The organism is Methylocapsa acidiphila B2 (assembly GCF_000427445.1).
In the GTDB taxonomy this organism is placed as follows: domain Bacteria; phylum Pseudomonadota; class Alphaproteobacteria; order Rhizobiales; family Beijerinckiaceae; genus Methylocapsa; species Methylocapsa acidiphila.
The window spans coordinates 3326004-3441346 of record NZ_KE386496.1; the positions used below are offsets into that span (position 1 = coordinate 3326004).

Annotated in this window: 95 protein-coding genes and 6 pseudogenes (2 of these 101 cut by a window edge); 63 read left to right on the top strand and 38 right to left on the bottom strand. The window is 62.5% G+C overall.

Features of this window, described 5'->3' with window-relative positions:
* A protein-coding gene (locus METAC_RS0118385) for an ISL3 family transposase (RefSeq protein ID WP_026606791.1) crosses the window boundary here: on the bottom strand, positions 1-933 show its 5' portion. It extends 621 nt beyond the left edge of the window; only the first 933 of its 1554 coding nucleotides appear in the window; its start codon is at positions 931-933; its stop codon lies beyond the left edge, outside the window.
* A gap of 81 nt (positions 934-1014) precedes the next feature.
* Between METAC_RS0118385 and istA the strand changes: the two are divergent.
* Positions 1015-2517, top strand: a pseudogene (gene istA, locus METAC_RS24450) (IS21 family transposase).
* On the opposite strand, the gene tnpC reads toward istA, so the two are convergent.
* The 3 genes from tnpC to tnpA form a co-directional block, all read right to left on the bottom strand.
* Complete coding sequence (gene tnpC / locus METAC_RS0118395) at positions 2507-4036, bottom strand: IS66 family transposase (RefSeq protein ID WP_026607566.1); 1530 nt, start codon at positions 4034-4036, stop codon at positions 2507-2509. The pseudogene istA and the gene tnpC overlap by 11 nt on opposite strands.
* A 72-nt stretch (positions 4037-4108) precedes the next feature.
* Positions 4109-4462 carry an IS66 family insertion sequence element accessory protein TnpB gene (gene tnpB, locus METAC_RS0118400; RefSeq protein ID WP_026607565.1) on the bottom strand — a complete coding sequence of 118 codons (354 nt, stop codon included), beginning with the start codon at positions 4460-4462 and terminating at the stop codon, positions 4109-4111.
* Positions 4459-5346, bottom strand: coding sequence for an IS66 family insertion sequence element accessory protein TnpA (gene tnpA / locus METAC_RS27505; protein WP_026607564.1), 888 nt, complete (start codon positions 5344-5346; stop codon positions 4459-4461). Before tnpA ends, tnpB begins: the two co-directional genes overlap by 4 nt.
* Positions 5347-5473: 127 nt before the next feature.
* Between tnpA and METAC_RS24460 the strand changes: the two are divergent.
* Positions 5474-5578, top strand: a pseudogene (locus METAC_RS24460) (IS21-like element helper ATPase IstB); the annotation flags it as partial.
* Between the two features lie 152 nt (positions 5579-5730).
* Here the strand turns inward: METAC_RS24460 and METAC_RS25380 are convergent.
* From METAC_RS25380 to METAC_RS27230, 3 genes and pseudogenes are all read right to left on the bottom strand, one after another.
* Positions 5731-14106 (bottom strand): beta strand repeat-containing protein, encoded by an 8376-nt coding sequence (locus METAC_RS25380; protein WP_425338939.1) that lies wholly within the window; start codon positions 14104-14106, stop codon positions 5731-5733.
* A 31-nt stretch (positions 14107-14137) separates the two neighbouring features.
* Positions 14138-16531, bottom strand: coding sequence for a type I secretion system permease/ATPase (locus METAC_RS27360; RefSeq protein WP_084144050.1), 2394 nt, complete (start codon positions 16529-16531; stop codon positions 14138-14140).
* A 265-nt stretch (positions 16532-16796) separates the two neighbouring features.
* Positions 16797-16979: pseudogene (locus METAC_RS27230) on the bottom strand (AbrB/MazE/SpoVT family DNA-binding domain-containing protein); the annotation flags it as partial.
* 264 nt (positions 16980-17243) lie between these two features.
* Here METAC_RS27230 and METAC_RS0118425 point away from each other — a divergent pair.
* On the top strand, positions 17244-17903 hold the full coding sequence (locus METAC_RS0118425) for a hypothetical protein (RefSeq protein WP_026608146.1): 660 nt from the start codon (positions 17244-17246) through the stop codon (positions 17901-17903).
* Between the two features lie 223 nt (positions 17904-18126).
* On the opposite strand, the pseudogene METAC_RS27510 reads toward METAC_RS0118425, so the two are convergent.
* Positions 18127-18318, bottom strand: a pseudogene (locus METAC_RS27510) (hypothetical protein); the annotation flags it as partial.
* Positions 18319-18602: 284 nt separating this feature from the next.
* Here METAC_RS27510 and METAC_RS0118440 point away from each other — a divergent pair.
* The 6 genes and pseudogenes from METAC_RS0118440 to METAC_RS26590 form a co-directional block, all read left to right on the top strand.
* On the top strand, positions 18603-19001 hold the full coding sequence (locus tag METAC_RS0118440; RefSeq protein ID WP_026608147.1) for a hypothetical protein: 399 nt from the start codon (positions 18603-18605) through the stop codon (positions 18999-19001).
* A 139-nt stretch (positions 19002-19140) separates the two neighbouring features.
* The gene (locus tag METAC_RS0118450; RefSeq protein WP_156898275.1) at positions 19141-19779 is read left to right on the top strand and encodes a hypothetical protein; all 639 of its coding nucleotides are present in this window, start codon (positions 19141-19143) and stop codon (positions 19777-19779) included.
* Complete coding sequence (locus METAC_RS0118455; RefSeq protein ID WP_026608149.1) at positions 19780-20151, top strand: hypothetical protein; 372 nt, start codon at positions 19780-19782, stop codon at positions 20149-20151.
* Positions 20133-20312 (top strand): hypothetical protein, encoded by a 180-nt coding sequence (locus METAC_RS0118460; protein ID WP_026608150.1) that lies wholly within the window; start codon positions 20133-20135, stop codon positions 20310-20312. Before METAC_RS0118455 ends, METAC_RS0118460 begins: the two co-directional genes overlap by 19 nt.
* 96 nt (positions 20313-20408) lie before the next feature.
* Positions 20409-20630: a hypothetical protein gene (locus METAC_RS0118465; RefSeq protein WP_026608151.1), complete on the top strand. Its 222-nt coding sequence runs from the start codon at positions 20409-20411 to the stop codon at positions 20628-20630.
* A pseudogene (locus tag METAC_RS26590) lies at positions 20597-20794 on the top strand (transposase); the annotation flags it as partial. The gene METAC_RS0118465 and the pseudogene METAC_RS26590, both read left to right, overlap by 34 nt.
* Positions 20795-20799: 5 nt before the next feature.
* Here METAC_RS26590 and METAC_RS24480 read toward each other — a convergent pair.
* The 3 genes and pseudogenes from METAC_RS24480 to METAC_RS0118480 form a co-directional block, all read right to left on the bottom strand.
* Positions 20800-21462: pseudogene (locus tag METAC_RS24480) on the bottom strand (IS5 family transposase); the annotation flags it as partial.
* 458 nt (positions 21463-21920) lie between these two features.
* Positions 21921-23372 carry a GntP family permease gene (locus tag METAC_RS0118475; RefSeq protein WP_026608152.1) on the bottom strand — a complete coding sequence of 484 codons (1452 nt, stop codon included), beginning with the start codon at positions 23370-23372 and terminating at the stop codon, positions 21921-21923.
* A gap of 3 nt (positions 23373-23375) precedes the next feature.
* Complete coding sequence (locus METAC_RS0118480) at positions 23376-24422, bottom strand: patatin-like phospholipase family protein (RefSeq protein WP_026608153.1); 1047 nt, start codon at positions 24420-24422, stop codon at positions 23376-23378.
* A gap of 395 nt (positions 24423-24817) precedes the next feature.
* Here METAC_RS0118480 and METAC_RS24485 point away from each other — a divergent pair, with 395 nt between their 5' ends.
* Positions 24818-25825: an AI-2E family transporter gene (locus METAC_RS24485; RefSeq protein WP_198017250.1), complete on the top strand. Its 1008-nt coding sequence runs from the start codon at positions 24818-24820 to the stop codon at positions 25823-25825.
* 104 nt (positions 25826-25929) lie between these two features.
* Complete coding sequence (locus METAC_RS0118495; RefSeq protein ID WP_245257522.1) at positions 25930-26523, top strand: hypothetical protein; 594 nt, start codon at positions 25930-25932, stop codon at positions 26521-26523.
* Positions 26524-26554: 31 nt separating this feature from the next.
* Here METAC_RS0118495 and METAC_RS24490 read toward each other — a convergent pair whose 3' ends face one another.
* Both METAC_RS24490 and METAC_RS26870 read right to left on the bottom strand, forming a co-directional pair.
* Positions 26555-27685, bottom strand: a complete 1131-nt coding sequence (locus METAC_RS24490) for a glycosyltransferase family 4 protein (RefSeq protein WP_156898276.1) — start codon at positions 27683-27685, stop codon at positions 26555-26557.
* 258 nt (positions 27686-27943) lie between these two features.
* On the bottom strand, positions 27944-28456 hold the full coding sequence (locus tag METAC_RS26870; RefSeq protein WP_026608156.1) for a PAS domain-containing protein: 513 nt from the start codon (positions 28454-28456) through the stop codon (positions 27944-27946).
* A 176-nt stretch (positions 28457-28632) separates the two neighbouring features.
* Between METAC_RS26870 and METAC_RS24495 the strand changes: the two genes are divergently transcribed.
* Positions 28633-29667, top strand: coding sequence for a hypothetical protein (locus tag METAC_RS24495; RefSeq protein ID WP_036256802.1), 1035 nt, complete (start codon positions 28633-28635; stop codon positions 29665-29667).
* Here METAC_RS24495 and METAC_RS0118515 read toward each other — a convergent pair.
* A complete protein-coding gene (locus tag METAC_RS0118515) occupies positions 29639-30616 on the bottom strand; it encodes a ribose-phosphate diphosphokinase (RefSeq protein WP_026608157.1) in 978 nt (325 codons plus the stop codon). The two genes, METAC_RS24495 and METAC_RS0118515, sit on opposite strands and share 29 nt — an antisense overlap.
* A 481-nt stretch (positions 30617-31097) precedes the next feature.
* Here METAC_RS0118515 and METAC_RS0118525 point away from each other — a divergent pair, with 481 nt between their 5' ends.
* On the top strand, positions 31098-31295 hold the full coding sequence (locus METAC_RS0118525) for a hypothetical protein (RefSeq protein WP_026608158.1): 198 nt from the start codon (positions 31098-31100) through the stop codon (positions 31293-31295).
* 10 nt (positions 31296-31305) lie between these two features.
* Here METAC_RS0118525 and METAC_RS0118530 read toward each other — a convergent pair whose 3' ends face one another.
* The 3 genes from METAC_RS0118530 to METAC_RS0118540 form a co-directional block, all read right to left on the bottom strand.
* Positions 31306-32004, bottom strand: coding sequence for a phosphoribosyltransferase (locus tag METAC_RS0118530; RefSeq protein ID WP_026608159.1), 699 nt, complete (start codon positions 32002-32004; stop codon positions 31306-31308).
* A 29-nt stretch (positions 32005-32033) separates the two neighbouring features.
* On the bottom strand, positions 32034-32687 hold the full coding sequence (locus METAC_RS0118535) for a dienelactone hydrolase family protein (protein ID WP_026608160.1): 654 nt from the start codon (positions 32685-32687) through the stop codon (positions 32034-32036).
* Positions 32688-32772: 85 nt separating this feature from the next.
* Positions 32773-33210, bottom strand: coding sequence for a universal stress protein (locus tag METAC_RS0118540; protein ID WP_026608161.1), 438 nt, complete (start codon positions 33208-33210; stop codon positions 32773-32775).
* Positions 33211-33415: 205 nt separating this feature from the next.
* Here METAC_RS0118540 and polX point away from each other — a divergent pair, with 205 nt between their 5' ends.
* Positions 33416-35131 (top strand): DNA polymerase/3'-5' exonuclease PolX, encoded by a 1716-nt coding sequence (gene polX, locus METAC_RS0118545; RefSeq protein ID WP_026608162.1) that lies wholly within the window; start codon positions 33416-33418, stop codon positions 35129-35131.
* Between the two features lie 32 nt (positions 35132-35163).
* Here the strand turns inward: polX and METAC_RS0118550 are convergent, their stop codons facing one another.
* The gene (locus METAC_RS0118550) at positions 35164-35850 is read right to left on the bottom strand and encodes an HAD-IA family hydrolase (protein WP_026608163.1); all 687 of its coding nucleotides are present in this window, start codon (positions 35848-35850) and stop codon (positions 35164-35166) included.
* Between the two features lie 132 nt (positions 35851-35982).
* Here METAC_RS0118550 and METAC_RS0118555 point away from each other — a divergent pair, with 132 nt between their 5' ends.
* From METAC_RS0118555 to METAC_RS24505, 7 genes are all read left to right on the top strand, one after another.
* Positions 35983-36372 (top strand): hypothetical protein, encoded by a 390-nt coding sequence (locus METAC_RS0118555; protein ID WP_026608164.1) that lies wholly within the window; start codon positions 35983-35985, stop codon positions 36370-36372.
* A gap of 114 nt (positions 36373-36486) precedes the next feature.
* Positions 36487-37197 carry a ribose-5-phosphate isomerase RpiA gene (rpiA, locus tag METAC_RS0118560; RefSeq protein WP_026608165.1) on the top strand — a complete coding sequence of 237 codons (711 nt, stop codon included), beginning with the start codon at positions 36487-36489 and terminating at the stop codon, positions 37195-37197.
* A 200-nt stretch (positions 37198-37397) separates the two neighbouring features.
* The gene (locus METAC_RS0118570; RefSeq protein ID WP_026608166.1) at positions 37398-37964 is read left to right on the top strand and encodes a DUF2059 domain-containing protein; all 567 of its coding nucleotides are present in this window, start codon (positions 37398-37400) and stop codon (positions 37962-37964) included.
* 188 nt (positions 37965-38152) lie between these two features.
* Positions 38153-39571: a glutathione-disulfide reductase gene (gene gor / locus METAC_RS0118575; protein WP_026608167.1), complete on the top strand. Its 1419-nt coding sequence runs from the start codon at positions 38153-38155 to the stop codon at positions 39569-39571.
* 169 nt (positions 39572-39740) lie between these two features.
* On the top strand, positions 39741-41117 hold the full coding sequence (locus METAC_RS0118580) for a class II 3-deoxy-7-phosphoheptulonate synthase (protein WP_036255714.1): 1377 nt from the start codon (positions 39741-39743) through the stop codon (positions 41115-41117).
* 132 nt (positions 41118-41249) lie between these two features.
* Positions 41250-42053, top strand: a complete 804-nt coding sequence (locus METAC_RS0118585; protein WP_026608169.1) for a DODA-type extradiol aromatic ring-opening family dioxygenase — start codon at positions 41250-41252, stop codon at positions 42051-42053.
* A gap of 5 nt (positions 42054-42058) precedes the next feature.
* On the top strand, positions 42059-43813 hold the full coding sequence (locus METAC_RS24505; protein WP_245257523.1) for an NAD+ synthase: 1755 nt from the start codon (positions 42059-42061) through the stop codon (positions 43811-43813).
* A gap of 339 nt (positions 43814-44152) precedes the next feature.
* Here the strand turns inward: METAC_RS24505 and fghA are convergent, their stop codons facing one another.
* Both fghA and METAC_RS0118600 read right to left on the bottom strand, forming a co-directional pair.
* Positions 44153-44995: an S-formylglutathione hydrolase gene (gene fghA / locus METAC_RS0118595; RefSeq protein ID WP_026608170.1), complete on the bottom strand. Its 843-nt coding sequence runs from the start codon at positions 44993-44995 to the stop codon at positions 44153-44155.
* Positions 44995-46107 (bottom strand): S-(hydroxymethyl)glutathione dehydrogenase/class III alcohol dehydrogenase, encoded by a 1113-nt coding sequence (locus tag METAC_RS0118600; protein WP_026608171.1) that lies wholly within the window; start codon positions 46105-46107, stop codon positions 44995-44997. The genes fghA and METAC_RS0118600 overlap by 1 nt, the downstream gene beginning before the upstream one ends.
* A gap of 407 nt (positions 46108-46514) precedes the next feature.
* On the opposite strand from METAC_RS0118600, the gene METAC_RS0118615 reads away from it, so the two are divergent.
* Entirely contained in the window at positions 46515-47879 is a 1365-nt protein-coding gene (locus METAC_RS0118615) for a glutamate--tRNA ligase (protein ID WP_026608172.1), read from the top strand.
* On the opposite strand, the gene METAC_RS24510 is transcribed toward METAC_RS0118615, so the two are convergent.
* Positions 47842-48969: a DUF2865 domain-containing protein gene (locus METAC_RS24510; protein WP_198017251.1), complete on the bottom strand. Its 1128-nt coding sequence runs from the start codon at positions 48967-48969 to the stop codon at positions 47842-47844. The genes METAC_RS0118615 and METAC_RS24510 overlap by 38 nt on opposite strands.
* A 279-nt stretch (positions 48970-49248) precedes the next feature.
* Between METAC_RS24510 and METAC_RS0118630 the strand changes: the two genes are divergently transcribed.
* Positions 49249-49779, top strand: a complete 531-nt coding sequence (locus METAC_RS0118630; protein ID WP_026608174.1) for a CreA family protein — start codon at positions 49249-49251, stop codon at positions 49777-49779.
* A gap of 191 nt (positions 49780-49970) precedes the next feature.
* Here METAC_RS0118630 and METAC_RS25395 read toward each other — a convergent pair whose 3' ends face one another.
* Positions 49971-50300, bottom strand: coding sequence for a hypothetical protein (locus tag METAC_RS25395; protein ID WP_026608175.1), 330 nt, complete (start codon positions 50298-50300; stop codon positions 49971-49973).
* A gap of 285 nt (positions 50301-50585) precedes the next feature.
* Here METAC_RS25395 and cysS point away from each other — a divergent pair, with 285 nt between their 5' ends.
* Genes cysS through cimA form a run of 3 tightly spaced genes read left to right on the top strand, consistent with a single transcriptional unit; the run spans position 50586 to position 54033 of the window.
* The gene (gene cysS / locus METAC_RS0118640; RefSeq protein ID WP_026608176.1) at positions 50586-51932 is read left to right on the top strand and encodes a cysteine--tRNA ligase; all 1347 of its coding nucleotides are present in this window, start codon (positions 50586-50588) and stop codon (positions 51930-51932) included.
* Positions 51929-52441, top strand: coding sequence for a GNAT family N-acetyltransferase (locus tag METAC_RS0118645; protein ID WP_026608177.1), 513 nt, complete (start codon positions 51929-51931; stop codon positions 52439-52441). The genes cysS and METAC_RS0118645 overlap by 4 nt, the downstream gene beginning before the upstream one ends.
* Positions 52438-54033: a citramalate synthase gene (gene cimA / locus METAC_RS0118650; protein WP_026608178.1), complete on the top strand. Its 1596-nt coding sequence runs from the start codon at positions 52438-52440 to the stop codon at positions 54031-54033. The genes METAC_RS0118645 and cimA overlap by 4 nt, the downstream gene beginning before the upstream one ends.
* 483 nt (positions 54034-54516) lie before the next feature.
* On the opposite strand, the gene METAC_RS0118665 is transcribed toward cimA, so the two are convergent.
* Both METAC_RS0118665 and METAC_RS0118670 read right to left on the bottom strand, forming a co-directional pair.
* Positions 54517-55497 carry an energy transducer TonB gene (locus METAC_RS0118665; RefSeq protein ID WP_026608180.1) on the bottom strand — a complete coding sequence of 327 codons (981 nt, stop codon included), beginning with the start codon at positions 55495-55497 and terminating at the stop codon, positions 54517-54519.
* A 78-nt stretch (positions 55498-55575) separates the two neighbouring features.
* Positions 55576-56211, bottom strand: a complete 636-nt coding sequence (locus METAC_RS0118670; protein ID WP_051335878.1) for an LOG family protein — start codon at positions 56209-56211, stop codon at positions 55576-55578.
* 171 nt (positions 56212-56382) lie between these two features.
* Between METAC_RS0118670 and METAC_RS24520 the strand changes: the two genes are divergently transcribed.
* The 8 genes from METAC_RS24520 (at position 56383) to trpB (ending at position 63952) form a co-directional block, all read left to right on the top strand.
* Positions 56383-56775: a LysM peptidoglycan-binding domain-containing protein gene (locus METAC_RS24520; protein WP_036255717.1), complete on the top strand. Its 393-nt coding sequence runs from the start codon at positions 56383-56385 to the stop codon at positions 56773-56775.
* A 167-nt stretch (positions 56776-56942) separates the two neighbouring features.
* A complete protein-coding gene (locus tag METAC_RS24525; RefSeq protein WP_084143795.1) occupies positions 56943-58931 on the top strand; it encodes an ABCB family ABC transporter ATP-binding protein/permease in 1989 nt (662 codons plus the stop codon).
* Between the two features lie 119 nt (positions 58932-59050).
* Positions 59051-59749 (top strand): phosphatidylserine decarboxylase, encoded by a 699-nt coding sequence (locus METAC_RS0118685; RefSeq protein WP_026608182.1) that lies wholly within the window; start codon positions 59051-59053, stop codon positions 59747-59749.
* 165 nt (positions 59750-59914) lie between these two features.
* Positions 59915-60889 carry a signal peptide peptidase SppA gene (sppA, locus tag METAC_RS0118690; RefSeq protein WP_026608183.1) on the top strand — a complete coding sequence of 325 codons (975 nt, stop codon included), beginning with the start codon at positions 59915-59917 and terminating at the stop codon, positions 60887-60889.
* 61 nt (positions 60890-60950) lie between these two features.
* Positions 60951-61241, top strand: coding sequence for an integration host factor subunit beta (locus tag METAC_RS0118695; RefSeq protein WP_026608184.1), 291 nt, complete (start codon positions 60951-60953; stop codon positions 61239-61241).
* A gap of 106 nt (positions 61242-61347) precedes the next feature.
* Positions 61348-61674 (top strand): LapA family protein, encoded by a 327-nt coding sequence (locus METAC_RS24530; protein ID WP_036255718.1) that lies wholly within the window; start codon positions 61348-61350, stop codon positions 61672-61674.
* A gap of 156 nt (positions 61675-61830) precedes the next feature.
* On the top strand, positions 61831-62550 hold the full coding sequence (locus tag METAC_RS24535; RefSeq protein ID WP_036255720.1) for a phosphoribosylanthranilate isomerase: 720 nt from the start codon (positions 61831-61833) through the stop codon (positions 62548-62550).
* A gap of 160 nt (positions 62551-62710) precedes the next feature.
* Complete coding sequence (trpB, locus tag METAC_RS0118720) at positions 62711-63952, top strand: tryptophan synthase subunit beta (protein WP_026608185.1); 1242 nt, start codon at positions 62711-62713, stop codon at positions 63950-63952.
* Here the strand turns inward: trpB and METAC_RS0118725 are convergent.
* Together METAC_RS0118725 and bioB are read right to left on the bottom strand one after the other, a co-directional pair.
* Positions 63934-65169: a PQQ-dependent sugar dehydrogenase gene (locus METAC_RS0118725; protein ID WP_051335684.1), complete on the bottom strand. Its 1236-nt coding sequence runs from the start codon at positions 65167-65169 to the stop codon at positions 63934-63936. The two genes, trpB and METAC_RS0118725, sit on opposite strands and share 19 nt — an antisense overlap.
* 19 nt (positions 65170-65188) lie before the next feature.
* A complete protein-coding gene (gene bioB / locus METAC_RS0118730) occupies positions 65189-66178 on the bottom strand; it encodes a biotin synthase BioB (protein WP_026608187.1) in 990 nt (329 codons plus the stop codon).
* 463 nt (positions 66179-66641) lie between these two features.
* Here bioB and dusA point away from each other — a divergent pair, with 463 nt between their 5' ends.
* Together dusA and METAC_RS0118745 are read left to right on the top strand one after the other, a co-directional pair.
* A complete protein-coding gene (dusA, locus tag METAC_RS0118740; protein ID WP_026608189.1) occupies positions 66642-67643 on the top strand; it encodes a tRNA dihydrouridine(20/20a) synthase DusA in 1002 nt (333 codons plus the stop codon).
* Between the two features lie 182 nt (positions 67644-67825).
* Positions 67826-69073: an alkaline phosphatase family protein gene (locus tag METAC_RS0118745; RefSeq protein WP_026608190.1), complete on the top strand. Its 1248-nt coding sequence runs from the start codon at positions 67826-67828 to the stop codon at positions 69071-69073.
* A gap of 135 nt (positions 69074-69208) precedes the next feature.
* Here the strand turns inward: METAC_RS0118745 and METAC_RS0118750 are convergent, their stop codons facing one another.
* The gene (locus tag METAC_RS0118750; RefSeq protein ID WP_026608191.1) at positions 69209-70099 is read right to left on the bottom strand and encodes an ATP-binding protein; all 891 of its coding nucleotides are present in this window, start codon (positions 70097-70099) and stop codon (positions 69209-69211) included.
* 276 nt (positions 70100-70375) lie between these two features.
* Between METAC_RS0118750 and yajC the strand changes: the two genes are divergently transcribed.
* From yajC to mutL, 14 genes are all read left to right on the top strand, one after another.
* Positions 70376-70723 carry a preprotein translocase subunit YajC gene (yajC, locus tag METAC_RS26875; protein WP_026608192.1) on the top strand — a complete coding sequence of 116 codons (348 nt, stop codon included), beginning with the start codon at positions 70376-70378 and terminating at the stop codon, positions 70721-70723.
* Between the two features lie 106 nt (positions 70724-70829).
* Entirely contained in the window at positions 70830-72428 is a 1599-nt protein-coding gene (gene secD / locus METAC_RS0118760) for a protein translocase subunit SecD (protein ID WP_026608193.1), read from the top strand.
* Positions 72429-72592: 164 nt separating this feature from the next.
* Positions 72593-73540: a protein translocase subunit SecF gene (secF, locus tag METAC_RS0118765; protein ID WP_026608194.1), complete on the top strand. Its 948-nt coding sequence runs from the start codon at positions 72593-72595 to the stop codon at positions 73538-73540.
* A 20-nt stretch (positions 73541-73560) separates the two neighbouring features.
* On the top strand, positions 73561-73947 hold the full coding sequence (locus METAC_RS0118770; protein ID WP_026608195.1) for an Mth938-like domain-containing protein: 387 nt from the start codon (positions 73561-73563) through the stop codon (positions 73945-73947).
* Positions 73947-74825 (top strand): phytoene/squalene synthase family protein, encoded by an 879-nt coding sequence (locus tag METAC_RS0118775; protein ID WP_026608196.1) that lies wholly within the window; start codon positions 73947-73949, stop codon positions 74823-74825. The genes METAC_RS0118770 and METAC_RS0118775 overlap by 1 nt, the downstream gene beginning before the upstream one ends.
* A 266-nt stretch (positions 74826-75091) precedes the next feature.
* Positions 75092-78103, top strand: a complete 3012-nt coding sequence (gene ileS, locus METAC_RS0118785) for an isoleucine--tRNA ligase (protein WP_026608197.1) — start codon at positions 75092-75094, stop codon at positions 78101-78103.
* Positions 78100-78615 carry a signal peptidase II gene (lspA, locus tag METAC_RS0118790; RefSeq protein WP_026608198.1) on the top strand — a complete coding sequence of 172 codons (516 nt, stop codon included), beginning with the start codon at positions 78100-78102 and terminating at the stop codon, positions 78613-78615. The genes ileS and lspA overlap by 4 nt, the downstream gene beginning before the upstream one ends.
* Positions 78616-78740: 125 nt before the next feature.
* Positions 78741-79430 (top strand): hypothetical protein, encoded by a 690-nt coding sequence (locus METAC_RS25400; RefSeq protein WP_026608199.1) that lies wholly within the window; start codon positions 78741-78743, stop codon positions 79428-79430.
* Positions 79431-79690: 260 nt separating this feature from the next.
* Complete coding sequence (locus tag METAC_RS24545; RefSeq protein ID WP_051335685.1) at positions 79691-81073, top strand: M16 family metallopeptidase; 1383 nt, start codon at positions 79691-79693, stop codon at positions 81071-81073.
* Between the two features lie 60 nt (positions 81074-81133).
* Positions 81134-82414 (top strand): M16 family metallopeptidase, encoded by a 1281-nt coding sequence (locus tag METAC_RS0118805; protein WP_026608200.1) that lies wholly within the window; start codon positions 81134-81136, stop codon positions 82412-82414.
* A gap of 660 nt (positions 82415-83074) precedes the next feature.
* A complete protein-coding gene (locus METAC_RS0118820) occupies positions 83075-83698 on the top strand; it encodes a hypothetical protein (protein ID WP_026608201.1) in 624 nt (207 codons plus the stop codon).
* A gap of 4 nt (positions 83699-83702) precedes the next feature.
* Positions 83703-84785: a helix-turn-helix domain-containing protein gene (locus tag METAC_RS0118825; protein ID WP_026608202.1), complete on the top strand. Its 1083-nt coding sequence runs from the start codon at positions 83703-83705 to the stop codon at positions 84783-84785.
* A gap of 132 nt (positions 84786-84917) precedes the next feature.
* Positions 84918-85684, top strand: a protein-coding gene (locus METAC_RS26010) for an IS5 family transposase (RefSeq protein WP_245257393.1) whose coding sequence is annotated in 2 segments (ribosomal slippage) — positions 84918-85230 and positions 85230-85684 — 768 coding nt in all. Because the reading frame shifts where the segments join, the coding sequence is not laid out codon by codon here.
* Between the two features lie 512 nt (positions 85685-86196).
* Positions 86197-88044: a DNA mismatch repair endonuclease MutL gene (gene mutL, locus METAC_RS0118850; protein WP_026608203.1), complete on the top strand. Its 1848-nt coding sequence runs from the start codon at positions 86197-86199 to the stop codon at positions 88042-88044.
* Here the strand turns inward: mutL and METAC_RS26605 are convergent.
* Positions 87993-88319: a hypothetical protein gene (locus METAC_RS26605; protein ID WP_156898279.1), complete on the bottom strand. Its 327-nt coding sequence runs from the start codon at positions 88317-88319 to the stop codon at positions 87993-87995. The two genes, mutL and METAC_RS26605, sit on opposite strands and share 52 nt — an antisense overlap.
* 212 nt (positions 88320-88531) lie before the next feature.
* Here METAC_RS26605 and purD point away from each other — a divergent pair, with 212 nt between their 5' ends.
* A complete protein-coding gene (gene purD / locus METAC_RS0118855; RefSeq protein WP_026608204.1) occupies positions 88532-89803 on the top strand; it encodes a phosphoribosylamine--glycine ligase in 1272 nt (423 codons plus the stop codon).
* 14 nt (positions 89804-89817) lie between these two features.
* Here the strand turns inward: purD and rsmD are convergent, their stop codons facing one another.
* Both rsmD and METAC_RS0118865 read right to left on the bottom strand, forming a co-directional pair.
* On the bottom strand, positions 89818-90372 hold the full coding sequence (gene rsmD, locus METAC_RS0118860) for a 16S rRNA (guanine(966)-N(2))-methyltransferase RsmD (RefSeq protein ID WP_026608205.1): 555 nt from the start codon (positions 90370-90372) through the stop codon (positions 89818-89820).
* A 6-nt stretch (positions 90373-90378) separates the two neighbouring features.
* Positions 90379-92496 (bottom strand): pseudouridine synthase, encoded by a 2118-nt coding sequence (locus tag METAC_RS0118865; RefSeq protein ID WP_051335686.1) that lies wholly within the window; start codon positions 92494-92496, stop codon positions 90379-90381.
* A gap of 89 nt (positions 92497-92585) precedes the next feature.
* On the opposite strand from METAC_RS0118865, the gene METAC_RS0118875 reads away from it, so the two are divergent.
* Complete coding sequence (locus METAC_RS0118875; RefSeq protein ID WP_051335880.1) at positions 92586-93059, top strand: nucleoside deaminase; 474 nt, start codon at positions 92586-92588, stop codon at positions 93057-93059.
* A 20-nt stretch (positions 93060-93079) separates the two neighbouring features.
* Here the strand turns inward: METAC_RS0118875 and METAC_RS0118880 are convergent, their stop codons facing one another.
* A complete protein-coding gene (locus METAC_RS0118880) occupies positions 93080-93451 on the bottom strand; it encodes a cupin domain-containing protein (protein ID WP_198017252.1) in 372 nt (123 codons plus the stop codon).
* A gap of 239 nt (positions 93452-93690) precedes the next feature.
* Here METAC_RS0118880 and ispH point away from each other — a divergent pair, with 239 nt between their 5' ends.
* On the top strand, positions 93691-94647 hold the full coding sequence (ispH, locus tag METAC_RS0118885) for a 4-hydroxy-3-methylbut-2-enyl diphosphate reductase (protein WP_026608209.1): 957 nt from the start codon (positions 93691-93693) through the stop codon (positions 94645-94647).
* A 68-nt stretch (positions 94648-94715) separates the two neighbouring features.
* The gene (miaA, locus tag METAC_RS0118890; RefSeq protein ID WP_026608210.1) at positions 94716-95633 is read left to right on the top strand and encodes a tRNA (adenosine(37)-N6)-dimethylallyltransferase MiaA; all 918 of its coding nucleotides are present in this window, start codon (positions 94716-94718) and stop codon (positions 95631-95633) included.
* Here miaA and METAC_RS0118895 read toward each other — a convergent pair.
* A complete protein-coding gene (locus METAC_RS0118895) occupies positions 95627-96448 on the bottom strand; it encodes an RMD1 family protein (RefSeq protein ID WP_051335687.1) in 822 nt (273 codons plus the stop codon). The genes miaA and METAC_RS0118895 overlap by 7 nt on opposite strands.
* Before the next feature lie 80 nt (positions 96449-96528).
* Positions 96529-97245, bottom strand: a complete 717-nt coding sequence (locus METAC_RS0118900) for a haloacid dehalogenase type II (RefSeq protein ID WP_026608212.1) — start codon at positions 97243-97245, stop codon at positions 96529-96531.
* Positions 97246-97535: 290 nt separating this feature from the next.
* Between METAC_RS0118900 and METAC_RS0118905 the strand changes: the two genes are divergently transcribed.
* The 3 genes from METAC_RS0118905 (at position 97536) to ilvC (ending at position 100985) form a co-directional block, all read left to right on the top strand.
* Positions 97536-99296, top strand: coding sequence for an acetolactate synthase 3 large subunit (locus tag METAC_RS0118905; protein ID WP_026608213.1), 1761 nt, complete (start codon positions 97536-97538; stop codon positions 99294-99296).
* 4 nt (positions 99297-99300) lie between these two features.
* Positions 99301-99855 (top strand): acetolactate synthase small subunit, encoded by a 555-nt coding sequence (gene ilvN / locus METAC_RS0118910; protein WP_026608214.1) that lies wholly within the window; start codon positions 99301-99303, stop codon positions 99853-99855.
* 65 nt (positions 99856-99920) lie between these two features.
* Complete coding sequence (ilvC, locus tag METAC_RS0118915; RefSeq protein ID WP_084143796.1) at positions 99921-100985, top strand: ketol-acid reductoisomerase; 1065 nt, start codon at positions 99921-99923, stop codon at positions 100983-100985.
* A 51-nt stretch (positions 100986-101036) separates the two neighbouring features.
* Here ilvC and METAC_RS0118920 read toward each other — a convergent pair whose 3' ends face one another.
* A complete protein-coding gene (locus tag METAC_RS0118920; RefSeq protein ID WP_026608216.1) occupies positions 101037-101411 on the bottom strand; it encodes a hypothetical protein in 375 nt (124 codons plus the stop codon).
* A 309-nt stretch (positions 101412-101720) separates the two neighbouring features.
* Between METAC_RS0118920 and efp the strand changes: the two genes are divergently transcribed.
* From efp to METAC_RS0118935, 3 genes are all read left to right on the top strand, one after another.
* On the top strand, positions 101721-102287 hold the full coding sequence (gene efp, locus METAC_RS0118925; protein ID WP_026608217.1) for an elongation factor P: 567 nt from the start codon (positions 101721-101723) through the stop codon (positions 102285-102287).
* Complete coding sequence (locus tag METAC_RS0118930) at positions 102288-103079, top strand: inositol monophosphatase family protein (RefSeq protein WP_026608218.1); 792 nt, start codon at positions 102288-102290, stop codon at positions 103077-103079. It begins immediately after the preceding gene.
* A gap of 111 nt (positions 103080-103190) precedes the next feature.
* A complete protein-coding gene (locus METAC_RS0118935) occupies positions 103191-104648 on the top strand; it encodes a sodium:proton antiporter (RefSeq protein ID WP_051335688.1) in 1458 nt (485 codons plus the stop codon).
* Positions 104649-104684: 36 nt separating this feature from the next.
* On the opposite strand, the gene METAC_RS0118940 is transcribed toward METAC_RS0118935, so the two are convergent.
* Positions 104685-105479, bottom strand: a complete 795-nt coding sequence (locus METAC_RS0118940; RefSeq protein ID WP_026608220.1) for an ankyrin repeat domain-containing protein — start codon at positions 105477-105479, stop codon at positions 104685-104687.
* Between the two features lie 235 nt (positions 105480-105714).
* On the opposite strand from METAC_RS0118940, the gene METAC_RS0118945 reads away from it, so the two are divergent.
* Both METAC_RS0118945 and METAC_RS26015 read left to right on the top strand, forming a co-directional pair.
* Positions 105715-106344, top strand: a complete 630-nt coding sequence (locus tag METAC_RS0118945) for a L,D-transpeptidase (protein ID WP_026608221.1) — start codon at positions 105715-105717, stop codon at positions 106342-106344.
* 175 nt (positions 106345-106519) lie between these two features.
* A complete protein-coding gene (locus METAC_RS26015; RefSeq protein WP_026608222.1) occupies positions 106520-107308 on the top strand; it encodes a L,D-transpeptidase in 789 nt (262 codons plus the stop codon).
* A gap of 19 nt (positions 107309-107327) precedes the next feature.
* Here METAC_RS26015 and METAC_RS0118955 read toward each other — a convergent pair whose 3' ends face one another.
* A complete protein-coding gene (locus METAC_RS0118955) occupies positions 107328-108746 on the bottom strand; it encodes a glutamate synthase subunit beta (protein ID WP_026608223.1) in 1419 nt (472 codons plus the stop codon).
* Positions 108747-108941: 195 nt separating this feature from the next.
* A complete protein-coding gene (gene gltB / locus METAC_RS24555; RefSeq protein ID WP_084144052.1) occupies positions 108942-113684 on the bottom strand; it encodes a glutamate synthase large subunit in 4743 nt (1580 codons plus the stop codon).
* Between the two features lie 275 nt (positions 113685-113959).
* Here gltB and METAC_RS0118970 point away from each other — a divergent pair, with 275 nt between their 5' ends.
* On the top strand, positions 113960-115024 hold the full coding sequence (locus tag METAC_RS0118970; RefSeq protein ID WP_026608224.1) for a threonine aldolase family protein: 1065 nt from the start codon (positions 113960-113962) through the stop codon (positions 115022-115024).
* A 100-nt stretch (positions 115025-115124) separates the two neighbouring features.
* Here METAC_RS0118970 and METAC_RS0118975 read toward each other — a convergent pair whose 3' ends face one another.
* A protein-coding gene (locus METAC_RS0118975; RefSeq protein ID WP_026608225.1) for an Hsp20 family protein crosses the window boundary here: on the bottom strand, positions 115125-115343 show its final stretch. The gene runs 261 nt beyond the window's last position; 219 of the gene's 480 nt are visible here — the last part of the coding sequence; the start codon falls outside the window, past its right edge; it ends in the stop codon at positions 115125-115127.

The following is a 115343-nucleotide window of genomic DNA, read 5'->3' on the forward strand; positions in this document are numbered from 1 at the left end:
CTGCCGATGATAGCCCGTCTGACGGGCGATCTTCTTGAGCGGCATGCCGCTTGCCGAGAGCGCCAGAATGGCTGCGTTGGTCTCCTCGCGACGTAGATAACCTTCGTACTGGATCCGCTCGGCGCAGGTCAGGAGCTCGGGATTGATCGTGGTCGCGCCAATGACGCTGCGGATCTCGCGCATAGATTTGCGAACGGCTGCGAGGAAGCCCTGACTGGCGTTGGACATCAGATGCCAACGGTCGGCGACCTGAATGGCGTTGGGCAACGCCTTGGCGACAGCTTCGCCATACCCGCCGCCGCGATCACGCGCCACGATGGCGATCCCGGAGTGGTCGGCAAGCCAGGCTTCGGCCGTCGCCTGCTCGCGATCCGGCAGGAGGATAACCGGACGGCGCCTCTCAAGATCGCACACGATGGTTCCGTAGCGATGATTCCGCCGCCACGCCCAATCGTCGATGCCGATGACGCTCAACGGCTCCACGGGAACACGCGCGCGGCGCCGGACTACCCGCAGCAGCGTGTCGTTGCTGACCGGCATGACGAGACGCTTGGCGAAACTGGCCGCTGGTCGGCCGCCGAGCGCCAGTCCCAGATGATGGACAAGGCAATCGAGCCGTCCAGTGCGCCGCGCTCCTGGAGCCAGCACATCGTCCGGAAACCGCTCTGCAAATATCTGCCGTCCACAGAGCGCCGTGGCGCACCGGAACCGCCGCGCTATGATTGTCAGCCGCATGCGGCGACCGCAGAGCGGCAGATCCATCGCCGACCGCCGATAGCGGCTGTGAACGCGCCGGGACGGCTTATTGCAAGACGGACAGATGCTGCCGACGCTCTCGTGCTTCACGACAACGGTGGTCTGGCCCGGTTCGCAGAGAATGTCCTGCACGACAAAGCCATTGGGAAGGAAGGAACCGGCGCGAAAAGTTAGCATGTGGTGATTCCCCAGCGGAATCACCGCAATCGGCGCCTCAACTGCATCAAATGTGAGTCAGACCCCAAATGTGCCCCCCATATGATTGTGGAGACGATTGGCCAGATCCGGCGGGAGCATTTCGTCAAGGGCAAGACGATCAAGGAGATTGCTCGTGATCTGGGCGTTTCGAGGAACGCTGTCCTTAAGGCGGTGCGCTCGGAGGAGACGTCGTTTGTTTACGAGCGCGACGTTCAACCGCAGCCGAAACTCGGGCTTTGGTCCGCCAAGCTCGATGATTTGCTAAAGACGAATGTCGAGAAGCCGGCGCGAGAGCGGCTGACTCTGATCCGGATTTTCGAGGATTTGCGCGGGCTTAGCTACGAGGGCGGCTATGACGCCGCGCGTCGCTACGCGCGCAAATGGCGCGGTGAGCATGGAGCGCTGGCGGCCAGCGCCTATGTCCCGCTCAGCTTCGATCCGGGCGTAGCCTATCAGTTTGACTGGGGCCACGAGATCGTCTTGCTCGACGGCGTGACGACGACCGTGAAGGTCGCCCACATGTGCCTGTGCCACAGCCGCATGATGTTCGTTCGCGCCTATCCGCGCGAGACGCAGGAGATGGTTTTCGACGCGCATGAGCGCGCCCTCTCCTTCTTCAAGGGCTCCTGCGCGCGCGGCATTTATGACAACATGAAGACCGCGGTCGAGACGATTTTCGTCGGCAAGGAGCGCAAGTTCAATCGCCGCTTCGCGCAAATGTGCAGTCATCATCTCGTCGAACCGGTCGCCTGCACGCCGGCGTCCGGCTGGGAGAAAGGCCAGGTCGAAAACCAGGTTGTGGTCTGGCGCGGGAGCGGTTCTTCACGCCTCGCCTACGATTCAAGAGCTATGACGAGATGAACGCCAGACTCCTCGACAAATGCGTCGCCTTCGCCAAGGCGCATAGGCATCCCGAGATCGCGGACGAGACGGTCTGGGAGGTGTTCGAGGAAGAGCGTCCGAAGCTCGTGCCTTATCGCCGACGCTTTGATGGATTCCACGAGGTGACGGCCTCGGTCTCGAAGACCTGCCTCGCGCGGTTCGACAATCACAAATACTCGGTCAATGCGAGCGCCGTCGGCGCTCCCGTCGACATCCACGCCTATGCCACAGCCGCATCGTCATTCGACAAAAGGGGTGCGTCGTCGCCGAACATGCTCGCGCCTACAAACGCGGCGCGACGATCTTCAATCCCTGGCATTACGTGCCAGTCCTCGTGCGCAAGCCCGGCGCTCTGAGGAATGGCGCGCCGTTCAGGGACTGGGTGTTGCCGGGAGCGATTGAACGCGTGCGGCGCAAGCTCGTCGGCAGCGACGACGGCGACCGGCAGATGGTCAAGGTTCTTGTCGCCGTGCTCGAGGACGGGTTGACCCCGCCGTGGAGGCCGCCTGCGCCGACGGCCTGAGCCAGGGCGTCCATTCCGCCGACGTCATTCTCAACATTCTCGCTCGCCGCCGCGAGCCCCCGCCGCCGCCGGCGATCCACACGCCCGAGGCGCTGAAACTGCGGCACATGCCGCTCGCCGGTACGCGTCCGGAGTTTGCACATGACGTCAGGTCTTGACAGGATTTCCGGCTTTCCAGGCCCACGGCAGCAGTTCGTCGAGCCGGTTGATGGGATGTCCATTGACCATGCTCTGGAGCACGTTGGCGAGGTAGGCGTAGGGTTCGACGCCATTGAGCTTGGCGGATTCGATCAGCGAGCAGACGATCGCCCAACGGTCGCCGCCGCCATCGCTGCCGGCGAACAGATGATTCTTGCGGCCGAGCGCCACGGGACGGATCGCGCGTTCGACCGGATTGGTGTCGAGTTCGACGCGGCCGTCGTGCAGGAATCGGGTCAGGCCATCCCAACGCGAGAGCGCGTAGCGGATCGCCTCGGCCAACGTGCTTCGTCCAGGGATGCGCGGAAGCTGGGCTTCCAGCCAGGCGCGCAGGGCATCGACGACAGGCTTCGATCGGCCCCTTCGGGCCGCGAACCGATGCGCCGGCGACTGTCCGCGCACCTCCGCCTCGACGGCATAGATTTCGCCGATCCGGCGCAAAGCCTCGGCCGCCACGGGCGAGTCCGTAGCCTCGGCGACTTCGTAGAACTTGCGCCTCGTATGCGCCCAGCAGGCGGCGAGCGCGATGTCGCCGTTGGCGGCCAATCGCTCGAAGCCGGCATAGCCGTCGACATGCAGCACGCCCTTGAAGCGCTCGAGATGCGACGCCGGCCGTTCAGCCTTGCGGTCGGGTGCGAACAGATAGACCGCCGCTGGCGGCTCGGGTCCGGCCCACGGCCGTTGCTCACGCGAGTAGACCCACAGCCGCCCCGTCTTGGTGCGTCCGCGGCCCGGATCGAGCACCGGAACCGGCGTGTCGTCGGCAAAGAGATGGTCGGAGGCGAACACGTTCTTGCACAGCCGCTCGTGCAGAGCTTCGAGCCACCAGCAGGCGCCGCCGACCCATCCGGCCAGCGTCGAACGCGCCAGATCGACGCCATGCCGGGCGAAGATTTGCGACTGCCGATAGAGCGGCGTGTGATCGCAATATTTGGCGATCAACACCTGCGCGATCAGCGCCGGCGTCGCCAGGCCCCCTGCGATCAGTCGCTCCGGCGCGGGCGCCTGCGCCACCGTCTCGCAGACACGGCATGCATATTTCGGGCGGGTGACGCGGATCACGCGAAGCTGCGCCGGAACCCAGTCGAGCATCTCGCTGACGCTCTCGCCCATCGCATGGAGCACGCCGCCGCAGCACGCACAAACCGCGTCGCCGATGTCGAGCAGAACGTCCTCGCGCGGCAGATGATCGGGCAGCGGCTTGCGATGGGATGGCCGCTCGGATGGTTGCTTCTCGATGCTCGGACGGCTCTCCCGGATGCGGGCGATGTCGCTGTCGAGGTCTTCCAGCGCGAGCGCCAGCTGATCGGGATCAAGGCGTTCGGAACGGCGGCCGAACTGCGCCCGCTGGAGCTTCTTGATGATGGACTGGAGACGTTCGATCTCGCCATCGCGGCTCTCGACGACGCTCGCCATCTCGCGCACGAGCCGGTGCAGGAGGTCCACGTCGGAGGGCAGGTTTTCGAGATCGAGCCGCATGCCCGATTCTACTTCAAGGCGCCTTGTTTCCCAAGCAATAGTGCCTTGAGCGGCTCGGGATTTGGCACTTTTTCAACCGGCGATCGCCGGTCTCCAGACGCGCTCGGGAATGCGCCAGTCGATGCCTTCGATCAGCATGGCGAGTTGTGCTGGAGACAGAGTAATGGAGCCTTCGAAGCCTGCCATCCGGGGCCATGCGAACCCGCCCTGATCGAGCCGTTTGGTGAACAGACACATTCCGTTTCCGTCCCAGAAAAGGATCTTGATTATCTGCGCCCTCTTTCCCCGGAAGGCGAACAGATGGCCCGAGAACGGATCCTTCTTCAGCGTATCCTGAACCAGCATCGCGAGCCCGTCCATGCCCTTCCTCATGTCGGTGTAGCCCAGCGCCAGATGCACCTTCACGCCGGCCGGAATGATCATCATCGCGCCGCCTCCCGGTTGAGAACGTGCTGCCGGACGGCTTCCGGATCGCTGCCGATCGGCGCGAAGACGCGACGCCCGTCACCCAGTTCGACTGCCGTCATGCCGTCGGGCGGCTGCAACAGATTATGCAGCACAAGCGGCGCAGCCAATGTGCTGGTCTGGCCATCGGCCATTTTCACAGCTGCCAGCTTCGCGCGTTTGTTCTTGCCGAAGCTGAGGTCGGCGCGCCACCGGAACAACATGCTAGCAACCACGCCATGCCGCCGTGCGACCGACGATACCGTCTCGCCGGCGCGTTCGGCTTCCAGCACGATCGCCAGCTTTTCTTCTGCGCTGAAGCTGCGGCGGGTTTGCTTTTCTGGCGTCCGCGGATCATCGTCCGATGCGGCTGTCAAGCCGGATTCGGCCGCGCAATCGTTAGCACTACCCTTAGCACTAGTGCTTATTGGCGGGCGGGCGCTCGGATGAAGACGGGCGCGCCAGTCGACCTCCACCTCGCCGGACTCCAGCAGATCGCGCCAGCGGCGCAGACTGTGGGCCGAGATCCGATGCGCGGCGGCGTAATGGGCGGCGGCCAATCCGCTCCAGTTCAGCGCTTCGACATGCATCGCCCAGAACGCCTGGACGGCGGTCGACCGCTTCGACGTGCACAGCGGAGAGGCGCCTCGACGGCGGCGCTGACGACGCTGTTCTTGCGGGAGTTCCCTCGCTTTACGTGCGGCTTCCTCGCCTTCCAGATACCGCAGCCAGCGATCGAACGTATGCTTCGTCAACCGATGCTGGCGACAATATTTGGTCCGGTCGAGGCCGCTCCGCTGCCATGCCTCGATGTGGACCGACCACCACGCCTGCCGAGCTTTGTTCTCAAAATGTTTCGACGCCACCGGAGATCCTCCAATGCACGAAGGAACCCGAAATGGACCGCCAACGCACCCCCAATTCGATGTGCGAGAACCGGACGCTTACGCTCGCCGACTGCCCCCGCTACGATCAGTTGAGGAGAACGGCTTGATGGAACGCACGCAGCTCTTTGATCTCATGGGAGAACTCAAGTTCTTCGGCATGAGGTCGGCCTACGACGAGGTAATGTCGACCGGCATCAAGAGGCAGCATGAGGCGTCAAATGCCGGCAAAATCGCCAACGCAGACGACCTCGCGCCTACAAAAACAAGGCTATCCCCCCATGCGTCGTCATGCTCTGCGCTTGGCGAGCGTCAGATTTGCTTCGTCAATTCATTCTTCACGCCAATCTCCACTGCCGTCGACCATCAGTGAAGATTGGCAGCGAGGTTGATCGGCTGATTGTTCTGGATGGAAACCGGGAGCGTGAGCGCGGCCAAATCCGGGGAAGCAAACGAAGCCATCGCATTCACGAGCTGCGAAGCCTGAGAGATAAGCGCCGTGTTGGCGCCGCTCAGCGCGAACTGGTTGCCGGTTCCAGTTTGCGCAACTGTGTTCGACGCCCCTGTGACGGTCAGCTGGTCATTCAGGGTCGCCAAGACCTGATTGCTCGAGCCGGTGACGGTGGCCTTGGTCCCAGCTCCGATCTGCGCCAAGCCGTTGCTGATCGAAATGGCGTCGCCGGTTCCACTTGCTCCGACATAAGCGCCGCTACCCGCCACAGTGACGCTATCCGACGATCCCCTGATCAGAATTGCATCATTGGCGGCTCCGCTAATGACGTTCGATGAACCGATGATGGCGACTGAGCTGTTTGCGGCAAGATTCGCCGAACCGGACGACATTGAGATAAGGCTATTCACGCCGCTTACGTTGAGAATGTTGCTTGAACTGGTGATGACGCTGGCGACGTTCGACCCAATGCTGATCGTGTTCGAATTGCCATTGACGGCGACCCCGGCGCCCGCCTCGTCCTTGACGCTTCCACTGGCGATCGAAATCGTGTTGCCGACTCCGAAAGCATCCGCTGACATGCCGGACCCAGTCGCTGTCACCATGCCATTGCCCAGCATCTTGATCGAGTCGTTGCTGCCCGTAATCGTGACCGATGCGCCCACTTCGACTACAATGGTCGCATTGCTGACCGAAAGCGCATTCCCTGTTCCCTTTACGTCGATCGCGTTGCTCGAACCCGTGATCGTCGCCGAATCGTTGGTCGTCAGGGTGATCGCGTCGCTTGATCCGTTGGTTTTGACCGTGCTGCCGCTTTCGATCTTGATCGACGCGTTGCTCGCGTTCACGATGTCCGAGTCGTCGACCGTGACCCAATAATAGCCGGTCGAATAGCCTGTGATATATCCACCGCTCACGTCGATCGCGTCGGCCGTCCCCGTCGCCGTGATCGTATCCAAATTGCCGGTCGCCGCTATGGTCGCGTTCGACGACGCGTTCACCGTATCGGACGAACCGGTCACCGCGACCCCTCCGCCGCTCGCCACGGTGATCGTGGCGGAGTTTATCGACGCCGTGTCGCCGGCGCCGGTCACAGTCAACGTATCGCTGGTTCCCGTCGCTGTCACGCCGCCATTCGATTTCTCGGTGATCGACGTACCATTGCCTGCGACGGTCGCCGAAGCGCCGGACTCGATGGTGATAAGCCCGCCAGCGAAACTAACGGATGCGCCCGCCCCAACGACGTCGACATTGTCGCCGGAGCCGCTGATCGTCACTTTGGCGTTCGCCTTCTCCGTGATCGTATTATTGTTGCCAGTAATCGTTGCGCCAGCGCCGGATTCGACCGTGATGGCGGCGCTCGACACGTTCAAAGTATTGCCGGCGCCTGTCACATCGATCGCGTTGCTCGAACCCGTGATCGTCGCCGAATCGTTGCTGGTCAGGGTGATCGCGTCGCTTGATCCGTTGATCTTGACCGTGCTGCCGCTCTCGGTCTTGATCGACGCGTTGCTCGCGTTCGCGACGTCTGAGTCGTCGACCGTGACCCAAACATAGCCGGTCCAATAACCGGTGACGTATCCGCCCGTTACGTCGATCGCGTCGGCCGTCCCCGTCGCCGTGATCGTATCCAAATTGCCGGTCGCCGCTATGGTCGCGTTCGACGACGCGTTCACCGTATCGGACGAACCGGTCACCGCGACCCCTCCGCCGCTCGCCACGGTGATCGTGGCGGAGCCTATCGACGCCGTGTCGCCGGCGCCGGTCACAGTCAACGTATCGCTGGTTCCCGTCGCTGTCACGCCGCCATTCGATTTCTCGGTGATCGACGTACCATTGCCTGCGACGGTCGCCGAAGCGCCGGACTCGATGGTGATAAGCCCGCCAGCGAAACTAACGGATGCGCCCGCCCCAACGACGTCGACATTGTCGCCGGAGCCGCTGATCGTCACTTTGGCGTTCGCCTTCTCCGTGATCGTATTATTGTTGCCAGTAATCGTTGCGCCAGCGCCGGATTCGACCGTGATGGCGGCGCTCGACACGTTCAAAGTATTGCCGGCGCCTGTCACATCGATCGCGTTGCTCGAACCCGTGATCGTCGCCGAATCGTTGCTGGTCAGGGTGATCGCGTCGCTTGATCCGTTGGTTTTGACCGTGCTGCCGCTCTCGATCTTGACCGACGCGTTGCTCGCGTTCACGACGTCTGAGTCGTCGACCGTGACCCAAACATAGCCGGTCCAATAACCGGTGACGTATCCGCCCGTTACGTCGATCGCGTCGGCCGTCCCCGTCGCCGTGATCGTATCCAAATTGCCGGTCACCGCTATGGTCGCGTTCGACGACGCATTCACCGTATCGGACGAACCGGTCACCGCGACCCCTCCGCCGCTCGCCACGGTGATGGTGGCGGAGCCTATCGACAAAGCGTTCCCAGCTTCGGTCACAGTGACGGGATCGCTAACACCCGTCACGGCGACGTTGGTATTTGAGGTCAACGTGACAGTGTTTGAATTGCTGGTCACGGTTCCGCTGGCTCCTGTGGCGAACGTCAGGGCGAGGCCGCTTGCATGAACCGTGTTGCTTGTCCCAGTCAGGGTCAAAGACGTCGAATGCCCATTTCCGGCCGCCAAATGGTCTGGGCTCGCGGCAAAGGCCGCGACCAGATCGGCGCGCGAAAGCGTCCCCGCGTTCAAAGCGGACAACCAGGACTGCAATTCCGCGGCCTGAGGCGGACGACCGAGGGTGTTGACGTAAAGCTGGCTGATGAAATCCGAGTTACTCAGGGAACCATATTTTGTCGTGAATTCCGCCAGTGTGATAAGCTCATTGGCGATTTGCGAGGCAGTGTCCTGGCCGGTCAGCAATTGTTGGGTATAGGTCGTCAGCTCAGCCGCGGTCGGCCCTCGATCAAGAGCCGCGTCAAACAGGTCGGCGACAATATCGGCGGCCTGCACCTTGTCTGTTGTGTGGTCGGTCGAAAGCGCGGCCCCCAGCGCAAGCGAGGAATTATTGGTGACTTGGTGAGCATTTCCATCGGCCAGATGCTCGGCGCTTTCGGAGACGGTGACGGCAAGAGCGGCTCGGGTCAATGCTCCCGAGTTGAGCTGTGACAGCAGATTGGATAGGTCTGATGTGGAGGCCGAGCGACCATAGGCGTTTTGATAGATTTGCTCGATGAAGTCAATATTTGACAGGCTGCCGTATTTCTGCGTGAACTCCGTGGAGGCCATCAAATCGGTAGCCAGTAGCGTGGAATTAAGGACGCCGTTCGTGATATACTTAACTAAATATTCGGTTTCCTTTGTTGTCATGCTTCGATTCAGAAGGGTGTCATACATGCGTTCGGCAATCGCAATATCGGCATTTTCTGTTGCGAGGCTTATTGTTGCCGAATAGCTATCTTGAGTATAATAAGTCACTGAGCCATTTGCGCCATCCTGTTCCAATTGATCGCTCACCGCCCAAGTATCGACGTTGTTGGCGTCAATAGTATGGGATATGAAGTTCAAATTATAAAAGGAGCCGGCTGAATTCGAATTCGAATACGTCCTCGTTGACGACGCATAGCTGCCATTGGCGTCGGCGACGATTGTCGTCGCCGTCGGGGCTGTGGTACTCGGCTGGACCGTGATGGTTCGCCCGTCGAAACTCGTCGTGGTCGTGACCGACGAATTCAGCGACCCATTGGAATTGTAATAGCTCACGGTGTCAGTCTTGGAGCCATCCGCGGCGACCAAGATCGAATCGCCTCGATCGATCACGCCGTCGCCGTTGCTGTCGACTTGAATCAATGTCGAAAGACCATTGGCGCTCGTCGTCGTGACGGTCTTGTCTTTCAAGGACCCATCGGCATAGATATCGGTGAGCGTTTCGGTTGAGCTGCCGTCCGCGTTCAGGACTTTGGCGTCCGTTTGCGTCTCATCAAAGGTCCCATCTCCATTGGCGTCGGTCTGCGCTGTCTTTGTGAGGCCGTTGGCGCTGATCGACGTAACTGTCTTGTCCCGCAGCGAGCCATTGCTATTGAGGTCGGAAACCGTCACAACGCGAGAACCGTTCACGTTGATGACCGTATTGCTCGTCTGGGTCAGATCCACCAGGCCATCGCCGTTGGTATCCATCGCAACGGTCTTCGACAGACCGTTCGTCGAGGTCGTGGTGACGATCTTGTCCTTGAGAGCTCCGCTTGCAGTCGTATCGGTGATCGTGTCCGTCGTGCTCCCGTCCGAATTTATGACGGTCGTTTCGAAATGATCGAAAACGCCGTCACCATTCGTGTCCCGCTGCAGCGACTGGGTCCGACCGTCGGCGCTGGTCGTCAGAATGTCATTTTCCAACAGAGCCGCGCCGGACGGATTCAAGATCGTCAATGTCTCGGTTTTGCTTCCATCGAGTCCTTGGACGATCTGATCAGTTCTATCGAATGTTCCGTCGCCATTGACATCGAGCTGGATGGTTTTGGACAGGCCGCTGGCGCTCGTCGTAATGACCGACTGGTCCAACAAAGCGCCGCTCGAACTACGATCGGCAATCGTCTCCGTCTGCGAACCGTCGGCGTTGAGGGCGGTAACGTCCGTCGCCGTCGCCGCGATGGAAGCAAGGCCATTCGCCCCGCTCCTTTGCATGGTCTTTGAGAGGCCATTGGCGCTCGTCGTCGTGACGATCCGATCCTTCACGCTGCCGGCTGTTCCCCCATTGTAATCCGTGAAGGTTTCGGTTCGGCTGCCATCCGCATTGAGGACAGTGAGGTCAGTCTCCGTTTCGTCAATGACGCCGTCGCCATTCGTGTCGAGTTGGACCATCGTCGACAAACCATTGGCGCTCGTCGTCGTGATCTTCTTGTCCTTCAAGCTTCCATTGGCGTTGAGATCGGAAATCGTATCGACTTTGCTCCCATTGCTCTGGATCGCAATGACCTCAGTCTGGTCGATCACGCCATCGCCATTCACGTCCCGCGTAACGCTGACGGTTTTTTGATCGGCGCTTGTCGTCGTGACGGTCTTGTCGCGCAGGGAGCCATTGAAATTCTTGTCCGTCACAGTCTCGACCTGGCTGCCATCCGCGTTCAAAACGGTGGCGTCCGTCGTCGTCACGTCGATAGTCCCATCGCCGTTCAGGTCGCGAGAGGTCGCAATCGCTCTGCCATCCGCGCTCGTGACGACCGTCTTTGAGTCGCTCAATGACGAACCGACATAATCCTTATAGGTTTGCGTGACGCTGCCGTCGGCGTTGAAAACGGAGACATCCGTGGTCGTGAGATCGACGGCGCCGTCCCCGCTCAGATCTTTTGTCACCGTCGTCGCAAGACCATTGGCGCTCGTCGTCGTGATCGTTTGGTCGCGCTTCGAACCATTCGCGTTCAGATCGGTGACGGTCTCGGTGTGACTGCCGTCGGCGTTGAGAATCGTCACGTCGGTCGTCGTCAGATTGAACGCGCCGCCGCCATTCGGCTCGGACTGGGTCGTTTTGGAGACGCTATTCGCCGCGGTCGTCACAGTGATTTTATCCAGAACCGTCCCGTTGGCGGTCGCATCGGTCACGGTCTCGGTGGTGCTGCCGTCAGCATTGAGAACGGTCACATCGGTGGTCGTGAGATCGAAGGTCTCATCGCCATTCAGATCCGTCTTCCCCGTTTTCGAAAGGCCATTGGCGCTGGTGGTCGTGACGGTCTGGTCGCGCTCCGATCCGTTGGCGCTCTTGTCCGTAACGGTTTCGGTCTGGCTCCCGTCGGCGTTGAGGACCGTCACATCGGTCGTCGTGAGATCGAAGGTCCCGTCGCCATTGGCGTCGGTCTGCGTCGTCGTCGACAATCCCGTCGCGCTGGTCGTCGCGACGGTCTGATCGCGTTCGGAGCCATTGGCGTTCTTGTCCGTGACAGTCTCGGTCCGGCTTCCGTCGGCGTTGAGGACCGTCACATCGGTCGTCGTGAGATCGAAGGTCCCATCGCCATTGGCGTCGGTCTGCGTCGTTGTCGACAATCCCGTCGCGCTGGTCGTCGTCACGGTCTGATCGCGCAGCGATCCATCCGGGTTGAGATCCGAGACCGTATCGATCGTGTTGCCATTGAGGGGCTCGACGACGGTCTCCTTCTGGTCAACCGCGCCATCGCCGTTCAAGTCGCGCGTAGTGGTCACGGTTTTGCGGTCGGCGCTGGTGGTCGTCACCGTCTGGTCCAGCAACGCGCCATTTGCGCTCTTATCAGCGACGGTCTCGGTCCGGCTGCCGTCGGCGTTCACGACGGTCACGTCCGTGGTCGTGACGTCGAAACTTCCATCGCCGTTTAAATCGGTCTGCGTCGTCGCCGAGAGGCCGTTGGCGCTCGTCGTGACGACAGTCTTGTTTCGCAGAGATCCATTGCCGTTCTGCGCGCTTGTCGTCTCCGTCGAACTGCCGTCCGCATTCTTCACCGTGGTCGAAACCACGGTCAGATCAATGACCCCGTCGCCATTCAAATCAGATTGGACCGTTTTAGTCAGGCCGTCGGCGCTCGTCGTCGTGATGGTCTTGTCGATCAAGGCGCCGTTCGGGCTGAAATCCGACGCCGTATCGACGCTCGAGCCATTGGCCGCGACAGCGATGGCTTCGACCCGATCGAAGACGCCGTCGCCATTCGAATCGCTTTGAATCGTGCGCGATCGGCCATCCGCCGCTTTTACCGTAACGGTCTTGTCGCGCAGCGAGCCATTGGCGTTCGTATCCGTCACGGTCTCGGTGCGGCTGCTGTCGGCGTTCACAACCGTCGCGTCGGTCCTAGTGAAATCAATAACGCCGTCGCCGGTTGCGTCGCTCTGTGTCGTGGTCGACAATCCATTCGCGCTGATCGTCGTGATCGTCTTGTCGCGAAGCGATCCGTCGGCGTTGCGATCGGTCTGCGTCGTCGTCGTGCTGCTGTCCGCATTGACGACGATCGACGATGTTTGGGTCAGGTCATAAACGCCGTCGCCATTGGCGTCGATCTGAATCGTCTTGGAGCGCCCGTCCGCGCTCGTGGTCGTGACGGTTTTATCCTTCAGCGAGCCATTGGCGTTCGCGTCGGTGACGGTTTCGGTCCGGCTATTGTCGGCGTTGACCACTGTGGCGTCGACCGTGGTCAGATCATAGACGCCGTCGCCGTTGAAATCGGTTTGAACGGTGCGCGTCAGGCCATTGGCGCTCACCGTGGTGAGGCTCTTGTCCCTGGTCGACCCGTCCGGGTTGAGGTCGGTCAGCGTGACGGATTTGCTGCCGTCCGCGTTTGTGACGTCGACCTCGGTCTGATCGATAAGGCCATCGGCATTGAAATCGCGCTGGATCGTGACTGTCTTGCCATTGGCGCTCGTCGCCGTGACCGTTCGATCGATGAGGACGCCGGCGCTGGTTGAGTCGGTCAGCGTCTCGATCTTGCTGCCGTCGGCGTTGACCACGGTCGCGTCGGTTTGCGTCTGATCGCTGATTCCGTCGCCGTTCTGGTCGAAAGTGATGGTCTTGGAGAGACCATTGGCGGACGTGGTCGAGATCGTCTCATTGGCGAGGCTCCCGTCCGGGTTTAGCGCCTTGTTGTCGATGATCGTCGAGCCGTCGGCATTATGCGTGGTCGTCGATTTGATCGCATAGCCATTGGAATCATAGGCGAAGGATACGGTGGCCGCCGTACCTGTCGCGCCATTGGTGCGGGTGAAGGTCGTTTCGCCGTCGATCGACGATCCGTCGGAAAATGTTTGGCTGGTCGAGTCGGCGGTCAGATTGATCGAGGCGACACCGGCCTGCGCCAGGGTCTCCAGCGTTTGCGTGCCATCGGCATTGGTGACAAGGATCTTGAAAGCGGCGAAATCCGCGTCGCCGGCGTCGAGCTTGCCGTCATGGTTCGTGTCGAACACATCAAGCAGCGCCTGCATGTCGGTCTTGGCGGTCGGGTCCCAATCGGTGAAGACGACCTGGTTCTGCTGGGTGATCTGGCCGGACCCAGTGAGATCAAGCACGAGCACGCCATTGCCCGCCCCGGCCCAGGCGGTGCGGTGCTGATAGCCGTCGCCCGCCATGTCGAAGAATGTGTTGGACGAGCTGAGCGGCGTGATCTTCACGCCATTGCCGGCGAGATCGAGTACGATTGGGCCGTAGTAGCCCCCGCCGCCCCCGCCGCCCCCGCCGTAGCCGCCGCCCCCGCCGTAGCCGCCCGTGTTGTCGGCGTAGGAAGGGTAGTTGAAGTCATTGGTGCCGCTGGCCCCGCCGGCCCCGCCGAAATCAATGGAATTGTAGATTTGATCCAATTGCGCGTTCTGCGCGGCAATGTCATTGTTGAAGCTTGCCCAATCCACATTGGATTGATCGATGGATGGCGCGATTGAATCAGGCGCCGTCAGGCCAACGGGGGTAAGCTGGTCGGCGGGCGCGGAGGCGGCGGAGCCGCTCTGTGTGGGCGCCGTCGCGCCGGCGTAAGTCAGATAGCTCCCGCCGACATCGAGCTGCGCCGGCGTCTGCATCCCGTCGCCGCCCGGCGGTGCATAGCCGTCGATCTGCGTTGGGCCTAAGGTGACAGTACCGGTTGAATCGACACTGGACGGCGCCAGGCCATTGCCGCTCGTCGCCGCCGCGCTCGCCGCCGAAGTTCCAGCTCCAAACCCCATTCGCCTGCATAAGAGCCTCATGGCTGCCGGCCTCCGCCAATTGGCCGCGCTCCAGCACCAGAATTCGATCTGCGTGGCGCACGGTCGATAAGCGATGGGCGACGATCAGAACCGTGCGGCCTTTGCAAATTGAGCGCATATTGGCTTGGATGATTTGCTCAGACTCGTAATCGAGCGCCGACGTCGCCTCGTCGAAAATCAATATGCGCGGATTGGTGACGAGCGCGCGCGCAATCGCGATCCGCTGCCGCTGTCCGCCGGAAAGATTTGCGCCGCGCTCCTCCAAGATCGTGTCATAACCATGCGGCAGCTCGAGAATGAATTCATGCGCACCTGCGAGCTCGGCGCATCGGATTACATCTTCCAGCGCCAGCGCTGGGTTGGCGAGCGCTATATTTTCACGGACAGCCCGGTTGAAAAGCATATTTTCCTGCAGGACCACGCCGATTTGGCGGCGCAACCAGGAGGGATCGAGCAGGCCGATGTCGACCCCATCCACAAGAATGCGGCCGCGCTCCGGCGCATAAAGCCGCTGCAAAAGCTTGGTCAAGGTCGATTTGCCTGAGCCGGACCGGCCGACAATGCCGACCACTTCGCCGGCCGCAATATCGAGCGAAAGATCGCGCAGGACCTCCTGGCCGCCGGGCTTATAGCGGAAGAGTATGGAGTCAAAAGAGACGCGCCCTTGGATCGGCGGCAGGTCCAGCTTGGCGGCAGCGGCGTGGTTCTCTGTGGGCGTGTTGATAATGTCGCCGAGACGGTCGATCGACAATTTGAATTGCTGAAAGTCCTGCCAAAGCTGCGCGAGCCGCAAGACCGGCGCGCTGATCTGCGCGGCGAGCATGTTGAAGGCGACGAGCTCACCGATCGTCATCGTGTTGTCGATGACTGCGCGCGCTCCAAACCATAGGATGGCGGCTGTGGCAAGCTTGTTTACGAGCGCCACGAGCTGCGCGCCGCCCGCGCCGAGGGTGACGACTTTCAAAGACGCGCTGATATAGGCGGCGAGCTGTTGCTCCCAACGCTGCCGCATCTGCGGCTCGACCGCCATGGCTTTCAGCGTTTGCATCCCCGAGAGGCTCTCGACCAGCAGCGATTGATTAGCGGCGCCGCGATGAAATTTCTCCTTGACGCGAGCCTGGAGGCCGGGCGTCACCGCGACGGAAATTATCGCGTAACACGGAATTGACAGCACAACGATAAGCGTCAGCGACGGGCTGTAATAGAACATGACGGCGAGAAAGATGAATCCGAACAACACATCAATGACAAGGGTAAGCGCCGAGGAGGTGATGAATTGACGCACATTTTCCAGTTCGCGAACCCGGGCTACGGTCTGACCTGTGGCTCGGTTCTCGAAATAGCTGATTGGCAGCGCGATCAGATGCTTGAACAGTAACGAACCGAGGATGGCATCCATGCGGCTCGTCGTATGAGCGAAGGCGTAGGTGCGTAACCAGTTGAGGCTGATATCGCCGATGTTGACGACGACGAGGCCGATCACCAGCACTTCCAAAGTGGCAAGACCGCGGTGAACCAGCACCTTGTCGATCACGACCTGAAAAAACAATGGCGCGACAAGCCCGATCAGTTGAATAAAGACCGATATCAGCAGCACCTCAGCCAGAACGTTCCGAAAGCTTTTGACGACCGGCAAAAACCAGGCAAGGCCGAAGCGCAGGGCGTCGCCGCCCAATGGCTCGCGCTTGGCTACAAGAATGACATCCCCGGCCCAGGCCTGCTCAAGTTGATCGAGCGACCATTCCGCGGGAGGCTGACCGGCCTCGGCGACCAGCGCCTTGCCCTCGACTGCGCGCGCGATGACGAAGAACGAACCGTCCTTGGCCGCGGCGATAGCGGGCAATGGTAAGCTTGTAAGGCGGCGGACGGCCGCTTTCGTCCATCGCGCCTTTAGACCTTCCGAGCGTGCGATCCGGACCAGATCCTCGGCTTTGGCCTTGTCGCCGAAAGAAATATGCTCGTGGCGCATCCGATTGACGTCGAGACGAGCACCGAGGACGGAAGCGACCAGCCACAGTGATGAAAGTCCGCTATCGGCCTGTTCGTCGTCGGCCAACGGCCAAGCGTCGGCGGCTTTTTTGCTCCGTGCTGTCACGGAAAAATCCCAAATCAGCAAAATTGAAAAGTGCAGTCAATGAAGCTATAAGCTTGCTATATAGCTCAATTACACGCGATGCGAAATAGGCTTGATCTTAGCTTTATAAAAAAACTTCAACGCCCAAAGCTGTTGCGGCGTAGGCCACGTCTTAAAAGCCAGGTTATTGATTCATTTTTGTTTTCAAACTTCGACAGGCGGGCGGACTTGACGGTCCTACGAACAGGATAGAGAACGAAGCAACGTGCCTACATGTCGCTCGCCTCTCCATCCGAGTCAACGCCATGATGGCGTCGGTGGAAAACACCTTGCCTGCGTGACCGCGCAGGCGCGCGAAGCGGCTCGGCCGCTGCTTACAATCGACCCTGCTGCCCGGTTCGACACCAAGCAGATCCCGCACCGGCTTCGGGATCGTGACCGGTCCCTTGCTTGTGACCGTCGCCGCCATCTCGCGCCTGTGATGCTAAATCTCAAGATGGCGTTACCGTAGTGCACGGGAAGACGGGCGTCGCCCGAAAAGGGCTCAAATTCGTTGGGACATCGACGACTCCACAAGGCGCCGATTGGTTGATGCGACCTAATTGCAGTCGGCGGCCTCCCGCTGCGCCCGGTTGGGCGAATGAGTTTTGGTGGATAAGCGGAGGCCGTAGACCTCGACGACGGCGGTCCAGTGCTAGATTCGCGAAATCTCCTTTCTCGAGGAGGGACGTAGGTGGCCACAAAGCGCGCGAAAACCGCCGAGGCGCAAGATCCCCTGCAATACGCCCGGCGCTTGGAGGAATTGATCGCCGAGCTTTGCGTCGAAGCCATGAGTTTCGCCGCGCGATCAAAGGTTGAGGAGACCGCCTATCAGTGGCTCGGGGGGCCCGACCTCGATCCCGACGATCCAAGGAGCGTCGACGCCGTCGCCGAAGCCCTTTTGCGCGCTTTGGAGATCGCGACCTTCGCGCCCTCATTCACCGGCACCACGGCGATTGATCGGCTGGCCAGGCGGCGCAAGTCCGCCGACGGCGAAGCAAGAGCCGCGCTGGAGGCACTGAAACAGGCCAGCTTCCGAATCTTGCGGATTAGTTCTCCAGAACGCCAGGGTTTGCACCGCGTCGAAGATTTGGTCACCTGCGAAGCTTTTTCAATTCTTGCCGACGAGATCCCGGCGGCTGCGGTGGGTTTGTCCAATGCCGAGCGGCTTTGCCCGCTTCCGAGCGGGAATTTCGTTATCGCGGGCCCGCTGACGCCGCTCGACGATGGAGCCCTCGAAGTCGCAACGGGGTTCGCCAGGTCGGGCAGAGGATTCGCCAATCCGGAGCGCGCTGCGCAGCGGCTATCTATCGGCATGTCGTGCGCCATGGCGCTCTGCAAATCCCCGCACTGAACGTCTATCCTGAAGCCGACGATGATCCGTCGCTGTCCGAACTCGAAGGCTCTGAACTCGATTTGCTCGCCCATGAATGGGCTAGGCTTGCAAGCGCAATTGAGCCTTCCGCCGAGATCATCGCTGAAAAGCTCGTTGGTTTTGGCATCCTTGAAATATCCGAAGGAGCTTTTGTCGGACATGTGATGCTGAGACCGTCTCAAACTCGGGGGTGCTAACCGGCCTAGGATATTGGGTAGCTGGTCAGCGCCCCTAGAGCGATATGGTTTCGTTCAAATGTTCCGTTCATGACGGCGGTGCGAACTTTGAGTATGACGTGCGCTCCCCGTGGCGACCAGCGCATTTGCTGTTTTGCCGTCATCCGCCGATGTAGCAGCCTTCGAACGGCGCTCTCGGTTTGAGCCGTCGCAATTGGCTCAGCCGCGTGCCGAGCGGCGGCATAATTTATGACCGAGGTGAATTGCCCGGTCGCGTAAGTCTCAAGATCTCGCAGGACGCCAGTGAGCTTCTCGAGGTAGGCTGCAGTCAGCAGGATTTGGCGCTTTGGCGTCTCGAGGTCCTCCAAAATCTCGTCGATCGGGTGAAGAGCCGCCTGGGGCGGCTATGCCATAGCCGCCAGCGGACTCGTTCAATCTTCTTCCTAAGCAACAACACCGTGGTGTAGATCCTCGTCGGCCTCACGTGGCAGCTTCTTGCCGTTTGCGCAACGTGCTGGACTCGCATCGAAAGATGGAACCTGTCCAAAACGTGACGCGTCGGACCCGGGCTTGCGGACCCACCGAGAAAACGTGGGCCGTCGGTGCCGTCGCTCAAAACCGTTACTGGAGTCGAGGGAGCCGCACCAAGGTCGCGCAAGTCGGCGTTGAGCTGCTGACGCTGTCGATCCGCCTCGACCGGCACGCTACTGAACGGCTGCTGCTCCCCTCGGTCGTCACTGGCGCAAGCGACCAGGGTCGCCATTTTGACGAGAATGCGCTCGTATTTTGGCGTGCATCGATCCGGCATGATTTCGACCAAAAGGCTGACAATTTGCCGCGATGCGACCCCACAGCAGCAGGGATTGAAACGAGGCGCCTCGATTTGCGCGACCCCGAATAATGTCGTCAGCCGCCGAATACGCTAGTCCGTGACGCCGCGTTGTCGCGGGTATCGGTCGGAAGATGCGGCGCAATCTTCGCAAACTGCGCGCCCGTCAGCCAAAATTGCTCGAGAGTCATCGGTTTTCCTTTCGGAAACCGTGAATCACACCCCACGCCTCATGCCAACCAGTTTACGGGTCCAGACCCTAGTGGGGCCGATTTTCGCGCCGTCCTTGCCCGGCCTTGCGCTCGCTCTGTTCATACCGAGCCCGGGCTATTTCGTGCTGGTCCTCATTCTCTTCGTGGTTTTGGCGGCGTGGCTGAAACGGATCGCGGATCCCTTGCCCGGCACGGAGACGCCGACGCGTTTCGACGTCCCGAAATTCCTTTTCGCCCAACTGCCGTCGATCGTCATGTTCGCGGCGCTCTATTGCGCGGTCACCAGCCTCATCGGCTTGTCTTTGTCCCAGCTGCTCACTGGCCGCGACTTCGTGGAGGCCTGGTCCACTTTGGTCATGTGGCTGGCGCTCGGTTTGCTGGGCGTGCCGGCGACCGTGATGGGAGCGCTCGTTTGGCTGCGTTCGCTCGAACGCGCCGATTGTTCTCAGAACGCGCCGCGTGTCGATCCGAAATTGCTCCGGGCGATGGCGCAGCGCGAGGATTGGATCCCGCAGAACCATATGGGCTCGATCGTGCTGATAAAGCCGGGAATCTTGCGCGCGATCCTTATCCGCGCCGGGCATCTCGGCCTGGGCCTGCTGTTGCGGGTCACCGCGCGCGACGGCTATCTGGGATAGATGCGCACCATTCATTTCGCACATTGGGCGATGGTGAACAACAAGTCGCGCCTGATGTTCTTTTCCAATTTCGACCAGACCTGGGAGAGCTATCTCGATGATTTTATCGAAAAGGCCCATGTCGGCCTGACGCTCGCCTGGAGCTGCGGCGTCGGCTTTCCGTCAGCCCGCTTTCTCCTCTTTGAGGGCGCGAGTCAGGGGTGCCAATTCAAGGAATGGGCGCGCCATTCCATGGCTGTCAGCCACTTCTGGTACAGCGCCTACAAGGATCTCACGACCGAACAGATCGAGCGCAATTGCCGCATCGCGCTCGGACTTCGTCACACCACAATGACCGACGAGGAGGCCGAGCAATGGATCAGCGACCTGTGAGCGCGCCCAAAGCCGATCCCGCCAGATGGCGGCTCGCTTCGCCGCATGATACGAACACGCAGGGGCTTGTCGTCAGCGGCTTTTCCGACGCGCCTGTCTGCCGCGCCTTGTTCCTGGAGTTCGGCTGGCGCAACGACCCGGCCGCGGGCGGCCGCGCCTGACTCAAGGCCTTGACCAGCGTCGCGGCGATCACCGATTCGGACGGCAACGATCCGTGTTGCACGGCGATCGGCTTGACCTAGCTCGGCCTGCGCAAAATGGGCCTTAACGCCAATACGCTGGCGAGCTTCGACCGTCCTTTCAAGGAAGGCATGTTCCAGGAGGACCGGCTGCGCCGTCTCGGCGATCGCCCCGATTCCAAATGGCAGCCGACCGTTGTTGACGGCGGTCCGATCTGGAGCGGCAATTTGCCTGAGGACGAAGCCGCGGAGGACACCCAAGCGAGATCGTCGCCAAGCTGCGTCAGGTTGATGTCCTGACGGCGCAGGGCAAATCGATCGCCGAGGCGGTGAAGACAATCGCAGGGACGGAGACGACCTATTTCCGTTGGCGCGCGGAGTACGGCGGCCTGAAGAGCGACCAGGTCAAGCGGCTGAAGGAATTGGAGCTGGAGAACGCCCGGTTGCGGCGGGTGATGTCGGACGCTGGCCCCGGATCGCTTTCGATGCGCCTCACGATCTCGATGACGAAATCTTTGAACGCCGCTTTGTCCATGAGCTTTCGTCGGTCGTAGGCGCCATCGGCGAACAAATGCCTGACCCACGGCCAGCGCTTGCGAATGGCGTCGAGAATTTGCTGCGCGCCGGCAGAGTCAGAGATGTCCGCAGTCGTCAGATTGATCATGAGCCGCCTCCCATCTGTATCTACGGCGATGTGACGCTTGCGTCCCTTGATCTTCTTGCCGGCGTCGTAGCCTCGAGTTTCGGCCGCCGGGGCTTTGACCGATTGGCTGTCGACAACGCCCGCCGAAGGGCTCGCCTCCCGTCCGGCGCGCTCGCGGTCGATCATCAGCGCCACATCATGGATCGTCTCGGACAGAAAGCGGCGCATGAAGCGGCGAAACCACCAATAGACGGTTTGCCAGGGCGGAAAATCCCTCGGCAGCATGCGCCAGCCGCAGCCGGCGCGGGCGATGTAGCGGATCGCGTTCAAGACCTCGCGCAGGTCGACCGAGGTCTTACGCCGCTTCCTCGCCGGGAGGAGCAGGAAAGGCTCGATCCGCTCCCACTCCTCATCGGTCAGATCGGTCGGATAACGTTTGGCTTTCTTCTCGATAGCCGCTATTTCGGCGCGATTCGCTCGGGTCCACATCCCGGTCTTGAATCACGCCGCCCAAGATCCCTCAACCATGCTCAAACGGACTCTGAGCACAGCTGGGGCCTAGATGGCTCGGGACGGCGCAATACGGCTCGTATGTTTCCTTGTGACTCAACTCCATCATCAATCCAATGACTGGTTACGACCCAAGCCGACGCCGTCGCCTAGAACAAAGTCCACCGCTTGGAATTCGGACGTTGTTCTGTGCAACGGCAGGATCGGGCGTGATGCAGGCGGCACCCAACTAGTGAATGACAGCTTCTGGGAGTTGGAAACTAGGCTTAGAATGACGAGCTTGGGGGCCGAAAGGAGAAATTCGAACTGAGTTATCGCCCTTCGTTCGTTTCCGGTGCAGGAAGGCGGCTCCATGAGCCCGCTCCCGGAGCGTGTTCAGATACCGATGCGTGTGTCAATTCTTGTCGATCCAACAATCCCATTGGATCGGAATACGCTCAAAAAGATCCAAACAGCGTCCCGAGCCCGATCACGGCGGCGAGGGCGACGATCGAGCCTACGATCCCCACCATGACTATGTCGAAATAGCTTTCGCGATGGCTCGCGCCGCAGACCGCGAGCACGGTGACGACGGCGCCATTATGCGGGAGCATGTCGAGCGTGCCGGCGCCGATCACCGCGATGCGGTGCATGAGCGCGGGATTGATCGCATGCTCGACGGCGATGTTCATGTAGGAGGCGCCGAGCGCGTCTAGCGCGATGGTGAGGCCGCCCGAGGCGGAGCCGGTGAGCGCGGCGAGAACATTGGTCGCGACCGCAAGAGAAACCAACGGGCCGCCCTCGATGCCTAGCACCCAGTCGCGCACCAGGGTGAAAGCGGGCAGCGCCGCCACCACCGAGCCGAAGCCGACGAGGCTCGCGACATTGAGCACGGGGAGGGCGGCGGCGTTGGCGCCGGCGTCCATCGTCGCCCGGAGCGAGGGCAGCCGCGGGAAATTTATGGCGACGAGAACGGCGATCGCCGCGGCGAGCGCGGTCAGCACGGCCCAGACACCGCCGACGGCGGAAAGCGACGTCGCGCCCCAAGCCGGGTCTGCGAGATAGGAGGCGTTGAGGCGCGGCAACACAAAGAAGGACATGACGAGATTGACGGCGACGACGACGATGAGCGGCAGCGCCGCGAGCGCGACGTGCGGCGTCCGCGCACATTCCGCGCTATGGGCGATCTCGGCGGGATCGAAGGCGGCGGCGGTGGTCGCCCGCTCGCGGACGAGCAGATCATCCGCTGCTGACGTTTCCGAATCCGTGTCGCCGCCATAGCCCTCGCCATTGGCCCGCGCGCGCGCTTCTGCGCGGGCGAGCCACCAAAGGCCCAAGCCCAGCATGATGATCGAGGCGATCACGCCGAGGCCCGGCGCCGCGAAGGGCGTCGTGCCGAAGAAGGGCATGGGGATCGCGTTCTGGATCGCCGGCGTTCCGGGCAGGGCCGACATGGTGAAGGTAGAGGCGCCGAGCATGATCGCCGCCGGCATGAGCCGCTTTGGAATCCCCGCCGTCTTGAACAGCGCATGGGCCATGGGCGCGATCACGAAAAAGGCGACGAACAGGCTGACGCCGCCATAGGTGACGAAGGCGCCGGCCAGAACCACGGCGAGGATCGCCCGCTTGGCGCCGAGGCGCTCGGTCATGAAGCGGGCGATGGAGGAGACCGAGCCGCTATCCTCCATGAGCTTGCCGAACAGCGCGCCGAGCAGAAAGATCGGGAAGAATTGCATGACGAAACGGGCCGCGCTGCCCATGAATATCTGCGTCCAGCTCGCGAGCAGCGGCTCTCTCGCCAGCCCGGCGGCCAGAAGCGCGGCGGCGGGCGCGAGCAAAAGCACGCTCCAGCCCCGATAGGCGAGAAAGATCAGAAGGGCGAGGGCGATAAGGATGCCGAGAAGTCCCATGCGTCAGACCCTTTCGAGCAAATTGTCGATGTCGAGCGTCGAGTGGCGGCCGAGATCTCCGCCATGGGCCGCGAGGAACGCCTGCGCCGATTTCCGGCCCTCGTCGCGCAGCATGGTGAAAAACTCCCATTCCGCATTGAGCTTAGAGGAGGCGCCGAGCTCGGTCATGATCTCGCTTGCGATGCGGTGGATGCGCATATTCGCCCAAAGCGCGCCCTCGCTGTCGCCAGGATCGGCGACGCGCTGGAGCAGCGCCATCATGCGCAGCTCTTTCAAAAGGACGGCGTTGAAGGACACTTCGTTCAGCCGGTTCAAAATGTCCGACGCCGTGCGCGGAGGCTCCTTGCGCTCGACCGGATTGATCTGAACGAGAATGGTGTCTTGCGATTTGCACTCGCGGATCAAAGGGGTGAGCGTGGGATTGCCGGAATAGCCGCCGTCCCAATAGGGCTCGCCGTCGATTTCCACGGCCTGGAACATCGTGGGCAGGCAGGCCGAGGCGAGCAGGACGTCGGCGGTGACGGCGTCGTTCTTGAACACATGGCCCCGGCCGGTGCGGACATTGGTGGCCGTGATGAAGAGCTTGATGGGCGCCTGCGCTAGCCGGTCGAAATCGATGAGCTCGGCGAGGATCTCGCGCAGCGGATTGGCGCCTCTTGGATTCAAGTCATAGGGCGACAGCAGGCGGGACAGGAGGTCCATGCCGACATAGATCGGGGAGGAGTCGAGCGTCCAGCGGCCGAGCAGAATATCGAGCGGGCCGCGCCGGAACGGACTGAAGCGGCCTGCCTCGGCGACGCGCCGCCAGAAACATTCGAGCGCCTCCCGCGCGCCGGCGGCGCCGCCTTTGGCGTGGCCGTCGACGAGCGCCGCGGCGTTCATCGCGCCGGCCGAGGTGCCCGAAATGCCGTCGATTTGGAGCCAGGGCTCCTCCAGAAGACGGTCGAGCACGCCCCAGGTGAAGGCGCCATGCGCGCCGCCGCCTTGCAAGGCCAGATCGATGAGGAGGGGATCGCGTGAAAAGGGGGCGTCAGCGGCTTCTATCGGCATCCGGCCTCACGACGCTCATCGCAACCAAGCGTCACGAGAGGTAGAGATATAATCCAGTATCGCAAACGGAAATGCGATCGTCGCCGCGCATGATACACTAACGACGCCGAAGGGTGTTCACAATTGTGCGCGTATGTAATTCTGTCCTATTTTGCGCGCGACGGCAGCGCGAGAATATGGTGGGATGACATTAGGCGCTTGGACTCGATCAGCTCGGCGAGCGCCCTGGCAAGAATATTGCGGTTCGAAGACCGGATGTGGGCGCGCGCGGCGGCGCAAATGCTCTCAGGCTTCGGAAAATCGAGAGCAGGGGGCGAAGGATGAGCGGTGATCAAGCGATCGTAAGAATTGTGACAGACTCGGCGCGAAATCGCTTTATCATAGGCGTTTTCGGCGTGGTTCTTGTTTCCGCCACTCTTTATTTCGGCCGCATCGTGTTCGAGCCTGTCGCCTTCGTGCTGTTCTCGATGGCTCTTGTCGAACCGATCCGCAAAAAGGCCGAGGGCCGCTTCGGCAAGGGGATCGCGCTCACGCTCAGCATTCTTTTGACCTTTCTTGTTCTTTCTATTCTCGTCGGCGCGGTTGTCTGGAGCATCGGCGATATTGTCCATTGGGGCTTGGCGAATGTGGACCGGCTACAGGCGCTTTATGTCCGCATGATGCAATGGCTGCAGGAGCGCGACCTCTTTGTCGGCGATTTGGAGGGGCTGAATTCCTTTTCCGTCTCCAGCCTGCTCAAGACCGTCGCGGGCTATGTCAATTACCTTCTCGGCTTTGCTCTGGTCGTTATCTTGTTTTTGGCCTTCGGCCTCGCCGAGATGGACGATTTCCGGCTGAAGCTCATCGCGATCGATAAGAAAATCACCGGCTGGAGCCTGTTGGCGACCTGCGAGCGGATCGCCGAAAAAATTCGCAAATATATGCTCATACGCACCCTGGCGAGCGTCGCTACCGGCGTGGCGGTGTTTCTGTTCACTTTGTCGGTCGGGCTCGAGCTGGCGCTCGCCTGGGGCGTCATCTCTTTTGTGCTGAACTACATTCCTTATGTCGGGCCTTTGGTCGCCGTCATCCTGCCGGTGATATTCGCGACCGCCCAATTCGAATCCTGGCAGATGGCCTTGTTCATCTTTGGAGCGCTGTATCTGATCCAATTTATCATCGGCAGCTATCTGGAGCCGATTTTGACCGGCAATGCGCTTGCAATCTCGCCCTTCGTGATGCTGTTGGCGTTCCTGATCTGGGATTTTCTATGGGGCATGCCCGGAGCCTTCATAGGACTTCCGGTGACAATCGCGCTGTTCACAATATGGCAGCAGAATCCTTCGACGCGTTGGATCGCGGACCTCATGTCGACGGCCGAGGCCGCTTCAGCGCCTCCATCGACAGAGACGGGCGGCGCCTGAGGTCAACAACGAAGCTATGTGCGGGGCCGCGTCGAGTCGGGCGCATCATTGACGCCGACGATCGGCGCGCTAGTTTTCTAAGAAGAATTTAGCCGAGTTGGAAAATGGCTGTACTGGATGGTCCTTCGATGCGTGATCCGACATTGCCGCAAGACTTGATCGAGCCTCCGGCGTCTTCCGGCAAAGGCGGCCTGTTGCGCCAGGCCCTGCCGTTTTTGACCGTGCTGGTTCTCGCCATTTTCGGCGTCGCCTACACGAATATTTCAGGCAAGCCGCTCGTCGGCTATTGGGAGTTCCTGGCGGTGGCGATCGGCGTCGTCTGCGTCGTCAACGCATGGCCCAAAACCGAGGACCGGCGCGCACGGGTAAGGCTCATAGGGACGCAAGCGGCCCATTGGGCGACCTTCCTGATCACGATGAACATCGTCCTTTTGCCAGGCGTGCAAAAATTATTGCCTCAGCCGGGCGCGAGCCTCGTGCTCTTGATGCTGCTGGCGCTGGCGACCTTTCTCGCCGGGGTCAATCTTCTATCCGTGCAAATGTGCTTTCTGGGTCTCGCCATGGCCGTCTCCGTTCCGGCGATCGCCTGGCTCAAGCAGGCTGCCCTTTTCCTCGTTCTGGCGGCTTCGCTCGTAATTGGACTCGCCGTCGCTTTTTGGCCGCGCAAGAGAGTCGCGCGGTCGCCCGAGACGAGTTGAACGCTGGAACGACAAACCACCGTTCCTGGCTTCAAGCTGGACGCTGCGCGGAAGGCGCTGCATGGGCGGCGAGGATCGCCTGATAAATGTCCATCGCCTTCGCCGCCAGCGTAGCGCTCGAGTAGGTTTCCTGCAGCGCCTTCGCGGCCTTCGCCGCCAGAGCGAGTCGCAGGGGTTCATTGGCGCCGAGTTCTAAAATGGCGTCGGCGAGCGCAGCGCCGTCGCGCGGCGGGACGATCAACCCGGCGCCTGTCGTCCGCACGAGCTCCGCGATCTCGCCGACGTCGGTTGCGATTACCGGTAGGCCGAAGGCCAGCGCCGCCATCAGCACGCCGCTTTGCGAGGCCTCGATATAGGGAAGCGCGACGACGTCGGCGTCCGTCAGGAGTTGGGCCAGTTCCTCATCGGGGATGAACCTATTGCGCAAGTCGAAATTCTCCGTCTCCGGAATGCGCAAGCTCTCATTTGTGAGATCGTCGCCGCGCCCGGCGACGACGATGCGCAGAGAAGGGAGGCGCGGCAGCGCCAATTGCGCGGCTTCGAGGAGATATTTCAGCCCCTTATACTCGTAGATCCGGCCGAAAAAGAGAATGCGGAAAGATCCGTCCTTCGTCTTGGTCATTTTGCGCTGCGCCGCGAGCCGCGCGTAATAATTCAGGGGCGGATGCGGGAACACGAACAAGCGGTCGCGCCGTACGGGCAGCTTGTCGAGAGCCGCCGCGCGCAATGTCTCGCCATGCACGATGACGGCGTCGGCCTGACGGATGAACCTGTCGATGAACAGGCGCGGCACGCGGCGCGATTCGCTGTCGCCTGGGTGATAATCGATGTCGTGGACCGTGGTTGCGACCGGGACGCCGAGAACGCCGCGCAGCAGCGGCGGCAACAGGTTCAGCCAGATGTTGTTCTCGCCGAGAAAATGGACGATGTCCGGGCGCCAGGCCCTGATGCGGGCGAGCAGCTTGTAGATGAGGATGATATTGCCCGGCGATCTATGGCGCGGCCAATGAAAGGGCGCGATCTCGACGCGAGGGTCGACGAAGGATCGGCCGGCGACGCTTTTTTCGGGCGCGCAAAGCAAGACCTCGCAAGACTCTGTCAGCATTTCGGCATATTCGACGCAATAGTCGAATGAAGCAGTGGCGATCAGGGCGACCCGCATGTCGTTTCTCTCCGCCGCCGGCCGCGCGCCTGCGAGCCAGCTATAGCGCCAGAGCCAAGCGTTTCTAGCCGAATGGAACCATTTGGCCGACAAGAAGTGCTTTTACATCAAAATCTGAAGCGTCTTATTGTCAATCGCATCGATTTCGTCTGATTGGCATGTTCGATTGCGGCTTGGCGACTCCGGCGCGCAGATTTTTCAAGCCTGCATTGCGACAAGGCAGCCGCGACAAGAGCGGCGCGATAGGTTTCGCGAAACTCAACGGTCCGCTGGGTTGGCCCGCTCCAGGCGCGCGACCACGCCTCCATAGACGCCGTCGACGCGGCGGCCGTCGCTCGAAATAGGAGCGGCGAGAAATTCGATCCATTGGCGCCGGCCCGGCTTGACGCGGAACTCGAATGCCGCGGCCAAGGGTTCGGCCGTCTCGGCGACGGCCTCAAGCAGGCGCCTGAGGCGCGCGGCGAGGCGAGGCGCCAGCAATTTCGAAAGTCTTTTGTCTGGCGCCGTCATGCCGAGTATAAATGCGGCTTCCGGTCCGGCGCCGGTTGCTTCCCATTCGCGCGCGTCGCCGACGCGACGGAACATGAAGACATGAGGCGCGATCATGTCGGGGTTCGCAGCGAGCTCTTCCGCCTGCGGCATGACCCGTCCGTCGCGCTTGTCCCGCCAGAACTGAAGCGCGAGCTGCAGGACGGGATCGCTGGCGTCGGCGGAGTCGAGCCGGCTGAACAGGCGCGCCAAATGCGGCGGCGGTGGAGCGAGCATGGTCATGTCGCGTCTCCAATTGTGCGGACGCCGGCGTCCATTTCGAAAGAGGCGATCGTCACAATGAGGGCGTTGAAAATCTCTCACCTTGATTTGCCTCAAGGCGTCTCGCGACTTCCGGGGGAAAGGAAGGCGCGCCTCCGCCCAAACGTTTGCGTCTTCGCTTGGGGATTCGATCGAGCGTGACGGCGCCGCCGGAGACCACTCTGGAGGAGAAGGTCGCATTCCTCGCGAGCCCGGCGTCCTATCGCCCGCAGCCGCCGGAGGTTGCAACGAAGGAGACGCATATGTCATGGGTCTTCCTGGCCGGCGATCGCGCCTATAAGCTCAAAAAGCCTGTCCGCGCGTCTTTCCTCGACTTCACCACCCTCGACGCGCGCGAAAAGGATTGCCGCGAGGAACTGCGGCTCAACCGCCGGTTCGCTGAAGACGTCTATCTCGGCGTTGCGCCATTGACGCGAAGCGCCGCAGGCCGACTCTCGATCGATGGGGAGGGGCTGCCGATCGACTGGCTGGTGGTCATGCGTCGTCTTCCGCGCGATCGCATGCTCGACAGCGCGATCGAAGCCGGCGTTGTCGGCCGGATCGAGGCCACGTCGGTCGCCGAGCGGCTCGCCGAATTCTACAAGCGCGCTGAGCCCGCCGATATCGCGCCGGACGCCTATGTCGCGAATTTTCTCGAAGAGCATGCGCAAAACAAGGCGGTTCTGACTGCGCCGCAATTCGACCTCGACGGCGCTCGCGTCGCCGAGATCCTGCGGTTTGTCGAGCATATGTTGCGAGACGGCAACGAGCTTTTGAAAGCCCGCGTCGAAAGCCGCAGGATCGTCGAGGGGCATGGCGATCTGAGGCCTGAGCATGTCTGCCTCGGCGACCCTCCTATGTTGATTGATTGCCTCGAGTTCAATCGGCGAATGAGGCTTGTCGATCCGGTCGACGAGCTGACCTATCTGGGACTCGAATGTAGCCTGCTCGGCGCGGATTGGATCGCGCCTCTCCTCCTCGACGTCTATCGCGAGCGGTCGGGCGACGCGCCGTCGCCTGAGATCATCGCTTTCTATCGAGCCTATCGCGCTTGCCTGCGCGCGCGGCTGTCGCTCATCCATATTCTGGAGCATGACCGGCGCAAGCCGGAAAAATGGTTGCCGCTGGCGCGGCGCTATCTCGAGCGCGCGGCGCCTGAGCGAGTCACGCCAGACCTTGCAGCACGGAGTTGATCGAATTGCCTTCGTGGAGCGCCAGTATGGCTTCGGCGAAAAGCGGCGCGGCGCTGATGATCTCGACGTGGGAATCGACCACCCCTTTTTCGAGCCGGAACGGCGGCACAGTGTCGGTGATGAAGATCTTGGCGAGATGCGGATCTTGCAATGCGGTCGCGGCCTCGCCGGTGAAGAGCCCGTGGGCGGCGAAAGCATAGATCGCCGCAGCGCCCGCGTCGTGAAGGGCTTGCGCCGCGCGCGCCATAGTGGCGCCGCTGGCTATCAGATCGTCGACGACGAGCGCCGCAGCGCCGGCCACATCTCCGACGAGGAGATTGCCGGTGATGACGCCGGCGCTGCGGCGCTTTTCCATGAAAGCCCCGCCGACCGGCCTGCCGAGCAGGCGCTCCAGCGTTTCGCGAAAGAGCTGCGCCCGCTTCACGCCGCCCGGGTCCGGCGAGGCCACGACGACGGGCGCGCCGCCGACGAGCGCAAAGGCGCGTTCGGCGAACAGCCGTTGCGTGTCGAGATGGATCGTCTCGCAGCGAAAGGCGTTCTGGAACGCGACGACATTATGGGCGTCGAGCGTGATGATGCGGTCGGCGTCGACGGCTTCGAGGATTTGCGCGACATATCGGGTGGTCACCGGATCGCGCGGCTTTGTCTGCCGATCCTTGCGGCTATAGGCGAGATAGGGAATGACCGCCGTGACTCGCGCCGCGCCATTCTCTTTCATGGTCGCAAGAAAGAATAGAAGCCGGCAGAGCTTGTCATTGGGCGATTGGTCGGGGCCGCCATGCAGGCTTTGGACAATGTAGACATCCTCCCCGCGCACGCTGACGAGCGGCCGCGCCTTGTGCTCCCCGTCCTCGAACTCGCGCTCTTCATGCGCGCTCAGCTTGACCCGGAGCGCTGCGGCGATCTTTTCGCCGAAGGTCTTTGTGGCGTTGAGGGCGAAGAGCTGCATCACTGATACCTATTTCGGCCCCGACAAGGCTCGATTGATTTCGATCAAGTCGACGCGCGCGACGCTCTTGCCCGAGTCTTTCCGGCGGCTTGATCTGTCGCAAGGATTTTTCAAGGCCCATCGTCCAATATGGCTCGGCGCCAGCGAACATGGACGCGGCGATGCGATCTTTGCAAGAGCTAGACGACGTCGTGCGCGATACGACGAATTGTGTGGATGATCTTGCCCTTTGGCTTGGTTGGCGGAATCGCAATAGGACCTATGCAGATTTGATCGCCGCCTTGCATGCGCTGCGCGATTGGCCGCCGCGCGAAGAGTCGGTCTATGTAGGCGGATGTTTGCCGCCTTTGCTGAGCGGCCCGAGCTCGAAGATGCAATGGCCTTTACGCCGAAGGGCTTTCACAGGTTTTGGCCGAGCTGAAACGAAGGGCGGGAGAGCCATCGACATGAGCACTGCGGATAATTGCGCGGGGAGGGTCGTATGAGCCAGCAATTCACCCTTGTGATTGGACCGAAGTCGAGGAGCAAGCATTTGTCCTATAACGAAAGCGTCGACGAGGACGCGAAGTTGATCGAGTCCGAGCCGGTCGAGATCGAGGCGGAAGTTCCGGCCGAGGAGAACGAGCCAATCGAGGGCGGCCAGGAGGAGGATCCGGCGACCCCGGCCTTCGAGGAATAATGCGTTCCCTTCACATCGGCTCCGACGGATGTGGCCCATTCATCGGCTCGCCGTCTGCTTCGTCAGAGCCGGCCGGGAAGCGCGCCAGAATGTCGATGACTTCCTGATCCGTCGTCTGGCGGAAATCGTCATAGAAATAGCCGATCGCGCCGAAGATCTCGTGATCCTCGAGGCAGACGACCACATCGGCTTCGTCGCGCAGCGTGGGCAGTGCTTCCGTCGGCGCGACGGGCACAGCGAGCACCAGCTTGCGCGGTCGCCGCGCGCGAATGGCCTGAAGCGCGGCGCGGGTCGTCGCGCCGGTCGCTACTCCATCGTCGATGATGATGACAAGCCGTCCCTCGATTTCGGCTCTCTCGCGCGCGCCGATATAGCGCTGGCGGCGCCGTTCGATCTCGGCGAGTTCCTCTGCGCAGACCGCTTCAAACTCCGCCTCGCCGACTCCGGCGATGCGGATCACGTCCTCGTTCCGGACAATGATCGGCGCGCGGCCGTCTACGATGGCGCCCATGGCCAATTCGGGTTGCGAAGGCGCGCCGATCTTGCGCACGAGGATAAGGTCGAGCGGGGCGTGAAGCGCGGCGGCGACCTCAGCGGCGACCGGCGCGCCGCCGCGCGGCAAAGCGAGGATAATGGGGCGCTGATCCTTGAATTTCGCGAGCCGCGCAGCCAATCGCCGCCCCGCGTCCGATCGATCCCTGAAACTCATCTGCGCCTCGCTCGCTCCAACCCGATGAATCAAGGCGACGGCGTCGCGATGAGGTGGCGCTGGAACCATTCCGCGGCGTGATCGATCACGGATTCGAGCGCGCCGGGCTCGGGAAAGAGATGGGTCGCGCCGGGCACGATTTCCAACGCTTTTGGTCCCTTGAGCCGAGCAAAGGCCTGTGCGTTGAGCTCGATGACGACGTCGTCGGCGCCGCCCACGATCAGAAGCGTCGGCGTGCGGATATGATCGAGCGCGGCGCCGGCGAGATCGGGACGTCCGCCGCGCGAGACGATCGCGCCCACTCGATCGCCGAGCCGCGCTGCGGCGACAAGCGCGGCCGCCGCGCCCGTGCTGGCTCCAAAGAGCCCGATGCGCAACATTCGGGTGATCGGCTCGCGGGCGACCCAGTCGACGGCGGAAGCGACGCGTTCGGCCAGAAGCGGAATATCGAACACATTCGCCCGATCGGCCTCTTCCGCCTCGGTGAGGAGATCAAACAAGAGCGTCGCGATCCCTCGATCGTTCAGCGCCTCGGCGACCGCCCTATTGCGTCGGCTGAGCCTACTCGAGCCGCTGCCATGCGCGAAGACGACAAGCGCCTTGGCGTCTAAGGGAACGCGCAAGTCGCCGATGAGCTCGACCGGCGGAATGACGATTTTTTGAGCTTCGACCGCCCGATGCATCGTCGCTCCTGTTTGGGGCGGTGGGGAGAGGAACGGACTCGGAACTCGCGTTATCTGTCCGCATCTCGATCCAAAATCATCATGGCTAGCGATAGACCAGAACCGGGACGGTGCTGTGGGTGAGCACCTTCACGGTCTCGCTGCCGAGAACGACGGCGGAGAGGCCGCGCCGGCCGTGCGACGCCATGACGATGAGGTCGCAATGTTGGTTGGTCGCGGCGTCGATGATCGCCTGATAGGGATGATCGTTCTCGACATACATGACGTCGCAACTGACGTCTTGCGCCAAGGCCTCGGCCTTGACCTGGTCGAGGCATTTGGTCGCGAAGCTCACCAAATGCTTCCTGTAGTCGTCCATCGTTTCCGAAACGATCTCGGGCTCGAGCGCGAAGAGCTGGCCCGGCGTGATGACCGTCAGGCTCGTGACCTTGGCCTTGGTCGCCTTGGCCAGGGCGACGCCATGTTGTATGGCTGATTTGGAGAGTTCGGAGCCATCGGTAGGGATGAGAATATGCTTGTACATGCGGCCGCTTCTCCGGTGGATTTGCTCTCCGCCCTCACATACGCCCTTGCCTCGATGCGGCTTTGATTTCCCTCAAATCAAGATCGCGTCCAACGCGTCTGATCTAGCTCAAGGATCGCCGCTCCGAGCCGTGACAGGCTTCGGCCGATCGGCGAGATGCAGGACTAAATGTCCAACATCGTCCGCAGACGAGAGAGTGAGGGCGATGCCGGTTCATAACGCCGAGATCGCCGCGATGTTGGACCAGGCGGCGGAACTTCTCGAGATCGGGGGCGCCGATCCGGTTCAGAGCCGCGCCTATCGTCGCGCCGCGCGAGCCGTCGAAGGCTTGCCGACGAGCGCCGAGACCATGCTGAAAGCCGGGGTGGATCTTTCGCAGCTGCCCGGAATCGGGAAGCGCCTCGCCGGCGAGATCGCTGCGATCGTGGCGACGGGAAAATTCGATCTTTTGGAGCGGCTCAAAAACGCCGCTTCCGCGGAGTTGGCCGCGATCGCAGCGATTCGGGGGCTCGGGCCGAAGCGCGCGAAACTCATCCATGAGAAGCTCGGCGTCGGCTCGATCGAAGATCTGCGCCGCGTCGTCAGTTCCGGACGCTTGCGCAAGCTGCGCGGCTTCGGGCCCAAGCTCGAGCAGGCGATCCTCGGCGCGCTCGACAAGCCAGTTGTGGAGAAGCGTTTCAAGCTCCGTGACGCGGAGGCCGAGGCGATGGCGCTCATCGACTGGCTTCGGAGCGATTTGGAGCAAGGCCGCGCTCTCGTGGCGGGCAGCTTTCGCCGCCGCCGCGAGAGCGTGGGAGATTTGGACATCCTCATGACTTCCGCTCAAGCCTCGCGCGTCGGGAACAGGCTCGCGGCTTATGAAAACGTCGCGCATGTTTCAACCCGCGGCGCGAAGCGGGCGACGGTCGTTCTACGCTCGGGACTACGGGTCGATCTTCGCGTCACAGCCGAGGAGAGCTACGGCGCGGCCTTGCTCTATCTGACGGGTTCCAAGGCGCATAATGTCGCCCTGCGCAACCGCGCGCTGGAGCGTGGATTGAAGCTCAACGAGCATGGGCTCTTCCACGGCGAGCGGCGCATCGCCGGCGCGACCGAGGAGGAGATCTACGCCAGCCTCGGGCTCGCCTTCACGCCGCCCGAGCTGCGCGAGGATCGCGGCGAAATCGCGCTCGCCGGGATGAACATGTTGCCCCATCTCGTGTCCCTCTCGGACATTAGGGGCGACCTTCATATCCGCTCGAACTGGGGCGACGGCGACGCGCCCATCGCCGACATGGTCGCCGCGGCGGCGGCGCGCGGCTATTCCTATGTTTGCCTGACCGACCACAGCCGGCGTCGCGGGTTTGGACATGGATCGGCCGCAGAAAGACTCCTCCGCCGGATCGACGAGATCGATCGGATCAATGCGCAGTCGAGCAGGATCGCCGCGCTCAAAGGCGTCGAGGTCGATATTCTCGCCGACGGCCGACTCGACCTTCCCGACAAGATCCTGTCGCGGCTCGATCTCGTCATCGCCGCGGTCCGCTCCAAATTCGATCTTTCGCGCGAACGGCAGACCGAGCGGATCATTCGCGCGATGGATAATCGACATGTCTCAATTCTCGCTCATCCGACCAGCCGGCTGATCGGCGCGCGCGCGCCCTGCGAGGTGGATATGGAGCGCGTGATCTTGGCGGCGCATGAGCGCGGCTGCCATCTGGAGCTGTGCGCGCGGTTGGATCGGCCGGACCTCGGCGATCTCCACGCGCAGGCGGCGAAGGCGATGGGCGTCAAGGTCGCGATCTCGACCGACGCCCGTTCCACGGCCGAATTGGATGATATGCGCTACGGCGTCGATCAGGCGCGGCGCGGCTGGCTCGAGCCTAGCGATGTGATCAATACGCGGCCGCTGCCAGAAGTGAAGAAGCTGCTCGCGCGGTAGCGGGCATTCGACGGATTTGTAGCGATGGGGGGCTACGCCACCCGCAACGCCTCGACAGCCTCCCAAAGCTCGTCGTAATGGCTGATGATCCGGTCGGGCGCGAAGAGTCCGATTGGCTTGTCCGTATAGCCGAAATCGACGGCCACGACCGGGACATTGGCGTTGCGCGCCGTGTCTATGTCGGTCTTGGAATCGCCCACCATGACGGCGCGGCTTCGGTCGCCGCCCGCGCGCTCGATCGTCTTGAGCAAGGCGCCGCCGTCGGGCTTGCTCACCGCGAATGTGTTCTTGCCGCAGATCGCCCGGAACCGATCGGCGACGCCGAGCGCGCTCAGCAGCAGAACCGAGGGATATTCGATCTTGTTGGTGCAGACGGCGAAGGCCCAGCCCGCCGCCTCGAACCGATCGAGCGCTTCGGCGACGCCCGGAAAGAGGACGGTCGCGTCGGCGATATGCTGCTCGTAATGGGCGAGAAAGGCCTCGAACAGCTGGTCGAGGCGGGAGTCGCTCACTTTCACGCCATGCGCCGCAAGGCCGCGCTGAATCAGGGTCCGCGCTCCGGCGCCGACCATGGCCCTGGCCTCGTCGAAGCCGAGGCCAGACAGGCCTTCGCCCGCGAGGATGGCGTTCAAGGTCGCCACGAGATCGCAGGCCGTGTCGGCGAGCGTGCCGTCGAGATCGAAAACGAGGAGAGGTTGAATGGAGGCGTCTTGCTGCATTGCACAACATTTAAGATGCGTCACGGAGATGGTCAAGGCGCGCCACAGCCTTTCCCATGGCGGCTCTTCGCGCCGCGGCTTATAAGCGAATATCCGATTCGTCGCCCGAGAATCGTTTATCGGGGAGCTGACATGATGGGGGTCTTGCGTTTCCTCAGCGCGGCGGCGCGTCGCTATTTCGTCGCGCTCGCCGCGACTATCGGCATGGCGCAGGGCGCGTTTGCGGCGAATTACGAGTTTCTCGCCTGCCCCGCGACCGATCTCAACCGCGTCTATCGTCTCGATCGGGCGACGGGCGAAATCGGCGCCTGCCAATATGGGTTGAAGGAGGGCTCGGTCGGCGTCACGCTGTGCTATCCGCCGGGCGAGGGCGCGGGACCGCAGGCGCCGAGCGAGTATTCTCTTGTTTCATCCCGCCATGTGGGCGAGAGCGGCGTCTTCCGGGTCGATTTGCGCACCGGCATGATGTCGGTCTGCTATGTCCTGAACGACGCCGTCGTCTGCACGCCTCAGGCGCGGTGAGCCTCGCCGTGTCGCGTGATCCGAAGCGTTGCGGTAGGGTTGACGCGGGCGGCCGCAAAGGACTAACCCCCCTCTGCGGAATATTTCCGGCTTCTAAACTCACGCGAGCGCTTCATGGCCGCCCTTAATCCGGATGACGCGAAGCGCCTGGCCGCCGCCAGGGCGCTTGAGCTCGTGAGGCCGGGCATGCGCCTCGGGCTCGGCACGGGGACGACGGCGGCGCATTTCGTCGAGCAGCTCGGCGCGCGCGTCGCGGGGGGGCTTGAGGTCGTTTGCGTCCCCACGTCGGAACGCACGCGGACTCAGGCCGAGCTGTTCTCGATCCCGCTTTCGACGATCGACGCCACGCCGGAGCTTGACCTGACCGTCGACGGCGCCGACGAGTTCGATCCGCAATTGCGCTTGATCAAGGGCGGCGGCGGCGCGCATTTGCGCGAAAAGATTGTCGCCATGGCTTCGCGGCGCATGATCGTGATCACGGATTCGTCGAAAGCTGTGGCGACGCTCGGCAAATTTCCGCTGCCGGTCGAGGTCAATGTCTTCGGCCTCGAGGTCACGAGGCGCATGATCCTAGCGGCAGCCGAATCCAGCGGCTGCTTCGGCGAGGTCCGTCTGCGCAAAAATCCGAGCGGCCATCCTTTCGTCAGCGATAATGGGCATTTTATCGTCGATTGTTTTCTCGGCGCGATTCCGCAGCCGGATCAGCTGGCGGCGCACCTTTCCGCCATTCCTGGCGTGGTCGAGCATGGGTTGTTCATCGGCGTCGCCAAGGCGGTGATCTGCGCTGGGCCTGACGGCCTTGAAATTTTCGGTGAGCTCGAATGACTGCTCGGGTCCGAGGTTCGGTTGGGTTTTCGCCTTTTGCGAGTCTTTTCTCGCGCAAGAGCGCTTATCGACCGAATGGGTTCATTCGGTTGATAAGAAATCGCTCCAACTTCAAAAACTGGCGCATATTCTCGTCGATCAGATTTGTTCAATCTGATCGACGAGAATATGCCTTAGGCTGCAAAAAGGGAGTTCTTCGCTTGCGCACGAGCTTTGAGAATCGCAGATCGCGGCCAGCCCTTCGTCTCGTCCTCGCGCTGGCGCTCCTGCTCCCGGGCGCCTTGGCAGCCTCAGCGCAGCAGCCTGCGCCCCCAAACCCGGCGCAAGGCGCCGCGGCGCAGCCGGCCCCGAGCCCTGCTCAGCTCGCGCTCGCGCGGCGGCTCGTCGTCGCCTCCGGCATGTCACGCTCTTTCATCGTCGTCATTCCGCAATTCATGGATCAGATCGCGACCTCGCTCACGCAAACGCGGCCAGAGCTGATCCGCGATCTCAACGCCGTGCTGACCGATCTGAAGCCCGAATTCGACAAGCAGGCCGATGAAATGATCGATCTCGCGGCGGACATCTACACGAAGCGCATGAGCGAGCAGGACTTGAAGGCGGCGGTGAGCTTTTTCGAAAGCGCCGCCGGCAAGCAATATGTCGACACGCAGCCGGCGTTCCTGAGCGACGTCGTCGCCTCGATGCAGGCTTGGCAAGGCAAGATCTCGACCAATATGATGACGCGAGTCCGAGCCGCGATGAAGGCGAAGGGCCACGAGATCTGATCGGGCGGACCGCCGCCGGCCTCTCCATCGCCGCTTCGCATCAGTCTTGCTTGGTTTGTCCTCGTGGCTGCGGCCTCTCGCGACGGCGCCGCGCCGATGCGAGGCGCGTTCCGGCGACTTGTTCCTGATGATTCATACAGAGCGCAGCGGCGTCGATTTTCGGCGCGGCGGGCGAGGGAGGCGCAGCCGTGTCCGATTTTGACGTTGATCTTTTCGTGATCGGCGCGGGATCCGGCGGTGTTCGCGCGGCGCGGATCGCCGCCGGCTATGGCGCGAAGGTGGTGGTCGCCGAGGAGTTTCGCGTCGGCGGCACTTGCGTCATTCGCGGCTGCGTGCCGAAGAAGCTCATGGTCTATGCGAGCCGCTTCGCCGATGATTTCGTCGACGCCGCAGGCTTCGGCTGGAGCCTCTCGCCGCCCCAATTCGACTGGGCGAAGCTCGTCGCCGCGAAAGAGAAGGAAATCTCCCGTCTTTCCGCCATCTACCGGGCCAATCTCGACAAGGCGGGCGTCGCGATCCTCGACAGCCGGGCGGAGGTGCTCGATCCGCATACGGTGCGCATCGTCGCCGAGGACCGCTTGATGCGCGCGCGATATATTCTCGTGGCGACGGGCGGGGCGCCGGTCCTTGAGCCCGACGTTCCCGGCCGCGAGCACGCCATCACCTCGAACGAGATTTTCGATCTCGCCGAATTGCCCAAGCGCCTCGTGATCGTAGGCGGCGGCTATATAGCCGTCGAGTTCGCCTCCATCTTCGCCCGGCTCGGAACCAAGGTCACTCTGGCTTTGCGCGGCGACAATGTGCTGCGCGGCTTCGACGAAGACATGCGCGTCGGCGTGCGCGACGCGCTCCGCCACGCTGGCGTCGATTTCAAATTCGGCATGCTGCCGATGGGCATAGAGAAGAACGACAAGGGCTTCGGCGTCTCCTTGACCAAGGGCGAGTTCATTGAGGCCGATCAGGTGATGATCGCGACCGGCCGCAGGCCGCACACGCATGGGCTCGGTCTCGAGAAGGCGGGCGTCGCGCTGGACAGGGTCGGCGCCGTCGAGGTCGACGCCTTCTCGAAATCCAATGTCGAATCTATCTACGCCGTCGGGGACGTGACCAATCGGGTCGCTTTGACGCCCGTCGCGATCCGCGAGGGACACGCCTTCGCCGACACGGTCTTCGGCGGCAAGCCGACCGCCGTGTCGCACGCCAATATTCCGACCGCCGTCTTCACCACGCCGGAACTTGGAACCGTCGGCCTCACCGAGGCGGAGGCGCGGGAGGCCTGTGATTGCGTCGATATTTACGAGGCGAGCTTTCGGCCGCTGAAGGCGACGCTGTCGGGGCGCGCGGACAAGACCCTGATGAAGATCGTCGTCGATGGGCTGACCGACCGCGTGCTCGGCGTCCATGTTCTCGGCGACGACGCTGGCGAAATGGCGCAGCTTTTGGGGATCGCGGTCAATCTCGGCGCCAAAAAGGCCGATTTCGACGCGACCATGGCCGTCCATCCGACCTCCGCCGAGGAACTCGTCACCATGCGGACGCGCACGGCCCGCTACCAGCGCGAGGCGATCGGCGAGGGAGGGCCGGGGGCGGCTCTCGCCGATCCCTGAGCGGGAAATCGCTCAGAAATATCGCTATTTCCGAAAACCCTATATAAGGCGGGTCGGAAAATGAGGCTTTGAGCCGCGAGTTTGGCCTGCGCCGACAAACGCCGCCAAAACCGCCGCAGTTGTTCGCGCCCTGGAGGGGTGCGTTCCAGGGAGATCTGAACCTATGCCTATGGACCCTTGGTCGCCCGCGAGCTGGAGAAGCAAGCCGATCGAGCAAACGCCGGTTTACGCCGATCGCGCGGCGCTGGCTGACGTCGAGCGCCAGCTTGCTGGATTTCCGCCCCTCGTCTTCGCCGGCGAGGCGCGCGAACTCAAGACCATGCTCGGCAAGGTTGCCAAAGGCGAGGCCTTTCTGCTCCAGGGCGGCGATTGCGCCGAGAGCTTCGCCGAGCATTCGGCCGACAATATTCGCGATTTCTTTCGCGTCTTCCTGCAAATGTCGGTCGTGGCGACTTTCGCGGCCGCGCTTCCGGTCGTGAAGGTCGGCCGCATTGCCGGCCAATTCGCCAAGCCGCGTTCGGCGCCGATGGAAAAAATTGGCGATCTGGAGCTTCCGAGCTATCGCGGCGACATCATCAACGACATCGCCTTCGACGCCGCGGCGCGCGAGCCCGCGCCCGGCCGGCAGCTCGACGCCTATCGGCAGTCGGCCGCGACCTTGAATCTCATCCGCGCCTTCGCCTCCGGCGGCTACGCCAATCTGGAGAACGCGCATGGCTGGATGCTCGGCTTCGTCAAGGACAGCCCGCAATCGGCCCGTTATCAGGAACTCGCCGACCGCATCACCGAGACCCTCGGCTTCATGCGCGCGATCGGGCTCGACCCGGAATCGCATCCGGAGCTGCGTAAGACAGATTTCTACACCTCCCATGAGGCCTTGCTGCTCGGCTATGAGGAGGCGCTGACCCGAGTCGATTCGACCACTGGCGAGCCTTATGCGACCTCCGGCCATATGATCTGGATCGGCGACCGCACCCGCCAGCCGGATCACGCTCACATCGAATATGCGCGCGGCGTGAAAAATCCGATCGGCCTGAAATGCGGGCCGAGCCTCGCCCCCGACGAGCTGTTGAAGCTCATCGACATTTTGAACCCCGCCAATGAGCCCGGCCGGCTCACCCTGATCTGCCGTTTCGGCGCCGAGAAGGCGGCCGCGCATCTCCCCGGCCTCATCCGCGCCGTTGAGCGGGAAGGGTGCAGCATCGTCTGGTCCTGCGATCCGATGCATGGCAATACGGTGAAGGCGGCGTCCGGCTTCAAGACGCGGCCTTTCGACAAGATTATGAGCGAGATCCGCACCTTCTTCGCCGTGCACCAGGCCGAAGGCAGCTATGCCGGCGGCGTGCATCTCGAAATGACCGGCAAGAACGTCACCGAATGCATCGGCGGCGCGCGGGCGATTTCCGAGGCCGATCTGCATGATCGCTATCACACCTATTGCGATCCGCGGCTCAACGCCGAGCAGGCGATCGAGGTCGCATTCCTCGTCGCCGAGCTTTTAAAGGCCGAGCGCATCGGCCGCAGCGCGGCCGCCGCCGCCGAATAGGCTAGAGCGCTTTCTGATCGCATGGACTCATGCGATCGATTAAGAAATCGCTTGAGATTTAATGGTTGAGCCTATGTCGATCGGATTGATTCAATCCTGTCGACATAGGCTCTAGGCCAGGGCCCGGAATTCATGACGACCTTTCCCACGCTTTTCGTCTCGCATGGCGCGCCGAATCTTTTGCTGCATGAGAGTCCAGCGCGCGACTTCCTTGCGGGCTTCTGCCAGACGCTCGTCGATCGCGGCCTTGGCCGGCCGCAGGCGATCCTCGTCGCCTCAGCCCATTTCGAAATGGCGGTTCCCTCGGTCTGCGCCGATGAAAAGCCAGGGCTCATCTATGATTTCAAAGGCTTCGAGGAGGAGCTCTATAAGATCGACTATCCCGCGCCGGGCCTGCCGGGGCTTGCGACCATCGCCGCTGATCTCATCGAGCAATCGGGCTTTCCGGCGCAGGAGATCGTTGGCCGCGGCCTCGATCACGGCGTCTGGGTTCCGCTGAAGCTGATCTTTCCCGAGGCCGATATTCCCGTCGTGCAGATGGCGGTCCAGCCCGATCAGGGCGCTGGCCATCATATCGCGCTCGGCCGTGCGCTTGCGCCCTTGCGCAAGCATGGCGTGCTGATCATCGGCTCCGGCAGCCTGACCCACAATCTCAAAGAAGTGCTCCAGGGCGGACGCGTAGTCGATGCGCCGGTTCTCGACTGGGTTCAGGATTTCGAGGATTGGATCCTGACCAAGGCGGAAGCCGGCGCGATAGACGAGATCGCCGATTACCGCAGCCTCGCCCCGCATGCGCGGGAAAACCATCCGACCGAGGAGCATTTCCTGCCCTTCGCCTTCGCTTTCGGGGCGGCGGGAGAAGGCGCCAAGGGCGCGCGGGCGCATCATTCGGTCCAATATGGCGCCATGGCGATGGACGCCTATCTCTTCGAATGAACCCGGTGACGACGCAGCCCCAAGGGCCTGAGCCCGGCGGTCCCGCGAACCGTCTCGTCATCGGGCTCGCCCAGGTCAATTGCACGGTCGGCGACATCGCCGGCAATCTCGCCCGCATACGCGCCGCGCGGGCCGAGGCGGCCGGCTTCGGCGCCGACCTTTTGATGTTCTCCGAGCTTTTCATCAGCGGCTATCCGCCGGAAGACCTCGTCCTGAAGCCCGCCTTTCAGGAAGCCTGCCGCGCCGCCTGCGAGGAGATCGCGGCCGAGACCGCCGACGGCGGCCCGGCCATTCTCGTCGGCCTGCCTTGGGGCAAGGACAAGGACTGCTACAACGCCTATGCGCTTCTCGCCAATGGGCGGATCGAGGCGATGCGCTTCAAGGTCGATTTGCCGAATTACGGCGTCTTCGACGAAAAGCGCGTGTTCAAGCCGGGCCTGATGCCGGGGCCGATCGTCTTCAAGGGTGTGCGCATCGGCATTCCAATCTGCGAGGATATTTGGGGGCCGGACCCGGTCGAATGCATCGCCGAAACAGGCGGCGAAATTCTGCTCGTTCCCAATGGTTCGCCCTATTGGCGCGGCAAGACGGACGAGCGGCTCTCCATCGCCGCAGCCCGCGTTGTCGAGAGCGGATTGCCGCTCGTCTATCTGAACCAGTTCGGCGGTCAGGACGAGCTCGTGTTCGACGGCGCCTCCTTCGCGCTCAATGCCGATTGCTCGCTCGCCGTTCAACTCCCGGCCTTCGCGTCCATGGTCGCCAAGACCGTGTGGGAGCGGGGCGCGAACGGCTTTGTTTGCGTCGAGGGGCCGAAATTCAAGATTGCGGAGGATGACGAGGCCGATTACGCGGCCTGTGTGCTCGGCCTTCGCGACTATGTCGAGAAGAACGGTTTTCCCGGCGTCGTCATGGGGCTCTCGGGCGGGATCGACTCGGCGCTTTGCGCGGCGATCGCCGTCGATGCGCTGGGAGCCTCGCGCGTTCATTGCCTCATGCTGCCCTATCGCTACACCTCGAGCGAGTCCCTGGCGGATGCGGAGGCCTGCGCGCGCGCGCTCGGCGTCCGCTACGATATTCTGCCGATCGCGCCCGCAATGGAAGGATTCGAAAAGATCCTCGATCCCATTTTCAAGGGAACGTCGCCCGGAGTGACGGAGGAAAATATCCAGAGCCGCATTCGCGGCACGGCGCTGATGTCGGTCTCGAATAAGTTTGGGTCGATGCTGGTCACGACCGGCAACAAGTCGGAAATGTCGGTCGGCTATGCGACCATCTATGGCGATATGAACGGCGGGTTCAACCCGATCAAGGACCTCTACAAGATGGAGGTTTTTCGCCTTGCCGCGCTGCGCAACCGCTGGAAGCCGGAGGGCGCGCAAGGCCCCGACGGAGAGGTGATTCCCCGAAATATCATCGTGAAGCCGCCCTCCGCCGAGCTGCGCGAGAACCAAAAAGACCAGGACTCGCTGCCGCCTTATGAGTTGCTTGACGCCATTCTCGAAGGGCTGGTCGAGAAGGAGATGCGCGTCTCTGAACTTGTGGCATTGGGCCATGATGTCGAGACGGTGAAAAAGGTCGAGAGGCTGCTTTATCTCGCCGAATATAAGCGCCGCCAATCGGCGCCCGGCGTGAAGGTGACGAAGAAGAATTTCGGCCGCGACCGGCGCTATCCGATCGTCAACAGGTTTCGCGATTCGGGGTCTGTGGCGCCGACGGCGGGGGCGGGCGCTCCGGTTGGTCAAGAACGTGGCGAAGGCTGAAGCAGCCGGCGTCGGTCATGAGCGCGGATGGTTGTGGCTCAGCGCAGTTTTAGCGATTGGGGGAGGTGGTCGCCCGCTCAAGCCGCCGGGATGAAGCCAGCGCGCTAAAGCCAGCCCTTCGCCCTCGAACCGACGAATGACTATTTTCGATCAGAAGGAGGCATTCCGAAAGAGGCTGACGCTCATGATCTGCGGCCAGCGCCCTTCGTAAAGCGCCGAGGGACGCCTACGAGCGCCCGCGAGATGAAAGTAGCATATTTCCGGTCTGGCGCCGGTTGTGGGCAGAAAACCGCGCGATCCCGAATTGGCGGCACAGCGCCCCGTGCGATTTCTATCGCCTCAACCGAGGATCGCCTTGTGATGCGCAATATGGTCGGCCACGAAAGTGGAAATGAAATAATAGCCGTGATCGTAGCCTTCATGACGGCGCAGCGTCAGCTTCTGCCCGGCTTTCGCGCAAGCGGCCTCGAAGAGATGCGGATGCAATTCGCGCTCGAGGAATTGGTCCTTCAGGCCTTGGTCGATCAAGATCGGCGCCAAGCGGCGGCCGGACTCGATGAGCGCCGTCGCATCCCATTCCGCCCAGGCTTTGCGATCGGAACCGAGATAGTTCGAGAAAGCTTTCTCGCCCCAGGGACATGAGGAAGGCGCGACGATCGGCGCGAAAGCCGAGACGGAATGGAATTTGTCTGGATTTCTCAAGGCTGTGACGAGAGCGCCATGGCCGCCCATCGAATGGCCGAATATCCCCCACCGCGCCGGATCAACGGGGAAATGCGCTTCAATATAGGATGGCAATTCGCTCGCGACATAGGAGCCCATCCGATAAGCCTCGCGCCAGGGCTCGGCCGTGGCGTCGAGATAGAAGCCGGCGCCCTGCCCGAAATCCCAGCTCGCGTCGTCGCCCGGATAGCGGCGATCGCGCGGCGAGGTATCCGACGCGACCAGCACATAGCCGACCTTCGCCGCGTGCTGCTGCGCGCCCGCCTTCACGATGAAGGTTTCCTCGGTGCAGGTCAGTCCGGCGAGATAAAGAAGCGCAGGCGCCTTGCGGTCGCCGAGCCCTTCCGGAACAAAGACCGAGAAGCGCATGTCGCCGCCAATCTCTTTCGAGGAATGGCGATAGAATCCAACCTCGCCGCCAAAGCAGCGATGCCGGCTGATCTCAACGGGCGCGGACATCAGAACTCCACCACGGCGCGGATCGACTTGCCTTCGTGCATCAAGTCGAAACCTTCGTTAATCTTGTCGAGCGGCAACTTATGGGTGATGAGATCGTCGATATTGATTTTGCCGTCCATATACCAATCGACGATGCGCGGCACGTCGGTGCGCCCGCGGGCTCCGCCGAAGGCTGAACCCTTCCAGACGCGTCCGGTGACGAGCTGGAAGGGCCGCGTCTGGATTTCGGCGCCGGCGGCCGCGACGCCGATGATGATGCTCTGTCCCCACCCCTTGTGGCAACATTCGAGCGCCTGACGCATCACAGTGACATTGCCGGTGCAATCGAACGTATAATCTGCCCCGCCCTTGGTGAGATCGACGAGATAAGGGACGATGTCCTTGCCGCCGAGCTCCTTCGGATTGACGAAGTCCGTCATGCCGAACTTCTCCGCGATGGCCTTCTTCGAGTCGTTGATGTCGACGCCGACAATCTGGTCGGCTCCGATGAGCCGAAGGCCTTGAATCACATTGAGGCCTATGCCGCCGAGGCCAAAGACCACAGCGCGGCAACCGACCTCCGCCCGCGCCGTCCAAATGACCGCGCCGACGCCCGTCGTGACGCCGCAGCCGATATAACAGACTTTGTCGAATGGAGCGTCTTCGCGGATTTTCGCAAGCGCGATTTCCGGCGCCACAATATAGTTCGAGAAGGTCGAAGTGCCCATGTAGTGGTAGATGGGCTTGCCTTTATAGCTGAACCGCGACGTGCCGTCCGGCATCAGGCCCTTGCCCTGCGTTGCGCGAATCTTCTGACAGAGATTGGTCTTTTGGGAGAGGCAATATTCGCACTCGCGGCATTCCGGCGTATAGAGCGGAATGACGTGGTCGCCCTTCTTCAGCGAGGTGACGCCCGGCCCCACGTCGACGACGACGCCCGCGCCCTCATGGCCAAGCACGCTTGGGAAAATCCCCTCCGAATCAAGCCCCGACAGAGTGTAGGCGTCGGTATGGCAGATCCCAGTCGCCTTGATCTCGACCAAAACTTCGCCTTCACGGGGTCCATCAAGGTCGAGTTCGACGATCTCGAGCGGTTTCTTAGCTTCAAAGGCGACGGCTGCGCGCGTTTTCATGATTATCTGCCTCCGGCGAGATCGGATCTCGGATTTCTTGGCGCATGTCCGCGCGGGGTCGCATGGAAAAGGGCGAGATCCATGCGACGAAAACTTGCTACGGCGTTCGCGCGGAACGACTTAGCGCGCCTTGGCGTGAGCGGCAATAGGCTCGGTGGCGGCGTCTTTTCAGCCTTCAGTGGCGTTACGGCGCCAAAATTGACCGTCCGCTTCGCTTTAATTTCAGTCGTCGAAAGCTCTGGGTTGAATTTCCGCTGAGCTGCATTTCCCCGAAAGGTCGAAAGCCTAAATTCAAACTGGATCGCGACTCGCGCGGGCTTCCTTGAGCCGGAGGCCGAGAAGCCCTATCTCAACGCTTTGCCTCCGCCGGCCGACCGGCGCGCGCTGCGCCATTGTCAGGAATGAGAATGCCCCACCCCATCGTCCGTTTCGCCCCCTCGCCGACGGGCCATATTCATATTGGCAATGCGCGGACGGCGCTTTTGAACTTCCTTTACGCCAAAAAGCATCGCGGCGAATTCATCTTGCGTTTCGACGACACCGATCTGGAACGCTCGCGGGAGGAATATGCGCAGGCGATCGAGGTCGATCTCGCCTGGCTTGGCGTCGCGCCGAACGCCATTTTTCGTCAATCGGAGCGGATCGCGCTTTACCATGCCGCCGCCGAGGCGCTTCGCGCCGCCGGAAGGCTGTACCCCTGTTACGAGACCGCCGAAGAGCTCGAGCGCAAGCGCAAGCGCCAGCAGGCGCGCGGCCAGCCGCCGGTTTATGACCGGGCCGCTCTCGAGCTTTCCGCCGCGGATCGCGCCCGGCTCGAAGCGGAGGGCCGCAAGCCGCATTGGAGGTTCAAGCTCGAGCATAAGACGGTCCGCTGGAACGATCTGGTGCGCGGCGAGAGCCATATCGACTCCGCCTCCCTCTCGGATCCGGTGCTTTTGCGCGAGGACGGCAGCTATCTCTACACATTGCCGTCGGTCGTCGACGATCTCGACCGCAGGGTCAATCTGATCATCCGCGGCGAAGATCATGTGACCAATACGGCCGTGCAAATCCAGCTCTTCGAGGCTCTGATCGCCCATCGCGGCGGCGCCGGCGCGGTCCCGAATTTCGCGCATCACAATCTCTTGTCTTCCGCGAGCGGCGAAGGCCTGTCGAAACGCACGGGCGCGCTCTCGATCGGCAGCTTGCGCGAGCAGGGCTTGGAATCGCTCGCCGTCGCCGCCGCCGCGGTCCTGATCGGCTCGGCGGTCGCGCTGCATCCCGTGGCCAGCCTCGACGAACTCGCTGCCGCGCTCGACCTCGGCCAGATATCCCGCACGCAGACCCGCTTCGATCCAGCGGAGCTTGCGAACCTCTCCGCGCGCACCTTGCACGGCTTGAGCTTCGAGGCGGTGCGCGACCGGCTCGCGGCGCATGACATTGCCGGCTATAAGGCGGGCGCTTTCTGGCTCGCCGTGCGGGGGAATCTCGCCAGTTTTCTCGATGTCGTCGATTGGTGGCGCGTGGTCGATGGCGAAATCCAGCCGGTCGCCGAGGACGCCGAATTTCTCGAGCAGGCGCGCAATGTCCTTCCCGAGGAGCCTTGGGACGAGAAGAGCTGGGCGGCTTGGACGAAGGTCTTAAAAGATCAGACCGGCCGCAAGGGAAGGGCCTTGTTTCATCCGCTGCGCCTCGCCCTGACCGGACAGGAGACGGGGCCGGAGCTCGCCGTCCTCCTGCCGCTCATCGGCAAGGTCAAAGCGTCGGCCCGACTCTCCGGACGCGTCGCCTGATTCCGTCCGGGCCGACGACGACCTGGAATTGATCTTGATCCTTATCCGGCGCGGCGCCCGCCGGCGCGGTTTTGTCCGGATCATTCGTTGAGGCGGGCGCAGGCGCTGGGCCTTGCTTCGACCGCTTCTTGCCCTCGGCTGTGGGCGCGGAGAGTTCCGCCGATTTTTCCTCGGTGACGATCACGTCGCCTCGGTGATCCGGGCCGATGAGGCGCTCCGCGCCGGCGAGCGCCTGCGCCCAGGATTCGTCCGGCGGCTTGCAGGTGCAGGACGGCTCGAATTTCCTCTGGAACTTCAAGGCGTTCGGCAAATCGGAATAGGCGCTGCCATTATCGATCGAGACGGCCGTGCTGATCTCGCTATATGGGGCGCGCGTATAGACGCTGACGTCGGCGTTGGGGCAGAGGGCCTGGCACAGATTGCTCAGTTCGTCCGCCGGATGGCGCGCCGAATAGGGAAGCGGAAAATAGCCGCCGTCGCAACTGCGCACGCAGACCGCCTGCGATCCGCCATGCGCCGTCTGTTCTTCGCCGGGCAGGGGCTGCTCGTCGAACGGCTCGGGAACCTGCGTGGGCGGTCGATTGGGTAGCAAAGCGCCGCCAAAAAGCTGCTCGAAGAAATTGCGCGGCTGGGCCTGCGGCTGCGCCGCGGCCTGGGCGCCGCCGCGGCAATAGGCGTTGTAGCGGGCGATCAACGCTTGTTTCTCGGGCGAGGGGGCCGATTGCGCGGCCTGAATCTGGGCGATTGTTGCCTGCATTTGGCCGATTTGGGCGTTGAGGCCTGGGCATGGGGCCGGTAGGGGCGGGCCGAAGATAACTTGCGGCCGGTTGCAGCCGAGCGAGCGCGCATAGGCGATCGTCCGGTCGAGGTCGGCCTTGAGTTTCGGCGAGGCGCCTGCGCTGCGGCTGGGACGCGCCGGATGAGTCTGATCAAAGGCCGCAATCTCGGCGGAAAGTCTTGTGCAGTCGATGGGTTGAGCAAGAGCTTCGCCATGCCCGAAAAGGACCGCCGCAAGCGCGATCCAAAAGCCGGCGGGGCGTCGCCCAGCGCTCTTGGCGGCCGCGCGGCGAACTTCGGGCAGATTGATCATGACAATGCTTCTCGCGCCATTTCGCCGATTTGTCATCCCATGGTGGTGTTATCATGGCCATGTGCGGATTTCGTTCGCAAGATCACGCCGCCTTTGGAAGAAAAAATCCAAGGCAGGGGAAGCAATCGAGTTTTTTCAGCGAGAACGGAATCGAAAAGCCGGAGTCTGCTTTTCGGTCTTGGCCTCGCCGCGAAATCTCGGGGAGGCGCGGGGGGATCCCTTTCATTCCGGTTCGAGTTTGACCATATCTGCGCTGCAAATTCAGAAAGAAGAGCGCCAATGTCCTTTTCAAAATATCGCTTTTTGGTCATGGGGTGCGCGGCTCTGGTCGTCATCGGCGCGTCGAGATCCGCCCTCGCGGCTTCCGACGAGCCTGACCTGATCATGCGCAGGTCGACCGTCTTCAACCTCCTGACCCCGAACGACAAATTGGCGACCTATGGCATTGACGATCCGCTCGTGGACGGGGTCGCTTGCCATTTCACCGTGCCGGAAAAGGGCGGACTTTCGGGCATGTTCGGGGTCGCCGAGGAGGTTTCAGACGTCTCGCTGGCCTGCCGCCAATATGGGCCGATCAAGTTCAAGGAAAAATTTTCACAGGGAGACGTGGTCTTCACCGAGCGCCGCTCCTTCTTTTTCAAAAAGATGCAGATCGTGCGCGGCTGCGACGTCAAGCGCAATGTGCTGATTTACATGGTCTATACGGACAAACTCTTCGAGGGCTCGCCGAAGAACTCGACCTCGACGGTCCCGGTCGAGCCTTGGGGCGGAACCGACGTGCCCAAATGCGCCGATTGGACCAAAGGCTAAGCGACTTTGTCTGTTGGAGATTGCTTGGAAACTCCGTTCGCCTCGTCCTCAGGAAGCCAATTCGGATGAAATGGTCGTCTCGACGGCGTGAGGCGAGCGCTTAAGCTGACGCCCTCGTGGTTCGAGACGGCCTTTCAAAACCGAGCCGCGCCGATTACGAACAATTTTAGAATCTGATCTCGGCCAGTCGCCTACTCGCCGCAGGCCACGAGATAGGAGCCTGGCCGAATATCGGCCGCGCGGTTCGCATCGATCGATTGGGCCATGTTCTCGGCTGGGCCATAGGACTTGGAGGCGGCGAGACCATGCGCCTCGCACCAGGCGTCTGCGACGACCATGCCGCAGGCCGATTTTTCCGACAGGCAGTTGTGCAACCCATAGCCGTCGTCCGGCGGGATGATGAGAATATGGCTTTCCTCGGCCCGCGCCGAGACGCCGAGAGCGAAGCCGGTCAGCACGCCGCCAATCACGAAAAGCACGATGCGAAACAGCTTGCGGCGATCAGCGGTACATATCGACATGGCGAACTCGACTGTTGGACGAAAGCGACGTAAGGGACTCTGTCGAAAGCGCTTGAAAAAAGCGTTAACTCAGGCGAACCACTCCGCTTCCGAGGGAAGCGCTTGACGGGACGAGCGTTCAGCGCGCATAATTTCGTTATGACGAGACTGATCGGCGCGCGCCGGCCCAATTCGGCGACGATCATTATTTGTATCGGCTAGCCTTGCCGCTGGCTGGAGCCGTCTTGTCCTCTTGAAGAGTTCGACCTCGACACCCCAGGCAGCGCCGGCGCTCAAGGGGAAGACATGTCGCTGCGGCTCTATAATACGCTGACCCGCCAGAAGCAGATTTTCGAGCCGATCGATCGCTCGAACGTCCGGCTCTATGCCTGCGGCCCGACGGTCTACGACCATCTCCACATCGGCAATGGGCGGATGCTGATCGTCTTTGACGTCCTGTTCCGGCTGTTGCGCCATGCCTTTGGCGACACCCACGTCAAATATGTCCGCAACATCACCGACGTGGACGACAAGATCAATGCGCGGGCGGCGGAGCGCGGCGTCGACATCAGCGTGCTGACCGATGAGATGACGGCGATCTTTCACGAGGACGCCGCCGCCTTGGGGTGCTTGCCGCCGAGCGTCGAGCCGCGCGCGACCAAGCATATGGCGGAGATGATCGCGATCATCGAAAGGCTGCTTGCGAACGGCCACGCCTATGCAGCGGAAGGCCATGTGCTGTTCGACGTTCCCTCCATGCCGGATTACGGCAAGCTCTCCAAGCGCCCGCTCGATGACATGATCGCCGGCGCGCGGGTTGAGGTCGCGCCCTATAAGCGCGGGCCGATGGATTTCGTCTTGTGGAAGCCGTCGGCCCCGAACGAGCCGGGCTGGGAGAGCCCCTGGGGCCGGGGGCGGCCCGGCTGGCATATCGAATGCTCGGCCATGAGCTGGAAACATTTGGGCGAGATTTTCGACATTCACGGCGGCGGCATAGATCTCGTCTTTCCACATCATGAGAACGAGGTGGCGCAGACCTGCTCGGCCTTCGGCCATGAGGTGATGGCCAATGTCTGGATGCACAACGGCCATCTCCAGGTCGAGGGCGAGAAAATGTCCAAGAGCCTGGGGAATTTCGTGACCATTCACGAGCTGTTGCATAGCGACAAGTTCGGCGGGCGCTCATGGCCCGGCGAAGTGTTGCGGCTCGCGATGTTGCGCACGCACTACCGGCAGCCAATCGATTTTACGGTGAAGGCGCTGGAGGAGGCGGAAAAGATCTTGCTCGATTGGGGACGCACTTACGCGGATATTGCGACTGAGCCGCCGAGCGAGGAATTTATCGAAGCCTTGAGCGATGATCTCAACACGCCGAGGGCGATCGCCGAGCTTCATTCCCTGAAGGGGTGTCGGCCGGGCGCTCTTCGCAGCGGTCTGGACTTGCTTGGCGTTCGGCAATGGGACGCACATGCGACTTCATCCGATCTTGCTATTCCTAAGGTTGAAATCGAGACCTACATTGCGCGTCGCCTCGCCGCGCGCAAAGACAAGAACTGGGCGGAGTCCGACCGCATCCGCGACGAGCTCGACGCGATGGGCGTAGCTCTCAAGGACAACAAGGACGGCACGACGTCCTGGGAGCCCAAGCGATGAACGCCCGCGCCGTCCCCAAGCCTTCGCTGCGGCCCTATCTTCCCGCCGACCTGCCGCTTCTCGCCGAGATCAGGCTCGCGTCCATAGAAGAATTGACCGTCGAGGATTATGACGAGGCGCAGCGCGCCGCTTGGGCTTCCGCCGCCGAAGATGAAGCCGCGCTCGCCGAAACGCTCAAGAAGGGCTTGAGCCTGGTCGCGCTGATGGAAGGCTCGCCCGTCGGCTTCGTCGTCCTGCTGGATGGCGGCCTGATCGACCAGCTCTATGTTCATCCAGCGGTCGCGCGGAGCGGCGTCGCAAGCGCTCTCCTGGATGCGGTCGAGAAGCTCGCCCGCGCGCGAGCGCTGCCGACGCTGTTGGTCGACGCCAGCGACACCGCAAGACCTCTATTCGAGAAGCTCGGCTTCACCGCCGAGCGCCGCAACACGATCTCTCTTGACGGCGAATGGTTCGGCAACACGCGCATGAAAAAAACCCTGTCGCCGCAAACGCCGGACCTGCGGTCATGACGCGCGAAAGACTCTATCTCTTCGACACGACCTTGCGCGATGGCGCGCAAACCACGGGCGTCGATTTCTCCCTCGCCGACAAGCGCCATATCGCCGCGATGTTGGATAGTCTCGGACTCGATTATATCGAGGGCGGCTATCCGGGCGCCAATCCGCTCGACACGGAGTTTTTCGCGAGCAGGCCGAAGCTGCATCATGCCCGCTTCGCGGCCTTCGGGATGACCAAGCGGGCCGGGCGTTCGGCGGGCAATGATCCGGGCGTCGCGAGCCTGCTCGCCGCCGACGCCGATTCGATCACCTATGTCGCCAAGGCCTGGGATTATCAGGTCCATGTTGCGCTCGGCTGCACGCTCGAGGAAAATCTCGAATCGATCGTCCAGTCGATCGAGGCGGCGCGGAGCAAGGGGCGTGAAGCCTTGCTCGATTGCGAGCATTTCTTCGACGGGTTCAAGGCGAACCCCGACTACGCGCTCCAATGCGCCAAGGCGGCCTATGAGGCCGGAGCGCGCTGGATCGTGCTCTGCGACACCAATGGCGGGACGCTGCCGCATGAGATCGAGCGCATCGTCGCCGAGGCCGCGCTCCATGTGCCGGGCGCGCATCTCGGCGTCCACGCGCATAATGACACGGAGAACGCGGTCGCCAATTCGCTCGCCGCGGTGCGCGCGGGCGCGCGGCAGATCCAGGGCACGCTAAACGGGCTCGGCGAGCGCTGCGGCAACGCCAATCTCGTCTCGCTGATTCCTACATTATTGCTGAAGCCGGATTTCGCCGAGCATTTCGAGATCGGAGTGCCGTTCGAGAAACTCGCGAGCCTCACAAAGATCAGCCATACGCTCGATGAATTGCTGAACCGCGCCCCGAACCGCCACGCGCCTTACGTCGGCGCCTCGGCCTTCGCGACCAAGGCGGGCATTCACGCCTCCGCCGTCATGAAGGCGCCGCGCACTTACGAGCATGTGGCGCCGGAAAGCGTCGGCAATAAGCGCAGGCTTCTTGTCTCCGACCAGGCCGGCAAGTCCAATATTCTCGCCGAGCTGGAGCGGATCGGCGTGCGCCTCGACAAGGACGACCGGCGCGTCACAACCCTGCTTGAAGAGGTCAAGCAGAAGGAGGCGCTGGGCTATGCCTATGAAGGCGCCGACGCTTCCTTCGAGCTGCTCGCCCGAAGGGCGCTCGGCGAGGCGCCGACTTATTTCGAGGTCGAGCGTTTTCGTGTCGACGTCGAGCGCCGGCACAACGCCCAAGGCGATCTGGTGACGGTGTCGGAAGCGACCGTGAAAGTGCGCGTCGATGGCGAGGTTTTGATTTCGGCCGCCGAGGGGGAGGGGCCGGTCAATGCGCTCGATCTCGCCTTGCGCAAGGATCTCGGCAAATATCAACGCTACATCGGCGATCTCGAGCTTGTCGATTATCGCGTGCGCGTCTTTCAAGGCGGCACCGACGCGGTGACGCGCGTCCTGATTGAATTTCGCGACGCAGGGGGCGAGTCTTGGTCGACGGTCGGGGTTTCGGCCAATATTATCGACGCCTCGTTCCAGGCGTTGACCGACGCCATCACCTACAAATTGTTGAAATCCGGCGCGCGATAGGCGCGCGCCCATCGACCTGCATTCTTCAGCATTGGACCGGCAGCGCCTCCGCTTTGATTTTCGGCTCGGCGCCAATGGCGGTCTTTCCGGGCTGCGCCGCCGAGCGGTTGCACGGCGCGGCGCCGCAATTCCTACTCCCCATCGCGGCGAAATGTGTTAAGCGTGTATATGGAAGTTCAGGTCTCATGAGGCCCCTGCCCCGAAGGGAGTAGGCAAATGCGTTATGTTATTCTCGCAATCTTCCTATGCGCGGTCGACGTCCCTGTCGCGTCCGCTCTGCCTATAGTCAACGCCAATGCGGTTTCCGTCTCCAAAGCGGAAGCCGTCGTTCCGGCCGCTAAGCGCAGTAAGCCGCGCGTGCATCGTCACAGTCGCGGCTCGGGCGGAATCCATCCTTTGGTTGGAAGCGGCGACTACTAAATCGGGACAGTAGCCGCAATTTCAATTTTGGCCTGGGCTGCTGCAGCGTCGGCGCGGCGGCTGTCATCGCGTGTCGAAGTGAAACCAGATTGCGTGCGGATCGCCTCTGGGCGGCGCCGGGAAGGGCGCGGCGCGGCGGACGGCGTTCAGGGCGGCGGAGTCGAGTTCCGGCAGCCCGCTCGTCCGATAGACCGCCTGATGGGTCAGATTGCCGCGCTCGTCGACATAGAACGAGATGATTCCCTCGCCCACCACATGGCGTTCGCGAAGCCCTGGCGGATAATGCATCTGCCGCATGATCAAGCCGAACAGGATCGAGAGATAGGTGGTCCTTTCCGTTCCGCCGGCGACGGGCGCGGGCTTTGCGAGAGATCCGACCTTATAATCCGGAAGCGAATTTAGCGCCGCGAGCTGGTCGGCCACGGTCTGCTTCTTGGCGGGGCCAGGCGGCGTCTTGGACTCGACCGGCGTTTTCTTTTCCTTGGGCTTGTCTTGAGGTCTTGTCGGCGGTTCCGGCGCGGCTTTATCGAGCGCCTCGGCTTCGGGCTTGTCTTCGTCGAACTTTTGCGGCGTCGTCTGCTCCTCCGGCTGCGCCGTGGCGGCCTGCTGAGGCTGCGGCTTTTTCTCCGGCGAAGGCTTTTCGGCCGTATGTTTCGTCATGGGCGCGACGCGCGGCGATTGCGTCTGCTTGTCCGGCGCGTCCCGCTCCACGGTCTCCTGGTTGGCGGTCCTCGGCGCGTCGAAGGCCGGCTTCTCATCGTCCTGGACCTTGGGCTTTGGAGGCTCCTTTGGTTGCTTTTGCTGCTGTTGCGGCGGGGGCTCCGGCTCCGGCGGCGGGGTCTCCACCACGACCTCCACCGGAATTTCTTCTTCGTGGGCGGCTTCCTCGGGCGCGAACCTGTCGCGAAGAAGCAGGAGCGCGAGAAGGCCAGCATGGATCAAGAAGCACATCGCGAGAAGAAGCGCGAACAGCCGCTTCCGCGAGGGCGGCTCGGCGCTCGGCGGCGCGATCAGGCGCTCGTCTGGATCGGCCTTGAAGCTCATGTCGAAGATCAGAGGGCGAAGCTCACGATGGATGTCTCAAAAAATGGGCCTGCGAAAAATGTCAGTCGCGCAAGCATTTTACAATCTGGGATCGACAATATCCTTTCGCGCGCCGAGAAGCTCGGTCCTGGCGGCGGCCGTTTCGATCATCGGCAGAATATCCTCGATCTTTTCGGCGACAAGATAGCGGACCTCGAAAGACGATTGAATGAACCGGCGCTCGCGCATATGGGCGAAAAGATGCAGCAAAGGTTGCCAGAACCCGCCGATGTCGGCGATGACGACAGGTTTCGAATGACGCTCGAGCTGCACCCACGTCAATTGCTCGACCAATTCCTCGAGCGTGCCGATGCCGCCCGGCAGCGCGACGAAAGCGTCTGCGCGCTCGAACATCAGCCGTTTTCGCGTGTGCATGTCCGGAACGACGACGCATTCCTGGCCACGGGAGGGAGGCTGCTCCTTCTGGCGGAGGAAATCCGGGATGACGCCGGTGACCTCGCCGCCCTCGGCGAGCACCGAGCGGGCGATCGCGCCCATGAGGCCATTGCCGCCGCCGCCATAGACGAGGCCTATGCTGGCCTTCGCCATCGCGCGCCCGAGGCTCGACGCCGCAGCTTCATAAAGGGGATCGGCGCCTTGAGCGGAGCCGCAATAGACGCAAATATTCCGCACCAGTCGAGGCTTAGCCTCCACTGCAATCTGGTTTGACGACATGGCGCGCTTGTCGCAAGCCCTCCGCACAGGGTCAAGGGGCGAACGACGGACTGCCGGCGCGAAATCCCGGCGCGACGCTGCCCTCAGTTTCCACAGCCGGCGCAAGGGTCTTTGCATTATGCTGTTCGGGGCCTGACGATTGGGGCTTGCGGGGTGCTCATGTGCAGGAAAATGACGGCGCTTGCGTGCGGCTTTTGCCTCGTCGTCGTGCTGTTCGTCTCGAGCCGCTTTGGCGCGGTCAAGCAAACCGGCGAGCCAGATTTTGAGGCGCGAAGGCGCGAGACGAGAGCGGAAGGAAGCGCTGCCGTGACGGCCGACGCGCCAACCGCCGAACCTTCGGCTGCAGCCGAAGCTGAAGCTATACAGGTCAATGAGGCGGCGAGCGGTTCCGACGCCGTTGAAGTTCGAAAGGGCGACAGCCTGTGGAGCATCAGCCGGAGGTTGCGCGGCAAAGGCGTCGATTATTCCGAGATCTACGCCCGGAACGCCGCGCGGATCCGCGATCCGCGCAAGATCTACCCCGGCCAGCGCATTCTCGTCCCAAAAGGCGTCGGACCAGATTGAAGATATTTTGCTCGCCGGATCGGCGATGCTTCGAGGAGGAGCCGCGCGCGCATCGCGGCTTCCACGCAGGATCCGCAATGCGGATTGTGGCTGCGCGGCCTATATGAAATTCGGTGACGCCCGCGCCGCGCTCTTGGCGAGATCAAACCCCGCCCACGTGAGACCCGATGGATCAAATCACTTTGCCTCAGCTTCCTCCGCCGCCCGGCGCGACCGTCGTGAGAAAGGCGGCGATGGCCGCGCTCGGGCGAAAGCTCTGGCCCTATATCTGGCCTTCCGACCGGGCGGATTTGAAGCGGCGGATTTATGTGTCTCTTGCTTTGCTGCTGGCGGCGAAGCTCGTCACGATCGCGATTCCCTATTCTTTCAAATGGGCGACCGACGCCTTGGCCGAGCCGGCGAGCGCTCCCGTGTTCGGCGTCATGGCTGCGCCGCTGGCCTTCACGCTCGCCTATGGCGCCTTGCGCATCGCCATGTCGCTCTTCACCCAGGGACGCGACGCCATCTTCGCCGATGTCGCGATGCATGCGGTGCGCCGCCTCGCGCGAGACGTCTTCGCGCATCTGCATCGGTTGTCTCTCCGCTTCCATCTGGAGCGGAAGACGGGCGGCGTCACGCGCGTGCTCGAGCGCGGCCGCGATTCCATCGAGACAATCGTGCGCACGACGATGTTGACCGCAGCGCCGACGCTCGTCGAATTCGTCATGGTCCTCATCGTGCTTCTGGTGCAATTCGATTGGCGCTATGTGGCGGTCGTGGCGGCCATGATCCTCGCTTATGTCGGCTTCACCCTCGTCGCGACGACCTGGCGCATCGCGATCCGCAGGGCGATGAACGAAAGCGACGCCGACGCCAACGCCAAGGCGATCGATAGCCTCCTTAATTTCGAGACCGTGAAATATTTCGGCGCGGAGGAGCGCGAGCAGCAGCGCTATGACAAATCGATCGCGCGCTACGAGCGCATGAGCGTCAAGACCTATACGTCGCTTGCTTTGCTCAACGCCGGCCAGGCGATCATTTTTGCGCTGGGCCTGACCAGCGTGATGGCGATGAGCGTGGGCGGGGTGAGGAGCGGCGCGCACACGGTCGGCGACTTCGTTCTCGTGAATGCGATGATGATCCAGCTCTATCAGCCGCTCAGCTATATCGGCCTCGTCTATCGCGAGCTCCGGCAGGCCGCGATCGATCTCGAGATGATGTTCGACATCCTGGCCGAAGAGCCCGACGTTATGGACCGGCCCGGCGCCGCGCCTCTCGTCGTCGCCGAAGGAAGGCTTTCGTTCGAAAATGTCTGCTTCAGCTATGATCCGCGCCGGCCGATCCTGAAAGGCGTCAGCTTCGAGGCGCCGGCCGGCAAGACCCTGGCGATCGTGGGGCCTTCGGGCGCGGGAAAATCCACCATATCCCGGCTGGCCTTTCGCTTCTACGAGCCCTCGTCCGGGCGCATCTCGATCGACGGGCAGGACATTTCCGCGGCGACGCAAGCGTCGTTGCGCGCGGCGATCGGGATCGTGCCGCAGGACGCCGTGCTGTTCAACGACACGATTGCCTATAACATCCGCTATGGTCGTTCCGATGCGAGCGATGCAGAGATGAGGGAGGCCGCGCGCCTCGCCCAGATCGATCGCTTCATCGAGCTTGCGCCAGGCGGCTATGGCGCGCAGGTCGGCGAGCGCGGCCTAAAGCTGTCCGGCGGCGAAAAGCAGCGCGTCGCCATCGCGCGGACGCTGCTCAAAGGGCCGCCGATTTTAATTTTCGACGAGGCGACGTCCGCGCTCGATTCCTACACCGAGCGCGAGATTCAAGACGCCCTGGATCGCGTCGCCAAAGGACGGACCACCCTGATCATCGCCCACAGGCTTTCGACCGTGGTCAACGCCGATGAAATCATCGTGCTCGACAAGGGCGTGATCGTCGAGCGGGGAACCCATGTCGAGCTTCTCGCGCAAAGGGGCGTTTACGCCGGCATGTGGAGCCGGCAGCATGACATCCGGCGGGCCGAGGAGACCTTGCGGCGCGCCGCGATCGAGGAGGGCGGCAGGCTCAGCATCAAGATCGAGGCGCAAGGCGCGCGCGGCGGGGCGCCCGAGGCGGATGAAGGGCAGGCCGACGCAATGCGCGTCGACGAGGACGCGGACATTGTTTCAGGCGCGTGACAAGTTGGGGGCAATGGGAACAAGTCGGCGTGAAGGCAAAGCATCGCGCTTGCCGTCGGCGCGGCGTCATGCGATGGCGAGGCTGCGCCGAACGCTTGTCGCGAGAATGGGATTGCTTCATGTCGATCATCAATTCGATCCGCAGGCATGTCACGCCGATCCATCCGGAAGGCTATATTTTCATCGCCGCCTTCGGCCTGGCCGCCTTGATCCTGGGCTCGTTCTTCAGCGTGCTCGGCTGGATCGGCGCCATCGCGACCGCATGGTGCGTTTATTTCTTTCGCGACCCCGTCCGTCATACGCCTCTCGACGAGACCCTTGTGATCTCGCCCGCCGATGGAGTCGTGAGCGCGATCGGCTTCTTCATTCCGCCGCCGGAGCTCGGGCTGGGCGTGGAGCCCTTGCAGCGCATCTCGGTTTTCATGTCGGTGTTCGACTGCCACGTGAACCGGGCGCCGGTCCGAGGCAGGGTCGCGAAGATCGCCTATAAGCCGGGGCTCTTCCTCAACGCCGATCTCGACAAGGCGAGCGAGGATAATGAACGAAACGGCCTCGTGATCGAATCGGCCGCGGGCCGTTTTGGCGTGGTGCAGATCGCGGGGCTCGTGGCCAGGCGCATTGTCTGTTTCGTTCGCCAAGGTGAAAGCGTCGAAGCGGGCGAGCGGTTCGGCCTGATCCGATTCGGCTCGCGCGTCGACGTCTATCTGCCGGCGGCGGCGCGGCCGCTGGTCGCAATCGGCTCCAAAACGATTGCGGGAGAAACCGTCCTCGCCGAACTTGGCGCCAATGCGCCGCGCCGTAATTTCAAGGCCGAGTAGCGTCCTCCGCGCCCTCTCCGACGCTTGCTTCCCCAAAGGCCAGTCGGTAGAAGGAAACCCGGCTGCGGCGCATGCGTTTAGGGCGGACGGCCGTTCTTGCCCTGCGCATATCCCGAAATTGGTCGTGTTTCGGTTTCGCAAAGAATTCGAGCGTTTGGATCGCCCATGGCCGAGCCGCTGTTTTCCGATTATCTGGTCGAGCGGCGCCTGTTGAGGCGGCAGGTCTCGTTCTGGCGCATCGCCGCCTTTTCCGTTCTCGTTCTCGGCGTCTTCGCCCTCGGCCTTCGCCTCGTCGGGGCCGAGGCCCCGCTACGCTTCACGCCGCATGTCGCGCGGCTTTCGATCGAAGGCGTCATCACCGGCGATCGCGGCACGCTGAAGCTCATCCATGACATCGAGGAATCCGAGGCGGCCGCCGTCCTGCTGTCGATCGAAAGTCCCGGCGGAACGACGGCGGGGGCGGAGCGGCTCTACGACGCGCTTCGCCGTCTCGCGGCCAAGAAGCCGGTTGTCGCGGTTGTCGGAACCCTCGCAGCCTCCGGAGGCTATATCGCCGCGCTCGGGGCGGACCAGATCGTGGCGCAAGGCACTTCGCTCGTCGGCTCGATCGGCGTGCTTGTCCAATATCCCAATGTCGCCAAATTGCTCGAGACGGTCGGGGTGAAGGTCGAGGACGTCAAATCCTCGCCGTTGAAGGCGGCGCCGAACATGTTCGAGCCGACGAGCCCGGAAGCGCGCGCGGCTTTGGCGTCGATCGTGAACGACAGCTATGAGTGGTTCAAATCGCTCGTGAAGGAGCGCCGCGGCATGGACGATTCGCAGCTTGCGGCCGTCGCCGACGGACGGGTTTTCACCGGGCGCCAAGGGATCGCGCTGCATCTCGTCGATCGGCTCGGCGGCGAACGCGAGGCCATCGATTGGCTGGAGCGGGAGAAGGCGGTGCGCAAGGACTTGCCGGTGAGGGACTGGAAGCGTGACAGGTCTTGGGAGCGGCTGGGACTGCTCAGCCTGTCCGCGGGAGTAGCCGAATTTCTTCATCTCGATGGGATCGGTCAGTTGCTCGAACGGGGAGCCGACCTCGCGCGCGAGCGGATGCTTGACGGTCTCCTATCGATTTGGCAAGTTGACGGCGTGGGCTGAGGCGTGGGGGAAGTCTGGTTTTCCTTTGCGGGACAGTAGCTTACAATCGGGGGCGGGGCGAATGATCAAATCCGAGCTCGTGCAGCGCATTGCCGACCGCAATCCCCACCTCTACCTCCGCGACGTCGAAAAAATCGTCAATGCGATCCTGGATGAGATCACGAGCGCCCTGTCGAGGGGAGACAGGGTGGAACTGCGCGGCTTCGGAGCGTTTTCGGTGAAGCATCGGGACGCTAGGGTCGGGCGCAATCCACGAACCGGCGCACATGTCGCTGTGGATGAGAAGGCGGTGCCTTTTTTCAAGACCGGCAAGGAAATGCGCGAGCGACTGAACGAAGGCTATCACGCTTAAGTCCTCGAAAGGCAAGGCGAACGCCCAAGGCGGCGCGAGCGGAAGCGCCCCAACAAATATATTGAGCCAATAGCGCGACTGCGCGCCCATCTCCACGGCAAGGCCAATGATCAGATTTTTGAGGCTGCTTCTTTTGCTCCCCATCGTCGCGGCGGTTCTCGCCGTGGCGGTCGCCAATCGTCAGCCGGTGGCCTTGGCTCTCGATCCTTTTGTTGCGACGGGTCATCCGGGCCCCCAAATCGTGGCGCCGCTCTATCTGATCTTGCTGATTTGCGTGATGGTCGGCGTTTTCATCGGCGGAGTCGCGACCTGGATCGAGCAAGGCAAGCATCGTCGGGCGGCGCGGCGGGCCGTGGCGGAAGCGCGGCGGCTGACGGCGGAAAGCGCGCGCCTGTCCTACCGTCCTGCAACCGAGAAGCGGAAGCCTCTCTGATACTGTGATTTTCACCGTTTCCGTCGATTTCACCGCGCGGGCCGACGAAATCGGAGGCTGTCTGCGTTCCTGAGCGGACCCTTGATCAGGACGCCGTGCGCTGGTCCGCCGCTGCGGAAGCGATCCCCGATGAGGTGGAACCGGATGAGGCCGACCATGGACACGCTCGTCAAAATCTGCGGTCTAGCCACGCAAGAGGGGCTCGACTCGGCGCTCGCCTGCGGGGCCGACCTGGTCGGCTTCGTCTTTTTCGATAAAAGTCCTCGGCATGTCTCATTGGACGTCGCCGCAGGTCTCGGGGGAAGGGTTGAAGGGCGCGCCCGCAAGGTGCTGCTGACCGTTAACGCCGACGACGCCTTGCTCGCCGCGGCGATCGCGGCGCTCGACCCGCATTGGCTTCAGTTGCACGGCTCGGAGAGCCCGGAGCGGATCGCCATGATCCGCGCCAATTTCGGTCTCCCGGTCATGAAGGCGATCGCCATTGCCGAAGAAAGCGATCTCGCCCAGATCGGCCGATACGACAAGGTCGCCGACATGTTGCTGTTCGACGCCAAGCCGCCGTCGGGCGCGAGCCGACCCGGCGGTCATGGAGCAGGCTTCGATTGGGGCCTCCTGGATGCGGTCGAAACCAAAAAGCCATGGCTGCTCGCCGGCGGCCTCGACGCCGAAAATGTCGCGGAGGCGCTCGGGCGGACCCGCGCGCATGGGGTCGACGTCTCGTCCGGCGTCGAGCGAGAGCCGGGCGTGAAGGATCCAGCCGAGATCGCGGCATTTGTCGCGCGGGCGCGCGGGGCCCCACGTTCGCGCGAGGCGCAACCCCTTCCGCCGAGTGACGGGCCCGATGAAAAACTTGGATTGTCGCGATGGGGAGTCTAGAACGGTTGCGCTGATTTAGCGCCGGGATCGCCGGCCCGCGCCGCCCAACGCCGGGAAATCGACCAGAACCGAGCCCGGTGAAACGAGCGCGGCGGATGTGACTTCGGCGGGCGGCGATTCAATATCTTCCTTGCATGACGCCATTTGAAAGGGCGATGCGGTGCTGGCCGAAAAGTTCAATTCCTTTCGCAGCGGACCCGACGAACGCGGCCATTTTGGCATTTTCGGCGGCAGGTTCGTCGCCGAAACCCTGATGCCGCTGATCCTCGATCTCGAAAAGCATTATGAGGCTGCCAAAAAGGATCCCGCGTTCAAGGCCGAGCTCGATCATCTGCTCACGCATTACGTCGGGCGTCCGAGCCCGCTCTATTACGCCGAGCGCCTGACAGAACAGCTGCGGCAAAAATCAGCCGAGACGGGCGGGCGCGGCGGCGCGAAAATCTATTTCAAGCGCGAGGAATTGAATCACACGGGCGCGCATAAGATCAACAATGTGCTTGGCCAGATCCTGCTCGCCCGCCGCATGGGTAAGACGCGGATCATAGCCGAGACAGGCGCCGGTCAGCATGGCGTCGCGACGGCCACGGCTTGTGCGCGATTCGGCCTCGAATGCATCGTCTACATGGGTTCGGTCGACGTCGAGCGGCAAAAGCCCAACGTGTTTCGCATGAACATGCTCGGCGCCAAGGTCGTGCCGGTGCAATCCGGCGCGAAGACGCTGAAGGATGCGATGAATGAGGCCCTGCGCGACTGGGTCACCAATGTCGACGATACGTTCTATTGCATCGGCACGGCCGCCGGCCCGCATCCCTATCCCGCCATGGTGCGCGACTTCCAATGTGTGATCGGCGATGAGACGCGAAAGCAGATGCAGGAGATCGAGGGCCGGCTTCCGGATTCGCTCTTCGCCTGCATCGGCGGCGGCTCTAATGCGATCGGCTTGTTTCATCCCTTTCTCGATGAGCCGTCGGTCGAGATTTACGGGGTGGAGGCTGCCGGCTACGGCCTCGATAAGCAACATGCGGCCTCGCTCGCTGGCGGCAGGCCCGGCGTGTTGCATGGCAACCGAACCTATCTATTGATGGATTCGGACGGGCAGATCGAGGAAGGCCATTCGATTTCAGCGGGACTCGACTATCCGGGCATAGGTCCCGAGCACGCCTGGCTGAAGGAAACGGGCCGCGTGACTTATCTCTCGGCGACGGACGCGGAAGCGCTCGCCGCCTTTCAGCTCTGCGCGAAGCTCGAGGGAATCATTCCCGCGCTGGAGCCGGCGCATGCGCTCGCCAAGGTCGCCGAAATCGCGCCGCAAAAGCAGCAGGATCACCTGTTGGTGGTGAATATTTCAGGCCGCGGCGATAAGGATATTTTCACGGTCGCGGATCATTTAGGCGGGATGTAGACGATCCTGTAGAGCGCTCCGTTGTAGTCGTCCGAAACCAGGATCGAGCCGTCGGGCAGTTCGGCGACGTCGACCGGACGGCCGGAATAGGAGCCGTCCGGCTGGCGCCAGCCCTCGGCGAAAGGCTCCGTCTTGTCGGCGTGGCCATCAGGCTTCAACGACGTGAACATGACGCGCGCCCCAATCGGAACCGTTCGGTTCCAAGATCCATGCTGCGCCGAAAAAATTCCGCCTCTATATTTTTGCGGGAATTGCGCGCCGTGATAGAAGGTCATGCCGAGATCTGCCGCGTGCGCGACTGTCTCCACCTCGGGAAACACGACATCCGCGGGCGGCGTTTCGCTCTTATATTCTTCCGTCCGCGTATGGCCGCCGCCGTACCAGGGAAAGCCGAAATTGAGGCCGGCGCGAAGCGCCCGATTGATCTCGCCGGGCGGAATGTCGTCGCCCATGCGATCGACTTGATTGTCGGTGAACCAGAGAGTCCGATCCGCCGGGTTGAAGTCCATGCCGACGGAATTGCGGATGCCACTTGCGAAGATCTCGCGGTTGGATCCGTCCAGGTTCAGGCGGATGATTCCGCCGATTCCCCATTTGTCATATTCCGCCATTTTGTCGTGCGGCGGAACATTATAGGGATCGCCGAGCGCGACATAGAGCTTTTCGTCGGCCGGGCCGACGCGGCAGACGCGCGCGCTGTGATTGCTGTTTTCGTCCGCCGTCGGGATCAAATCGCCTTGAGCGACGATGGGTTTGGCGGCGATGGAAGGGTTGGCGTAGGACGCTTCGGCGTCGGCGAAGGAAAGAACCCGGTTCTGCTCGACGACGTAGAGCGCGCCGTTCCTATCGAAGCAGACGCCATGCGGCATTTTTTTCTTGACGGATGGGGCGAACTCGACGACTTCGTCGGCCGAGCCCGACTGGGCGCGATCGCGGACCGCATAGACGCTTTTTTCCAGCGTTCCGACGAAAACGACCTTGCCGTTCGGCCCGACCGCCAGTGCGCGGGCTCCGGGAACGATGGCGTAGAGGCTGATCGAGAAACCGGGCGGAAGCTTGATCCCGGCGAGACTCCGCTTCAGCTCCTCGGCTTTCGCGCCGCTTTGCGGAACGAGGTCCTGCGCCACGGTCGGGGAGCAATAAGCCAAACCAAAGGCCAAGGCCGCGACGCCAATGGCGAGGCCTCGGCTTTTGGGCGCGCGCGTCGACTGAAGCATGGGCTCGATCCTCCTTGGCTCATTCGAGATGAGGGGCGGTCTCCGCGTTCGATTGAGGCGCAAGAGCCGCGAATAATGCGTCATCCTCGCTCGCCGAGGCGTTCGGCGTGGTCAGCAAGGCTTCGCCATAAAAGATCGAGTTCGCCCCCGCGACCAGGCAGAGAATCTGCGCCTCGCGATTGAGGACCGAGCGACCGGCGGACAATCTGACCCGCGCCGCGGGCAAGACGATGCGCGCGACTGCGATCATGCGCACGAAATCGAGCGGCTCAACGCGCGCGTTTTGAGCGAGCGGCGTGCCGGCGATTGGGACGAGCGCGTTGATCGGCACGCTTTCGGGATGTGGATTGAAACCCGCGAGAGTTTGCAACATGGCGGCGCGATCGGCGACGCTCTCGCCCATGCCGATAATTCCGCCGCAGCACATTTCTATGCCCGCCGCCCGCACGGCGTTCAATGTCGCGAGCCGATCATCATAGCTCCGGGTGGTGACGATATTGGGGTAGAATTCGCGGCTCGTGTCGAGATTGTGGTTATAGGCGGTGAGCCCCGCCTCCTTGAGGCGCGCCGCTTGGCTTTCGGTCAACATTCCGAGCGTGACGCAGGCCTCCATTCCGAGCGCGCGGACGCCGCGCACCATGTCGAGCACGGAATCGAAGGCGGCTCCGTCGCGGACGCTACGCCAGGCCGCGCCCATGCAGAAGCGATCGGCGCCGGCCGCCTTGGCCCGCGCGGCGAGCGCGAGGACGGCCTCGCTTTTCATCATGTCGATCCGGTCGAGCTGAACTTCGCCGTGATGCGCCGATTGCGAGCAATAGCCGCAATCCTCCGGGCAGCCGCCGGTCTTGATGCTGAGCAGGCTCGCCTTCTGGACGTCGTTGACGTCATGAAATTCGCGATGGATGCGGTTCGCGCGGGCGATCAACTCGAGAAGCGGCAAATCATAGAGGGCGATGATTTCGTCGATGGTCCAATCATGCCGGAACGAAGGATCGGCTTTTTGATGCATCTGCGTTTCTTTGCTTTCGCTAAGCCCAAAGACGCGGGCGAATGGCGAATTCGCGCCCGGAAACGTCTTCAGCTTGACCGCGACCGAGGAAAAAGGACTTAAAATGCGCTCTTCGGCTTTTTCTTATCGCGAAGCGGCGTCGGCGTCATCACCCTCGGCCGCGGAGCAGGATTTTGGGCGTGCGCGGCGTTCGCCCCCTGAGCGCGGGGTCCGCGCAGAAGGGTTGCGCCGGTTTCGATCGCTCTGCGTTGGACGGCGTTTCGTTGAGTGGCGGTCGGCCGCCATGCGCTGGGAAAGCTTTGAAAAGCCGATGCGGGCTGATAGATGGCCGAGCTTCAAGGACCAGTGGAAAATAAAGGGTCGAAATCCTCGCTTTGCGCCAGGCGCTTGGAAGTGGATCGAGTCATAGCCTTGGAAATAGGCGCGTGCGGCTAGTCAATATGAATTGAGATTGCAGAAAAAGATGCTTCCAAACCACAAGATCCGCTTGTCCGTGGCGCCCATGATGGATTGGACGGATCGGCACTGCCGATTTTTTCATCGGCTCTTGTCGCGTCGCGCCCGGCTCTACGCGGAGATGTTGACGACCGGCGCCGTGATACATGGCGCGCGCGATCGCTTGCTGGGCTTCGATGAGGCCGAGCACGACGTCGCTATGCAGCTCGGCGGCTCCGATCCGCGTGAATTGGCCGAGGCCGCGCGAATTTGCGCGGACATCGGCTATGACGAGATCAACTTGAATGTCGGCTGTCCGTCGGAACGCGTCCAAAGCGGCGCCTTCGGGGCCTGCCTGATGCGCGAGCCCGAGCTGGTCGGAGACTGCGTCGCGGCCATGAAGGCGCGCGTCGCTGTTCCTGTCACGGTCAAATGTCGGATCGGAGTCGATGATCAGGACCCCGAAACGGCGCTCGGACGCCTGGCCGAGACGGTCGTCGCCGCGGGCTGCGACGCCTTGATCGTGCATGCGCGCAAGGCTTGGCTCAAGGGCCTCTCGCCGAAGGAGAACCGCGATGTTCCGCCGTTGGACTATGGAGTCGTTCGCGGCTTGAAGCAGCGATACGCGCATGTGCCTGTCGTGCTCAATGGAGGGCTCTGCGGCCTCGATCAGATGCAAGCCGAGCTCGCCTTCGTCGATGGCGTCATGGTCGGCCGCGCGGCCTATCAGGAGCCGGCTCTGCTGCTCGACGTCGATCCCGTCCTTTTCGGGGAGGAAGCCCCGGCCGCGGGCCCGTTCGCGGCGGTCGAGGCGTTTATCCCCTATGTCGAGGCGCGGCTCTCCGAAGGCGTCCCGCTCCACGCGATGACGCGGCATCTGCTCGGCCTTTTCAACGGGACGCGCGGCGCGCGCGCCTGGCGACGCTATCTCGCCACCGAAGGGGCGAAGCGGGGCGCGACAATTGCGGTTTTGCGCGCGGCCTTGGCTCATGTCGACACGCAGCGGCGCGGGGCCGACGCCGCGGCTTGAGGCCTCGATACAGCCGTAGGCTGCAAGCGCTCGATAATTCGCTCCCTATCGCGGGAATGAGACATATCCGCCACAAAAGCTTCGTGCGCGATCCGTAGAGACAAGGCGCGGAGCCGGGCTGGCCAATCGGGAGTGCCGTTGGACGAGGCTTTGAGCAAAGGCAAGGGGTAGGGGGAAAAGACATGAAGAAAACTGCCGCGGCGCTCGGGCTTTTAGTCTCGGCGATCGCTCAGCCGTGCTTAGCCGCTGAAGGACCCACGATCCGGGGCGTCACCCGTTTAGACCATGTTTTCCTGATCATCATGGAAAATCACGGCTATGGCCAGATCATCAACAATCCCAACGCGCCCTACATCAACCAATATGCGAAATCCGCAAATTTGGCGACCAACTACTACGCGGTTGGACATCCGAGCCTAACGAACTATCTCGAGATCGTCGGCGGCTCCAATTTCGGCGTTCGCAGCGACAATTATCCGGATTGGCATAACAGCTCCTGCCAGACCAACCTGGCCACGCAGGTCGCCGCGACGGACAATCCGCCCACCGGCAAGATCTGCCCGATTTCGGGCCAGGGAACCGACGCCGCGACCCCTGCTGTCGACACGACGAACGAAGTTCAAGGAACGCCCGGCGAGAACGACATCGACGGCGTTGCGTCCGTCCCGGCCGCGCAGGGCACCGTCGGCATGACGATCGCCGATCAGCTCGTCGCTCACCGCCTGTCCTGGAAAAGCTATCAGGAAAGCCTACCGCTCGCCGGCGCCGACAGCGTCAACTACAGCGATGGCGTCTTCACTGACAGCACGGATTTCAGCAAGATCACGCCCACGCTCAATCCGCCGCTTTCGCAGAGTTCCGTCGTCGCGCTCTACGCGGTCAAACATAACCCGTTCGCCTATTTCAAGTCTGTCCAGGACGGAGCGAATCCGAAAAACAGCTTGGCGAACATCGTCGACTTCGAAGGGGCATCCGGCCTTTATGCGGATCTTGCTGCAGGCGCATCGCCGAACTTTTCGTTGATTGCGCCTAATCAGTGCAACGACCAGCACGGACGCGGCAATGCGGGGGCATTCTGTGATTATGATCCAGCGTCGGACGGCTCTCAGGCGAGCCTGAACCCGGCCCTTATCCAGCGAGGCGACGTGGCCGTGCAGCGGATCGTGACTGCTATCCACCAGTCTTCGTCCTGGAGATATGGCCATAACGCCATTGTCCTCGTGTGGGACGAAAACGACTACAGCGTTGCGCCGAACGTTAACCAGGTCGTGGCCATCGTCGACACCAATTATGGCGCCCACGGCGTTAAGAGCGCCGTTCGATACACCCATTTCTCGTTGCTGAAGACGCTTGAATCCGAGCTCGGGCTGCCGTGCCTCAACCATGCCTGCGACGCCAACGTCAACTTGATGACGGATCTGTTTCGCTAGCCGCTAGACTGCGCTCCTTTGGTTTGGCTGCTGAGGGAGCGCGTGCATCTAGGTGAAAAGTCGTAAATCGGAGCGAGACCTCTGCGTTTCGCTCCGAATTTGTCTGCAGGGCCTTTATCGTTCGGCGCGGCCGTATCAATCCGCCGTCTTGCCGAGCCTACCGGCGAGATCCTGGATATATTGCCAGGCGGCGCGTCCGGAGCGCGAGCCGCGCGTGACCGCCCATTCGAGCGCCTCCCGCTCGATCGCGGCGCGGTCCTTCGCCAGGCCGAAATGGTCGGCGTAGCCGAAGACCATCGCCAGATAATCGTCTTGCGAGCAGGCATGAAAACCGAGCCAAAGACCGAAGCGGTCTGAAAGCGAGACCTTTTCCTCGACCGATTCGCCGGGATTGAGGGCGGTCCCCCGCTCATTCTCGACCATTTCCCGTGAAAGGATGTGGCGGCGATTCGACGTCGCATAGAAAAGAACGTTTCGCGGACGCCCCTCGACGCCGCCTTCGAGCGCGGCCTTGAGCGATTTGTAATTCGTATCCGCGGCGTCGAAGGAGAGATCGTCGCAAAAGACGATGAAGCGATGCGGCGCCTCGCGCAAAAGCGTCATCAAAGACGGCAGACTGTCGATGTCCTCGCGATGAATCTCGACGAGCTTCATCGGCGTGAAGCCGGGTGCGGCGGAAAGCCTCGCATTGGCCTCGGCATGGGCCGCCTTGACGAGGGACGATTTGCCCATGCCGCGCGCGCCCCAGAGAAGCGCATTGTTCGCGGCGAAGCCCTTCGCGAAGCGCAGGGTGTTGTCCAGGAGCGTGTCGCGCAGCCGGTCGACGCCGCGCAGGAGGTTCATTTCGACTCGATTGACGCGCGGCACAGGCTGCAACAGGGCCCTCGCGGCATGCCAGACGAAGGCGTCCGCGGCATTGAAGTCCGGCGGTGAGGGAGGCGGCGGGGCGAGCCGCTCCAGCGCGGCCGCGATCCGTTCGAGAATCGAGGCCGAGGGCGGCTCGGGATCAGGAGGAGCAGAGGCCATGTCGAGACGCGGTTCGCAGCGAGAGCCTTGCCGATGTACTCCGCCGCGGTCGAGCGGTCCAGCCCGCCGCGCGAAGCGGGCTATCCTTGGCGCGCCGCCGCGCTTGGTTTCCGTCGAATTCGCCGACGTGCGACGGCCGGGTTTCGGGAGAGCCGAAGCGACCGGCGGAAGGGCGCGGCCGGCCATTTGCGCGCCATTGCATTCGCGCCGGCTCCGGTTATATTCGCGCGCCGTTCTAGGCCAAAGCGCGCAAGCCGCAATCGAGGAGAGGGAAACTTGATCACATCTGCTTTCGCCCAAGCCGCTGGTGGTCCGGCTGGCGGCCCGCCGGGATCGTCAGACGTGATCCTTCAGCTCGTGCCTTTCGCGCTGATCTTCGTCATTCTGTATTTCCTGATCATACGTCCTCAGCAAAAGCGGGCGAAGGATCACGCCAATCTCATCAAGAATCTGCGCCGGGGCGATAGCGTCGTCACCAATGGCGGGCTGATCGGCAAGATCACCAAGGTGATCGACGACGCTGAGATCGAGCTCGAGATCGCGCCCAACGTACGGGTCCGCATGGCCCGCGCCATGATCTCCGAGGTTCGCGCCAAGGGCGAGCCGGTCAAGGAGCAATCGTGAATTTGCGCGGCCTCGCCCGCGCCTCCACTCGGAAGGCGTAGCTTCAAAGCCGGCCTGAACGCCAAGGGCCGATGCGGCTCCTCTTATTGTGGAAAAAGCCAACGCCATGCTGCGTTACGCCACCTGGAAGATCGTCTCCATCCTGGCCATGACGGTCTTCGCCGCTCTGATCATTGCGCCGAGTCTGTTGAGCCCACAGAGTCGGGAAGCGCTGATCGCGCATCTGCCGCGATGGATTCCAGTCCGCTCGATCGTGCTCGGCCTCGATCTGCAGGGCGGCTCCCATGTCGTGCTCGAGGTGGACGCGCCATCGGTGACGAAGACGCTGATCGAGAATCTGCGCGACAGCGTCAGGCGCATCCTTCGTGAGGAAAAAATAGCGATCACCGGCGGGATCGGCGTGCTGCCGCGCGGAGTTCAATTGCGCGTCCCCGATGCGACCGAGCGGGCCAAGGTCATGCCCAAGTTGAGGCAATTGGCCACGGCGGCGGGCAGCGGCTTGCCGGACGGCTCGCGCGTCCCCGCCTTCGACGTGACGGAGAGCGACAACGGACTTATTCAATTCACTGTGACGGAAGCCGGAGTCAACGCCAAGGTCCGCCGCGCCGTCGAGCAATCGATCGAAGTCCTGCGTCGTCGCGTCGACGCCCTCGGCACGACCGAGCCCAATATTCAGCGTCAGGGCGATGATCGGATCGTTGTCGAGGTTCCGGGCCTGCAGGACACAAGCAAGCTCAAGGAGATTCTCGGCACCACGGCCAAGCTCGAATTCCGCCTCGTCGCCGAGCCCGGCGCCGACTCCAGCGAGTTCGAGCAGCTCGACGACCAGGAACGGCCTGGCGCGAAATTGCCTGTAGAGAAGCGGGTGATGGTGCAGGGCGAGGATCTGGTCGACGCATCGCCGGGCTTCGACAGTCGCACCCAGGAGCCAATCGTCAATTTCCGCTTCAACATTCGCGGCGGCCAGAAATTCGGCGAGGTCACCTCGGAAAATGTCGGGCGCCCCTTTGCGATCGTCCTTGATGGAAAGGTTATCTCGGCGCCTCGGATCTTGAGCCCGATCACAGGCGGCGCAGGACAGATCTCAGGCCGCTTCTCGGTCGAGCAGGCGAATAATCTGGCGATTCTCCTTCGCGCCGGCGCTTTGCCGGCCAAGCTCACGATCGTTGAGGAGCGGACCGTCGGGCCGGGGCTCGGCCAGGATTCCATCGACGCCGGCAAGCGGGCGGCCTATGTCGGGGCCGGGCTCGTCGCTTTCTATATGCTCATCACCTATGGCGTTTTCGGCGTCTTCGCCAATATCGCGTTGTTGGTGCATATCGCCTTCATTTTCGCCGGCCTCATAATGCTTGGCGCGACGCTTACCTTGCCGGGCATTGCGGGAATTGTTCTCACGATCGGCATGGCGGTCGACTCCAATGTGCTGATCTATGAGCGCATCCGCGAGGAAGCTCATTTGGGCCGCTCGATTATTTCCGCGCTCGACGCCGGCTTCAACCGCGCCTTTGCGACGATCGTGGACTCTAACGTCACGATGTTCGTCGCCGCCGCCATCCTCTATTTTCTTGGCTCCGGACCGGTTCGCGGCTTCGCCGTCTCCTTGGCGCTCGGCATTCTGACCACCATCGTGACTGCGGTGACGATGACGCGAATGATGATCACGCTCTGGTATCGCTATAGGCGGCCGACTAAATTGCCGATCTAGAGCGCGTTCCGATTGGATTGAATCATCCAATCGACAGGAACACGCTCGAGAGCAGATGCGGAGTGGGCTTCGCCTTTTCTCCTTTCCGCTCTAGAATTATTTATGGCGCGTTGAAGCCGGCTGAGGCGGTTCGTCGGACCGCCAGCGGCAAAGGGTCCAAATCTATGAAGCTTCTGCGCCTTGCGCCCGAGAACACTAAATTTCCCTTCATGCGGTTCCGCCGCGTGAGCTATCCGTTCTCGGCCGTGCTCTCGATCGTCTCGGTCGTGCTCTTTCTCAGCGTCGGGATGAATTTCGGCATCGACTTTTCCGGCGGCACGCTCATCGAGCTGCGGGCCAAGAGCGGGACAGCCGATCTCGCCGCCTTGCGCGCCGCCGCCGAGCATATGAATGTCGGAGACGTCGAGGTGCAGGGGTTTGGGGCGCCCTCGGATGTGACCTTGCGCTTCGGCCTTCAGCCGGGAGGAGACGCCGCGCAGGAAGTCGCCGTGAGCCGCGTCAAGTCCGCGATCGGCGACGGTTACGATGTCCGCCGCACCGAAGTCGTCGGACCGCGTGTTTCCGGCGAACTCGTGCAGTCGGGCACGCTCGGCGTCGTCATCTCGATCCTCGCCGTGCTTTGCTATCTTTGGTTCCGCTTCGAATGGCAGTTTGCGGTCGGCGCCATTATCGCCACCATGCACGATCTGCTGCTGACCGTCGGTTTTTTCGCCTTGACCCGGCTTGAGTTCAACACAACCTCGATCGCGGCCATTCTCACCATCGTCGGCTATTCTCTGAACGAAACCGTCGTCGTGCTGGATCGCATCCGTGAAATGATGCGCAAATATCGCCGTATGCCGACCGATCAATTGATCGACGTCTCGGTCAACGCGGTCCTTCCCCGCACCATCATGACGGCGACGACCGTTTTTCTCGCGCTTTTCGCCCTTGTCGTCTTTGGCGGCCAGGTCATCCGCTCCTTCTCGATCGCGATGATCTGGGGCATTTTCGTCGCCACCTATTCCTCGGTTTTCATCTGCTCGCCCATGCTGATCTATCTCGGCCTGCGCAGCGACGCGGTGGGCGCCGCGCCCGAACCCTCCGGCAAGCTGGCGAAGACGTCGGCGTGAGGCGCTGAGGCGCTCCGATCATGGCGGAACGAAAATATGAGGGCTTTTTGCCCGGCGCCCATCCGATCGAGGGATATGGCGCCGGGGGCTTTCGTTTCGGCTCGATGTCGCATCGCGGCTCGATCCTCGCTCTGCCCTCCGGCATTCACGCATGGAGCGCGACGGCCCCGCAGGATATAGATATCGCTTCGCTGGAGCTTGTTTTCGCTGAGCCGCGCGGCTCGATCGAGCATCTTTTGATCGGGACCGGAACCGCGCTCGTTCCGCTCGGCGCCGAGTTGCGCCAGCGCCTGCGCGAGACGGGCATCAGGGCCGAGCCGATGTCGACCGGCGCGGCCGCGCGCACCTATTCCATCTTGCTCGGTGAAAAACGCCTCGTCGCAGCGGCTCTTCTGGCCGCGCCCTGATGACAGACGCGGCGGCCGCCGCCCCTGGCGCGGATTATTCCTATTGCGAGACGCTGCTGCGTCGGGACGATCCGGATCGTTGGCTCGCAAGCCTTTTCGCGCCGAGGGAGGCGCGGCCGCATATTCATGCGCTCTACGCCTTCAGCCTGGAAATCGCGCGCGTGAGGGAGATCGTCTCGGAGCCGCTGCTCGGAGAGATCCGATTTCAATGGTGGCGCGATGCGCTCGACGCGCCGGATCGTGCGGATGTCGCTGCAAATCCGGTCGCCGGGGCGCTGCTCGATACCGTCGTGCGCTTCGATCTTTCCAAACAGGCGCTGCTCGACCTGATCGACGCGCGGCTTTTCGATCTTTATGACGATCCGATGGAGAACATGGAGCAGCTCGACTCCTATGCGCGGGCAACCTCCTCCGGCCTTTTCCGCCTCGCTCGGCGCATTTTGGACCAGGACGAGGCCGCCGAAGGCCTGGGCGCGGCGGAACATGGCGGGATCGCTTATGCGCTGACCGGGCTCCTGCGCGCCTTGCCGTGGCATTGCGCGCGCGGACAAGTCTATGTTCCGCGCGACATCCTCGAAAAGAACGGCGTCGAGCCGGCGGAACTCGTCGCCGGGATCTCATCGCCGGGGGTGCTGGCGGCGCTCGCCGAATTGCGCGGCTTTGCGCGCCGCCATCTCGAGATCTTCGACACGCGGCTCGTCTGTCTGCCCGAGTCCGCCCGCGCCTGCTTCCTGCCCTTGAGCCTCTGCGAAGCCTATCTCCGCCGGATGGAGAAGCCCGGCTATGATCCATTCAAAACGCCAGTCGGGCTGCCGAAATGGCGCCGGCAATGGATTTTGTGGCGAGCGGCCGGGCGTTGGAGCGAGGCCCTACGATAAAGCAGCGTCCGAAGGGCTTTATTCGCCGCCCTTCGCTTGCTAGAACGCGCCTATGTTCATGATCAGAGCGTCCGATCTGCGTCGAATTACCAGCCCGGCTTGCGCCTGAACGGCAAGCGGCTTGCTTCGCCATTCGCGCCCGGCCGGGGACTTCTTGATTTCATTGGGCCGCGCCAAGATCCAAGCTCAGGACTGAAATGTCGGGATCGGAGCGGGAGCCCGTCCTTGCGGCTCGAGCCGCGACCATTTCGAGTACTGAAACGCCCATGAACGAGCAAAAGAGGCCGATCGGAGCGACCGATGAGAAACCGGCGGCAGCCGATGGCCAGCCGGATTATTCGAAAAGCCTTTATCTGCCGCAGACGGATTTTCCGATGCGCGCCGGGCTGCCGAAGAAGGAGCCTGAGATTCTCGCCCGCTGGAGCGAGATCGGCCTTTATCGTCAATTGCGCGAAGCTGGACGCGACCGCCCGAAATTCGTGCTTCACGATGGCCCTCCCTACGCCAATGGCAATATTCATATCGGCCATGCGCTGAACAAGATCCTGAAGGATCTAGTGACGCGCTCGCAACAAATGCTCGGCAAGGATTCCAACTATGTGCCGGGCTGGGACTGTCATGGCCTGCCGATCGAATGGAAGATCGAGGAATCCTATCGCGCCAAGGGCAAGAACAAGGACGCGGTGCCGGTCATCGAATTCCGCCGCGAATGCCGCGCCTTCGCCGAGCATTGGGTCGAGGTGCAACGCGAGGAGTTCAAGCGGCTCGGCGTGACTGGCGATTGGGACCATCCCTATCTGACCATGGCCTATCCGGCCGAGGCCCAGATCGCACGCGAGATCATGAAATTCGCCGCGAACGGCACGTTGTATCGCGGCTCCAAGCCGGTGATGTGGAGCGTTGTGGAGAAGACGGCGCTCGCGGAAGCTGAAGTGGAATACGAGGACCACACGAGCGATACGGTTTTTGTGGCGTTTCCGGTGACGTCCGGCGATGCCGAGCTGTTGGACGCGCGCATCGTCATATGGACAACGACGCCTTGGACAATTCCCGCCAATCGCGCGATCAGTTTTTCGTCTAAAATAGCCTACGGTCTTTATCGTGTGACCGCCGCTCCCGCGCAGAATTGGGCGAAGGTCGGCGACGCGTTTATTCTGGCCGACGCGTTGGCGGACGGCCTGTTCAAAGCGGCAAAGGTCGAAGGCTTTGTCCGCGCGCGGGACGTTGCGGCCGAAGCGCTCGTCGAATTGTCTTGCGCACATCCGCTCGCCGCGACGATTCCCGGCTATGCGTTTACGGTTCCGCTCCTTGATGGCGACCACGTCACCGAAGAAACCGGCACGGGCTTCGTCCATACCGCGCCGAGCCATGGTCGCGACGACTTCGACATCTGGATGGCGCATGGCCGCTGGCTCGCCGAGCGCAACATCGAGACGCGCATCCCCTATACGGTCGACGCCGACGGATTCCTGACCAATGAGGCGCCGGGCTTCGAGGGGCGCCGCGTCATCGACGACAAAGGCAATAAGGGCGACGCCAATGAGGCCGTCATCAAGGCCCTGATCGAGGCCGGCAACCTGGTGGCGCGCGGCAAGCTGAAGCATCAATATCCGCATAGTTGGCGCTCGAAAAAGCCGCTCATCTTTCGCAACACGCCGCAATGGTTCATCGCGCTCGATAGGCCGATCGACGCAGCCCCGACCGGCGCTCCGAGCAACGGGCTCACGCTGCGCGAGATCGCGCTTCAGGAGATCTCCGCGACCAAATGGTATCCCGCGGCGGGCGAGAATCGCATCACCGGCATGATCGCCAATCGCCCGGATTGGGTGGTCTCGCGCCAGCGCGCCTGGGGCGTGCCGATCGCCGTCTTCGTCCATAAGGAAACCAAGGAAATCCTGAAGGACGCCACGGTCAATCAACGGATCGCCGACGCCTTCGCGCAGGAGGGGGCCGACGCCTGGTTCGGCGAGCAGGCGGCCTATCGCTTTCTCGAGCCGGAATATAATCCGCGCGACTATGAAAAGATCGACGACGTGCTCGACGTCTGGTTCGACTCTGGCTCGACCCATGCCTTCACGCTCGACGATCCGATCCATTTTCCAGGTCTCGCTGGCATAAGGCGCGTCCGTGACGGCGGCGACGACGAGGTCATGTATCTCGAAGGCTCGGATCAGCATCGCGGCTGGTTCCACTCCTCCCTTCTCGAATCCTGCGGCACGCGCGGGCGCGCGCCCTATGACGCGGTTTTGACCCATGGCTTCGTCCTCGACGAGAAGGGCCAGAAGATGTCGAAATCGCAGGGCAATGTCGTCGCGCCGCAGACCGTCATCAAAGATTCCGGCGCCGATATTCTCCGGCTCTGGGTCGCGGCCTCGGATTATTCCGACGATCTCCGCATCGGTCCCGAAATTCTGAAGACTTTCGTCGAGACCTATCGCAAGCTGCGCAACACCATCCGTTGGATGCTCGGCTCGCTCGCTCATTACGATCCCCGTGAAACGATCGGCCATAATGGCATGGGCGAGCTCGAACGGCTCATGCTGCATCGCCTCGCCGAATTGGACGGCGAGATCCGCGACGCCTATCAGCGCTTTGATTACAAGCGCGTGGTGGCGCGCCTGTCGGCATTCCTCAACACAGATCTCTCAGCCTTCTATTTCGACATTCGCAAGGACGCGCTTTATTGCGATCCGCCGTCGAGCGAGAAGCGCCGCGCCGCGCTCGAGGCGATCAAGCAGATTTTCCGCTGCGTGACGCTGTGGCTCGCGCCGATCCTCGTCTTCACATCGGAAGAGATCTGGCTTTCGCGCTATCCCGATGCGGATTCTGTTCATCTCGAGGCCTTTCCCGAAGTTCCGGCGGCTTGGCGCGATGATGCGCTCGCCGCGAAATGGGAGCAGATCCGTCGGGTCCGTGCGGTCGTGACTGGCGCTCTTGAGATCGAGCGGGCGCAAAAGCGCATCGGCTCCTCGCTCGAAGCCGCGCCTGGGGTGTTCGTCTCCGACGATGGTTTGCGCGCGCTCCTCGAAACCGTCGATTTCGCCGAAATTTGCATCACGTCGGACCTTTCGATCGAGGCGGGCGAGGGGCCGGCCGAGGCCTTTCGACTCGACGACGTTCCGGGCGTCGCCGTGCTGCCGCGCCTCGCCGAAGGCCGCAAATGCGCAAGATCTTGGAAAATCTCGCCGCTTGTCGGAGCGGACCCTGAATTTCCCGACGTCACGCCGCGCGACGCCCGAGCCTTGCGCGAGCTTCGAGCGGCGGGCCGTTGGTCGTGAGTCTGCTGTCCGCGAGCCCACGCCTTCTCGGCGCCTTGGCCGCCGCCGCCGTGCTGGCGGCGGATCAGGCCAATAAGCTTTGGCTCATCTTCGTCTATGGCATCGAGGCGCGTCAGCCGGTTCGGCTCGCGCCGTTTTTCGACGTGGTTTACGCGAAAAATCCCGGCATTTCCTATTCACTGCTGCGGGCGCAGAGCCCGGTCGAGCGCGTCGCGCTGCTCGCCCTGACGCTCGCCGCGACAATCTGCATCGGGGTCTGGCTCTGGCGCGCGTCGACAAGGCTCGTTGGGCTGGGGCTCGGCCTGATCGTCGGCGGCGCGCTGGGCAATGCGGTCGACCGCATTGCCTATGGCTTCGTCGCGGATTTCTATCATTTCCACGTCGGCTCGTTTTCCTGGTACGTCTTCAATCTCGCCGATGTCGCGATCGTCATCGGCGTCGCGCTCCTTCTTTACGATTCCTTATTTTTGACGCGCAAAACTCCGGCGGCGGACGGCGCCGCTCAAAGATGACGCATCGGCGCCGGGCTGCCGCCAAATTGCCTTGAAGCTCCTTAAAATGTCTCGATGGAGCTTGACGATGCGACGCGCGCTCCGGCCGCGTGCTTGGGCGCGAGGAATGGAAAAGGGGTGGCCCTATGGTCTTCGGAAAAGTTGGACCTCGTGAAACGGGCGTCGCCGGCGTGTGCGCGCTGGCGGTTTTGATCCTGGCGGCGCTTGCCGGCGTTTCGCCGGCGAAGGCCCAGGAAGACACCAATACATTCAACTCCATGCTCGGCTTTTTCGGCATGCAGTTCGACAAGGAGCAGGATTCGATCGATTATCGCGCGCGAGCGCCGATCGTCGTCCCGCCGAAATTGGATTTGCCGCCGCCGAAGGAGGCTGTTCGCAGCGCCGCTTGGCCGACCGATCCGGACGTAGCGGAGCGCCGCCGCGCCGCCATCGATTCGCGCAGGCCGGCGCCGCAGCTGACGCCCAACGCCCGCGCCGAGCTTTCACAGGCGGAATTGCAGCATGGCGTCAGCGCCAATAAGGCGCTGCCGAGCGAAGGCCCGGCGAGCGAGTGTCAGGCGAGCTCTGGGACGCCGATTTGCCTTTATGCGCCTTGGAAGTCGCTCCAAAATACGCTCGCCGGAACTCAGGGCGACGACCAGCCGCAACTGGGCGAGGAGCCCGAACGGCGCTATTTGACCGAGCCGCCGCCGGGCTATCGGAAAGCGACCGCCACCGCCAAAGCAACGATCGAAGCGCCGAGAGAGCAGCCGGACGCCGCCGACCCGAAAGCCTATATCCGCTCTCAGCAGCATAAGTTTTCCGTCGACAATTGAGTTGATTCGCCACGTACAGGCACATTGCGCTTGGGGCCTGTGAGTCCAAGGCGGTTTCTTGAGCCGATTCTCCCTCCGGGAGGATCGGCTTTGCTTTTTGTCGGGTCCGCGCCTAATTTTACGAAAGACAGTCGTTAAATCTGTCCGCGCCCAATTGCGATAAACCTGTGACGCTTTCGAAATTCTGTCCTATATTTGCATAGAACGCTTAGCTGACGGCGACGTGCGCCGGCGGCGGAACGAGGAAAGCGACGCATTCTATGTCAATCGGTCACTCTGCGGCGGCGCCGGGCGCCGTTTTTTTGACGCCGTCCCCGGCGTCCCCCGGCAAGCCCTCTGGCCCGGCGATCGCGCAAGCCAAGCTCGCCAATGGCCTTGACGTCGTCGTCATCCCCGATCATCGCGCGCCGGTCGTGACCCATATGGTCTGGTATCGCAACGGCTCCGCCGACGATCCATTAGGCAAGTCAGGCATCGCCCATTTTCTTGAACATTTAATGTTCAAGGGCACAAAGAATAATCCACAAGGCAAGTTCTCCGAGCTTGTCGCGGATTTCGGCGGCCAGGAAAACGCCTTCACGGCGAATGACTACACCGCTTATTTCCAGCGCGTCGCCAAAGACCATCTCGCCGTCTGCATGGAATATGAGGCGGACCGGATGAAAAACCTCGTTCTGACGGACGAGGTGGTCGCGCCCGAGCGCGACGTCGTCCTCGAAGAACGCCGCATGCGCACCGATTCCGATCCATCGGATCTCTTGAATGAAGCCGTTCAGGCGGCGCTCTTCACCCAGCATCCCTATGGCAAGCCGATCATTGGCTGGAACCATGAGATCGAGGGCCTCGGCCGCGATGACGCGCTCGCCTATTACGATCGCTTCTACACGCCGGAAAACGCGATTCTCGTCGTCGCCGGTGATGTGGCGCCGCAAGAGGTCATCGACCTTGCGCAGAAGATTTATGGACCGGTGGCGTCGCGCGGCGCGGCGCCGAAGCGGACGCGCCCGCGCGAGCCCGAGCCGCGCGCCCATCGCCTCGTGACGCTTTCCGACGAGAAAGTGGAGCAGCCCTCCCATCAAAGCGTGTTTCTCGTTCCGTCTTACCGCACCGCGGCGCCCGGCCAGGCCGAGGCGCTGGAGGTTCTCGCCCATCTTCTCGGCGGCGGTCAGACAAGCCTCATGTTCAAGAAATTGGTCATGGACGAGAAGATCGCCGTGGCCGCGGGCGCGCATTATCAAGGCACGGCGGTCGACGACACGCGCTTTTACGTCTTCGCAGTGCCGGCGCCCGGCGTCACGTTGGAGCAGCTCGACGATGCGATCGACAAAATCATCGCGCAAGTCGCCGAGCATGGCGTGAACGAGGCCGATTTCCACCGCGCCAAGACGCGCCTCGTCGCCGAGGCCGTTTATGCGCAGGACAATCAGGCGACGCTCGCGCGCTGGTATGGCGCATCGCTCGCGACAGGCCTCACAATCGAGGACGTCGCGCATTGGCCCGAGCGGATCGAGGCGGTGACCGCCGAGGACGTGAAAAAGGCCGCGCGCTGGCTCGACAAGGCGCGCAGCGTGACCGGCTTCCTCCTGCCTGCGGCGACGCCGACCAGGCTCGAGGGCGACGTCGATCCCGCGCTCGCCGGCTGAACTTTGTATTTTTCGCCGCGACCCCCGAAGATGGGGAGCGGGCTTTTGGACAAGAGCGAGATGACTGCACGCGCAAGCACCGAAAATCCCTCACGCGCGGCCGCCGTGCAGAAGGTCGTCTCGAAGGGCGGCATAGAGGCCTGGCTCGTCGAAGATTACGCGGTCCCCCTGGTCGCGCTCGAATTCGCCTTTAAGGGCGGCGCGGCGCAAGACCCGATCGGCAAGCCGGGCGTGGCCACGCTTCTGGCCGGCCTGCTCGACGAAGGCGCCGGCCCCTATGACGACGAGGCCTTTCATCGTGCGCTCGACGAGGACGCGATCGAGCTCTCTTTTTCGGCCGATCGCGACGTCCTGACGGGGCGCATGCAGACTCTGTCGCGCAACATCGGGCGCGCCTTCGAGCTTTTGCGCCTCGCCGTCGCCGAGCCCCGCCTCGACCCCGGCCCCTTGGAGCGGGTCGTGAGCCAAGTCGCCGCGAGCCTCAAGCGCGAAGCCAATGATCCGGATTTCGTCGCCGGCCGCGCGTTTCGGGGGCTCTCCTATCCTGGGCATCCCTATGGCCTGCCGGTGCGCGGCGATCTCGCGACCTTGCCGACGCTGGCTCGAGGCAATCTGATCGACATGCGGACGCGAACCTTCGCGCGCGACCATCTCAAGATCGCGGTGGTCGGCGCGATCGACGCCGCGACCCTCGCCGGCCATCTCGACGACGTCTTCGGCGCCCTGCCTGAAAAGGCCGATCTCGATCCCGTGGCCCTGGTCTCCTTCTCGGGCGAGGGAGTGCGGGACATAACGCCGGTCGACGTTCCGCAATCGACCATCCGCTTCGGCCGCCAGGGCATCGCCCGCAAGGATCCGGACTTCATCGCCGCCACGGTCGTCAATCATATTCTCGGCGGCGGCATATTCTCGGCGCGGCTCTTTCGCGAGGTGCGCGAGAAGCGCGGCCTCGCCTATTCGGTCTATTCGCAGCTCGTCGCCTTCGATCACGCGGCCTATTTGAGCGGCGGCACCTCGACCAAGAACGAGCGCGCCGCCGAATCGATGGACGTGATCCAGGGCGAGATCGCGAGCCTCGCCGAGCATGGCCCGACCGAGCAGGAACTCGACAAAGCGAGGAAATATCTCATCGGCTCCTATGCGCTGCGCTTCGACACATCGACCAAGATCGCGGGCCAGCTCGTCCATCTCCAGACCGAGGGCTTCGGCGTCGAATATCTCGACGAGCGCAACAAGCTCATCGCCGCCGTCACGATGGAGGACGCCAAGCGCGCCGCCAAGCGCCTCTTCGGCGACGCCAAGCTGCTTGTCACGGTCGCCGGCCGGCCTGAAGGGATGTGAGGGCGGGGGCGCGCCTTGTGTTTACGCCGACTTCCGCTGATTTGCGGCCATTACGCCGGTTGAGTTCGTCAGGAAATGGCGAAACCAGCTAGATGGTTTTGTCTCAATTTGAAATTTGGCAGGATTGACCTGCCTATCGCGCCCTTCCCAATTCTCCGGCATGTTTAGCGAAAAGCACATGGAGAAATTTCATGATGGGAAATCGCGGACCCTCAACGCAAGCCGAGTATGATGCGTTTTCGCGGCGCTGGCGCAGAATGCTGCATTGGCGTCGGGAGAGAGCTAAAGCGAATCAAGCGAGCCTTCGCAAAGCGTTTCCGTAAATCCCGCTTCGTCTTGGCAAAGGAGCAGATTGATGCTGACGGGGCCTCAAGGCGAGCGTCGCCCCGCCGATGTGATCGGCAATCCCTTCAAAGTCATGCGCATCCTCGCGGACGAGGGATAAGAGAATTGTGGTCCCGAGACCGGCAAGAGTAAAGCCGCGCAAGAGGTAGGACGGGCGGGAGGGTAGAAGCACGCCCATAACGAGCCGCCGGAGCCGTGCATCGAAATTGCCAAAAAAGCGGCAGCAAAACGATGGGGAAAGTCGGAGCAGCTCTTGTGTATGTTAAGAAAATGGACCATACAAGATGGTAAGATTTATTAACATGAGGGCATCGCATGGCGGTGGTCAAGACGAGAATCCTACGCGAGGAATGGGAGGTTGAGGCCCGCCTTGCCAAGCTGCAGCTTAATAAACGTAAGCTTCTTGAGGTCCGTTCGACGGCGATTGCCGCTGCGGCTGACGCTACCCCCTTTCATCCGGCTAACGCTGCGGGAACTTTTTCATATCAGCATGGCACCTTCGCGCTCCGAAATGAGTGTGTAGGAGAAAAGTGGGAGATCGACCGACCTAATGGCGTCGAAGCCATTCGGAATGAGGCGATCCGGGTCAAGGTCGTATTCGCCAATGTCGATGTCGCGTGCAATGACGAGCATGAACCGAAGCCCCGCTCAACCAAAGGCGCGGGCGCAGAGCGTCTCTGTGCCGACAATCTATTTGGAGAAACCTTGCCACGTTTCGCGCTGATTTCTGACGGCGACGGCTGGGTCATCTATTATCTTATGGTCGCTCCGAATGGAGCCGTTGAACTGAGCTGCCCAGTTGTCAAGGGCGGAACGTTCGAATCGTTCGTCGAACGTCTATATTTGTCGGACGGAAGCGATCTCGAAAGCGAACCGAAACTATCGCTGGACGATCAAGACATCGCCAACGATTTCGATCCGAAGATCGCGCGCAAATAACCCGATGATCACGAAGTTCAATCCGAAGAGGCTCATCCTTGCCCGGAAGCGGCGACGCCTGACGGGGAAAGACCTTGCTACGATTGCCGGTATTTCAGCCGTAACGATCTCGCGCGTTGAAAATGGCGACAATGAGCCTGACGAAGGAACCATCGCGCGGCTCGGATCGGCACTTAATTATCCCCAGGGCTTTTTCTTTGCGGATGATCCTGAAGAACTTGATACGAAGGCAGTGAGCTTTCGCAGTTTAACGAAGATGAGCGCGAAGGAGCGGGACGCTGCGATCGCAGCAGGTTGCTTGGGTGTGCAACTGAGCGATTGGCTTGAGGACCAGTTTAGTCTACCGGATACGAATCTGATCGATCTCAGCTACGAGACCGACGCCGAGGCAGCGGCTGGCGCTCTACGAGCATTCTGGGGATTAGGTGAGAAGCCTATTGGCAACATGATTGGGTTATTGGAGGTGCATGGTGTTCGGGTGTTCTCATTGTCGGAGGCGACCAAGACTGTCGATGCTTTTTCTTTCTGGCGAGACGACAGGCCGTTCGTTTTTCTGAACAACTTTAAAACCGCAGAGCACAGTATTTATGATTCGGCCCATGAATTATGCCACCTCGTGATGCATCGGCACGCGGGAGCACAGCCGTCACGGGCGGCGGAGCGGGAAGCTAATCAGTTTGCGTCTGCGTTTCTGATGCCGGCTAACGATGTGCGGCCGCGCATGCCTAAGTTTATTACCGTGGATATTATTATTAGAGCGAAGGCGCGTTGGCGCGTCTCTGCGATGGCAATGGCGTATCGTCTCCATTCGCTCGGAATGCTGAGTGAGTGGCAATACAAGTCCGCCTGCATTGAGTTGGGCCGCCGAGGATACCGCACAGGCGAACCTAACGGCATAGAGCGCGAAACGTCAGCTATATTGCGAAAGGTGCTTTCGCATCTGTGGGGCGAGCGCACTACGAAGCGGGAGATCGCCGGGTTCCTGCATCTTCCACAAGATGAACTGGAGGGGCTCATTTGGGGTCTCGCAGGGCCAATCGTTCGCCCTGGGAGGGATAGCGAACGACCTGGGCTACGATTAGTCTAAGCAAATAGTTTCCTTGCCGTTAGGCATGTAAGTTGTAAAGGCCTAGGTCCCGTTGACAAATAGGATTCCCATTAGGGTAAGGTTCTGATTCAAGGTCGCTTTCGGAAGGAGGCGGGCTTGATTCGGGGATTGATGTCGGATGAGGAATGGGCGTGTTTCGAGCCGTTCGTGACGGTTCGCGGCGCGCATAGCGGGCGACGGCCGAAGGACCACCGCCTCGTTCTCGATGGGATTTTCTGGATTGCCCGCACCGGCGCGCAATGGCGGGACCTGCACGAGCATTTCGGCAAATGGTCGTCGGTCTATCGGCAGTTCCGGCGCTGGACTCTCAGTGGGCTGTGGGAGCTCCTTCTGGAAGCCCTGAATGAAACCGAGGGCGTTGGCGAGACCGTCCAGATGATCGACTCGACCATCATCCGGGCGCATCACTGCGCCGCCGGCGCTAAAGGGGGACTCCGCGTCAGGGTCTTGGCCGCTCGAGAGGTGGCTTCACGACAAAGATTCACCTCCGCACGAACGGCGAAGGACTGCCGATAGCCGCAAAGATCACCGCAGGCGAGGTCTCGGATTATTCGGGCTTCGCCCCCTTGATGGAAGCGGAAGGACCTGAGGCCAAAGTCCTGCTCGCCGATCGTGGTTATGATTCCGATCATATTCGCGAAACGCTGGAGAAAACAGGCGCTGCGGCCATCATTCCGACGCGCCGAAACCGCAAGATCCAAATCCAGATCGACAGTCACATCTATGCCTTGCGCAACCGCGTCGAGCGTTGCTTCAACAAGCTCAAAAACTCTCGGCGCCTCGCAACCCGCTACGACAAAACCGCAGCCAGCTATCTCGGGTTCGTCCAAATCGCCGCGATCAGGATCTGGATGCGCATATTTGTCAACAGGACCTAGAAATCTTCTCTCGGCCAATATCAGATTTCGCCATTCATCTCATGGCCGGCATTATCGGCGAGGCGGGCTCGAGTCTGTCAAGGATGCAAAGCACCGGCTTCGCCGGCGCGAGCATAGCTCGCGTCCTTGACAGACTCGAGCCGCTCGCCAAACTCGCCGTCAAGAGATGAATGGCAAGTTGCGACGCCTTGGCGCTAGAGCGCGTTCCGATTGGATGGAATCATCCAATCGAAAAGAACTCGCTCCAAATCAATAGGGTGGAGCATGTTCTAATCGAAAAAGTTGATCAACTTTTTCGGAACATGCTCTAAGGGCGCGCCGGCTGATTCACACTGAAATTTCAGTCGATCCCACCACCTTAAAGCGTCACCGCCGTCCTGGCGCTTGTAAGCTTTCACGTTTTTTCGGACATAAATGTCTCACGTGAAACATGTTGGCCGGGGGGCGGCGGTCGTCGGCCTTCGCGGTGCAAGCGCCGCATGATAGGCTTTGCGTTCAAGAGAGAATCTCCCATGCCCGTCCGCCGTCTCGATCCCGTGCTGGTCGACCGCATCGCCGCGGGCGAAGTCGTGGAGCGGCCGGCCTCGGCCTTGAAGGAACTCGTCGAGAACGCGCTCGACGCGGGCGCGAGCCGGATCGACATCGCCGTCGAAGCCGGCGGCAGGCGGCTCATTCGCGTCGCCGACAATGGTTCCGGCATGAATGCAGAGGATCTCGATCTCGCGGTTGAGCGCCACGCCACCTCGAAATTGCCGGACGGCGATCTTTCCGCCATAGCCACGCTCGGCTTTCGTGGCGAGGCCTTGCCGTCGATCGGTTCGGTCGCGACGCTCGTGATCTCCTCCCGCGCCGAGGCTTCGCTGCATGCTGTCAAGCTCCGGGTCGACCAGGGCCGCAAGCACGGCCCCGCGCCTTGCGCCCAGGCCCAAGGCACGCAGGTCGAGGTGCGCGACCTTTTCGCGGCGACCCCGGCGCGGCTGAAATTCCTCAAGACCGATCGCGCCGAGGCCCGCGCCTGCGCCGATGTCGCGCATCGCCTGGCCATGGCTCATCAAGGCGTCCGCTTCAGCTTTGCAAGCGACCTCGGCGCCGGGTTCGATCTGCCGGTCTGCGAGCCGGGCGAGGCGGGGCTTCTCGCGCGGCTCGCCGAGATCATGGGAGAGGAGTTCCGCGCCAACGCGCTGCGCGTCGAAGCCTTGCGGGAGGGCCTCCGCCTCGAAGGCTTCGCCGGCCTGCCGACCTGGCATCGCGCCAATGCCTCGGAACAATATCTATTCGTCAACGGCCGGCCGGTTCGCGACAAGCTTTTCGCGGGCGCCATCCGCGCCGCCTATATGGATTATCTGCCGCAAGGACGCCATCCGGCGCTCGTTCTGTTTCTGACGGTCGAGCCGCGCGAGGTCGACGTCAATGTCCATCCGGCCAAGGCGGAAGTGCGGTTTCGCGATCCGGGCCTCGCCCGAGGGCTGATCATCGGCGCCTTGAAGCAAAGCCTCGCGGCGGCCCTGCATCGCGCCACCCCGGGCAAGGGCGCGGCGGCTCTTGATCTCATCGCGCGGCGCTCCGAGGCTCCTGGCGCTGGCTTTTCCTATCGCCCGCCGCAGGCTCCGGCCATGGCCGAGTGGGATTGGCGCACTTCTCCCGCGCGGCCGGCCTCCTCTCCTCCCGGCGTCGCTGAGCCCGAGCCGCAGAGCTTCGGCTCGTTTCCCGAATTCAGCGCCTCCCTCGCCGTCGACGCGCGGGCGCATGAGGAGCCGCCGACGCAGGATATGCTCGACGCGCCGCTCGGCGCGGCGCGGGCGCAGATCCATGATTCGTATATTCTCGCCCAGACGCGAGACGGAATTATCCTTGTCGATCAGCATGCGGCGCATGAGCGTCTGGTCTATGAGCGGCTCAAGGCGGCGCGGGAGGGCGCGCGCGTCGAGCGCCAAGCCTTGCTCATTCCGGCGATCGTGGAGATGGGGCGCGGCGACGTCGAGCGCGTCGCCGAGGCGGGGCCGCTGCTCGCCGAGTTCGGCCTCGTCGTCGAGCCTTTCGGTCCGGGCGCCGTGGCGGTCGTCGAGATTCCTGCCGCGTTGAAGATCGACGACGCGCAAGCGCTCGTGCGCGATCTCGCCGCTGCAATGCGCGAGGACGACCGCGCTCTGGCGCCGGTCGAAAAGCGCCTGCATCATGTGCTCGCCACTATGGCCTGCCATCATTCCGTGCGCGCGGGGCGACGGCTTCGCGCCGATGAAATGAATGCGCTGCTGCGGGAGATGGAGCGCACGCCGGGCTCGGGCCAGTGCAACCACGGCCGCCCGACCTATATCGAGATCAAGCTGGCCGATCTTGAAAAACTGTTCGATCGCAAATAGAGCGCTGAAGCGCGGTCGGGCGCGGGCGAGACGCTTCGGGGCCGGCGCGACCTTTGAGCGGGATCGGTCACGACCGGGCGAGCAGTACTGCCGTTGCTGGTTAGCACGAGATAAATGAGTTCGTCCGATGAATTGCCGGCGCGGAAATAAATGGGCCGCACATGCTTGTCGCCCGGAACAGTGTAGGCGACCTTGGTGGGAAGCGGCACCGGCTTGTCGAGGCCCTTGCCTTCGAATTGAGAAACGCCTTGCATGAATTTCGGTGTCTCTGGCATGGATTTTCTCCATACAAGCTGTTGGGAGTTCATGCGGCAAACTGTCGCAAGATGAAGGTTTCATGTTGCGGCGGTTTTGACAAGAATCATTTCATGGGCCGCCCTCACGCCTCGCTCGACCGCGAGACCTGACCAGTTCCCTTGCTAAGGCTTCGTCGCGCCACGTCTCGCCGCGGCGCGCGCAACTCCGCCTCTCTGAAATTGGTCCTCGCATGAATGTCCTTCTCATCGGTTCGGGCGGCCGCGAGCACGCCATCGCCATCGCGCTCGCGAAGAGCCCTATCTTGGGCAAGCTTTTCGTCGCGCCCGGAAATCCGGGCATGGCGGCGCTTGGTGAGCCTGTCGTTCTCGACGTCGCCGATCACGCGGCGGTCGCGAGCTTTTGCCATTTGATGAATATCGATCTTGTCGTCATCGGCCCCGAGGCCCCTCTGGTCGCGGGCCTTGTCGATGATCTTGCCTCGGCGGGCGTCAAGGCCTTCGGGCCGAGCAAACTGGCCGCGCGGCTCGAAGGCTCGAAGGGGTTCACAAAGGATTTTTGCCGCCGCTTCGACATCCCGACCGCCGCCTACGCGCGCTTTAGCGACGCCTCCGCCGCCGAGGCCCATGCGCGGGAGAAGGGCGCGCCGATCGTCGTCAAGGCCGATGGGCTCGCCTCCGGCAAGGGGGTGGTCGTGGCGATGAGCCTCGCGGAGGCGGAGGCCGCGATCGACATGATCTTCGCTGGCGGCTTCGGCGCGGCGGGGAAGGAGGTCGTGGTCGAGGAGTTTCTCCCCGGCGAGGAGGCTTCTTTCTTCGCGCTGTGCGACGGGCGCCGCGCCATGGCTTTGGCCTCGGCGCAAGATCATAAGCGCGTCGGCGAGGGCGAGACCGGTCCCAACACGGGCGGCATGGGCGCCTATTCGCCGACGCCGATCATGGACGCCGTGGTGAGCGACAAGGTCATGCGCGAGATCGTGGCGCCGACGCTCGCCGGCATGGCCGAGATGGGCGCGCCCTTTAAGGGCGTGCTTTTCGTCGGCTTGATGATCGACGCCAAGGGGCCGAAGCTGATCGAGTTCAACGTGCGCTTCGGCGATCCGGAGACTCAGGCCATTCTGCCGCGCTTGGAAGAAGATCTTCTCGCGCTCATGCTCGATTGCGTCGAAGAGCGTCTGCCGCAGCGCGCGGCGCGGCTCTCGCCTTTGACCGCGCTGAGCGTCGTCCTCGCCGCCAAGGGCTATCCCGCCGCGCCGGAGAAGGGCAGCGAGATCCGCGGGCTCGAACGCGCGGCCTCCATGCCCTTCGTCTCGATCACGCATGCGGGGACAAGGCGTGCGGGCGAGAAAATTCTCGCCGACGGCGGGCGGGTTCTGAACGTCACAGCGCTCGGCGCAGACGTGGCCGAGGCGCGCGCCCGCGCCTATGCGGCGGTCGAGGCGATCGATTGGCCGGAAGGATTCTATCGCCGGGACATAGGCTGGCGGGCGCTGAAGCGCGCTTGACGAAGCGTGGGACGCTATCGAAAGCGCGCGAAAACGATCTGCGTGTCGCCATAGCTCCGCGCGTCGATCAAGTTGAAGCCTTCGGGCAAGGCGATCTCCGCCTGCGCGGTCTCTTCAATGACCAGCAGCGCGCCCTCGGCGAGCCAGCCGCCGTCTCGTAAACCCGCCAGCGTCGGAGCTGCGAGCCCCTTTCCATAGGGCGGATCGAGAAAGGCGAGATTGAAGCGATCCTGCGCCGCAGCCGTCCCGAGCTTTCGCGCGTCTCGGCGTAGGATATGGACGGCGTCACCGAGGCGGAGCGTTTCGACATTGGCGCGGATCAGCGCGCAGGCCTCGGCGCCTTGCTCCACGAAACAAGCGAAGCGCGCGCCGCGCGACAGGGCCTCGAGCCCCAGAGCGCCCGTGCCCGCATAGACATCGAGAACGCGCGCGTCTTCGACCGGGTCGCCATAAGAATGCGCGAGAATATTGAACAGCGTTTCCCGCAAGCGATCCGAGGTCGGCCGGATCGCCTGCGAGGCGGGGCCCTTCAAGCTGCGCCCTTTCAAGCGGCCGCCGATGATGCGCATGATAAATTAGCGCTTGCCTTGCGGGCGTCCTTTGCCTGAACCGCCGCCTTGCCTCGGTCCGCTTCGCCCGCCGGGCTTTCCAGCGGACTTGCCGCCGGGCTTATTGCCTGGGTGGGGTCTTCCGCCGATTTTGGCGTCGCCAGACCGCGCGGGCCGGCCGTCTTTGGCTTTGTTGGCAGGCCGCGATGAGCGCGGGCGTTCGGCGAAGCGTTTCGAATCGACCTTGCCTCCGCCTTGCGCACTCGTCTTTTCAGAAAAGCTCCGCCTTTTGTCTTGCGCTCCCTCGGTCGATGAGGACCGCTTGTGCGTCGGGCCGGCCGCCTTGGCGCCGCCTTCGGCTGGGCCTTTTGGCTTCGCCGCGCGGGCGGAGCCCTTGAAACGTTCGGCTCTCGGCTCGCGCGCGCCAGGGGCCGCGGCCTTGTCCGAACGGGTCCGCCGCTCGCCCCGCGGCCCCTCGGCGCTGCCTTCGGCTGCGCCTTTCGACCTCGCCGCGCGGGCGGAGCCCTCGAAACGTTCGGCTTTCGGCGCGCGCCCGCCAGGGGCCGCGGACTTGTCCCAACGAGTCCGGCGCTCCCCGCGCGACCCTTCCACCCCGGCGGCGGACGCCGGCCGTGCGGAAGAGGCGGGGCGGCGCGCAGGCCGCAGGGCCTCCTCGCGGCTCTTGCGCTCGGCCTCGAAACGGCGCGCGTTGCGCGTGGCCGGCAGTCCGAGCGCGGCCTGCTTGGTCCGCTCGGGCGCGGCGGGCACGAGGCGCTCAATTTGAATTGTCCTACCGCTGCGGTCCTCCGTTTCCCGGCGTTCGACCCGTTTGCGCGCGCCGCTCAACCTCATATCTTCGGCGCGCAGCGTCGAGACATGTTTGCGCGGCCCCGGCCGCGGCTTGCCTCGCGTCTCGGGGGCGGGCGCCTGCTCGCGCGCGCCGATGTCGCGTGGTTTCCCCTCGCGCGGGCTCCGCTGCGCGCCGCGCCCGCGATCCGCCCCACTCGCCTGCGGCCGCTCCCGGCGGGGGCCTTCGATTCGTTCCGGCGCGGCGATGGGTTCTTCGGCAGGGCTCGAAAAATCCACGCGCGCGGCTTTGGCGAGGCTGGGGCCGAGCTGATCGCGCAGGACGCGCATGCGCACCTCCTCGACCGCGCCCTCGGCCAATTCGCCGAGTTGGAACGGCCCGAAGGAGAGCCGGATGAGCCGGTTCACCACAAGGCCCAAATGCTCGAGCACGCGCTTGATCTCGCGATTTTTGCCTTCGCGCAGCCCCAGCGTCAGCCAGCTGTTCGCGCCTTGCTCGCGATCGAGCTTGGCCTCGATCCCCGCGTAATTCACGCCGTCGACGCTCACGCCCTCGCGCAGCCGATCGAGAATGGCTTGGTCGGTTTCGCCCTTAGCCCGCACGCGATAGCGCCGGACCCAGCCCGTCTCCGGCAGTTCGAGGACGCGCGCGAGCCCGCCGTCATTGGTCAGGAGCAAGAGCCCTTCCGTGTTGATGTCGAGGCGGCCGACGCTGACGACGCGCGGACCTTCCGGCCAATGCTCGCGCAAATAGTCGAAGACGGTCGAGCGGCCTTCGGGGTCGCGCTCCGTGCTCACAAGGCCGCGAGGCTTGTGGAATAAGAAAAGCCGCGTGCGGGCGCGCTGCGCGAGCGGCGCGTCATCCACCATGATCTTGTCGTCGGGGCCGACATTGACTGCGGGGTCCGTCACCAACGCGCCATTCAAGGCGACGCGGCCCGACTCGATCCAGCTTTCCGCCGTGCGTCGCGAGCAAAGCCCGGCCCGAGCCATGACCTTGGCGATGCGCTGCGCGCCGTCGCTTTCGGCCGCCTCGAAAGGGGGAGCCGCGGCTTTCGTCTTGCCGCCGGTGCGCCGCTCCAATTGATCGAGATCTCGCGGCTTCCGCGTCGGCTTTACGCCCTCGCCCGCGGCGTGTTTCTTGGTCGCGGCGTATTTCTCGAGCGTGGAACGAGGTTTCGCTGCGAATTTGGCTCCGGGCTTCTTCGTGGAGCCGGCGCCGCGAGAGGCGGCTTCCTTGCGCGGCGGTTGTGAGCCTTTTGTTCGCGCATCCGAGCGCTGTTGCGGGCGGCCCGCTGGCCGGGGCGGACGATGGTCTTTAGTTGGGCGATCGCGCATGAATGCTGATAACAGAGTTCGCGCCCAAAGGGGAATCCTGGCGTCGGTCGCAAGCCCATCGATTTGACGCGCTCGAGGCCATTCGCTCTATGCTTCATTCGGATAGCGCCAATCCCAAGATTCACGTCGATCCGATGTCCTGCGCCTTCGCTGAAGCGCGTGCCGCCGGCGTCCGCGGCGAGGTCCCGATCGGCGCGGCGATCGCGCGCGACGGCGTGGTTTTGGCGCGCGCTGGAAACCGCACCCTGGAGGACAGCGATCCGACGGCCCATGCCGAGATCTTGGCGATTCGCGCGGCGTGCCGCGCGCTCGGCAGCGAAAGATTGGTCGGCTGTGATCTCTACGTGACGCTTGAGCCTTGCGCCATGTGCGCCGGGGCCATTTCCTTCGCCCGCATAAGGCGGCTTTATTGGGCTGCGCCTGATCCGAAAGGCGGCGGCGTCGAGCATGGTCCGCGCTTTTTCGCGCAGCCGACCTGCCATCACGCGCCGGAGCTCTATGGCGGCATTCGCGAGAGCGAAGCTGCCGAGATGTTGCGCCGCTTTTTCGCCGCGCGGAGATGAGGCGAAGGCTGCGACGATCCTCAAGGCGTCGACGGAAGATCTTTCTCGACGACGAAATCGACGAGCTTCGCCGCGCCGCCATGGTTCTCGAAACGGTAAGGCGCGCCGGACAGAATCGTGACGCTCATGCCGGGCTTCAGCGCCAAAGCCGGCCGGCCCTCGATCTCGAGGGTAAGGTCGCCTTCGAGCACATAAAGCAATTGGGCGCCCGGATGGGCGAAGGTCGGGACGCTGGACCGAGCCTCGATCGTGACCAGATCCAAGAAGCTGATCTTATCGGGCGGAAGTTCGAGCCTCTGCAATTCCTTGCGCTGCAAAGGCTCCTGTTGGGCTTGACTCGGGCCGAGCAGGGTCGCGACCGCCAAACACGAAGCCATAAGTTGCTTTTGCAAGGTCTTTACTCCGATGAAAGCGACCGAAATTCGTTCTGCGCCATTATGCTTGAGCGCGGCGCGGCCGAGGCCGCGACTTGACAGCCGAAGGGGCGAACTCATACACGTTTGCAACCCTGAAGCATGTTCCGAATTGCTGACTTCCTTATTTCGATCAGGACATGCTCCTCGTCATTAGAAGATGCGCGCTTGCGTTCAGACAGTGTGTCTGATCGGCAGCGCTTCGGGCGAAGCGTCATATGACCGATAAACCGAAGCTCCGTGTCCTCCTATGCGCGCCGCGTGGATTTTGCGCCGGCGTTGTGCGCGCCATCGATGCGGTGGAGGAGGCGCTTCGGATCCATGGCGCGCCCGTCTATGTCCGCCATGAGATCGTCCACAATAAATATGTCGTCGAGGGCCTTCGGGCCAAAGGCGCGATCTTTGTCGAGGAACTGGACGAAGTGCCCGATACGTCCAAGCCGGTAATTTTTTCGGCCCACGGCGTTCCGAAGGCGATTCCGGAGGAGGCCGTGGCGCGAAATATTTTTGCGATCGACGCCACCTGTCCGCTCGTGACCAAAGTCCATCGCGAAGCCGAGCTCCATTTCCGTCAGGGCCGCCAAGTCATCCTCGTCGGCCACGCCGGCCATCCCGAAGTCGTGGGTACGATAGGGCAATTGCCGCCGGGTTCGATCATCCTGGTCCAGACAGTCGAAGACATCGAGAATCTGCAGCCGAAGGACGAGGAAAACCTCGCTTATGTCACTCAGACGACGCTGTCGATCGACGACACGCGTAGCATGGTCGATGCGTTGCTGCGGCGGTTTCCCCGCATGATCGGTCCGCATCGCGAGGACATTTGCTACGCGACGACAAATCGACAGGAAGCGGTGAAGCATATCGCGCCCGTCGTCGACGCGCTTCTGGTCGTCGGCTCCTCCAACTCCTCCAATTCACAGCGGTTGAAGGAAGTCGCCGAACGATCCGGATGCAAGCTCGCGCGGCTGGTTCTGCGCGCCGAGGACGTCGACTGGGATTTATTCTCCGGGATCACCTCGCTCGGAATCACCGCTGGCGCGTCGGCGCCGGAGATTTTGGTCGAGGAAATCATGGACGCCTTCGCGGAGCGGTTCGAGCTCCATGTCGAGACGGTCTCAACGGCCGACGAGGCGGTGTTCTTTCCCTTGCCGCGCGAATTGCGGCAGGCTGTTTAGCGCGGCGACCTCCGCATCAGGCCGTCGGCGTAGCGTCGCCGGTTCGGGCAAGAGAGCTTTCAGGCGCATTGACGAGACCTTCGGCGATCCTTATCGCGGGACCGACGGCGAGCGGCAAGTCCGCCCTGGCGCTTCGCTTCGCGCGCGCCCATGACGGCGTCGTGATCAACGCCGACTCGATGCAGGTCTATCGCGATCTCAGGGTGCTGACGGCGCGTCCCAGTGCGCAAGATGAAGCCAAGGCGCCGCATCGCCTTTTCGGCCATGTCGACGGCGCTATCAATCATTCCGTTGGGCTTTGGCTCGAAGACGCCCGCACTGCGCTCGAGGAGGCCGCGCGCGATGCGCGCCTGCCGATCTTCGTCGGCGGCACAGGCCTTTATTTGAAGGCTCTGACCCAGGGCCTCTCGGCGATTCCGCCGGTCCCGACGGAGGTCCGCGAGAGTCTTCGCGCACGGGCCGAGGGTGTCCCGGTCTCAGAGCTTCACGCCGAGCTCTCGCGCCGCGATCCCCTGACTGCGGCGCGGCTTCGGCCGACTGATCCGCAGCGCATCTTGCGGGCGCTTGAAGTGTTTGAGGCGACCGGCGAGAGCTTGGCCTCGTTCCAGGCGCAGCGCTCGCCGCCGCTCCTCGATCCGCAAGACGCGCTCGCTCTGTTCCTCGCCCCCGATCGGCCGTTGTTGACGGAACGGATCGACGCGCGTTTCGACGCCATGCTCGAGTCGGGAGCTTTGGAGGAAGCGAAGGCTCTCGCCGCGCGCGGCATCGATCCCGCGCTGCCGGTCATGCGCGCGCATGGGACGCCGCATCTCATCGCCTCTCTCCGAGGCGAAATTTCGTTGGACGAGGCGGCGCGGCGCAGCAAGCTCGACACGCGCCAATACGCCAAGCGGCAATTCACCTTCGCGCGACATCAACTCGGCATGTTTCGCTGGGTCGCGCCCGAAGTGGCGGAAGCTTTGGCCGCCGCCGAAATCGGTCAATGATGCCAATAGACGATCTGGCCGATGGTCAAAAGAATCTCGGTGATGATCAGAACCACGACCGTCGCCTCGAGCCGCGTCGCGCGGTCGGCGTCGATCATGTCGGTGAGGGCGCGGGCGGTCTCGACGATCGTGGCGAGCTTATGCTTTAGGGTCTCGGCGCGCTCCCGCAACTCATATTCATCTTCGAGGCGGGCGTAGAGTCGCTCGAGATCGGGCCGGTCCCAGAGCACGTCGGGCTTTTCCTCCACCGCGACGCGGCCGGAGACGCGATGCTGGACGAGCAGCGTCTGGCCGATCAGTTTCAGCATGGAGCGCCGCTTCCAGGGCGGGCGGCCGTTGCGCGCGAGATCGGCCGCGAACGGCTCTATAATGTCGAAGACGAAATTGACCTCGCGCTCGTCGCGGCCGAGCGAGACCGTCTTGGCCAGCGCGTCCGCGATCACGAGGAGGCGCTGCGGGGACAGGTCCTTCATGGTGATGACCCCGCCGGGAGGGATCTTGTCGTCATGGTCCGGCGAGATCTCGAGGATAGCGGTCTCATCGTCCACATGCTCATGCGGTCCGGAAACCCTGGCCTTGATTTGATTGAGGACCTCGTCCTCTTCGAGCGGGGACAGGCCGACCATGACCGCGACGCCGTAGCGATAAAGCGCGACGAAACCATTGGCGCCGACCTGGAACGCGAGTGGCGTCGCCGAAATCATGTCGGATCGCTCGAGTCCGGCGGCGTCGATGCGGTCGCCGAGCATGAGCGCCCGCGCCCGGAGGCGCATGGGGCTCTGGGGCGCGTGCAAGGCGGGTTGGGTGGTGGTCATTTCCTATCCCTAGAGCAGATCGGCGCGAGGCGGAAGCGCGAACGATGTGGCCGGCTTCGGCCGAGCGCCCCCGGCCAAAGCTAAGCCCCGAGAAGATCCGCGAGATCGAGCAGGTTCGCCGCGGCGAAATCGACCGGATGGCTCGGCGCCGACTCGCCGGCGCCGCCGGACCCATGCTCGTCGGGCCGGGCGATATGGGCGGTGCGTAGGCCGCAGGTGGCGGCCGCGGCGAGGTCGGAGCTATGCGCCGCGACCATCATGCAGGCCTCGGGCGGAAGATCGAAGGCTTCGGCCGCGGCCAGATAAACACGCGGCTTAGGCTTGTAATCGCCGGCGAGCTCGGCGCCGAGGATCGCGTCAAAAAGAAATCCATTGCGGCGCGAAAGATCGACGAGAAGCGAGATATTGCCATTCGACACAGGCGCGCAAAGAAAATTGGCGTGAAGCCGCTCTAGTCCCGCGGTCGCGTCAGGCCAGGCGTCGAGCCTATGCCAGGCGAGATTGAGATCGAGCAGGACAGGCTCGGGAAGACCCGCAAGGCCAAAACGCGGAAGGATGCGGTCGAGATTGCGCCGATGGATGATGTCGAGACGGGAAAATGGAATGCGGCCGGAGCGAACCTCTTCCATGCCGACCTGATATTCGCCGCGCCAGGCGTCGGCGAAGGCCGGCCAATCGAGATTGAAGCCGAGCGGCGCGAGCGTCGCCTCGGCCTGTCCGGCGACGCCGCGGCGCCAGTCGACCAAAGTGCCGAAGACGTCGAAGAACAAGGCTTTCACTTCAGGCGACGCCGCCAAGACAAGGCCTCCTAGGAGGGCGCGGACGCTTGCGGCTTTCGCGAGGGGCGCAACGAGCCGCCGCAACTGTGTTGACCGCGCGGATTCCAGCCGGTATAGAACGACAATAGCTTTGTTGGGGCAATATCGTGAAAATTTCCCTTCTCGTAAGACGCGCGCCGGAGACGGGACGGAGATAGGCTTCGTACTCCCGAAACTGGCGCATATCCGAGGCCCTCAGGGGCCTTTTTTATTGCCTGAAGGCGCTTGATTAGCCGATAGCCAATGGAATCCTCCTAAGGGGCCATGTCATGTCCAATCTTTTGACCGGCGCGGAAATGGTCGTCCGAGCCTTGCAGGACCAAGGCGTCGAGACGATCTTCGGCTATCCAGGCGGCGCCGTTCTGCCGATCTATGACGCGCTCTTTCATCAGAAGCACATCAAGCATGTGCTCGTGCGCCACGAGCAGGGCGCGGCCCATGCGGCCGAAGGATATGCCCGCTCCAGCGGCAAGGCCGGCGTTCTTCTCGTCACGTCGGGGCCGGGCGCGACCAACGCCATCACCGGCTTGACCGACGCCTTGATGGATTCGATCCCACTCGTCTGCATTACCGGTCAGGTGCCGACGCATCTCATCGGCTCCGACGCGTTCCAGGAATGCGATACGGTCGGCATCACCCGACATTGCACCAAGCACAACTATCTCGTTCGCCACGTCGACGATCTGGCCCGCGTTCTTCACGAGGCCTTCTATGTCGCCCAGAACGGGCGTCCCGGCCCGGTCGTGATCGACATTCCGAAGGACGTTCAATTCGCGGTTGGCGCTTATTTCGGTCCGCATAAGGTCGAGCACAAGACCTACAAGCCGAGACTGGAAGGCGACCCGGACAAGATCGCGCAAGCCGTCGAGATGATGGCCGCCGCAAAGCGCCCGATTTTCTACACTGGGGGCGGGGTCATCAATTCCGGCGTCGAGGCCTCGCATCTGCTGCGCGAGCTCGTCGGTCTCACCGGCTTTCCGATCACCTCGACCTTGATGGGGCTCGGGTCCTATCCGGCTTCCGGCGAGAAATGGCTTGGCATGCTCGGCATGCACGGCACGTTCGAGGCCAATAACGCCATGCATGATTGCGATCTGATGGTCGCCGTCGGCGCGCGGTTCGACGATCGCATCACCGGGCGGCTCGACGCCTTCTCGCCGGGGTCGAAAAAGATCCATGTCGACATCGATCCGTCGTCGATCAACAAGAACGTCAAGATCGATCTCGGAATCATCGGCGATTGCGCCCATGTGCTGCGCAAGATGGTCGAGCTTTGGCGGGCGAGGCGCCACGTCGCAAGCGCCGAGCCGCTCGCCAAATGGTGGGCCCAGATCGACCAATGGCGCGCGCGCAAATCGCTTTCCTACAAGGCGTCGAAAGAGGTCATCAAGCCGCAATTCGCGGTCCAGCGCCTCTACGAATTGACCAAGGCGCGCGACGTCTACATTACGACCGAGGTCGGCCAGCATCAGATGTGGGCTGCGCAACATTATCATTTCGAGGAGCCGAACCGCTGGATGACCTCCGGCGGCCTCGGCACAATGGGCTATGGCCTTCCGGCGGCGATCGGCGCCCAGTTGGCGCATCCGGACGCGCTCGTCGTCGATATCGCCGGCGAGGCCTCGATCCTCATGAACATCCAGGAGCTTTCGACCGCCGCGCAATATCGCCTGCCGGTCAAGGTCTTCATCCTCAACAATGAATATATGGGCATGGTCCGGCAATGGCAGGAGCTGTTGCATGATGGGCGCTACTCGGAAAGCTATTCAGAAGCCTTGCCGGATTTCGTCAAGCTCGCCGAAGCCTATGGCGCGCATGGAATCCGCTGCTCCGATCCGGCGCAGCTCGACGCCGCCATCCTCGAGATGATCGACACGCCGCGAACGGTGATCTTTGATTGCATCGTCGACAAGACCGAGAATTGCCTGCCGATGATCCCATCGGGCAAGGCGCATAATGAAATGATCCTGCCCGATCACGACGCCGAAATCGGGAGCGTGATCGACGCCCCCGGCAAAATGTTGGTGTAGCGACATGAACGCGCCTGCAGCCCCTCTCTCGCCTTACTCGTCCGCCCTCGGCAAATCCAACATCGAGGTCCATACGCTCTCGGTGCTCGTCGATAACGAGCCCGGCGTTCTCGCCCGCGTCGTCGGGCTTTTTTCTGGCCGCGGCTATAATATCGAAAGCCTGACGGTGGCCGAGGTCGCCCATGCCGAGCATCTGTCGCGCATCACCATTGTAACTACCGGAACGCCGGAAGCGATCGAGCAGATCGGGCATCAGCTTGAGCGTCTCGTGCCGGTTCATAAGGTGACGGACCTGACGTTGCGCGGCGGCGCCGTCGAACGCGAACTCGCGATGATCAAAGTCGCGGGCAAGGGGCCGGAGCGGCAAGAGGCCTTGCGCCTCGCCGACGCTTTTCGCGCGCGGGTGGTCGACGCCTCGATCGAGAGCTTCGTCTTCGAGCTGACCGGTAATGTCGGCAAGATCGATCAGTTCATCGAATTGATGCGGCCGATCGGGCTCGTCGAAGTTTCGCGCACCGGCGTCGCCGCGATCTCGCGCGGGCCGAACCCGATCGGGTGAGAAGGCGCGCGTTTGACCGGTTTTGACCGCAGCCGCGCCGCAGCCTAAAAGACTATCCATGCCATATGAGGCGGCGCGAATCCGCCGATTCAACGAGGAAACTTCGAGCAATGCGCGTTTATTACGATCGAGATGCCGACATCAATCTCATCAAGGGCAAGAAGGTCGCGATCATTGGCTTCGGCAGCCAGGGCCATGCGCATGCCTTGAACCTCAGGGATTCGGGCGTGAAGGAGATCGCGGTCGCTTTGCGCGAGGATTCGGCGACGGCAAAGAAGGCCGAGGCCGAAGGTCTTGAGGTCAAGAGCGTCTCCGACGCGGCGAAATGGGCCGATGTCGTGATGGTGCTTGCGCCCGACGAATTGCAGCGCGACATCTACCGCGATCATCTCAAGACCAATCTGAAGCAGGGCGCAGCCTTGCTCTTCGCGCATGGCCTCAACATTCACTTCAATCTGATCGAGCCGCGCGGCGACCTCGACATCATCATGGTCGCGCCGAAGGGGCCGGGCCATACGGTGCGCTCAGAATATAAGCGCGGCGGCGGCGTCCCCTGCCTGGTTGCCGTCGCGCGCAACCCGTCTGGCAACGCGCTCGATCTCGGCCTGTCCTACGCGTCGGCGATCGGCGGCGGCCGCGCTGGCATTATCGAGACGACGTTCCAGGAAGAATGCGAGACCGATCTCTTCGGCGAGCAGGTTGTGCTTTGCGGCGGCCTCGTCGAGCTGATCCGCAACGGGTTTGAGACCCTGGTCGAGGCCGGCTATGCGCCTGAAATGGCCTATTTTGAATGCCTGCACGAGGTGAAGCTTATAGTCGACCTCATCTACGAGGGCGGCATTGCGACGATGAATTATTCGGTCTCCAACACGGCCGAATATGGCGAATATGTCACCGGGCCGCGCATTGTGACGCCGGAGACCAAGGCCGAGATGAAGCGCGTGCTGAACGATATTCAATCCGGCCGCTTCACCCGCGACTGGATGCTCGAGAACGAAGTCAACCAGACCTCGTTCAAGGCGATGCGCGCGAAATCCGCCGCACATCCGATCGAGGAAGTCGGCGCGCGACTTCGCGCCATGATGCCTTGGATCGGCGCCAATAAGCTGGTCGACAAGGACAAGAACTGAGACTAGGGCCGCGGTTGTCGCCGAGGCGAGTCCGCGGCCTATCTCGAACGGCTAGTCGATAATGGTGATGCCGGCGATCTTCTGCTTCAGACTATCGCGTAAAGCGGAAGTCTCGTCGTCTTGATCGCCGACGACCATGATGACGGCGGTGGCGGGATTGGTTCCGATGCAGGTGATCGCCGCGTAGGCGCCGCCGCTTGTTCCGGCGACTTCATCGCGGCTGACGCGAATTGATTGCACGTTGAGATCGTGCATTGCGTCCCGTGCGAAGGAAAGGCATTGGTTTAGCTTAGCTGTATGCACCGGGGTCGTAGACCAGAAAAGCGAGGCGGCGCCGGCCGTGCCAGGCTGCAGTAAAAGCGCCGCTCCCATCGCGATCAAGAGTATTGGCCTTTTCACCGTCGTCGCAGATTTGCTCGCGCCCATGCTTCCCTCCCTCGGCTACTCCCAACGAATGAAAGTCGCGCGCGGCGGATCGCGTTCAAGGGGCGACATCTGATTTGATCGGGAGCGATCCGGCGCTGTCCAAACTAGTCAGCCCAGCTCATTTACGCAGGAAACTGGATGAGAGGCAGTCTTACACAAACTATGTTACATAAATTTGCGCAGACGGCATGATCGCTTCGAGCAGCTTTGTAAAATTGCGACTAGGTTGACGCGTCGCCGCGCGGCGGGCATTGAAGCGCAGCCTTAAGAAAGCTGCATCGCGCACGATCCTCGCACGCACGGACATCCATGGCCAAAATCAATGGAAATCAGATTGCGCCCGGCGCCGTCATCGAGCACGACGGCGGACTCTGGGTCGCGGTGAAGACCAATGCGGTGAAGCCCGGCAAGGGCGGCGCCTTCAATCAAGTCGAGCTGAAAAATCTCATCGACGGCCGCAAGCTCAACGAAAGATTCCGCGCTGACGCCACGGTCGAGGCGATCGACCTCGAGCTCAAGGATTTCAGCTTTCTCTATGCGCAAGGCGAGAGCCTCGTCTTCATGGACCTGGAAAGCTATGAGCAGATCGAGATCGCCACTGATTTCGTCGGCGAGCGCGCCGCCTTTCTGCAGGACGGGATGAAGGTCACGCTGCAAATGCACGAGGCGCGGCCGATCAGCATCAAGCTGCCGACCCATGTTACTTTGGAGATCGTCGAGGCCGATCCGGTCGTGCGAGCCCAGACCGCAACCTCGTCCTATAAGCCGGCGAAGCTCGAAAACGGCCTGCGCGTGATGGTGCCCGTGTTCATCGAGGCGGGCGAGAGAATCATCGTCGACACCAATGACGTCAGCTATATTCGACGGGCGGATTAAATGATTAGATCCGCGCTCATGAATGTGATGACGGCGGCCGCGCTCAAGGCGGGTCGCGGCCTGAAGCGCGACTTCGGCGAGGTCGAGAATCTGCAGGTCTCGGTCAAGGGGCCGGGCGACTTCGTCTCCGCCGCCGATAAGAAGGCGGAAAAAATCCTTCAGGAGGAGCTCGCCAAGGCGCGGCCGGGCTATGGCTTCGTGCTCGAGGAGAGCGGCGAGATCGAAGGCTCCGATAAAAGCCATACCTGGTTCATCGATCCGCTCGACGGCACCACCAATTTTCTGCATGGCCTGCCTATCTTCGCCATCTCGATCGGCCTCGCCCGCGAAGGGCAGATCGTCGCCGGCCTCGTCTACAATCCGGCGACCGACGACATGTTCGTCGCCGAGAAAGGGCAGGGCGCCTATTACAATAACCGGCGCCTGCGGGTGGCCGCCCGCAAGGATATGGCGGACACGCTGATCGGCTGCGGCGTGCCCCATCTCGGCAAGGCCAAGGAACATCCCCGCTTTAAAGCGGAACTCGCCGAGGTGATGGCGCGGGCGGGAAATATTCGTCGCCTCGGCGCGGCGGCGCTCGATCTCTGTTTTGTCGCGGCCGGAAATTACGACGGCTTCTGGGAGCGCAATCTTCAGCCCTGGGACATGGCCGCAGGAATCATCATGATCCGTGAGGCCGGCGGCTTCGTCACCGACGCGGACGGCGGCCATGACATGCTGGCCAAGGGATCGATCTGCGCCGGCAATGACGCCATCCATCGCGCTTTGCTCGGCCTCATTCGCGCGCCCTAACGTAGCCGCGGCCTGCGCCGCGGCAAGGCGATGACGAGATTGCATTGCCAAGCTCATGCAATCTCGTTAGCTCCCAACGTCGAAAGACTGCTCAGGGAGCTTAGGGACCGAATGTCGGGCCGCGCATCGACCAATATCAGAGTAGCGGCTTTGGCCGTCGTGACCGGCGTGGCGATCCCCAACGCAGCGGAGGCGGCGGAGCATATCGACGGCGCGCATCTCCCTGTGCTTTTGGGGCTGCCATTCGCCGGCATCCTGCTTTCGATCGCGCTCGGGCCGCTCGTCGTCAAGGAATGGTGGCATATCCACTACGAAAAGGCGGCCGCTTTCTGGGCGATGTTGACGCTCGTCGGCCTCGCCTTTGTCGAAGGCCCGGCCGCCGCTGCGGCGGCTTTCGCGCATAATATGGCGTTGGACTATCTGCCCTTCATCCTGATGCTCTTCGCTTTGTTCACGGCCGCGGGCGGGATTTCCATCTCCGGCAAGCTCAAAGGCTCACCCCTCGTCAACTGCGCGTTTCTCGGCATCGGCGCGGCGCTTGCGAGCCTTGTCGGAACGACCGGCGCGTCGATGATTCTGATCCGGCCACTTATCCGCGCCAATCAAAGCCGCAGGGCCAAGGGGCATGTCGTCGTCTTCTTCATCTTTCTCGTTTCGAATATCGGCGGCGCCTTGACGCCGCTCGGCGATCCGCCGCTTTTCCTTGGCTTCCTGCATGGAATCGCGTTTTTCTGGACCGCGCGCATGCTTTGGCCGCAAACTCTCTTCGCGATTTGCGTCTTGTTGGCCCTATTCTATCTCATTGACTGCTATTTTCATTATCGGGAGAATCCTTATTACTATCTTTGGGACGCTCCCGAGGGGCGATCCGGCTTGGCCGCGCGTGAGGGCCGATTGAGGTTCGGCGGCCTCATCAATTTCGCGCTCATCGGCATTGCGATCGGGGCGATCGTCGCAAGTGGGCTGTGGCGACCCAATGTCGGCTTCGATATTTTCGGCGCGAGGATCGAATTGCAAAACGCGGTTCGCGAGGCAACGATGATCGGCGTCGGCCTCGCCTCGCTTGCATTGACCGGCGCGCGGACGCGGGCGGCGAATGGTTTCGATTGGGAGCCGATCAAGGAGGTCGCTTATCTTTTCGCAGGCATTTTCGTCTGCATCATACCCGTGATGTCCATGCTGCAGGCAGGCGCCGACGGGCCTTTCGCGCCGGCCATTCGCCTCCTCGATTATCCAGGCGGCGCGCCCAACAATGCGATCTATTTTTGGGCGACGGGGCTGTTGTCGTCGTTTCTCGACAATGCCCCGACCTATCTGGTTTTTTTCGAGCTCGCGGGCGGCGATCCGAGCGCGCTCATGGGCCCGCTCGCCAACACATTGGCGGCAATTTCGCTGGGCGCCGTCTTCATGGGCGCGAACACCTACGTTGGAAATGCGCCGAATTTCATGGTCTACGCCATCGCCCGAGACGCTGGCGTGAAAATGCCGAGCTTCTTCGGCTATATGCTCTGGTCCGGCTCGATTCTTTTGCCGCTTTTCGCTGCCGTCACTTGGCTTTTCATGCGCTGATTTTTAGGCGAATGGGCGCCGCTATACGCTCCTGCATCAGGATTTCGGCCGCCGCTTTTGTTCCGCGCGCATGAGATTGAGACATTCGAGGGTCGAGGCCATGTCGAGCGCGCTCACCCCATCGACCTCGCAGGCGAGATCCGCGCCCGCCTCGAGCAAGGCCTTGAGCGCCTTCGCCTTGCCCGCCGAAGCGGCGTACATGAGCGCCGTCGAGCCATTGACATTTCTATGGTCGAGATCGGCGCCCGCGGCGATCAGCATGGCGACGATCGCTGGATCGTCGCCGACGCAGGCGAGCCAAAGCGGCTGGCCGCCGTCTCCATTGCAGGCGTCGACCCGCGCGCCTGCGCGCAATAATTCGGCGACGATGTCCGGCGGACCCTTATAGGCCGCCGTCATCAAAGGGGTGAGCGCATTGGCGCCGACGCCGTTGACGTCTTCGGGTGAAAAGTTTTCCGCGACGAGAAAAGCCCGCAGCGCGTCGCTCAGCGCGGCGGGCGCCGCCGCATGCGCCGGGTCCCGATGCGCTTCAACCCAAGCGTCATAGCCGCCATCCAAGCTGAGAGCCTGGGTGAAACCCAAATCGGCGAAGGTCTTGGCGAAGTCCTGGCTGGAATTGCCCTTGCGGCAATAGACGAGAACGGGCATGTCCTTTGGCGCGCCGGTCAGGAACTCATGGAGATTGTCGCGGCCCGCGCGCCGCGCGCCGTCGATATGGCCCTTCGCATAGGAAGCTTCGTCGCGAACGTCGAGCACCAGCGTTTCGCCCTTGCTGAGCAGCTCACGGGCGAAGGCGACGTCGACTCGTCGGAAGGCAATCTCTTGACTCATGATGAGCGCCTTTCCCGACGCGAATGGAACGAATCTGTCCGGCACGGAGTCGGACGCCCGGCAGATGCAGGAATCATGCGGGCGGGCGCGACGCGTGGAAACGTTCGGCCATCCCCAAAAAAAACCTGGAAGCGCCGGCTGCGCATTTATGGTTTTTTCATGGAACGAACCGCGCAGCTTGGACGTTCAATGCCCGACAGCAAGACGCAGCGCATCGAACGGGGGTTGCCAAACGATGTTCCAGGTTCGCATTTCCAAGTCCAAGATTTTGGCGGCAGCCGCCGCCGTTTCTTTCATCGCGACGAGCGCGCAAGCCTTTGACGGCGGCGGATTCGCCGGTCTCTTCGGCAACCAGCCGCAGCAGCAAAACAACATTCAACATGCGAGCCTGCCGACCGAGCTCAATCATGAGACGCGCGCAACCCGCACCGTTGTGAACGATCCTACAGGCGAGCGCGCCGGCACGATCACGATCGACACCAAGAATCGCTATCTCTATCTGTCGATGGATGGCGGCAAGGCGATGCGCTATGACGTCGGCGTCGGACGCGAGGGCTTCGCGTGGCAGGGCCGCGCCTACATCGGCCGCCGCGCCGAATGGCCGACCTGGACTCCGCCAGCCGCCATGTTGAAGCGCCGTCCCGATCTTCCGCGCGTCATGAAAGGCAGCATCGCCAATCCGCTTGGCGCGCGCGCCATGTATCTCTACAACGGGCATGGCGACACAATGTTTCGCATCCACGGAACCAATGAGCCCGATACGATCGGCCAGGCTGTGTCCTCCGGCTGCATCCGCCTGCTCAACGACGACGTGGTCGACCTCTATCAACGGGTGAAAATCGGAGCGCCCGTGATCGTGCTTTAACTCCGAAAAAACGGTTGGAAGCAAAACTGGACCGGTTCCGGCGAAAGCCGAATCGGTCCTTCTTTGTTTTTGCGAGGGGTCGGATGAAGAGCGAAATTCTAGTTTTCGCCATTTTTATCCGATGAGATTAAAGCGGGCCGGGGGAACAAAGGAATTCAGCTGATCGAGTGTCCAGATGCGTCGTCCCGTTGCAAGCCTCGCCCTAAAGAATCTGTCCTTGCTGGCCGCAGGGGTTTCATTTTTCGTCTTCGCTGAGCCCGCCTCGGCGCAATGGCGCAATTATTACGGCTACCAAGCCTATCCTTCGTACCCGCCTTACGACTATCCGGCTTATCCAAATTTTTTCCCGGCCGACCCGCCGCCGCCCTATGTCGGCAATCCCTACCGCTACGGCCAGCCCGCCGCTCCCGCGCCCGCCTATGAGCCCGGCGATCCCTATGCGCCTCGCGCGGGCGCAAGAGGCTATCGCGAACCCTCGGGCCAAGAGGATGTCGAGCTTGGCGTTAATTTTCGCGAGCGCACCGCGACCACGGTGCAGAATCCGACCCGTGAGCCGCCGGGGACGATCGTGATCGACACAAGGTCGCGACATCTCTACCTTGTGCAATCGGGCGGAGGCGCGATCCAATATGGCATAGGCGTCGGCCGCCAGGGATTCGAGTGGAAAGGCGTGGCGCGCGTTGGCCGCAAGGCCGAATGGCCGCGTTGGATTCCGCCGAAGGAAATGTTGCAGCGACGGCCCGATTTGCCGGAGCAAATGGACGGCGGCATCGAGAATCCGCTCGGCGCCCGCGCCCTTTATCTTTACCAGGGCGATAAAGACACGCTGTTTCGCATTCACGGCACGAATGAGCCGGATTCGATCGGAAAGGCCGTGTCGTCCGGGTGCATCCGCATGATGAACGCCGACGTCATCGACCTTTATCAGCGCGTCGGGGTCGGCGCGCGGGTCGTCGTCCTTTAGCGCCGCGCGCGTTTCTGCTCTACCGCGGCAACAGGCTCGAGCCCATCAGGAAGGCGTCGACCGCGCGCGCGGTCTGACGACCTTCCCGGATCGCCCATACCACAAGGGATTGGCCGCGCCGCATATCTCCGCAGGCGAAGACGCGGGCGACCGACGTCGCATAGCCCTGCTGATCGGCGGCGACGTTTCCGCGCGCGTCAAAGGCCACTCCGAGGCTATCCAAGAGTCCGTCGTGAACCGGCGCGACAAAGCCCATCGCGAGCAGGACGAGGTCGGCCTTGATCTCGAACGCGCTGCCCGGAATCTCTTTAAGATTGTCATCGAGTCTGACGCAGACGAGCGCCTTCACCGCCCCATCCTTGCCGCGCAATTCCTTGGTGAGAACCGAGAACTCCCGCTTGGCGCCTTCTTCCTGCGACGAGGAAGTTCTGAGTTTCAAAGGCCAGTTCGGCCAGGTCAGAAGCTTGTTTTCCTTTTCCGGGGGCTGCGGGAGAATTTCAAGCTGGGTCACCGAAAGCGCGCCTTGGCGGATCGAGGTCCCGATGCAGTCGGAGCCGGTGTCGCCGCCGCCGATCACGACGACATGCTTGGCGGAGGCGAGGATCGGTTCATTGGTGTGAATCGGCTCGCGCCCGATGCGTCGATTCTGCTGCGGCAAAAATTCCATGGCGAAATGCACGCCGGAAAGATCGCGGCCCGGTACGGGCAGATCGCGCGGCTTTTCGGCGCCGCCGGCGAGAACGACGGCGTCGAAATCCTCCAGCAAGGACGTCGCGGCGATGTCGACGCCCACATTGACGCTGACGTGAAAGCTCACGCCTTCCGCCTGCATTTGATCGATCCGCCGGTCGATCAAATGTTTCTCCATCTTGAAGTCGGGGATGCCATAGCGCAACAGGCCGCCGGGCTTGGCGTTTTTCTCGAACACATGCGCGTCATGGCCCGCGCGGGCGAGCTGTTGCGCGCAGGCGAGGCCGGCGGGACCTGAGCCGACGATGGCGATTTTCCGGCCCGTCTTGACCTCGGGGATCTCGGGCCGCAACCATCCATTCGCCCAGGCGCGGTCGACGATCGCGCATTCGATCGTCTTGATCGTCACCGGATTGTCGGAGAGATTTAGCGTGCAGGAGGCCTCGCAGGGGGCGGGGCAAACCCGGCCGGTGAATTCCGGGAAATTATTCGTCGAGTGGAGATTGCGCGAGGCCTCTTCCCAATCCGAGCGGTAGACGAGATCGTTCCAATCGGGGATCTGATTGTTGACCGGGCAACCCGTGTGACAATAGGGGATGCCGCAATTCATGCAGCGCGCGGCCTGATCCTTGGTCGCTTCCTCCGAAAGCGGGATCAGGAATTCCTTGTAGTGGCGAATCCTGTCGGAGGCCGGCGCATAGCGTCGGTCACGTCGATCGATTTCAAGGAACCCCGTCACCTTGCCCATTGGAAATCCTCTGCCGGACGTAAGTCCGAAACAACGAATTGAAGTTTCCGGCCACTTCCGGAACGGAATGCCGCTATCGGATGCGCCGATGAACGTCGACGACGAAAGCCGACGCCAAAGGAGGACGCGCCGACGCTGGATCCGCGTCACAGCCGGCGCGGAGCTTCGCGCTGGCTGGGTCTCTCATCAGCCCTATTAAATCCCCACGGTTGCGAGAACGACCTGCTCGTGTTTCGCCACCATTTGCTCGATTGCGCGGCGGTATTCCACCGGCATGACCTTACGGAACTTGCCCTTGTAGTCGCACCAATGATCGAGGATCTCGCGCGCCCGCGCCGAGCCCGTGTAGCGCGCATGGTTCGCAATCAACTGATGCAGGCGTTCGGCGTCGAACCGGGTCATATCGGCCATGACGTCGACCCGCCCGTGCGAGTCGAGATCGCCGCCCTGGTGATAGCTCTTCTGCATTTCTTCTTCTTCCTCCGCGATCGGCTCGAGCTCGACCATCGAAAGATTGCAGCGGTCCGCGAAACGGCCGTCCTCGTCGAGGACATAGGCGATGCCGCCCGACATGCCGGCGGCGAAATTGCGCCCGGTCTCGCCGATGACGACGACGATCCCGCCGGTCATATATTCGCAGCCATGGTCGCCGACGCCTTCGACGACCGCGACCGCGCCGGAATTGCGCACGGCGAAACGCTCTCCGGCGACGCCGCGGAAATAGCATTCGCCCGAGATCGCGCCATAGAGCGCGGTGTTGCCGACAATGATCGAGTTCTCGGCCGCGGCGCGCGAGGCCGCCGGTGGATAGACGATGATCCGTCCGCCCGAAAGGCCTTTGCCGACATAATCATTGGCTTGCCCCTCGAGCTCGAGCGTGACGCCAGCCGCGAGCCAGGCGCCGAAGCTTTGGCCGGCAGTGCCCTTGGCGGCGATCTGAATCGTCCCGTCGGGCAAGCCGGCATGACCGTAGCGTTTTGCGATCTCGCCCGACAACATGGCGCCGATCGTCCGATTGGTGTTGTTGACGGTCGTTTGGATCTGCACCGGCGCGCCGGTTTCGATCGCAGCCTTGGCGTCTTCGATGAGCTTGCGGTCGAGCGCCTTGTCGAGGCTGTGATCCTGACGTTCGGAATGGAAGATCGGCTCGCCCGGCGCCGCTTGCGGCTTATGAAACAGCTTCGAGAAATCGAGGCCTTGCGTCTTCCAATGCGCGACCGCCTTCTGCTTGTCGAGCATTTGCATCTGGCCGATCATCTCGTCGAAGCGGCGATAGCCCATCTCGGCCATGAGCCGCCGCGTCTCCTCGGCGACGAAGAAGAAGAAATTGATGACATGCTCGGGCTGGCCGGTGAACCGCTTGCGCAGCACCGGGTCCTGCGTCGCGATGCCCACCGGGCAAGTGTTCAAGTGGCATTTGCGCATCATGATGCAGCCGGCCGCGATCAGGGGCGCGGTGGCGAAGCCGAATTCATCGGCGCCGAGCAAGGCCCCGACAACGACGTCGCGTCCGGTGCGCAAGCCGCCGTCGACCTGCACGGCGATGCGGCCGCGCAGCCGGTTCAGCACGAGCGTCTGATGCGTCTCCGCGAGCCCGATTTCCCACGGGCTGCCGGCATGTTTGATCGAGGTGAGCGGCGAGGCGCCGGTGCCGCCCTCGAAGCCGGAAATCGTGACATGATCCGCGCGTCCTTTGGAGACTCCGGCGGCGACGGTTCCGACGCCGACCTCGGAGACGAGCTTGACCGAGACATCCGCTGCGGGATTGACGTTTTTCAGATCATAGATCAGCTGCGCCAGATCCTCGATCGAATAGATGTCGTGATGCGGCGGCGGCGAAATCAGGCCGACGCCTTGCGTCGAATGACGCACCTTGGCGATGACGGCGTCGACCTTATGGCCGGGCAATTGGCCGCCTTCGCCGGGCTTCGCCCCTTGCGCCATCTTGATCTGAATCATGTCGGCGTTGACGAGATATTCGGTCGTCACGCCAAACCGGCCGGAAGCGACCTGCTTGATCGCCGAGCGCATGGAATCGCCATTGGGCAAAGGCTTGTAGCGATCGGATTCCTCGCCGCCTTCGCCGGTGTTGGATTTGCCGCCGATCCGGTTCATCGCGATCGCCAGGGTCGTATGGGCCTCGCGGGAGATCGAACCATAGGACATCGCGCCCGTTGCGAAGCGACGCACGATCGAGGCGGCGGGCTCGACCTCCTCGAGCGGGACCTTCGCGCGGCCGTCCTCCTCGGCGCTTTTGATGCGGAAGAGGCCGCGAATGTTCAAAGGCTGCTCGGACTGATCGTTCAACAGCGCGGCATAGGCGCGATAGGTCTCTTCTTGATTGCCGCGCACGGCATGTTGCAACAGCGTCACCGATTGCGGCGACCAAGAATGCGCCTCGCCGCGAATGCGGAAGGCGTAGTCGCCGCCGACGTCGAGCGCATTGCGATAGATCGGCGCGTCGCCGAAGGCGTCCTTGTGGCGGCGCAAGGTCTCCTGCGCGATCTCCGGCAGGCCGACTCCGCCGATGCGGCTCGCTGTGCCGGTGAAATAGCGCTGGACGAAATCCTCGGCGAGACCGACGGCGTCGAAGATCTGCGCGCCGCAATAGGATTGATAGGTCGAGATGCCCATCTTGGACATGACCTTCAACAGCCCCTTGTCGATCGACTTGATGTAGCGCTTGCAGGCCTCGTAGCCGTCGACGTCGTCGAAAAGCTCATCGGCCATCGCGGTGAGGGTCTCGAAGGCGAGATAGGGATTGATCGCCTCGGCGCCATAGCCGGCGAGAAGCGCGAAATGATGGACCTCGCGGGCCTCGCCGGTCTCGACGACGAGGCCGACCGAGGTGCGAAGCCCCTTGCGGATCAGATGATGATGCACCGCCGCCGTTGCGAGCAGCGAGGGAATCGGGATGCGGTCCGGCCCGGCGAGGCGGTCCGAGAGGATGATGATGTTGAATCCGCCCATTACCGCATGATCGGCGCGGTCGCAAAGACGCGTCAACGCGTCTTCCATGCCCTCAGCGCCCGCCTCCGCGGCATAGGTGATGTCGAGCGTCTTTGTCTCGAAGGCCTCCTCGAAATGACCGATCGAGCGGATTTTCTCGAGATCGCCATTGGTGAGGATCGGCTGGCGAACCTCGAGACGCTTGCGCTTCGAATTGCCTTCGTGGTCGAGGATGTTCGGCCGCGGCCCGATGAAGGACACGAGGCTCATCACCAATTCCTCGCGGATCGGATCGATCGGCGGGTTGGTCACCTGCGCGAAATTCTGCTTGAAATAGGTAAAGAGCGGCTTGGAATTGGAGGAGAGCGCCGAAATCGGCGTATCCGTGCCCATGGAGCCGACCGCTTCCTGCCCGGTCACTGCCATGGGCGACATCAGGAGCGAGAGATCTTCCTGCGTGTAGCCGAAGGCCTGTTGCCGGTCGAGCAGCGAAACATCGGTGCGGGTCGCGCGCGGCTCGACCATGTTCAGGTCTTCGAGCACGATCTGCGTGCGCTTCACCCATTCGGCATAGGGATGCGACAGGGCGAGCGCGCTCTTCATCTCGTCGTCGGAGATGATGCGGCCCTGCTCCAGATCCACGAGCAGCATCTTGCCCGGTTGCAACCGCCATTTGGCGACGATCCGCTCCTCGGGAATCGGCAGCACGCCGACTTCGGAGGCCAGCACGACGAGCCCATCGTCGGTCACGATATACCGCGCCGGACGCAATCCGTTGCGGTCCAACGTGGCGCCGATCTGGCGCCCATCGGTGAAGGCGACGGCGGCGGGCCCGTCCCAAGGCTCCATCAGAGCGGCGTGATATTCGTAGAAGGCGCGCCGCGCCTCGTCCATCTGCGGATTGCCGGCCCAGGCTTCCGGGATCAGCATCATCATCGCATGGGCGAGCGAATAGCCGCCTTGGACAAGGAATTCGAGCGCATTGTCGAAACAGGCCGTGTCCGACTGGCCCTCATAGGAAATCGGCCAGAGCTTGCTGATGTCATTGCCGAACAGGCCCGAGGCGACCGAGGCTTGCCGCGCGGCCATCCAATTGACGTTGCCGCGCAGGGTGTTGATCTCGCCGTTATGGGCGACGAGACGGTAGGGATGCGCGAGCGACCAGGTCGGAAAAGTGTTGGTCGAGAAACGCTGATGCACCAGCGAGAGCGCGGACTCGAAGCGGGGATCGGCGAGATCCTTGTAATATTCGCCGAGCTTGGTCGCGAGCAACAGGCCCTTGTAGACAAGCGTGCGCGAGGAGAGCGAGACGGGATAGAAACCCGCCGCGCGCGGATCGCGCAAATTATAGATCGCGTTCGAGATCACCTTGCGCAGGATGAACAGGCGGCGCTCGAAGGCGGCGGCGTCCTCGACATGAGGGCCGCGCTTGATGAAGATCTGCCGGCTGACCGGCTCGGTCGGCTTGACGCTTTCGCCGAGGCAGGAAGGGTCGACCGGGGTGTCGCGCCAACCGAGAAAGATTTGCCCTTCCTCGGCGACGACCCGCTCGACGATCGCCTCGACGATGCGGCGGCCTTCGGGATCGCGCGGCAGGAAGAGCGCGCCAATGGCGTATTCGCCTTCGGCCGGAAGGGCGAAGCCGAGTTCATTGGCCTTTTCCGCAAAGAAATGATGTGGGATCTGAACCAGCATGCCGCAGCCGTCGCCCGCCTTGGGATCGGCGCCGACCGCCCCGCGGTGATCGAGATTGCGCAGGATCTCGAGCCCCATCGCGATGATGTCATGCGATTTGCGATTGTGGAGATTGGCGACGAAGCCCACCCCGCAGGCGTCATGCTCGCGCGTGGGGGAATAGAGGCCCTGCTCGGCAGGCAGGCCGGGGTCAAGCTGGACGAAGGGGAGACAATTCGGGTCGGTCATCCCTGAACCTCTAGCAGAAATTTCCGCTTGTCGAAGCGAGGTTTTTCGCGCGCCGCTCGAGTCCATAACCGTTTCTCCTCCCCGGGCGCCAAGGTCGATCATTCCTGATCGGCGGCGTGCTTCCGCAATCTTGCGGCAATTCTAAATTACGGGCTTCACAATGGAAAATGGTCAGTATATCTGTCCTATTTATCGGGATGTGACAATACCGATTTCGTCTCGATTCACAAGCGTGGAAATTCCTGTGGCCTATGCTGATCGTGAGCCGCCCTGCGGCTAGCGGATCCGCACATTGGTCTTTAACGAAATTTCTGCCAATGTCAGGCTGGAGCCGGACCCAAATGGATTTCGCGAGCGACAACACGGCCGGGGCAAGCGAGCGCATTCTCGACGCCATCCTGGCGGCGAACGGCGGCCCGGCTTCGGCCTATGGCGAGGATCCTTTCACCGCCGGGGCCCGGGCCATTCTGAGCGAGACTTTTGAAAAAGAGCTCGTTAGCTTTCTCGTCGCGACCGGCACCGCCTCCAATGCGCTCGCGCTCGGCGCGCTTTGTCCCGCTTTCGGCGCCGTCTTTTGCCATCGCGAAGCGCATGTCATGGAAGATGAGTGCGGCGCGCCGGAAATGTTCACGGCCGGCGCCAAGCTCATCGGGATTCCGGGGGGCGCCGGAAAAATCGATCCGCGCGATCTCGCGGCGACCCTCGCGGCGTTTCCGCGGGGACCCGTCAAGCAAGTTCAGCCCGCGGTCTTGTCGCTGTCCCAGCCGACCGAAAGCGGCGCGCTTTACACTTGCGCTGAAATTTCAGAACTCGCCGCGATCGCCCATGACGCGGGGCTTCAGGTCCATATGGACGGCGCCCGCTTCGCCAATGCGCTTGTCGCGCTGCATTGCAAGCCGGCGGCGATGAGCTGGCTCGCCGGCGTCGACGTCCTGTCTTTCGGGGCGACGAAGAATGGCGCTCTCGCCTGCGAGGCGGTGATCTTCTTCGACGCGGCCAAAGCCGCGAGCCTTCCCTTTCAACGCAAGCGCAGCGGCCATTTGTTGTCTAAGGGACGGTTTCTCGGCGCCCAAATGATAGCTTATCTCGAAGACGGGCATTGGCTTGGCCTCGCCAAAACAGCGAATGCCCAGGCTGCGCGCCTGGAGGAAGGCCTCCGCGACGCGCCGGGCGTCCGCCGCGTCTGGCCGCGCCAGGCGAATGAGCTTTTCGTCATTCTTCCGCGCGAGACCGACGCCGCGCTCAAGGCGGCCGGCGCGCATTATTATGAATGGAGCCTCCGGACGCTCGATCCCGACGTGACGCCGCCGGCGCAGAATGAGATTTTCGTCCGGCTGGTCACGTCTTTCGCGACCCTCGACGAGGATATCGAGCGTTTCGTCGCCGTTGCTCGGGCGAAGCGCTGACCCGTGGTTTTGAAAGCGCTGGACAAGGAAAAGGGCGCCTCGGAGGAGACGCCCTTCCACTGCCACCGCGCCGGGCTAGGGAGGAGCGCCCGGCTCGGACTTACGCCGCCTGTTGAGTTGAGACGGCTTGCGGCCCGGACCCGGCCGCGGGTCGGCCGATGGGAATTTGACGCGGCTTGCGCGCTTCAGGAATTTCGCGCAGCAAATCGATATGGAGCAACCCGTTTTCGAGATTCGCGCCGGTCACATGAACATGGTCGGCAAGCTGGAAACGCCGCTCGAAGGCGCGCGCCGCGATGCCGCGATAAAGGATCTCGGC

Excerpts from the sequence above, each read along its gene's own strand:
- tnpC (WP_026607566.1), bottom strand. The coding sequence starts at position 4,036 with ATGCGGCTCGATCTCGAAAACCTGCCCTCCGACGTGGACCTCCTGCAC.
- tnpB (WP_026607565.1), bottom strand. The coding sequence starts at position 4,462 with ATGATGATCATTCCGGCCGGCGTGAAGGTGCATCTGGCGCTGGGCTAC.
- METAC_RS0118455 (WP_026608149.1), top strand. The coding sequence starts at position 19,780 with ATGCGCACCATTCATTTCGCACATTGGGCGATGGTGAACAACAAGTCG.
- METAC_RS0118460 (WP_026608150.1), top strand. The coding sequence starts at position 20,133 with ATGGATCAGCGACCTGTGAGCGCGCCCAAAGCCGATCCCGCCAGATGG.
- METAC_RS0118465 (WP_026608151.1), top strand. The coding sequence starts at position 20,409 with ATGGGCCTTAACGCCAATACGCTGGCGAGCTTCGACCGTCCTTTCAAG.
- METAC_RS0118475 (WP_026608152.1), bottom strand. The coding sequence starts at position 23,372 with ATGGGACTTCTCGGCATCCTTATCGCCCTCGCCCTTCTGATCTTTCTC.
- METAC_RS0118480 (WP_026608153.1), bottom strand. The coding sequence starts at position 24,422 with ATGCCGATAGAAGCCGCTGACGCCCCCTTTTCACGCGATCCCCTCCTC.
- METAC_RS0118495 (WP_245257522.1), top strand. The coding sequence starts at position 25,930 with ATGGCTGTACTGGATGGTCCTTCGATGCGTGATCCGACATTGCCGCAA.
- METAC_RS24490 (WP_156898276.1), bottom strand. The coding sequence starts at position 27,685 with ATGCGGGTCGCCCTGATCGCCACTGCTTCATTCGACTATTGCGTCGAA.
- METAC_RS26870 (WP_026608156.1), bottom strand. The coding sequence starts at position 28,456 with ATGACCATGCTCGCTCCACCGCCGCCGCATTTGGCGCGCCTGTTCAGC.
- METAC_RS0118515 (WP_026608157.1), bottom strand. The coding sequence starts at position 30,616 with ATGCAGCTCTTCGCCCTCAACGCCACAAAGACCTTCGGCGAAAAGATC.
- METAC_RS0118525 (WP_026608158.1), top strand. The coding sequence starts at position 31,098 with ATGAGCCAGCAATTCACCCTTGTGATTGGACCGAAGTCGAGGAGCAAG.
- METAC_RS0118530 (WP_026608159.1), bottom strand. The coding sequence starts at position 32,004 with ATGAGTTTCAGGGATCGATCGGACGCGGGGCGGCGATTGGCTGCGCGG.
- METAC_RS0118535 (WP_026608160.1), bottom strand. The coding sequence starts at position 32,687 with ATGCATCGGGCGGTCGAAGCTCAAAAAATCGTCATTCCGCCGGTCGAG.
- METAC_RS0118540 (WP_026608161.1), bottom strand. The coding sequence starts at position 33,210 with ATGTACAAGCATATTCTCATCCCTACCGATGGCTCCGAACTCTCCAAA.
- polX (WP_026608162.1), top strand. The coding sequence starts at position 33,416 with ATGCCGGTTCATAACGCCGAGATCGCCGCGATGTTGGACCAGGCGGCG.
- METAC_RS0118550 (WP_026608163.1), bottom strand. The coding sequence starts at position 35,850 with ATGCAGCAAGACGCCTCCATTCAACCTCTCCTCGTTTTCGATCTCGAC.
- METAC_RS0118555 (WP_026608164.1), top strand. The coding sequence starts at position 35,983 with ATGATGGGGGTCTTGCGTTTCCTCAGCGCGGCGGCGCGTCGCTATTTC.
- rpiA (WP_026608165.1), top strand. The coding sequence starts at position 36,487 with ATGGCCGCCCTTAATCCGGATGACGCGAAGCGCCTGGCCGCCGCCAGG.
- METAC_RS0118580 (WP_036255714.1), top strand. The coding sequence starts at position 39,741 with ATGGACCCTTGGTCGCCCGCGAGCTGGAGAAGCAAGCCGATCGAGCAA.
- METAC_RS0118585 (WP_026608169.1), top strand. The coding sequence starts at position 41,250 with ATGACGACCTTTCCCACGCTTTTCGTCTCGCATGGCGCGCCGAATCTT.
- fghA (WP_026608170.1), bottom strand. The coding sequence starts at position 44,995 with ATGTCCGCGCCCGTTGAGATCAGCCGGCATCGCTGCTTTGGCGGCGAG.
- METAC_RS0118600 (WP_026608171.1), bottom strand. The coding sequence starts at position 46,107 with ATGAAAACGCGCGCAGCCGTCGCCTTTGAAGCTAAGAAACCGCTCGAG.
- METAC_RS0118615 (WP_026608172.1), top strand. The coding sequence starts at position 46,515 with ATGCCCCACCCCATCGTCCGTTTCGCCCCCTCGCCGACGGGCCATATT.
- METAC_RS24510 (WP_198017251.1), bottom strand. The coding sequence starts at position 48,969 with ATGATCAATCTGCCCGAAGTTCGCCGCGCGGCCGCCAAGAGCGCTGGG.
- METAC_RS0118630 (WP_026608174.1), top strand. The coding sequence starts at position 49,249 with ATGTCCTTTTCAAAATATCGCTTTTTGGTCATGGGGTGCGCGGCTCTG.
- METAC_RS25395 (WP_026608175.1), bottom strand. The coding sequence starts at position 50,300 with ATGTCGATATGTACCGCTGATCGCCGCAAGCTGTTTCGCATCGTGCTT.
- cysS (WP_026608176.1), top strand. The coding sequence starts at position 50,586 with ATGTCGCTGCGGCTCTATAATACGCTGACCCGCCAGAAGCAGATTTTC.
- METAC_RS0118645 (WP_026608177.1), top strand. The coding sequence starts at position 51,929 with ATGAACGCCCGCGCCGTCCCCAAGCCTTCGCTGCGGCCCTATCTTCCC.
- cimA (WP_026608178.1), top strand. The coding sequence starts at position 52,438 with ATGACGCGCGAAAGACTCTATCTCTTCGACACGACCTTGCGCGATGGC.
- METAC_RS0118665 (WP_026608180.1), bottom strand. The coding sequence starts at position 55,497 with ATGAGCTTCAAGGCCGATCCAGACGAGCGCCTGATCGCGCCGCCGAGC.
- METAC_RS0118670 (WP_051335878.1), bottom strand. The coding sequence starts at position 56,211 with ATGTCGTCAAACCAGATTGCAGTGGAGGCTAAGCCTCGACTGGTGCGG.
- METAC_RS24520 (WP_036255717.1), top strand. The coding sequence starts at position 56,383 with ATGACGGCGCTTGCGTGCGGCTTTTGCCTCGTCGTCGTGCTGTTCGTC.
- METAC_RS24525 (WP_084143795.1), top strand. The coding sequence starts at position 56,943 with ATGGATCAAATCACTTTGCCTCAGCTTCCTCCGCCGCCCGGCGCGACC.
- METAC_RS0118685 (WP_026608182.1), top strand. The coding sequence starts at position 59,051 with ATGTCGATCATCAATTCGATCCGCAGGCATGTCACGCCGATCCATCCG.
- sppA (WP_026608183.1), top strand. The coding sequence starts at position 59,915 with ATGGCCGAGCCGCTGTTTTCCGATTATCTGGTCGAGCGGCGCCTGTTG.
- METAC_RS0118695 (WP_026608184.1), top strand. The coding sequence starts at position 60,951 with ATGATCAAATCCGAGCTCGTGCAGCGCATTGCCGACCGCAATCCCCAC.
- METAC_RS24530 (WP_036255718.1), top strand. The coding sequence starts at position 61,348 with ATGATCAGATTTTTGAGGCTGCTTCTTTTGCTCCCCATCGTCGCGGCG.
- METAC_RS24535 (WP_036255720.1), top strand. The coding sequence starts at position 61,831 with ATGGACACGCTCGTCAAAATCTGCGGTCTAGCCACGCAAGAGGGGCTC.
- METAC_RS0118725 (WP_051335684.1), bottom strand. The coding sequence starts at position 65,169 with ATGCTTCAGTCGACGCGCGCGCCCAAAAGCCGAGGCCTCGCCATTGGC.
- bioB (WP_026608187.1), bottom strand. The coding sequence starts at position 66,178 with ATGCATCAAAAAGCCGATCCTTCGTTCCGGCATGATTGGACCATCGAC.
- dusA (WP_026608189.1), top strand. The coding sequence starts at position 66,642 with ATGCTTCCAAACCACAAGATCCGCTTGTCCGTGGCGCCCATGATGGAT.
- METAC_RS0118745 (WP_026608190.1), top strand. The coding sequence starts at position 67,826 with ATGAAGAAAACTGCCGCGGCGCTCGGGCTTTTAGTCTCGGCGATCGCT.
- METAC_RS0118750 (WP_026608191.1), bottom strand. The coding sequence starts at position 70,099 with ATGGCCTCTGCTCCTCCTGATCCCGAGCCGCCCTCGGCCTCGATTCTC.
- secD (WP_026608193.1), top strand. The coding sequence starts at position 70,830 with ATGCTGCGTTACGCCACCTGGAAGATCGTCTCCATCCTGGCCATGACG.
- secF (WP_026608194.1), top strand. The coding sequence starts at position 72,593 with ATGAAGCTTCTGCGCCTTGCGCCCGAGAACACTAAATTTCCCTTCATG.
- METAC_RS0118770 (WP_026608195.1), top strand. The coding sequence starts at position 73,561 with ATGGCGGAACGAAAATATGAGGGCTTTTTGCCCGGCGCCCATCCGATC.
- METAC_RS0118775 (WP_026608196.1), top strand. The coding sequence starts at position 73,947 with ATGACAGACGCGGCGGCCGCCGCCCCTGGCGCGGATTATTCCTATTGC.
- ileS (WP_026608197.1), top strand. The coding sequence starts at position 75,092 with ATGAACGAGCAAAAGAGGCCGATCGGAGCGACCGATGAGAAACCGGCG.
- METAC_RS25400 (WP_026608199.1), top strand. The coding sequence starts at position 78,741 with ATGGTCTTCGGAAAAGTTGGACCTCGTGAAACGGGCGTCGCCGGCGTG.
- METAC_RS24545 (WP_051335685.1), top strand. The coding sequence starts at position 79,691 with ATGTCAATCGGTCACTCTGCGGCGGCGCCGGGCGCCGTTTTTTTGACG.
- METAC_RS0118805 (WP_026608200.1), top strand. The coding sequence starts at position 81,134 with ATGACTGCACGCGCAAGCACCGAAAATCCCTCACGCGCGGCCGCCGTG.
- METAC_RS0118820 (WP_026608201.1), top strand. The coding sequence starts at position 83,075 with ATGGCGGTGGTCAAGACGAGAATCCTACGCGAGGAATGGGAGGTTGAG.
- METAC_RS0118825 (WP_026608202.1), top strand. The coding sequence starts at position 83,703 with ATGATCACGAAGTTCAATCCGAAGAGGCTCATCCTTGCCCGGAAGCGG.
- mutL (WP_026608203.1), top strand. The coding sequence starts at position 86,197 with ATGCCCGTCCGCCGTCTCGATCCCGTGCTGGTCGACCGCATCGCCGCG.
- METAC_RS26605 (WP_156898279.1), bottom strand. The coding sequence starts at position 88,319 with ATGCCAGAGACACCGAAATTCATGCAAGGCGTTTCTCAATTCGAAGGC.
- purD (WP_026608204.1), top strand. The coding sequence starts at position 88,532 with ATGAATGTCCTTCTCATCGGTTCGGGCGGCCGCGAGCACGCCATCGCC.
- rsmD (WP_026608205.1), bottom strand. The coding sequence starts at position 90,372 with ATGCGCATCATCGGCGGCCGCTTGAAAGGGCGCAGCTTGAAGGGCCCC.
- METAC_RS0118865 (WP_051335686.1), bottom strand. The coding sequence starts at position 92,496 with ATGCGCGATCGCCCAACTAAAGACCATCGTCCGCCCCGGCCAGCGGGC.
- METAC_RS0118875 (WP_051335880.1), top strand. The coding sequence starts at position 92,586 with ATGCTTCATTCGGATAGCGCCAATCCCAAGATTCACGTCGATCCGATG.
- ispH (WP_026608209.1), top strand. The coding sequence starts at position 93,691 with ATGACCGATAAACCGAAGCTCCGTGTCCTCCTATGCGCGCCGCGTGGA.
- METAC_RS0118895 (WP_051335687.1), bottom strand. The coding sequence starts at position 96,448 with ATGACCACCACCCAACCCGCCTTGCACGCGCCCCAGAGCCCCATGCGC.
- METAC_RS0118905 (WP_026608213.1), top strand. The coding sequence starts at position 97,536 with ATGTCCAATCTTTTGACCGGCGCGGAAATGGTCGTCCGAGCCTTGCAG.
- ilvN (WP_026608214.1), top strand. The coding sequence starts at position 99,301 with ATGAACGCGCCTGCAGCCCCTCTCTCGCCTTACTCGTCCGCCCTCGGC.
- ilvC (WP_084143796.1), top strand. The coding sequence starts at position 99,921 with ATGAGGCGGCGCGAATCCGCCGATTCAACGAGGAAACTTCGAGCAATG.
- METAC_RS0118920 (WP_026608216.1), bottom strand. The coding sequence starts at position 101,411 with ATGGGCGCGAGCAAATCTGCGACGACGGTGAAAAGGCCAATACTCTTG.
- efp (WP_026608217.1), top strand. The coding sequence starts at position 101,721 with ATGGCCAAAATCAATGGAAATCAGATTGCGCCCGGCGCCGTCATCGAG.
- METAC_RS0118930 (WP_026608218.1), top strand. The coding sequence starts at position 102,288 with ATGATTAGATCCGCGCTCATGAATGTGATGACGGCGGCCGCGCTCAAG.
- METAC_RS0118935 (WP_051335688.1), top strand. The coding sequence starts at position 103,191 with ATGTCGGGCCGCGCATCGACCAATATCAGAGTAGCGGCTTTGGCCGTC.
- METAC_RS0118940 (WP_026608220.1), bottom strand. The coding sequence starts at position 105,479 with ATGAGTCAAGAGATTGCCTTCCGACGAGTCGACGTCGCCTTCGCCCGT.
- METAC_RS0118945 (WP_026608221.1), top strand. The coding sequence starts at position 105,715 with ATGTTCCAGGTTCGCATTTCCAAGTCCAAGATTTTGGCGGCAGCCGCC.
- METAC_RS26015 (WP_026608222.1), top strand. The coding sequence starts at position 106,520 with ATGCGTCGTCCCGTTGCAAGCCTCGCCCTAAAGAATCTGTCCTTGCTG.
- METAC_RS0118955 (WP_026608223.1), bottom strand. The coding sequence starts at position 108,746 with ATGGGCAAGGTGACGGGGTTCCTTGAAATCGATCGACGTGACCGACGC.
- gltB (WP_084144052.1), bottom strand. The coding sequence starts at position 113,684 with ATGGACTCGAGCGGCGCGCGAAAAACCTCGCTTCGACAAGCGGAAATT.
- METAC_RS0118970 (WP_026608224.1), top strand. The coding sequence starts at position 113,960 with ATGGATTTCGCGAGCGACAACACGGCCGGGGCAAGCGAGCGCATTCTC.